The organism is Staphylococcus sp. GDY8P126P (assembly GCF_017891965.1).
Taxonomy (GTDB): domain Bacteria; phylum Bacillota; class Bacilli; order Staphylococcales; family Staphylococcaceae; genus Staphylococcus; species Staphylococcus saprophyticus.
Genome location: NZ_JAESKG010000004.1, coordinates 1 through 115343, shown reverse-complemented (window position 1 = coordinate 115343; position 115343 = coordinate 1). Strand labels below are relative to the sequence as shown.

The 115343-nt window shown below is 32.6% G+C and carries 111 protein-coding genes, 3 pseudogenes and 1 riboswitch; of the genes and pseudogenes, 43 read left to right on the top strand and 71 right to left on the bottom strand.

Annotated features, from left to right (window positions below; all coding sequences use genetic code 11):
- The first annotated feature begins 24 nt into the window (after window positions 1-24).
- The 5 genes from KA893_RS08770 to KA893_RS08750 all read left to right on the top strand — a co-directional run bounded on the left by KA893_RS08770 (window position 25) and on the right by KA893_RS08750 (window position 4783).
- On the top strand, window positions 25-354 hold the full coding sequence (locus tag KA893_RS08770; protein WP_011302542.1) for a hypothetical protein: 330 nt from the start codon (window positions 25-27) through the stop codon (window positions 352-354).
- A gap of 97 nt (window positions 355-451) precedes the next feature.
- On the top strand, window positions 452-1501 hold the full coding sequence (locus tag KA893_RS08765; protein WP_041079144.1) for a MupG family TIM beta-alpha barrel fold protein: 1050 nt from the start codon (window positions 452-454) through the stop codon (window positions 1499-1501).
- Window positions 1502-1506: 5 nt separating this feature from the next.
- Window positions 1507-2394 carry an N-acetylmuramic acid 6-phosphate etherase gene (gene murQ, locus KA893_RS08760; RefSeq protein WP_037537869.1) on the top strand — a complete coding sequence of 296 codons (888 nt, stop codon included), beginning with the start codon at window positions 1507-1509 and terminating at the stop codon, window positions 2392-2394.
- 72 nt (window positions 2395-2466) lie between these two features.
- Window positions 2467-3906, top strand: a complete 1440-nt coding sequence (locus tag KA893_RS08755) for a PTS transporter subunit EIIC (RefSeq protein WP_002482546.1) — start codon at window positions 2467-2469, stop codon at window positions 3904-3906.
- 1 nt (window position 3907) lies between these two features.
- Window positions 3908-4783 (top strand): MurR/RpiR family transcriptional regulator, encoded by an 876-nt coding sequence (locus KA893_RS08750; protein WP_041079145.1) that lies wholly within the window; start codon window positions 3908-3910, stop codon window positions 4781-4783.
- 95 nt (window positions 4784-4878) lie between these two features.
- Here the strand turns inward: KA893_RS08750 and KA893_RS08745 are convergent, their stop codons facing one another.
- Together KA893_RS08745 and KA893_RS08740 are read right to left on the bottom strand one after the other, a co-directional pair.
- Window positions 4879-6312 (bottom strand): alkaline phosphatase, encoded by a 1434-nt coding sequence (locus KA893_RS08745; protein ID WP_069821531.1) that lies wholly within the window; start codon window positions 6310-6312, stop codon window positions 4879-4881.
- Between the two features lie 257 nt (window positions 6313-6569).
- Window positions 6570-7958: an amino acid permease gene (locus KA893_RS08740; protein ID WP_037537857.1), complete on the bottom strand. Its 1389-nt coding sequence runs from the start codon at window positions 7956-7958 to the stop codon at window positions 6570-6572.
- Window positions 7959-8389: 431 nt separating this feature from the next.
- On the opposite strand from KA893_RS08740, the gene KA893_RS08735 reads away from it, so the two are divergent.
- The 3 genes from KA893_RS08735 to KA893_RS08725 are packed head-to-tail and all read left to right on the top strand — an operon-like array spanning window position 8390 to window position 9833.
- A complete protein-coding gene (locus tag KA893_RS08735) occupies window positions 8390-9235 on the top strand; it encodes a formate/nitrite transporter family protein (RefSeq protein ID WP_069820435.1) in 846 nt (281 codons plus the stop codon).
- A gap of 56 nt (window positions 9236-9291) precedes the next feature.
- Window positions 9292-9651 carry a hypothetical protein gene (locus tag KA893_RS08730; RefSeq protein WP_002482541.1) on the top strand — a complete coding sequence of 120 codons (360 nt, stop codon included), beginning with the start codon at window positions 9292-9294 and terminating at the stop codon, window positions 9649-9651.
- Window positions 9648-9833, top strand: a complete 186-nt coding sequence (locus KA893_RS08725; protein WP_002482540.1) for a hypothetical protein — start codon at window positions 9648-9650, stop codon at window positions 9831-9833. Before KA893_RS08730 ends, KA893_RS08725 begins: the two co-directional genes overlap by 4 nt.
- A 47-nt stretch (window positions 9834-9880) precedes the next feature.
- On the opposite strand, the gene KA893_RS08720 is transcribed toward KA893_RS08725, so the two are convergent.
- From KA893_RS08720 to KA893_RS08710, 3 genes are all read right to left on the bottom strand, one after another.
- A complete protein-coding gene (locus KA893_RS08720) occupies window positions 9881-10072 on the bottom strand; it encodes a hypothetical protein (RefSeq protein WP_002482539.1) in 192 nt (63 codons plus the stop codon).
- 4 nt (window positions 10073-10076) lie between these two features.
- A complete protein-coding gene (locus KA893_RS08715; protein ID WP_002482538.1) occupies window positions 10077-10721 on the bottom strand; it encodes an HAD-IA family hydrolase in 645 nt (214 codons plus the stop codon).
- Between the two features lie 186 nt (window positions 10722-10907).
- Window positions 10908-11822, bottom strand: coding sequence for a bile acid:sodium symporter family protein (locus tag KA893_RS08710; RefSeq protein ID WP_069821532.1), 915 nt, complete (start codon window positions 11820-11822; stop codon window positions 10908-10910).
- Window positions 11823-12080: 258 nt separating this feature from the next.
- Between KA893_RS08710 and KA893_RS08705 the strand changes: the two genes are divergently transcribed.
- Complete coding sequence (locus tag KA893_RS08705; RefSeq protein ID WP_002482536.1) at window positions 12081-12611, top strand: hypothetical protein; 531 nt, start codon at window positions 12081-12083, stop codon at window positions 12609-12611.
- A gap of 261 nt (window positions 12612-12872) precedes the next feature.
- Here KA893_RS08705 and KA893_RS08700 read toward each other — a convergent pair whose 3' ends face one another.
- Window positions 12873-14459 carry an alpha-glucoside-specific PTS transporter subunit IIBC gene (locus tag KA893_RS08700; RefSeq protein WP_210125741.1) on the bottom strand — a complete coding sequence of 529 codons (1587 nt, stop codon included), beginning with the start codon at window positions 14457-14459 and terminating at the stop codon, window positions 12873-12875.
- A 215-nt stretch (window positions 14460-14674) separates the two neighbouring features.
- On the opposite strand from KA893_RS08700, the gene KA893_RS08695 reads away from it, so the two are divergent.
- Window positions 14675-15442 carry a MurR/RpiR family transcriptional regulator gene (locus KA893_RS08695; RefSeq protein WP_002482534.1) on the top strand — a complete coding sequence of 256 codons (768 nt, stop codon included), beginning with the start codon at window positions 14675-14677 and terminating at the stop codon, window positions 15440-15442.
- A gap of 90 nt (window positions 15443-15532) precedes the next feature.
- Here the strand turns inward: KA893_RS08695 and KA893_RS08690 are convergent, their stop codons facing one another.
- The 8 genes from KA893_RS08690 to hutU all read right to left on the bottom strand — a co-directional run bounded on the left by KA893_RS08690 (window position 15533) and on the right by hutU (window position 25143).
- Window positions 15533-16039 (bottom strand): SRPBCC family protein, encoded by a 507-nt coding sequence (locus tag KA893_RS08690; protein ID WP_037537852.1) that lies wholly within the window; start codon window positions 16037-16039, stop codon window positions 15533-15535.
- Between the two features lie 363 nt (window positions 16040-16402).
- Window positions 16403-17695 (bottom strand): Na+/H+ antiporter NhaC family protein, encoded by a 1293-nt coding sequence (locus KA893_RS08685; RefSeq protein WP_041079151.1) that lies wholly within the window; start codon window positions 17693-17695, stop codon window positions 16403-16405.
- 115 nt (window positions 17696-17810) lie between these two features.
- Window positions 17811-17911, bottom strand: a riboswitch (SAM riboswitch).
- 130 nt (window positions 17912-18041) lie between these two features.
- Window positions 18042-18653 carry a flavin reductase family protein gene (locus KA893_RS08680; RefSeq protein WP_002482531.1) on the bottom strand — a complete coding sequence of 204 codons (612 nt, stop codon included), beginning with the start codon at window positions 18651-18653 and terminating at the stop codon, window positions 18042-18044.
- Window positions 18654-18860: 207 nt separating this feature from the next.
- The gene (locus KA893_RS08675) at window positions 18861-19742 is read right to left on the bottom strand and encodes an SDR family oxidoreductase (protein ID WP_002482530.1); all 882 of its coding nucleotides are present in this window, start codon (window positions 19740-19742) and stop codon (window positions 18861-18863) included.
- Window positions 19743-19822: 80 nt separating this feature from the next.
- Window positions 19823-20947 (bottom strand): amidohydrolase, encoded by a 1125-nt coding sequence (locus tag KA893_RS08670; protein WP_002482529.1) that lies wholly within the window; start codon window positions 20945-20947, stop codon window positions 19823-19825.
- A complete protein-coding gene (locus KA893_RS08665; RefSeq protein ID WP_069821535.1) occupies window positions 20947-22125 on the bottom strand; it encodes a SulP family inorganic anion transporter in 1179 nt (392 codons plus the stop codon). The genes KA893_RS08670 and KA893_RS08665 overlap by 1 nt, the downstream gene beginning before the upstream one ends.
- 118 nt (window positions 22126-22243) lie before the next feature.
- On the bottom strand, window positions 22244-23482 hold the full coding sequence (gene hutI / locus KA893_RS08660; RefSeq protein WP_041079154.1) for an imidazolonepropionase: 1239 nt from the start codon (window positions 23480-23482) through the stop codon (window positions 22244-22246).
- Window positions 23482-25143: a urocanate hydratase gene (hutU, locus tag KA893_RS08655; RefSeq protein WP_069838156.1), complete on the bottom strand. Its 1662-nt coding sequence runs from the start codon at window positions 25141-25143 to the stop codon at window positions 23482-23484. The genes hutI and hutU overlap by 1 nt, the downstream gene beginning before the upstream one ends.
- Before the next feature lie 226 nt (window positions 25144-25369).
- On the opposite strand from hutU, the gene KA893_RS08650 reads away from it, so the two are divergent.
- Complete coding sequence (locus KA893_RS08650) at window positions 25370-26245, top strand: LysR family transcriptional regulator (protein ID WP_002482525.1); 876 nt, start codon at window positions 25370-25372, stop codon at window positions 26243-26245.
- On the opposite strand, the gene hutG is transcribed toward KA893_RS08650, so the two are convergent.
- Window positions 26235-27164 carry a formimidoylglutamase gene (gene hutG, locus KA893_RS08645; RefSeq protein WP_002482524.1) on the bottom strand — a complete coding sequence of 310 codons (930 nt, stop codon included), beginning with the start codon at window positions 27162-27164 and terminating at the stop codon, window positions 26235-26237. The genes KA893_RS08650 and hutG overlap by 11 nt on opposite strands.
- 255 nt (window positions 27165-27419) lie before the next feature.
- Here hutG and sdpC point away from each other — a divergent pair, with 255 nt between their 5' ends.
- Window positions 27420-28643 (top strand): peptidoglycan release complex CPBP-like subunit SdpC, encoded by a 1224-nt coding sequence (gene sdpC / locus KA893_RS08640; RefSeq protein WP_002482523.1) that lies wholly within the window; start codon window positions 27420-27422, stop codon window positions 28641-28643.
- Window positions 28644-29018: 375 nt separating this feature from the next.
- Here sdpC and KA893_RS08635 read toward each other — a convergent pair whose 3' ends face one another.
- Window positions 29019-29720 carry a ribose 5-phosphate isomerase A gene (locus KA893_RS08635; protein ID WP_002482522.1) on the bottom strand — a complete coding sequence of 234 codons (702 nt, stop codon included), beginning with the start codon at window positions 29718-29720 and terminating at the stop codon, window positions 29019-29021.
- Between the two features lie 159 nt (window positions 29721-29879).
- On the opposite strand from KA893_RS08635, the gene KA893_RS08630 reads away from it, so the two are divergent.
- The gene (locus KA893_RS08630) at window positions 29880-30536 is read left to right on the top strand and encodes an MOSC domain-containing protein (RefSeq protein WP_002482521.1); all 657 of its coding nucleotides are present in this window, start codon (window positions 29880-29882) and stop codon (window positions 30534-30536) included.
- 129 nt (window positions 30537-30665) lie between these two features.
- On the opposite strand, the gene KA893_RS08625 is transcribed toward KA893_RS08630, so the two are convergent.
- The 3 genes from KA893_RS08625 to KA893_RS08615 form a co-directional block, all read right to left on the bottom strand.
- Complete coding sequence (locus KA893_RS08625; RefSeq protein WP_041079160.1) at window positions 30666-31682, bottom strand: aldose epimerase family protein; 1017 nt, start codon at window positions 31680-31682, stop codon at window positions 30666-30668.
- 600 nt (window positions 31683-32282) lie between these two features.
- Entirely contained in the window at window positions 32283-33521 is a 1239-nt protein-coding gene (locus tag KA893_RS08620; protein ID WP_037537849.1) for an ABC transporter permease, read from the bottom strand.
- A complete protein-coding gene (locus KA893_RS08615; RefSeq protein ID WP_037537848.1) occupies window positions 33514-34413 on the bottom strand; it encodes an ABC transporter ATP-binding protein in 900 nt (299 codons plus the stop codon). The genes KA893_RS08620 and KA893_RS08615 overlap by 8 nt, the downstream gene beginning before the upstream one ends.
- Before the next feature lie 229 nt (window positions 34414-34642).
- Between KA893_RS08615 and KA893_RS08610 the strand changes: the two genes are divergently transcribed.
- A complete protein-coding gene (locus KA893_RS08610; RefSeq protein ID WP_041079163.1) occupies window positions 34643-36259 on the top strand; it encodes a ribulokinase in 1617 nt (538 codons plus the stop codon).
- A gap of 57 nt (window positions 36260-36316) precedes the next feature.
- Here KA893_RS08610 and KA893_RS08605 read toward each other — a convergent pair whose 3' ends face one another.
- Complete coding sequence (locus KA893_RS08605; protein ID WP_210125739.1) at window positions 36317-37015, bottom strand: DUF805 domain-containing protein; 699 nt, start codon at window positions 37013-37015, stop codon at window positions 36317-36319.
- A gap of 203 nt (window positions 37016-37218) precedes the next feature.
- On the opposite strand from KA893_RS08605, the gene KA893_RS08600 reads away from it, so the two are divergent.
- Complete coding sequence (locus tag KA893_RS08600; protein ID WP_002482515.1) at window positions 37219-37830, top strand: DNA-3-methyladenine glycosylase; 612 nt, start codon at window positions 37219-37221, stop codon at window positions 37828-37830.
- 115 nt (window positions 37831-37945) lie between these two features.
- Here the strand turns inward: KA893_RS08600 and KA893_RS08595 are convergent, their stop codons facing one another.
- The 5 genes from KA893_RS08595 to KA893_RS08580 form a co-directional block, all read right to left on the bottom strand.
- Window positions 37946-39271: a Na+/H+ antiporter NhaC family protein gene (locus tag KA893_RS08595; protein WP_037537845.1), complete on the bottom strand. Its 1326-nt coding sequence runs from the start codon at window positions 39269-39271 to the stop codon at window positions 37946-37948.
- Window positions 39272-39374: 103 nt separating this feature from the next.
- On the bottom strand, window positions 39375-40175 hold the full coding sequence (locus KA893_RS08590; RefSeq protein ID WP_210125738.1) for a DUF4097 family beta strand repeat-containing protein: 801 nt from the start codon (window positions 40173-40175) through the stop codon (window positions 39375-39377).
- Window positions 40172-40501, bottom strand: a complete 330-nt coding sequence (locus KA893_RS14240; protein WP_011302507.1) for a DUF1700 domain-containing protein — start codon at window positions 40499-40501, stop codon at window positions 40172-40174. Before KA893_RS14240 ends, KA893_RS08590 begins: the two co-directional genes overlap by 4 nt.
- Window positions 40502-40597: 96 nt before the next feature.
- Window positions 40598-40732: an HAAS signaling domain-containing protein gene (locus tag KA893_RS14235; protein WP_002482511.1), complete on the bottom strand. Its 135-nt coding sequence runs from the start codon at window positions 40730-40732 to the stop codon at window positions 40598-40600.
- The gene (locus KA893_RS08580) at window positions 40725-41048 is read right to left on the bottom strand and encodes a PadR family transcriptional regulator (protein WP_002482510.1); all 324 of its coding nucleotides are present in this window, start codon (window positions 41046-41048) and stop codon (window positions 40725-40727) included. Before KA893_RS08580 ends, KA893_RS14235 begins: the two co-directional genes overlap by 8 nt.
- A 281-nt stretch (window positions 41049-41329) precedes the next feature.
- On the opposite strand from KA893_RS08580, the gene gltS reads away from it, so the two are divergent.
- Window positions 41330-42538, top strand: a complete 1209-nt coding sequence (gltS, locus tag KA893_RS08575; protein ID WP_041079166.1) for a sodium/glutamate symporter — start codon at window positions 41330-41332, stop codon at window positions 42536-42538.
- A 406-nt stretch (window positions 42539-42944) separates the two neighbouring features.
- Here the strand turns inward: gltS and fni are convergent, their stop codons facing one another.
- Window positions 42945-43988 (bottom strand): type 2 isopentenyl-diphosphate Delta-isomerase, encoded by a 1044-nt coding sequence (gene fni / locus KA893_RS08570; protein ID WP_048787062.1) that lies wholly within the window; start codon window positions 43986-43988, stop codon window positions 42945-42947.
- Between the two features lie 66 nt (window positions 43989-44054).
- Complete coding sequence (gene corA, locus KA893_RS08565) at window positions 44055-45002, bottom strand: magnesium/cobalt transporter CorA (protein WP_069838160.1); 948 nt, start codon at window positions 45000-45002, stop codon at window positions 44055-44057.
- A 137-nt stretch (window positions 45003-45139) separates the two neighbouring features.
- Here corA and KA893_RS08560 point away from each other — a divergent pair, with 137 nt between their 5' ends.
- Together KA893_RS08560 and KA893_RS08555 are read left to right on the top strand one after the other, a co-directional pair.
- Window positions 45140-45616 (top strand): thioesterase family protein, encoded by a 477-nt coding sequence (locus tag KA893_RS08560; protein WP_069838161.1) that lies wholly within the window; start codon window positions 45140-45142, stop codon window positions 45614-45616.
- Between the two features lie 8 nt (window positions 45617-45624).
- Window positions 45625-46035 carry a hypothetical protein gene (locus KA893_RS08555; RefSeq protein ID WP_002482505.1) on the top strand — a complete coding sequence of 137 codons (411 nt, stop codon included), beginning with the start codon at window positions 45625-45627 and terminating at the stop codon, window positions 46033-46035.
- 194 nt (window positions 46036-46229) lie between these two features.
- Here the strand turns inward: KA893_RS08555 and KA893_RS08550 are convergent, their stop codons facing one another.
- A complete protein-coding gene (locus tag KA893_RS08550) occupies window positions 46230-47132 on the bottom strand; it encodes an alpha/beta hydrolase fold domain-containing protein (protein ID WP_041079174.1) in 903 nt (300 codons plus the stop codon).
- Window positions 47133-47382: 250 nt separating this feature from the next.
- Here KA893_RS08550 and KA893_RS08545 point away from each other — a divergent pair, with 250 nt between their 5' ends.
- Window positions 47383-48018 (top strand): hypothetical protein, encoded by a 636-nt coding sequence (locus KA893_RS08545; RefSeq protein ID WP_002482503.1) that lies wholly within the window; start codon window positions 47383-47385, stop codon window positions 48016-48018.
- Between the two features lie 96 nt (window positions 48019-48114).
- On the opposite strand, the gene KA893_RS08540 is transcribed toward KA893_RS08545, so the two are convergent.
- Window positions 48115-50010 (bottom strand): DHA2 family efflux MFS transporter permease subunit, encoded by a 1896-nt coding sequence (locus tag KA893_RS08540; RefSeq protein WP_069838162.1) that lies wholly within the window; start codon window positions 50008-50010, stop codon window positions 48115-48117.
- Window positions 50011-50022: 12 nt separating this feature from the next.
- On the bottom strand, window positions 50023-50670 hold the full coding sequence (locus tag KA893_RS08535; RefSeq protein ID WP_011302500.1) for an HlyD family secretion protein: 648 nt from the start codon (window positions 50668-50670) through the stop codon (window positions 50023-50025).
- 129 nt (window positions 50671-50799) lie between these two features.
- Here KA893_RS08535 and KA893_RS08530 point away from each other — a divergent pair, with 129 nt between their 5' ends.
- Window positions 50800-51348 (top strand): TetR/AcrR family transcriptional regulator, encoded by a 549-nt coding sequence (locus KA893_RS08530; RefSeq protein WP_037537839.1) that lies wholly within the window; start codon window positions 50800-50802, stop codon window positions 51346-51348.
- Between the two features lie 84 nt (window positions 51349-51432).
- Here KA893_RS08530 and KA893_RS08525 read toward each other — a convergent pair whose 3' ends face one another.
- The 3 genes from KA893_RS08525 to KA893_RS08515 all read right to left on the bottom strand — a co-directional run bounded on the left by KA893_RS08525 (window position 51433) and on the right by KA893_RS08515 (window position 54994).
- Window positions 51433-52656, bottom strand: a complete 1224-nt coding sequence (locus KA893_RS08525) for a putative multidrug effflux MFS transporter TcaB (RefSeq protein ID WP_041079179.1) — start codon at window positions 52654-52656, stop codon at window positions 51433-51435.
- Between the two features lie 210 nt (window positions 52657-52866).
- Window positions 52867-54252 carry a membrane-associated protein TcaA gene (locus KA893_RS08520; protein WP_011302497.1) on the bottom strand — a complete coding sequence of 462 codons (1386 nt, stop codon included), beginning with the start codon at window positions 54250-54252 and terminating at the stop codon, window positions 52867-52869.
- A gap of 277 nt (window positions 54253-54529) precedes the next feature.
- Window positions 54530-54994, bottom strand: a complete 465-nt coding sequence (locus KA893_RS08515) for a MarR family transcriptional regulator TcaR (RefSeq protein ID WP_041079181.1) — start codon at window positions 54992-54994, stop codon at window positions 54530-54532.
- 219 nt (window positions 54995-55213) lie between these two features.
- Here KA893_RS08515 and KA893_RS08510 point away from each other — a divergent pair, with 219 nt between their 5' ends.
- Complete coding sequence (locus KA893_RS08510) at window positions 55214-56191, top strand: YdcF family protein (protein WP_081324743.1); 978 nt, start codon at window positions 55214-55216, stop codon at window positions 56189-56191.
- 186 nt (window positions 56192-56377) lie between these two features.
- Here the strand turns inward: KA893_RS08510 and KA893_RS08505 are convergent, their stop codons facing one another.
- Complete coding sequence (locus KA893_RS08505) at window positions 56378-57046, bottom strand: ABC transporter ATP-binding protein (RefSeq protein ID WP_069838165.1); 669 nt, start codon at window positions 57044-57046, stop codon at window positions 56378-56380.
- Window positions 57046-58098, bottom strand: coding sequence for an ABC transporter permease (locus KA893_RS08500; protein WP_210125736.1), 1053 nt, complete (start codon window positions 58096-58098; stop codon window positions 57046-57048). The genes KA893_RS08505 and KA893_RS08500 overlap by 1 nt, the downstream gene beginning before the upstream one ends.
- A gap of 154 nt (window positions 58099-58252) precedes the next feature.
- Here KA893_RS08500 and KA893_RS08495 point away from each other — a divergent pair, with 154 nt between their 5' ends.
- Entirely contained in the window at window positions 58253-58927 is a 675-nt protein-coding gene (locus tag KA893_RS08495) for a response regulator transcription factor (protein WP_002482492.1), read from the top strand.
- Window positions 58920-60302 (top strand): HAMP domain-containing sensor histidine kinase, encoded by a 1383-nt coding sequence (locus KA893_RS08490; RefSeq protein ID WP_069821549.1) that lies wholly within the window; start codon window positions 58920-58922, stop codon window positions 60300-60302. The genes KA893_RS08495 and KA893_RS08490 overlap by 8 nt, the downstream gene beginning before the upstream one ends.
- A gap of 164 nt (window positions 60303-60466) precedes the next feature.
- On the opposite strand, the gene mqo is transcribed toward KA893_RS08490, so the two are convergent.
- Window positions 60467-61945 (bottom strand): malate dehydrogenase (quinone), encoded by a 1479-nt coding sequence (mqo, locus tag KA893_RS08485; protein WP_002482490.1) that lies wholly within the window; start codon window positions 61943-61945, stop codon window positions 60467-60469.
- 392 nt (window positions 61946-62337) lie between these two features.
- Here mqo and KA893_RS08480 point away from each other — a divergent pair, with 392 nt between their 5' ends.
- Window positions 62338-63486, top strand: coding sequence for a glycosyltransferase family 4 protein (locus KA893_RS08480; RefSeq protein ID WP_037537812.1), 1149 nt, complete (start codon window positions 62338-62340; stop codon window positions 63484-63486).
- A 148-nt stretch (window positions 63487-63634) separates the two neighbouring features.
- Here the strand turns inward: KA893_RS08480 and KA893_RS08475 are convergent, their stop codons facing one another.
- Complete coding sequence (locus KA893_RS08475; RefSeq protein ID WP_011302489.1) at window positions 63635-65236, bottom strand: L-lactate permease; 1602 nt, start codon at window positions 65234-65236, stop codon at window positions 63635-63637.
- Window positions 65237-65533: 297 nt separating this feature from the next.
- On the opposite strand from KA893_RS08475, the gene KA893_RS08470 reads away from it, so the two are divergent.
- Window positions 65534-67222, top strand: coding sequence for a CDP-glycerol glycerophosphotransferase family protein (locus KA893_RS08470; protein WP_069821550.1), 1689 nt, complete (start codon window positions 65534-65536; stop codon window positions 67220-67222).
- 91 nt (window positions 67223-67313) lie between these two features.
- Here the strand turns inward: KA893_RS08470 and KA893_RS08465 are convergent, their stop codons facing one another.
- Together KA893_RS08465 and KA893_RS08460 are read right to left on the bottom strand one after the other, a co-directional pair.
- Window positions 67314-68138 carry a hypothetical protein gene (locus tag KA893_RS08465; RefSeq protein WP_069821551.1) on the bottom strand — a complete coding sequence of 275 codons (825 nt, stop codon included), beginning with the start codon at window positions 68136-68138 and terminating at the stop codon, window positions 67314-67316.
- A 251-nt stretch (window positions 68139-68389) separates the two neighbouring features.
- A complete protein-coding gene (locus KA893_RS08460; RefSeq protein WP_037537810.1) occupies window positions 68390-68908 on the bottom strand; it encodes a GNAT family N-acetyltransferase in 519 nt (172 codons plus the stop codon).
- 272 nt (window positions 68909-69180) lie between these two features.
- Here KA893_RS08460 and KA893_RS08455 point away from each other — a divergent pair, with 272 nt between their 5' ends.
- Entirely contained in the window at window positions 69181-70170 is a 990-nt protein-coding gene (locus tag KA893_RS08455; protein WP_069838169.1) for an acrylyl-CoA reductase family protein, read from the top strand.
- 217 nt (window positions 70171-70387) lie between these two features.
- Entirely contained in the window at window positions 70388-71752 is a 1365-nt protein-coding gene (gene glcP / locus KA893_RS08450; protein WP_002482483.1) for a glucose transporter GlcP, read from the top strand.
- A 70-nt stretch (window positions 71753-71822) separates the two neighbouring features.
- On the opposite strand, the gene KA893_RS08445 is transcribed toward glcP, so the two are convergent.
- Window positions 71823-72224 carry a GNAT family N-acetyltransferase gene (locus tag KA893_RS08445; RefSeq protein WP_037537807.1) on the bottom strand — a complete coding sequence of 134 codons (402 nt, stop codon included), beginning with the start codon at window positions 72222-72224 and terminating at the stop codon, window positions 71823-71825.
- A 150-nt stretch (window positions 72225-72374) separates the two neighbouring features.
- A complete protein-coding gene (locus tag KA893_RS08440) occupies window positions 72375-73406 on the bottom strand; it encodes an NAD(P)/FAD-dependent oxidoreductase (RefSeq protein WP_002482481.1) in 1032 nt (343 codons plus the stop codon).
- 117 nt (window positions 73407-73523) lie between these two features.
- On the opposite strand from KA893_RS08440, the gene KA893_RS08435 reads away from it, so the two are divergent.
- Window positions 73524-74441, top strand: coding sequence for an ABC transporter substrate-binding protein (locus KA893_RS08435; RefSeq protein WP_069838170.1), 918 nt, complete (start codon window positions 73524-73526; stop codon window positions 74439-74441).
- Window positions 74442-74546: 105 nt separating this feature from the next.
- Here KA893_RS08435 and KA893_RS08430 read toward each other — a convergent pair whose 3' ends face one another.
- The 5 genes from KA893_RS08430 to KA893_RS08410 all read right to left on the bottom strand — a co-directional run bounded on the left by KA893_RS08430 (window position 74547) and on the right by KA893_RS08410 (window position 78417).
- Window positions 74547-74960, bottom strand: a complete 414-nt coding sequence (locus KA893_RS08430; protein WP_002482478.1) for a DUF2871 domain-containing protein — start codon at window positions 74958-74960, stop codon at window positions 74547-74549.
- Between the two features lie 210 nt (window positions 74961-75170).
- Window positions 75171-75617, bottom strand: coding sequence for a ribose 5-phosphate isomerase B (gene rpiB / locus KA893_RS08425; RefSeq protein ID WP_002482477.1), 447 nt, complete (start codon window positions 75615-75617; stop codon window positions 75171-75173).
- Window positions 75618-75647: 30 nt separating this feature from the next.
- On the bottom strand, window positions 75648-76280 hold the full coding sequence (dhaL, locus tag KA893_RS08420) for a dihydroxyacetone kinase subunit DhaL (protein WP_075339864.1): 633 nt from the start codon (window positions 76278-76280) through the stop codon (window positions 75648-75650).
- A 12-nt stretch (window positions 76281-76292) separates the two neighbouring features.
- Entirely contained in the window at window positions 76293-77291 is a 999-nt protein-coding gene (locus tag KA893_RS08415) for a dihydroxyacetone kinase subunit DhaK (protein ID WP_002482475.1), read from the bottom strand.
- 43 nt (window positions 77292-77334) lie between these two features.
- Window positions 77335-78417, bottom strand: coding sequence for an MDR/zinc-dependent alcohol dehydrogenase-like family protein (locus tag KA893_RS08410; RefSeq protein ID WP_037537804.1), 1083 nt, complete (start codon window positions 78415-78417; stop codon window positions 77335-77337).
- Window positions 78418-78592: 175 nt separating this feature from the next.
- On the opposite strand from KA893_RS08410, the gene KA893_RS08405 reads away from it, so the two are divergent.
- Window positions 78593-79357, top strand: a complete 765-nt coding sequence (locus KA893_RS08405) for a DeoR/GlpR family DNA-binding transcription regulator (protein WP_002482473.1) — start codon at window positions 78593-78595, stop codon at window positions 79355-79357.
- Window positions 79358-79535: 178 nt separating this feature from the next.
- Here the strand turns inward: KA893_RS08405 and KA893_RS08400 are convergent, their stop codons facing one another.
- From KA893_RS08400 to KA893_RS08375, 6 genes and pseudogenes are all read right to left on the bottom strand, one after another.
- Window positions 79536-81020, bottom strand: a complete 1485-nt coding sequence (locus KA893_RS08400; protein WP_210125734.1) for a Na+/H+ antiporter NhaC family protein — start codon at window positions 81018-81020, stop codon at window positions 79536-79538.
- An 84-nt stretch (window positions 81021-81104) separates the two neighbouring features.
- Entirely contained in the window at window positions 81105-82433 is a 1329-nt protein-coding gene (locus KA893_RS08395) for an LLM class flavin-dependent oxidoreductase (protein ID WP_002482471.1), read from the bottom strand.
- A complete protein-coding gene (locus tag KA893_RS08390) occupies window positions 82430-83446 on the bottom strand; it encodes an LLM class flavin-dependent oxidoreductase (protein WP_075339865.1) in 1017 nt (338 codons plus the stop codon). Before KA893_RS08390 ends, KA893_RS08395 begins: the two co-directional genes overlap by 4 nt.
- A 249-nt stretch (window positions 83447-83695) precedes the next feature.
- Window positions 83696-84475: an SDR family NAD(P)-dependent oxidoreductase gene (locus tag KA893_RS08385; protein ID WP_075339866.1), complete on the bottom strand. Its 780-nt coding sequence runs from the start codon at window positions 84473-84475 to the stop codon at window positions 83696-83698.
- A 161-nt stretch (window positions 84476-84636) separates the two neighbouring features.
- Window positions 84637-86301 carry a Na/Pi cotransporter family protein gene (locus KA893_RS08380; protein ID WP_037537801.1) on the bottom strand — a complete coding sequence of 555 codons (1665 nt, stop codon included), beginning with the start codon at window positions 86299-86301 and terminating at the stop codon, window positions 84637-84639.
- A gap of 398 nt (window positions 86302-86699) precedes the next feature.
- Window positions 86700-87989: pseudogene (locus KA893_RS08375) on the bottom strand (YhgE/Pip domain-containing protein).
- Window positions 87990-88147: 158 nt separating this feature from the next.
- Here KA893_RS08375 and KA893_RS08370 point away from each other — a divergent pair.
- Window positions 88148-88753 carry a TetR/AcrR family transcriptional regulator C-terminal domain-containing protein gene (locus tag KA893_RS08370; protein ID WP_002482466.1) on the top strand — a complete coding sequence of 202 codons (606 nt, stop codon included), beginning with the start codon at window positions 88148-88150 and terminating at the stop codon, window positions 88751-88753.
- A 76-nt stretch (window positions 88754-88829) separates the two neighbouring features.
- The gene (locus tag KA893_RS08365) at window positions 88830-89768 is read left to right on the top strand and encodes a magnesium transporter CorA family protein (RefSeq protein ID WP_037537798.1); all 939 of its coding nucleotides are present in this window, start codon (window positions 88830-88832) and stop codon (window positions 89766-89768) included.
- Window positions 89769-90028: 260 nt separating this feature from the next.
- On the opposite strand, the gene KA893_RS08360 is transcribed toward KA893_RS08365, so the two are convergent.
- The 8 genes and pseudogenes from KA893_RS08360 to KA893_RS08325 all read right to left on the bottom strand — a co-directional run bounded on the left by KA893_RS08360 (window position 90029) and on the right by KA893_RS08325 (window position 95714).
- On the bottom strand, window positions 90029-90589 hold the full coding sequence (locus KA893_RS08360) for a recombinase family protein (RefSeq protein WP_031588353.1): 561 nt from the start codon (window positions 90587-90589) through the stop codon (window positions 90029-90031).
- Between the two features lie 19 nt (window positions 90590-90608).
- Window positions 90609-91445: an AAA family ATPase gene (locus tag KA893_RS08355; RefSeq protein WP_031588352.1), complete on the bottom strand. Its 837-nt coding sequence runs from the start codon at window positions 91443-91445 to the stop codon at window positions 90609-90611.
- On the bottom strand, window positions 91438-92877 hold the full coding sequence (locus KA893_RS08350; protein WP_075339903.1) for a Mu transposase C-terminal domain-containing protein: 1440 nt from the start codon (window positions 92875-92877) through the stop codon (window positions 91438-91440). Before KA893_RS08350 ends, KA893_RS08355 begins: the two co-directional genes overlap by 8 nt.
- A 69-nt stretch (window positions 92878-92946) precedes the next feature.
- Window positions 92947-93090, bottom strand: a complete 144-nt coding sequence (locus tag KA893_RS08345) for a hypothetical protein (RefSeq protein ID WP_210125732.1) — start codon at window positions 93088-93090, stop codon at window positions 92947-92949.
- Between the two features lie 24 nt (window positions 93091-93114).
- A pseudogene (locus KA893_RS08340) lies at window positions 93115-94167 on the bottom strand (methyltransferase domain-containing protein).
- A gap of 19 nt (window positions 94168-94186) precedes the next feature.
- Window positions 94187-95071 (bottom strand): permease, encoded by an 885-nt coding sequence (locus KA893_RS08335; protein WP_041079216.1) that lies wholly within the window; start codon window positions 95069-95071, stop codon window positions 94187-94189.
- Window positions 95072-95160: 89 nt separating this feature from the next.
- Entirely contained in the window at window positions 95161-95481 is a 321-nt protein-coding gene (locus KA893_RS08330) for an ArsR/SmtB family transcription factor (RefSeq protein WP_031588348.1), read from the bottom strand.
- Window positions 95482-95513: 32 nt separating this feature from the next.
- Window positions 95514-95714: a hypothetical protein gene (locus KA893_RS08325; RefSeq protein ID WP_031588347.1), complete on the bottom strand. Its 201-nt coding sequence runs from the start codon at window positions 95712-95714 to the stop codon at window positions 95514-95516.
- Between the two features lie 196 nt (window positions 95715-95910).
- Between KA893_RS08325 and KA893_RS08320 the strand changes: the two genes are divergently transcribed.
- The 4 genes from KA893_RS08320 to arsC are packed head-to-tail and all read left to right on the top strand — an operon-like array spanning window position 95911 to window position 98587.
- Entirely contained in the window at window positions 95911-96510 is a 600-nt protein-coding gene (locus tag KA893_RS08320; protein WP_075339867.1) for a recombinase family protein, read from the top strand.
- Between the two features lie 60 nt (window positions 96511-96570).
- On the top strand, window positions 96571-96885 hold the full coding sequence (gene arsR / locus KA893_RS08315) for an As(III)-sensing metalloregulatory transcriptional repressor ArsR (protein WP_000120603.1): 315 nt from the start codon (window positions 96571-96573) through the stop codon (window positions 96883-96885).
- Window positions 96882-98174, top strand: coding sequence for an arsenite efflux transporter membrane subunit ArsB (gene arsB, locus KA893_RS08310; RefSeq protein WP_162835587.1), 1293 nt, complete (start codon window positions 96882-96884; stop codon window positions 98172-98174). Before arsR ends, arsB begins: the two co-directional genes overlap by 4 nt.
- 17 nt (window positions 98175-98191) lie before the next feature.
- Window positions 98192-98587 (top strand): arsenate reductase (thioredoxin), encoded by a 396-nt coding sequence (gene arsC / locus KA893_RS08305; RefSeq protein WP_003756625.1) that lies wholly within the window; start codon window positions 98192-98194, stop codon window positions 98585-98587.
- Window positions 98588-98705: 118 nt separating this feature from the next.
- On the opposite strand, the gene KA893_RS08300 is transcribed toward arsC, so the two are convergent.
- Window positions 98706-100148, bottom strand: coding sequence for a sucrose-specific PTS transporter subunit IIBC (locus KA893_RS08300; protein ID WP_002482464.1), 1443 nt, complete (start codon window positions 100146-100148; stop codon window positions 98706-98708).
- A gap of 126 nt (window positions 100149-100274) precedes the next feature.
- On the bottom strand, window positions 100275-100850 hold the full coding sequence (locus tag KA893_RS08295) for a peptidoglycan recognition protein family protein (RefSeq protein WP_002482463.1): 576 nt from the start codon (window positions 100848-100850) through the stop codon (window positions 100275-100277).
- A gap of 236 nt (window positions 100851-101086) precedes the next feature.
- Here KA893_RS08295 and rsp point away from each other — a divergent pair, with 236 nt between their 5' ends.
- Together rsp and KA893_RS08285 are read left to right on the top strand one after the other, a co-directional pair.
- Complete coding sequence (gene rsp / locus KA893_RS08290; protein WP_069821558.1) at window positions 101087-103192, top strand: AraC family transcriptional regulator Rsp; 2106 nt, start codon at window positions 101087-101089, stop codon at window positions 103190-103192.
- Between the two features lie 157 nt (window positions 103193-103349).
- Window positions 103350-103697 (top strand): DUF4889 domain-containing protein, encoded by a 348-nt coding sequence (locus KA893_RS08285; RefSeq protein ID WP_011302465.1) that lies wholly within the window; start codon window positions 103350-103352, stop codon window positions 103695-103697.
- A gap of 181 nt (window positions 103698-103878) precedes the next feature.
- Here KA893_RS08285 and KA893_RS08280 read toward each other — a convergent pair whose 3' ends face one another.
- Window positions 103879-105153 carry a cation:dicarboxylate symporter family transporter gene (locus tag KA893_RS08280; RefSeq protein WP_075339869.1) on the bottom strand — a complete coding sequence of 425 codons (1275 nt, stop codon included), beginning with the start codon at window positions 105151-105153 and terminating at the stop codon, window positions 103879-103881.
- 486 nt (window positions 105154-105639) lie between these two features.
- On the bottom strand, window positions 105640-105996 hold the full coding sequence (locus tag KA893_RS08275; protein ID WP_011302462.1) for a DUF3139 domain-containing protein: 357 nt from the start codon (window positions 105994-105996) through the stop codon (window positions 105640-105642).
- A gap of 378 nt (window positions 105997-106374) precedes the next feature.
- On the opposite strand from KA893_RS08275, the gene KA893_RS08270 reads away from it, so the two are divergent.
- The 3 genes from KA893_RS08270 (at window position 106375) to KA893_RS08260 (ending at window position 107902) form a co-directional block, all read left to right on the top strand.
- Complete coding sequence (locus KA893_RS08270; RefSeq protein WP_037537787.1) at window positions 106375-106815, top strand: MarR family winged helix-turn-helix transcriptional regulator; 441 nt, start codon at window positions 106375-106377, stop codon at window positions 106813-106815.
- A 247-nt stretch (window positions 106816-107062) separates the two neighbouring features.
- Window positions 107063-107431, top strand: a complete 369-nt coding sequence (locus KA893_RS08265; protein ID WP_002482457.1) for an Hsp20 family protein — start codon at window positions 107063-107065, stop codon at window positions 107429-107431.
- Window positions 107432-107467: 36 nt separating this feature from the next.
- Window positions 107468-107902 carry an Hsp20/alpha crystallin family protein gene (locus tag KA893_RS08260; protein ID WP_041079231.1) on the top strand — a complete coding sequence of 145 codons (435 nt, stop codon included), beginning with the start codon at window positions 107468-107470 and terminating at the stop codon, window positions 107900-107902.
- Window positions 107903-108115: 213 nt separating this feature from the next.
- On the opposite strand, the gene lip is transcribed toward KA893_RS08260, so the two are convergent.
- The 4 genes from lip to KA893_RS08240 all read right to left on the bottom strand — a co-directional run bounded on the left by lip (window position 108116) and on the right by KA893_RS08240 (window position 112485).
- Entirely contained in the window at window positions 108116-109228 is a 1113-nt protein-coding gene (lip, locus tag KA893_RS08255) for a YSIRK-targeted triacylglycerol lipase (protein WP_277750876.1), read from the bottom strand.
- Between the two features lie 526 nt (window positions 109229-109754).
- A complete protein-coding gene (locus KA893_RS08250) occupies window positions 109755-110429 on the bottom strand; it encodes a YSIRK-type signal peptide-containing protein (protein ID WP_081377940.1) in 675 nt (224 codons plus the stop codon).
- A 363-nt stretch (window positions 110430-110792) separates the two neighbouring features.
- Window positions 110793-111332, bottom strand: a complete 540-nt coding sequence (locus KA893_RS08245) for a GNAT family N-acetyltransferase (RefSeq protein ID WP_002482453.1) — start codon at window positions 111330-111332, stop codon at window positions 110793-110795.
- Between the two features lie 328 nt (window positions 111333-111660).
- Window positions 111661-112485 (bottom strand): formate/nitrite transporter family protein, encoded by an 825-nt coding sequence (locus KA893_RS08240; RefSeq protein ID WP_069838176.1) that lies wholly within the window; start codon window positions 112483-112485, stop codon window positions 111661-111663.
- 194 nt (window positions 112486-112679) lie between these two features.
- On the opposite strand from KA893_RS08240, the gene KA893_RS08235 reads away from it, so the two are divergent.
- Together KA893_RS08235 and KA893_RS08230 are read left to right on the top strand one after the other, a co-directional pair.
- Window positions 112680-113081, top strand: coding sequence for an Rrf2 family transcriptional regulator (locus KA893_RS08235; protein WP_011302455.1), 402 nt, complete (start codon window positions 112680-112682; stop codon window positions 113079-113081).
- A gap of 22 nt (window positions 113082-113103) precedes the next feature.
- A pseudogene (locus KA893_RS08230) lies at window positions 113104-113304 on the top strand (family 1 glycosylhydrolase); the annotation flags it as partial.
- Between the two features lie 306 nt (window positions 113305-113610).
- On the opposite strand, the gene KA893_RS08225 reads toward KA893_RS08230, so the two are convergent.
- The 3 genes from KA893_RS08225 to KA893_RS08215 all read right to left on the bottom strand — a co-directional run bounded on the left by KA893_RS08225 (window position 113611) and on the right by KA893_RS08215 (window position 114941).
- Complete coding sequence (locus tag KA893_RS08225; protein WP_037537755.1) at window positions 113611-113787, bottom strand: hypothetical protein; 177 nt, start codon at window positions 113785-113787, stop codon at window positions 113611-113613.
- Between the two features lie 86 nt (window positions 113788-113873).
- The gene (locus KA893_RS08220) at window positions 113874-114347 is read right to left on the bottom strand and encodes an SRPBCC family protein (protein ID WP_069821560.1); all 474 of its coding nucleotides are present in this window, start codon (window positions 114345-114347) and stop codon (window positions 113874-113876) included.
- Window positions 114348-114941, bottom strand: a complete 594-nt coding sequence (locus KA893_RS08215; protein ID WP_002482448.1) for a helix-hairpin-helix domain-containing protein — start codon at window positions 114939-114941, stop codon at window positions 114348-114350.
- A 142-nt stretch (window positions 114942-115083) separates the two neighbouring features.
- Here KA893_RS08215 and KA893_RS08210 point away from each other — a divergent pair.
- Window positions 115084-115343, top strand: a 260-nt coding sequence (locus KA893_RS08210; RefSeq protein ID WP_210125730.1) for a PadR family transcriptional regulator, incomplete at its 3' end; no start/stop codon positions are given.

The window sequence follows — 115343 nt, the reverse complement described above, 5'->3', positions numbered from 1 at the left end:
ACAATTTAACGAAAGGATGATTCTATGTATCACCTAGAATTTCACAACTTAGAAAAACGTATAACCAAGTTACTCAATTTAATCGAGATATATAAATTTGCTTATGTTACCAATCATAAAAAGAAACTTCAATATAAACAGGATGTTCATGATTTTATAGAGCAAGAATATACTGAATTTAAACAAGATGCTTTGTATCAATTATCCCTTTTTCATTATAATTACTTTACTTTTTTAAGCAATCAAATGGAACAACCGCTCGACGAATTAACGATCGGCAATACCACGAAACATATCGAACTTATCCAACAACGTTTAATGCATATCCATCAAGTACTTTCCTATTATTTGTAATAAAATTTCATTTTAAATAAAAATAGAAATTCAAATTGTAATACTTTTTCATATGTTGTACAATGAAACCGATTACAGCATTAAAGGAGTGGTAAAAATGCATGGTTTTTCTATTTATCTTGGTCAATCCATCGATAAATCATATATAAGACGCATGGTTGATTTAGGATACACGACTATTTTCACTTCAGTTCAAATTCCTGAAGACAATGAGAATACTAAATATCGCTATTTGGGAGAACTTTTAGACTATCTATCAAACGATCAGCTGACTTATATGATTGATATCAATCCTTCATTGCTGAATCAATCTTTCTATCAATTCTTGAAGCAATATCAGCAGGCGCATTTTATTATTCGCGTAGATCATAGTACTTCTATTGATATTGTTAATGAAATTATTGAAAATGGATTCCAATGTTGTCTCAATGCCAGTATTGTATCCGAACAATTGTTGCAACAGTTATATACTCAGTTAAATGATTTTAGTTATATATGCTATTGTCATAACTATTATCCTCGTCCAGATACTGGATTAACGACAGATTTTGTTAACGCTCAAAATAAATTAATTTTGAAATTTAATCCTAATGCCAATATCTATGGCTTTATAGTTGGAACTACAAAACGTGGCCCACTTTATAGAGGATTACCAACACTCGAATGCTCGAGATATATGCACCCCCTTAAAAGTGCTCAACTATTACTAGATCAATCAGTAAACCATATCATGGTTGGCGATACACAAATAACACAACGATACGCTCATAAACTCATATCACTTTTAACACAAAGACATTTCACTTTATCTATCACATTAAAAGACTTACAAGTTGAATCCATATTATCAAAACGACATAGCGTCCGTATCGATAACCCAGCAAATGTACTGCGCTCACAAGAAGCACGTCATTATTGTCAATCAGATATAAAACCTCAATTTAATCATATCCGAAAAACAGGCGCTATTACCGTAGACAACCAACTCAATGGTCGCTATCAAGGAGAACTGCAAATTATCAAGACAGATTTACAACCTCACGAACATATCAATGTTGTTGGTCAAATTATTGACGATGATATACCGCTCATTGATTGCTTACGTCCTAATGATACCTTTGAATTTATTATACAAACAAGGAGCTGAAATTTATGAATAATTCTATGACTGAAGCAAGAAATGAAGCAACCATGCATTTAGATGAAATGTCCATTATACAAGCCTTAGAAACTATGAATGCTGAAGATCAAAAAGTACCCCAACAAATTCATGATATATTACCAAAATTAGCAGAAGTAATTAAAGTTACAACGGAACAATTTAAACAAGGTGGTCGCATCATTTATATCGGGGCTGGAACCAGTGGTCGTTTAGGTGTCCTCGATGCAGCAGAATGTGTACCGACTTTTAATACTTCAACTAATGAAGTTATTGGACTCATAGCTGGTGGACAACGTGCAATGACAGTAGCAGTTGAAGGTGCAGAAGATAGTGAGTCGCTTGCGCGTGAAGACTTAAAACATATACATCTAAATGAAAAAGATGTTGTTATTGGTATTGCAGCTAGCGGCAGCACGCCCTATGTTATGGGCGGACTCAAATGTGCTACAGAGATTGGAGCACACACAGTCGCTATATCTTGTAACACAAACACCAAAATAAGTGACCTAGCACAATATCCAATCGAAGTGAATGTAGGACCAGAAGTGTTAACTGGCTCAACAAGATTGAAATCTGGAACAGCGCAAAAGTTAATATTGAATATGATTTCCACAATTACAATGGTAGGTGTTGGTAAAGTTTACGATAACCTCATGGTAGATGTAAAAGCAACAAACCAAAAGTTAATAGATCGTTCCATACGGATTATTCAAGACATATGTGACATTTCATATGATCAAGCGCAATCACTTTATGAATCCGCTGATCAAAACTTAAAAGTAGCCGTCGTCATGCATCTCTGCGATATTAATAAATCTGAAGCCGTTACTCGACTTAACGATAATAATCATATCATTAAAAAAGCAATACAGAATTAATTCACCACGATATCACTAAGCAAATTTATTCAAGAATGATTACCTGTATTCAATATAAGAGGAGGTTATATTATGACAAAAGAGCAAATATTAGCAGAACATATCATTGACGCGGTTGGTGGCATCGATAATATGGATAATATCATTAATTGTATGACTCGCGTTAGAATTAAAGTACTCGATGAAGATAAAATTGATTACGAACAACTAAAATCAATTAAAGGTGTTATGGGCGTAGTTAAAGATGACCGTGTACAAGTCGTTGTAGGGCCAGGAACGGTTAATAAAGTGGCATCTCACATGTCCGAATTAAGCGGTGCCCCTTTAGGAGAAACAATCAAACATAAATCGAAAGACTACCGTGCAAATGCCGAAGCACAAGCCCAAGCAAATAAATCTGAATTCCAAAGTAAACAAAAACGTGGTAAATTCAATAAATTATTAAAGACCATAGCTAATATTTTCATACCTTTAATTCCTGCATTTATTGGTGCGGGTTTAATTGGTGGTATCGCCGCTGTATTAAGTAACTTATTAGCAGCAGGACAAATTTCTGGCGAGTGGGTAACTCAACTTGTTACGGTATTTAACGTTATCAAAGATGGTATGTTAGCTTACCTCGCTATCTTCACTGGCATCAATGCTGCAAAAGAATTTGGTGCTACACCTGGTTTAGGTGGCGTCATCGGTGGTACAACATTATTGACGGGATTAACAGACAAAAATATGATTACTAATATTTTTACTGGTGAACCCCTTCAACCTGGCCAAGGTGGTATTATTGGCGTAATCTTTGCAGTTTGGTTACTCAGTATTATAGAGAAACGTCTACATAAAATCGTCCCTAATTCAATCGACATTATTGTTACGCCTACAATCACTTTATTTATCATTGGTTTGTTAACAATCTTTATATTTATGCCTTTAGCTGGGTTCGTTTCTGACGGACTTGTTACTGTGATTAACGGCATCATCGATATTGGCGGCGTCTTTAGCGGCTTTATTATCGGTGCATTCTTCCTACCATTAGTTATGTTAGGATTACATCATATGTTTACGCCTATTCACATTGAAATGATTAATCAAACAGGTGCTACTTATTTACTTCCTATTGCAGCAATGGCAGGTGCTGGACAAGTTGGTGCAGCGCTTGCACTTTGGGTAAGATGTCGTAAAAATACAACCTTAAGAGACACACTGAAAGGTGCTTTGCCAGTAGGATTTTTAGGCATTGGAGAGCCATTAATTTATGGTGTGACATTACCACTAGGCAAGCCATTCATTACTGCTTGTATTGGTGGCGGTATTGGCGGTGCAGTCATAGGTGGTATTGGTCACATAGGCGCAACTGCAATTGGACCAAGTGGTATTTCTTTATTACCTTTGATTTCAGATCATATGTATTTAGGTTACATTGCAGGACTACTCGCAGCATATGCAGGTGGTTTCATATTCACCTATTTCTTTGGTACAACGAAAGCTATGCGAGAATCTGATACACTAGGTGATTAAAATGACCAACGTACTTTATAAAATTGATAGCAATTATAATCAATTAACTAAAAGCGAGAAAAAAATCGCTGACTTCATACTAAATACACCGCATAAAATGATAAATATGTCTGTCCAAGATTTATCAAATGAAATTGATACAAGTACAGCATCCATTGTTAGATTTAGTAAGAAAATAACTGGAAAAGGATTTCAAGAGCTTAAAATCGCTATATCTCGTTATTTACCTAATAATGCAATTAACAATAATCATCTAGAACTTGTAGATAATGAATCTGTAGATACACTTAAAAACAAAATGTTATCTCGTGTCACTGATACGATGAATTATGTATCTAATCATATTGATGACCAAATGATAGATTACATATGTGATACGATGAAGCGTGCACGTACAATCTTTCTATTTGGCTATGGTGCCTCTCTCGTGATAGTGACTGACCTTTTCCAAAAATTATCGCGCATAGGACTTAATGTTCGTCTACTTCAAGAGACGCATTTATTCATGTCGACGCTAGCTACCCATGATGAACGTGACTGTATTATTTTTGTTACGAATCAAGGTAGTCATAGCGAAATGCAATCCATGGCAAAAGTCGCTAAAGATTATACGATACCTATTATTACAATTTCTAGTTCAAATGATAATCCAGTTGCTAAAATATCAGATTACACCATTATTTATGGTCAAACAGATGAAAATGAATTGCGCATGGCTGCCACGACATCTCTATTCGCACAATTGTTTACTGTTGATATTTTATATTATCGCTATATTGCCTTAAATTACCAAAGTGCACTGGATTCAATTACACAATCTAAAATGGCTTTAGATAATTATCGTAAGCATTTATCTACCATTCGGTTTAAACACTAATTACTTTTTACAAATAAAACACTTTCCCTAATGATCACATTGTATTGTGAACTTAGAGAAAGTGTTTTATTTGTTTTCTTAGTTATGAAATTGAATTAAGATGATTGATCATTTTTGAAAAAATCAAAGATGTTTTTGGCATTATCTGTATTATCAATGTTACCTTGGAATCGGTCACTACCTGCACCAAATGCATAAGTATTTACATCTTCACCAGTATGACCATACGTTGTCCATCCAGTGTTAGACTTATCGTTAATTGGTTTTTGTACTGCATCTTGTAGTTTTTGTAATTGATCTTTATATTTTTCGTCATCTTCATCAAGATCTTTTAATTTTTTAGCTTCTTCATTAATTTTATCAATTTGACTTTGTTTTACATCAAATCCATAACCCTCTTTAATGACTTTCGCAGCGTCTTTACCACTAGCAATTTGCTTTGTCATATAAGAACCTGAATGTTTCATTGAGTGAATGGCATCTGGATTCCAAACGTAGTCTTTACCCTTAGCAATGGATAAACCACCTGTTGAATGGTCAGCAGTCGCAACGACTAGCGTATCTGGATTTGCTTTAGCGTATTGTGTTGCATAGTCAAATGCTTTTTCAAAACCTTGCATTTCAGACATTACGCCAGTAACATCATTAGGATGACCAGATTTATCAATTGAAGCACCCTCTACCATTAAGAAGAATCCTTTATCATTTTGTTTCAATTTATTAACAGCAGTATCTGTCATATCAACAAGTTTTGGATTTTGTTTTGATGCATCAATTTGTAAAGGCATATCATTATCTGCAAATAAACCTAGTATTTGCTTGCTATTAGAGTTTTGCATTTGCGATTTATTCTTCACAATATCATAACCATCTTTTTTGAATTTATCTGTGAGGTTACCATTCTCTTTTCCGAAATATTCAGCACCGCCACCAAGTAGCACGTCCACTTTGTGTTGGCCATTTATTTTATCATTATAAAATTGTTGCGCAATTTCGTCTTTTTTATCACGATCATCAACATGTGCCGCATAAGCTGCTGGTGTAGCATCCGTAAGTTCAGCAGTAGACACAAGTCCAGTTGACTTACCATTTTCTTTAGCTTGTTCTAAAACAGTTTTAACATCCTTTTTATTTTCATCAACACCAATTGCACCATTAAATGTTTTATGACCAGAACTAAAAGCAGTTGCCCCTGCAGCTGAATCCGTTACATTTTCTTTTGGATCATCTGAATTTGTACGTTGGTTGCCTGCTAAATAATGATCAAATGCTGTTTTATCCATTTCTTTTGTTTCAGGATTATCTGCAAAATAACGGTATGCAGAGTTATATGAAGGTCCCATACCATCGCCCACAAGGAAAATCACACTTTTAGGATTTTTAGTATTTCCCATATATGAAACTTCATCATTTTGATTTGAATCTTGTCCTCCGCTTGATGCATAAGTTGGTTGTGCACTCCCCAATGCTGTACTAGCCACAATTGCACTTGCTACAGAAATAGTTGCTAACCTATTGAAGATTTTCATAAATTAATAACTCCTTTAATATGTATTATCGTGCTACACATTCAGTTTAAAACACTAGTTTTGAGTGAACATTTTAATATAGTTAATTTTCTGTAAATTAACTATATTATGAATATAAATAGCTTATTAATAAATATGAAACCTTTTATGTTGAAATTATTTTAATAAAAAAACAAACAGAGCCTGAGACATCTATTTTTGTCTCAGACTCGTTATACTTCAATAAGCATTCAAGCTATTTCTGATATTTACTTTACTTATATCAGTTTGTCTTTACTCAATTTATGATAGCCTTTTAAGAAAAAGAATAATGTCATAAATAATAAGAATATAATACCAATTACAACTGAAACGACGGTTTCTTTATTAAACAACATACCGATCAATACCATTATAAAGAATGCCATCGTAATATAGTTTGTTATAGCACCACCAGGCATCTTGAACGGGTGACCATCTAATTCGTCAGGATGATTTTTTCTAAATCTTAAATGACTAATTAAAATCATAAACCACGGTACCATACCAGGTAAGATTGACGCACTATATACGTAAACAAAAATACTGTCTGCACCTTTAATGAATAAAGGTAAGATAACATTTAATAATGCACCAATTAAAATACCCATTGCAATGGCAAGTACAGTCCAAATTGGAACACCATTTTTCATAACTTTACCAAAGAATTTAGGTAACATGCCTTTTTGAGATAAGTTCAATGTCATACGACTAGCACTGAATATACCTGAGTTACAACCTGACATTGCTGCAGTCAATACAACAAAGTTAATTAAACCAGCTGCAAAGGTAATACCTACTTTCGCAAATGTTGCTACAAAAGGACTACCTATGTTTCCTAATTCATCCCATGGATAAACAGTAACAATCACAAAAATTGCACCAATATAGAAAATTAATATACGCCAGATAACACCATTAACCGCACTTTTAATATTTTTCTGCGGATCTTTCGTCTCACCAGCTGTAATACCAATTAATTCCACACCTTGATATGAACCAATAACAATTGATAGCGCAAAGAAGAATCCAATCCAACCATTAGGCATGAAACCACCATGTGACCATAAATTAGATAAGCCGATCGCTTCTCCACCATTACCAAGTCCAAAGAAAATTAATCCAAAGCCAGCAACAATCATTAATATAATTGTTACAACTTTAATCATTGCAAACCAGAATTCAAATTCACCGAACGCCTTAACAGATACAAGGTTTGCACCTGCTAATAGTGCAACCACAATAACACCAGGAATCCACTGTGGTAAATCTGGGAACCAGTAGTTCATATATTCTCCAACGGCAATGACCTCACTCATTCCTACAACAACCCATTGGAATATATTACTCCAAGCTGTTAAGTACCCTGCCACTGGATGTATGTAATCACTTGCAAAGTTAGCAAAAGAACCAGAAGTTGGATGTAAGTAAACCATTTCTCCCATTGCTCTCATTACTAAGAATAAAAAGATACCTGCAATTAAATATGCGAATATCACAGAAGGACCTGTCCATTTTATAGTGCTGGTTGCCCCCATAAACAATCCAACACCGATTGTTCCGCCAAGAGCGATCATACGCATTTGACGAGCACCTAATCCCCTTTGTAATTCATTATTTTCTTCCATCATTCAAACCCCATCTCTTTCAAATATAAGTAAATTTCATTTCACTTATTATGTCGCTATTATACTATAAATTCAAAAAATTTAAACAATTATTTTGAATTATGTAAGGGCTTACATTTACCGTCATTAATTGTATGCGATTTTAGTAAAAAAAGCAAAGTCTTTTTTTATTATTTTATTACTTCAATCCTACATTTTTTAAATATAGGTTTTAAACACCTATATAAATAGGTTTTAAAGAAAGCACCATATCACTATCCATCAGTACTTTGCGCATGATATTCAATGATTGAGGTTCATAAGGAAAATTCATTTTATTCAAACATCGCTTAAATACTTTATAGCTTATCAAAATATATTTTGTGAAAATATTCACAATCTAATCGCTTCGTAGTATACTATGCTTAATTAAAGAAAGTGAGGATAATAAAGTGAACGAAAAAAATGTTAAATGGGATAAAGTCTTTTACGGTAAATCTTGGATAAATCATGTAGTAGATACAATAAGAACAAAGGATATACTTCAAAGTTTTTATTTCAAACGTTATTTACTTCGCGCCATCATGGCTGGATTTATATTAGGTGTCATCACAGTATTTGTATTACTTATTAAAGCTTCTCTTGATACACATGTTCCTACAGGTGTTATCAATTTAGTGGCTGCTGTCGCATTTAGTTTTGCGCTTGTTTTAATACTATTTACAAATTCAGAGCTACTGACAAGCAACTTTATGTATTTTACTGTTGGTTTATATTATCGCGTTATCAGTCCAACTCGTGTTTTAAAAATCTTCATGCTTTGCTTCATTGGGAATGCCTTAGGTGGCCTAGTTTTCTTTCTTATATTAAAAGGCTCTGATGTTATGACAGTTGATATGTTTACGCAATTAGAGGCAACCATTGAACATAAAACATTATCTTCAAGTTTGATAGCGATATTAATTAAAGGTATTTTTGCAAATTTCTTCATTAATATTTCTTTAGTCATTGCGATGCAAATAGATGATATTTTAGCTAAAATGTTTGTCATGATGTTTGGTGTGTCAATTTTTGCATTTATGGGTTATGAACATGTCGTATACAATACTGTCCTTTTCGCAGGCGGTCTCATTTATCATAGTAACGTATTAGCTTTAACTCCTGCAGTTATCAATCTGATTGGTGCAGGTATTGGGAATTATATCGGGGGTGGTTTAATTATAGGTTTATTCTATGCATATTTAAATGATCACCATCAATATGATCACGAAGTATCAACTAAACCAGTGAAACATTAACTTAAATACGTTGTATGGTATACTCTTTATTAGATTTGATTACAAAGGAGTTTTATATGAATCAACACTTACTGAAACGTACAATTACGATTTCCATCATTTTTGGTGTGTTATTTTTCGTATTAAATTATTTTAGTGGTTCCGATAGTTCCATTGGGCAACTCATATTAAAAAGTATACTTGTCATCGTTGTCTTTGGCATTTTATATTTTGTGCTTTTCTCTATAGTAAATTCACCTGAAAGAAAATATAAATTTGGAATAACCATTCCAATCGCATTACTTATTGCAATACTCATTAGTGCGATATTCTCCGCTCTGAAAGTAGGTATTGTCATTGGCTTAATTCTCGGGATTATTGCTGGTTATGTATGGGAATTTATTGCAAAAAATAAAAATGGTGGTGACAAATCATGAGTATTATCTTAGGCGTTGTTGTTATGATTTTGTTAATCGTAAGTTTGATACCCAACCTTAAAGCTGTTAAAAAATCAAAAGAAACAGGTGAAAAGAATCCTCGTTTTGCCATTATGGTGGGAATCGATGCGATTCTACTTATTCTTGTTATCGTAACACTTCTATTTAAATTTTTATCATAGAAACATAAAAAGGCTGCCGTGTTTTAACACGACAGCCTTTTTTAATATCAAAATTGATTTTGTAAGACAAAATAATAAAGCGCTGCTGCGCCTAATAAATAAACTAAAGTACCCACCATAAACGAACGGAAATGAATATGAAACGGTATCTTTTTATTAAAAATAGGTCCTAGTACTAAATTACCAATCGCTAATACGATAGGTCCACCTAAGAAAAACAATATCAAATAACCATTCATAGTATTAACCCCTATTATTTTCAAAACATAATTTTATAATCTCTTCTGCAGATAAATCTTTTCCTATATAAGCAACCTCATTAAAATCTTGTAATTCTGTCATCTCGTTTGTATTAACAATGACATCTAATCCTGCGGTAACAGCAGCCGTGGCACCATTAACAGAGTCTTCTAACGCAAGACAATTCGTAGGATTGTAATTTAGTTTTTGCACTGCTGTTAAATATGGATCTGGATTCGGTTTAATTGCTGCAACATCCTCACGTCCTACAATAATATCTATATAAGCATCTAAACCTAAGTTTTTAAATGTTGGCAGAATATCTTCTCGATAACTACTTGTTGCGATTGCCATTGATATATGGCGTTGTTTACAATAATCCATTAACTTTTGTACAGATTCAATAATCGGTAAATCCACACTTGTTTCATGATGCTCTTCATAAATTTTATTTTTATTGTCAATACCAAGTACTTCCTCTAAATAATTATGTAATGCGGTTGCAGCACCACCAATTGATTGTCGATAATAGTCTAAGCTAATTTCATTTTGCTTATGCTGTTTTAAATGTTTATTGATGATTTCAAATAGATGCTTTTCTGTATCAATCATCGTACCATCAAAATCAAATACCACTGCTTTATACATGAATATGCCTCCAATAATTGCTTCACAATTCAATAATTTAATCGTTTCTATTTAGTACTAGCTTATCATAATTTCAAGTGTAATTAATTTTCTTTATCTTATCAATTTCACACCAAAAAAAGCGGGTACCTAAATTCACTACTTAAAGTCGTAGTGTCATTTGTGTATCCACTGTTGATTAAGATTTTAACGTTTATTCCAGTATTTTGCTAAAATTGGACCTGTAATATTATGTACTAAACTAAATACTGCACCCGGAACAGCTGCTAGCGGACTAAAATGCACAGTCGCTAACGATACTGCCAGACCAGAATTTTGCATCCCAACTTCAATAGATACTGCTTTCTTGTCTGCTCTCTCTAGTTTAAATATACGTGCTAGCGTATAACCAAGTGTATAACCTACTATATTATGCAAGATAACAACAGCAAAGATTAATAAACCAGTTTCAAGAATCTGTGATTTACTCCCTCCAACGACTGATGCTAAAATTAATGAAATAGCAACTACAGATACAATTGGCAATGCCGTAGCAGATTTGGCCGCAAAATTCTTGAATACCTTTTGTAATATAAAACCAATCAATATCGGTATCAATATAACTTGAATGACTGACCAAAACATACTCATGAATGAAACTTGTAGCCATTCATGCGCAAATAAATATATTAATGCTGGTGTCATAATTGGCGCAAGTAAAGTTGAAACACTTGTGATGGCAACTGATAGCGCAACATTCGCATTAGCTAAGTAACTCATAACGTTACTTGATGTCCCTCCTGGACAACAGCCTACTAATATAACACCAATTGCAACTTCTGGTGGTAAATGAAATAATTTTGCTATTAAAAATGCCGTTAATGGCATAATCGTATATTGTAAAATGACGCCAATAATAACTGAACGTGGCGACTGAAATACAATTTTAAAGTCTTTGGGATTAATTGTTAACCCCATCCCCAACATCACAATACCCAATAAATATGGTACCCATCCGCTCAATGTAGCTAACTGTGCTGGAAAAATAAATCCAATAATTGCAGCAATTAACATCCATACTAAGAATGTGTTGGTGGCAAATCTACTAACTTTTGATAACATCCTAAACACTTCCCTCTATGTATTAACAAAGAAAAATGTATCATACTTTAAGCCCTTAAACAACTGAATTTTCTAAATATTCTAATTTTTAAAATACTAGTGTTTAAATTTTTTTCAACTTCATTCTATAGACCTAGTGCTTACTGTAAAAAAGAGTGGTACAATCTAATAGAAATATAAATATGTAAAAATTTAAGTGTAATAGAATATTATGATTAATAACGATAAAACACTTTATATAGATATTGGGGGTATAATATGTTTTTAGATAAAACTGAAACGTTTGTGTTAAATATTGAAGGTCTTGGTAAGCGCGTGACGAGAAAGCACTTAACAAAACTTTTAAAACAAATTCACTTTTGTAATTCTTTTAAATTCACTATTTTTAAGAAAAATAATTTATATGCTTTAGAGATAAATTTACCGAAACAACAGCTACCATATTTGATTAGCTTTTTAAGTTTTCATAATTATGCCATCTATCAAATACTAGAAAGTGCACATTCAGATGAACTGTTAGCATTAGATCACTTATTATTATCATCGAAACGTTTTGAATTAGTCGTAGATGGTCTACATGATGCATTTATAAAAGATAAAGTCATCGACATCATGAATTTAATCAATCAAACTGACTATATCTCTTATACCTTCAATAGAAACAAGATAAATGTTTCATGTTCACCTTCTATATTTGCAAAATTAATATATTTAGTTGCAACGCATAATATAGATGTACTCGGAGCAGTATACCAACCAAGACTGATGCATAAAGTAAGAATTTCATAAACTTCACATAAATTTGGAATAAGGATGACATATCGTTTTTTCTAAAATAGCATTGACATGAAATAATTCCAATATAACTAAGTAGAGTCTGAGACAAAAATAGATGTCTCAGACTCTTTTTAATTTAGGCAGTAGATGACTGAAGTGAAAATGCGCTTATATCAAGCTATTTTCAATCCTAGTCATCCTTGCCGGGGTGGGACCACGAAATCTCTATTAGAAAATATGATTTCTGTCCCACTCCCTAAAATCCACTATACTTTACTGCGATTCATTGACTATATTTTCAAAAGCCTCTCTTACTTGTGGCACAGACATACCCACAACGACTTGTACGTTCTTACCACTCTTAACTAATCCATGCGACATTTGGTTATGCGTAAAATACCCACTATCTTCTACTTTCTCTGGATCATTAACAGTCAATCTCAAACGTGTCGTACAATTAGTAACATCTTTAATATTTTCCGTACCACCTAAGCCCTCTAAATAATAAATTGCTTTATCTTCATACTCATTTCCAGTAGATGCAGTTGTTTTTGTTTCTTCTTTTTTATCTTTATAATCATGTTTACTATACAATTTCACATCTTCTTCATCTTTTTTACGACCAGGAAGTGGAATATTGAATTTTAAAATTAAAAATCTAAATAAGAAGTAATATATTGCTGTAAATATAAGACCAATAATTATTTGGAATACGTATGTTAGCCAATGGTTTTGTGCTAAAGGAATCCAGTTTGTTGCGAAGAAGTCTAAAAGTCCCCCGCCAAAATTACCGACAAGACCAAATCCATACATTAATGTATCCATTGTAGCAGCTAATAATGCATGTAATACAAATAAATAAGGTGCAATAAATAAGAATGTAAATTCTAATGGTTCCGTAATACCTACAACGACTGCAGTTAATGTTGCTGGTATAAGTAATGCTGCAATTTTCTTTTTATTTTCTTTAGGTGTCGTAGAGTACATTGCTAAAGCAATACCAATAGCACCAAATACTTTACCATTACCTTGTAGCATAAAGCCATAAGGAAATTGTTCTTTTAATGGTTTCGTACTCTTAGCAAACTCATTGACATGTTCGAACCATTCGGCTTTCAAACCGTGATTAACCACTACTGGGCCGACTTCAATTGGTGCATAAATGAAATGATGTAGGCCAGTTGGAATAAGCACTCTCTCTAAGAAATGGTACAACCATACACCAATATAACCTGAACCTATGATAAATCCTTGTAATGATGAAATGCCTCCTTGTACAGTTGGCCAAATAATACAAGTAATTAATGCAAATGGCAACATAACAAAGAATGAAATCGTAACAACAAATGTCAATCCTTGGAATACACCTAACATTTCAGGAAGACGTTTACTGTAATAGCGATTATGTATCCAAGTTATGATACTGGAGATGATAATACCGCCTAATATGTTTGTATCGAGCGTTTCAATACCAGCAATCGCTTTAAGGCCTGTTACATTTTCAACACCTTTTTCCAAATTTGCGCCAAATGTATGTGGCCATTGCGTAAGTATTGCATTGATAAATGTATTAAACATTAAGTAACCCATTAAGGCAGCTAAGGCAGCGTGTCCTGGTGCTTTCTTAGCTAATGATAAAGGTAAACCTACTACAAAGACGATTTCCATGTGATTAAATATCGTCCAACCACCTGATTCAATCACAGACCAAATCTTAAACCAATTCGTTCCTTCTTCTGCAATACTCCCCATAATTGATGGATTTTTAAATAGTGTTGCAAACCCAAGTACAATACCGAAGAAAGCAAACATTAATACAGGTACGATCATTGCACTGCCAAACCTTTTAATTGCGTTCATAACTGTGTTCCCTCATTTCCTATCAGTTCAATTTTCAAAAATTTAAAACATCTATACTTTATTATTATATTCAATCGTATTCATTGCTTATGCTTAATATTAAAGGAAACGCTTACATAAAAACAATAGTTTGACGTCATTTGGAATAATTTTGTATAATCAGATTATATTTTCAAAAGTCGAAAATATTTTCATGAAGTGTGAGGTGATTACCATTGTTTTTAGATGAACGCGTCAATAATAACTTTAATAAATTAAACGAAAATGATTTACATATAGCACATTTTATTAATACACATATTAATCAATGTAAAACGATGAAAATACAAGAATTAGCTGCGAATACCCATGCATCCAATGCGACGATCCATCGTTTTACACGTAAGCTTGGGTTTGACGGATACAGTGATTTTAAATCTTATTTAAAATTTGAAACAGAACAATCACATCAGCTGCCTTCCGACTCTATTGAAGGATTTAAACAAGAAATTGAAAATACGTTCACTTATTTAGAGCGCATTGATTATGAACTGATTACCGATAAAATTAACCAAGCCGAAACGGTCTATCTATACGGTACAGGTTTAGCTCAGATGAATGTTGCTCAAGAAGCACAACGGATTTTATTAACAATTCATAAGAATATTATTGTCCTACATGATGTTCATGAATTTAAAATGGTCTTAAATAAAGCAACACCGAAAGATATCTTTTTTATCATTTCGCTTTCCGGAGAAACAACGCAACTTTCAGATATCACTAATTTACTGCAACTGCGTCAAAAATACTTTTTCTCAGTAACTACATTGAAAGATAACACGCTAGCACAAAAAGCAAATTATAATATCTATGTTTCGAGTAATACGTTTTATCTCGTAGATGGTATAGATTACTCTAGCTTTATCAGTTATCATATCTTTTTCGAAACATTGCTACGGAAATATAATGAACGCCAAGAAAAAGGCGAACTCAACACACACTAAAAAAAGGACTTACAAGCAATCAATTCATTTAGCATGCTTGTAAGTCCTTTTTTTATTTGTATTAAAATGATATTTTGTCGTTTTTTATAATTATAATTCCGCTTCAAATGTTTCTAATGCAATTTGTAGTTTATCAAATAACATTTCAAAACCATGTGCAGTAGAATCATGGTATTCTTTTTTCTTTTGCTTATATTCTAATGTTGTAAGTCTACGTTCTCTAGGAACATACGCAATATAATTGAAAATCATTTGTGTGATGCCAGGTGCTCTTTCGAATATTTCAACTTCTATCGTATCTTCAGAATCACTTAGCTCTGGCATACCTATGGTCATTACAATATATTCAAAAGGCGTTAACGTACGATATGATCCTTGAATTTTATTTTCTTTGCCTTTTCTTACATCAATAATCGTATAGTTTCCATTTTGTTCAGCATCTACTTGTATTGATTTATTTGTTCTTTCTGTTGTCATAAACCATTGTTTAAGAAAACGTTCATCTGTCCACGCTTGATATAACAATTCTGGTTCAACTTTAAATAATCGTTCAAGACGTATCTCAACATTTTCATTCTCTACATTATATTTAGCCACGATGGATTGTTCACCTACTTTCACTCTTATTTCTATTCTAACGCATTATACAAGACTTCTAAACTATAATCATACGAAATATGAGTGGTTTGTATGATTTTATCAAACTTTCAACAACTTTATTTTATCGTTAATAGTCAGTAAACGTCAAAATTTTGCATTCTTAAATCTTTAACAATTAGGATTAAACTTAATAAAGCATCCTGTACTACGCCGTTAGTCTATACTTAAAAAAGAGAGTCAGAAATCAAATAATACATAAGATTCCGCACTCTCTCAATTTATATTAAACTTAACAATTTTGCATGACGACTGTTAATCATCCATACATATGAAATATTCACTTCACATGATTGTTAGGGTTTATTTCTTGTCCAATCTCGGCAATCTAAAGGCGATAGCAATCAGACCACAAATCCCTAATATCATCGGATAAATCGCATACGGTACCAATTCAAACGGTGATATAGATGCCACACCTGCTGCTGCAATAAGCTGTGGACTATACGGTAATAGTCCTTGGAAACAGCTTGCAAACATATCTAGAATACTTGCTGATTTACGCGGATCTACACCATATTCATCTGAAATGTCTTTAGCTAATGACCCTGCCATTAATATAGAAATCGTATTATTAGCAGTTGAAATATCGGCCACACTCACTAAGCCAGCAATTCCTAGTTCTGCGCCACGCTTAGATTTCACTCTATTACGCACAAAATTAAGTAACCATGTAATACCACCATTGTGTTGTATCAATGCCACTAGACCACCAATTAATAGTGCAATAATGGCAATATCCTCCATGCCAATAATCCCTTTAGAAATAGAGCTTAATAACCCAATCCAATCAAAGGTACCATAAAATAAACCTATAATTGCCGAAAGTATAATACCGCCAATAAGTACAATAATAACGTTGACGCCGAATAATGCGAGTATGAGTACAAATAAATAAGGTACTACTTTTATAAGATCATAATCGTAGCTCTTAGATGCATCAATTTGTGCTCCATTTGTTAAAAACCAAAGTACAATGACAGTAAATATGGCACCAGGTAACACGATTTTGATATTCACCTTAAACTTATCACTCATTTTTGTTTTTTGAGTTCTTACCGCAGCTATCGTTGTATCTGAAATCATTGATAAATTATCACCAAACATCGCCCCACCTACGACCGTCGCCATAGTGATGGCTGCAGAGACATCCGTTGCTTGGCTTAGTCCAAAGCCAACAGGCGCTATAGCTGCTACAGTGCCCACGGATGTACCCATAGAAAGTGACACGAACATACATATCACGAATAAACCTACAATGATTAAATTCTCAGGAATCAAAGATAGTCCCAAATTCACTGTAGATTTTACGCCACCCATATCTTCAGTTGTTTGCGAAAACGCTCCTGCTAATAAGAAAATGAGCATCATTAGTATAATATTGGAATGTCCTGCACCCTTAGTAAAAATTTCAACTTTCTTTTGAAATGATTCTTTTCTATTTAATACAAGTCCCACAATTGTCGCTACTAGTATCGCAACATTTAGGGGCATTGTAGTGAAATCGCCGGTAATGATACCAACACCTAAAAACATACCCACAAAAATAATTAAAGGTATCAGTGCCCATGCATTACCTTTCTTTGTCTCCTCCATACAAAACCAACTTTCCTTTAAGTTCAAACAGAACATCAATTTTTCTACCATTAAATAAACTTACTCAAATAAAAAACTCTTTCCAATTGAAGAAAGAGTAAACTTTGTACATTTATTCTTATCTTCTAGCATAAATGATGCTACTGGAATTGGCACACGCATAATCATGTTGCCGAAGTATCCACAGGCCAGTCCCTCCACTTCTCTTGATAAGTTATTTAATTTATTTTTCACAGTACAATATTAAATTAGTTTCGTCAATTACTGTTTTAAATTCTTGCTTAAACTTTAACAAATCTTAACAATTAGCTGATGAGCTAATGACTTCAGTCTTATCATTTATAAATTACTCTGTTGGTCGATTAATCGTAAATGATTGTCCTAATGCAGCATAATCATTTCCAGCTAAACGTGCCACAGGCGCTAATGCTTGTGCATCTATTTTACTATCATCAAAGTAAACTGCCTCATCAATGTGATACATCACAACCTCACCAATGATTAAATCTGATCCTTCTTGAGCATCGCCTAATGTAATGATTTGATTTAGTTTGCATTCCATTCGAATTTTGGCTTGTTCCACACCTGGTACAGGCACGACTTCTGATTTCACACATGTCAACTGCGTTCTTTCTAATTCATTTAGTGTTCTGTCTATAGGTGCAGCCGTTTTATTTATTTGTTCTACAGTCATTTCATCTGTAATATGAACTACAAATGAGCCTGTTTCTTCAATATTTAACGATGTATCTTTGCGCTTTCCTTGTGAACGTGCAGTAGAAATCATAATCATAGGAGGTGCGCTGCATACAACATTAAAAAAACTGAACGGTGCAGCATTTAAATTCCCATCTTTATCCTGTGTTGTCACAAATGCAACTGGTCTTGGAATAACACTACCACTTAGTAATTTATAATTCTGTTGTTTCGTTAATGTGTTTGCGTTATATTGTTTCATCCACATTTATACTCCTTTTAAAAATAATAAAAAAGCGAGACAGAAACCAAACATTGAATTTGATTTCTCAATCTCGCCCATATAACGTCGGCTATATGACTCATTGTAATATTCGCTTATCAATCTAGAAGTCACAGCTAATGTGGAGATGATACAACTTTAATGTGATTGAATCATCTCCACATTAGCTGTGACGTTTCATATAACCTAGTCTAACTGAGTACCACCTGTCACACCATATACTTGACCTGTTGTATAACTGGATTCTTCAGCTGCCAAGTGTACATATGTGCCTGATAATTCTACAGGTTGACCTGCTCTGCCCAAGACTTCCTTTTGTCCAAAGCTCGGAATTTTAGATTGCGGTTGACCACCAGAAATTTGTAATGGTGACCAAAATGGTCCTGGCGCAACACAATTCACACGAATGCCTTTCGCACCGAGTTCTTCGGATAGACTTTTCGTTAATGAAATAATCGCAGCTTTTGAAGCAGCATAATCATGTAAAATTGGGCTTGGATTGTAACCTTGAACTGAAGAGGTCAGCGTAATGGTTGCACCAGCTTGTAAATAATCTACTGCTTTTTGAACTGTCCAAAATATTGGATAAACATTCGTCTCAAATGTTTCTGAAAACGAAGCTGTGTCAAAACCTTTTATGCTTTCTCTATATTGTTGATGACCGGCGACGATGGTTACATTGTCTAACCCGCCAAGTTCGTTGTAAGCTGTTTCAACTAAATCGTAATTAAATTGTTCATCTCTAATGTCACCTGGAATTAAGACAGCTTTTCTTCCTGCTGCTTCAATGACTTGTTGTACTTCTTCTGCATCTTGTTGTTCTGCTGGAAGATAATTGATTGCTACATCAGCGCCTTCCTTAGCGTAAGCAATAGCTGCTGCTCTGCCTATAGCTGAGTCTCCACCAGTAACTAACATTTTATAATCATTTAAACGACCATAACCAGTATAGGATGTTTCACCACAATCAGGCTTTGGATCTAACTTACTTTGTAAACCTGGAACTGGTTGTTCTTGTTTTGGAAAATCTTTATTTGAAAATTTAGTTCTTGGATCTTGACCTGCCATTAAGAACACTCCTTAAATTATGAACTAGTTATTAAATACCCAACATTTCTATTGTCTAATCATAATTTAAGTATATTGCCTTAATTTTCATTCAATAATTTTTGTACAAAAGTAACAAAATAGTCAGGTACTTTTTCTAAAATACGTTCATCTGGGTCATATTTTGGATGGTGCAAATCATATTCACTATTAGAACCAATAAAGACAAATACACTTGGATACTTATTAGAAAAACCAGAAAAATCTTCGCCAATCGTCAACGGTTTATCCATAACACTGACATTGTATCCAACTTCTTTGGCAATTGCTATTGCATCATTTGTTAATTGCTCATCATTAACCACAGCACCAGGCAAGCGGTGATAAGACGTTTCAATGTCTACGCCAAATACTTCAGCAAGTCCGCTTCCAATGGCTCTTAATCTTTCTTCAATAAGTACACGTTTATCTTCATCAAAACTTCTCACAGTACCTTGCACATAGGCTTCGTCTGCAATAACATTCCATGTATTCCCACATGATACTTCTCCAATTGTAACAACTGCATTATCAAATGCTGATAAATTTCTACTCACAATAGACTGAACACTATTAATCAACTGTCCCAATACAATCATTGGGTCGTTACCTTGTTCTGGTTTAGCAGCATGCGCACCTTTACCTTTAATTTTAAATTCGAAACGGTCTACAGAAGATGTGATAACCCCCGATTTAACCGCAAATTCTCCAATATCTAACGTTGGATAATTATGATAACCTAACACGGCTTTCGCACCGTCAATTGCACCTGTATTAGCAACTTTCACTGCGCCATAGCCCAATTCTTCTGCAGCTTGAAAAATAATGCGCACGCGTCCGTTGAGTTGATTTTCTATTTCTTTTAATCTCACTGCGACCCCTAGCACACTAGCCATATGAATATCATGTCCACATGCATGCATCGCACCTTCATTGGTCGAAGTGAATTCATGTTTCACTTGCTCATCTATTGGTAGTGCATCAATATCTGTTCTAACTGCAACGAATTGATCACCTTGTCCAACCTCTGCAACTAGTCCTGTTTCTAATGGTAAATCTAAAACTTTAATATCATATGATGCTAAGATGCGTTTGATACGTTTTGTTGTTTCATATTCTGCATCTGATAGCTCTGGATATTGATGAAATGTTCTTCTCCAATTTATGTAGTCTTCGTATTGTGGCATTATATGTCACGTCCTTTCCTTTTATTAAACCCTTGAATCAAATAGTATAGTAAACTAACAAGCACAACCCCGGCCGCTAGGTTATTCGTACTTAAAATAATCAACATTGTAAGTACAACGATCGCCCCATGCTTTATTGGAGATACCTTAACAAATGAAATCGTTCTCCTATCAAATGTATTAAGGGAAATCGTTATTAATACAGTTGCTAGCACTGCCATTGGTATTTGACCGATAATATCTCCAAAAACGAATAAGCTAATGAGTAAAAAAGCACCCGTGATCAATGTTGATACCCTCGATGTAGCTCCCATCGTTGCATTAAATCGCGATTGACCCACAAGTGCGCTACCACCATAGCCACCAAATAAAGCGACAATTGTATTGGCAACACCTTGCCCTATCGTTTCTTTATTTTTATCACTTTTAGTGGCAGTAACTGCATCCATCATCCGCGCTGTTAATGTCGTTTGTACAACAGCAACAATTGCCATTGTCACTCCATACATGCTTGAAATACCAACGATATGCATATCATACATTGCATCTGGAAATGACAGCATCGGTACATGAATATGCAATGATGCTAAATGGTGTACATAGACAATATCTGGTTTAAGCCACCATGCACATATCGTTAAAATAATAATCGCAATCAATGGTGCCGGCATAAATCTGATATATCTTTGTGCTAACCAAATAATTAAAAAAGATGCGACCGCTATGACATAGGTCGCGTTTGAAATATTTAGTATATTTTTTAGTTGCGATGTAAATAACAATACACCTAATGCATTCATAAAACCTATAACAACACCTGTGGGAATATAATCTAATAATTTATTGATTCGGCAAATACCCATCAAAATTTGTATTATTCCCATAATTAACGTAGCCAATATTACAGCGGGCATACCGTGGCTAGACATAAGCGGTGCGACAACTAAAGAAACACCACTACTTGGTGCTGACACCATTAATGTTCGATTGCCGGTCAAACTTATAACTAACATCATAAGTCCAGTACTTAGCATACCTATGGTTGGACTTACACCTGCAATAAAGGAAAAAGCAATTGCACCGGGTAGTAACGCGAGTGCCAACAAAATACCTGCAAGCATATTGGTGACTAATGCCCCGTGCCACTGATTAAAATAACTTATGTGACGCACATTCATTGTCACCTCCAAATTGCTTTAACCATATGGTATCATAATTGTCGAAATATTTAATCAACTCTGCCTAAAATAATACAAAAAAAGCCAAGTCAATTTGACTCAGCTTTAACTATTCAAATTATTGTTCTAATTTGATACGATTATCAATCAACACTTTACCATCTTTAATGACTTTTTCAGCGTGGTTAATACCATAGTGATATGGAATATATTCATGGTTAGGCGCATCCCAAATAACAATATTAGCTTTATCTCCTTGATTAATGGTACCAGCATCAATGTCAATGGCTTTAGCCGCATTAACAGTCACTGCGTTCCAAATTTCATTTGGAGATAATTTCAATTTCAAGGCAGCAATCGACATCACAAGTTGTAAGTTGTTTGTGACACAACTACCTGGGTTAAAATCTGTCGCAATCGCGATTGCGCCATCATTGTCTAACATACCTCGCGCATCTGCATAAGATTCCTTGCCTAAATAGAAAGTCGTACCAGGCAATAACACCGCGACAGTGTCACTATTTTTTAGTTTTTCTTTACCTTCTGTACTTGATGCTACAAGATGATCTGCAGAGATTGCATTTTCGTCGATAGCTAACTCTAAACCACCCAATGGATCAATTTCATCTGCATGGATTTTCACATCAAAACCTAATGCTTTTGCCGCTTCCATATATTTTTTCGATTCTTCAACCGTAAACACACCAGTTTCACAGAATATATCTGCAAAATCAGCATACGGCTTAACTTCTGGTAACAAATCAATCATCTCTTGAAGAAAAGCTTGATTAGACTCAGCATCTTTAGGTACGGCATGCGGACCAAGGAATGTGTGTTTCATGTCTAAGTTATATTTTTCAGCCAAACGATTAGATACACGTAATTGTTTTAGTTCATTTTCTTTATCTAGACCATAGCCACTTTTACTCTCAACAGCTAAAACGCCATGTTCCATCATCGTCAACAAATTCTTTTCTGCCTTTTTAAATAATGCTTCTTCAGTAGCTTTACGTGTAGCTTCAACTGTAGATAAAATGCCGCCACCTTGTTCAAGAATTTCTAAATAAGAAACACCTTGTCTTTTAAGTGACATTTCATGTTCACGTGAACCACCATGAACAAGATGTGTATGTGCTTCAACCAAAGCTGGTGAAACCACTTTATCTGTTACATCAATTGTTTCAGTTGCTTCATAGGCATCTGAGTGCTCTCCTGCGTAGACAATTTTGCCGTTTTTAACGACAACCGTTCCATTTTCAATAATGTTAAGTTCGTCTAACTCTTTTCCTTTTAATGGACGTTCAGTAGATTTTGGTAAAATTAGTTCTTTAATGTTTTGAATAATTAAATCGTTCATTATTTGTCTCCTTTACCTGTAATCATTGGGATTTTGATACCTTTTTCTTTTGCAACTTTAATCGCAGATTCATATCCAGCATCCGCATGTCTCACAACACCCATACCCGGATCTGTCGTTAATACACGTCCTAATCTTCTATCAGCACGTTCTGATCCATCTGCTACAACAACCATACCTGCATGTAAAGAGTAACCCATACCAACGCCGCCGCCATGGTGGAATGAAATCCATGAACCGCCTGCTGCTGTATTAATTAATGCGTTTAAGATTGGCCAATCACCAACAGCATCAGAACCATCTTTCATACCTTCAGTTTCACGGTTTGGACTAGCGACAGAACCAGAATCAAGATGATCACGACCAATGACAATTGGTGCAGAAATTTCACCATCTCTTACTAATTTATTCAATGCTAAGCCCATTTTCGCACGCTCTTCATAACCTAACCACGCAATACGTGACGGTAAACCTTGGAAGGCGATTTTTTCTTGCGCTAAATCTAACCAACGAATTAATTTTTCATTATCTGGGAAAATCTTTCTCATTTCTTCATCTGCACGCTCAATATCTTTCGGATCTCCACTTAATGCTGCAAAACGGAATGGGCCTTTACCTTCACAGAACAATGGACGAATATAAGCAGGCACAAATCCAGGGAAATCAAATGCATTTTCTAATCCATCATTAAATGCAACCTGTCTGATATTATTACCATAATCAAATGCAACAGCACCATTTTTCTGAAATTCAAGCATGAGTTCTACATGTTTTCTCATAGAAGTTTGTGCTTCTTTAACATATTGTTTTGGATCTTTTTGGCGTATTGCTTTCGCTTCTTCTAACGAATACCCTTGAGGTACATAACCATTTAGCGGATCATGTGCACTTGTTTGGTCTGTCACAATATCAATTTTAAAACCTTTATCTAAGATTGCTTTATGTGTGTCAACCGCATTACCGACTAAACCAATTGATAATGGTTCACCCTTTTCACGAGCTTCATCAGCCAAACGTAACGCTTCGTCTAATTCGTGTGTTTTAACGTCACAATAACGCGTCTCAATACGTTTATCAATGCGTGTTTCATCGACGTCTACGCCGATAACAACGCCACCGTTCATTGTAACGGCTAGTGGTTGCGCACCACCCATACCACCTAGACCAGCTGTCAAAGTGACCGTGCCATTTAATTTGCCATTAAAATGTTGATTCGCAAGTTCTCCAAATGTTTCATAAGTACCTTGAACAATACCTTGTGAACCAATATATATCCAACTACCAGCTGTCATTTGACCATACATCATTAAACCTTTTTTATCTAATTCATTGAAATGATCCCAATTTGCCCATTCTGGAACTAATACTGAATTAGATATTAATACACGTGGCGCTTCTTCATGTGTTTTAAATACAGCAATGGGTTTACCAGACTGAACTAACATTGTTTCATCAGCTTCTAATGAACGTAATGTATCTTCAATGGCTTCAAATGCTTCCCAATTACGTGCAGCTTTACCTATACCTCCATAAACAACTAAGTCTTCAGGGCGTTCAGCTACTTCCGGGTCAAGGTTGTTATATAACATTCTCAGTACTGCTTCTTGTTCCCAACCTTTACATTCAATGTCTAACCCTCTTTTTGCTTCTATTTTTCTCATGAAAAATCACTCCTTGTTTTTAATAAACTTATCCTTTGTTTAACAATAACTAAAAAATCCATAGTACAAATGGTATGGTAATAAGCAATGTAAGCACGATACTTACACAAAAGCACACCTTTCTCTATATGGACCAGTATAATATGTTATTATATAGACTACCAATATAAATAAACTAATTATTGATAGCTTTAAACTATAAATAACTAATTAAAGGAGCTTTCCTATGAAAATTATACAATTAGAATACTTTGTTGCTGTTGTTAAATATAATAGTTTTACTAAAGCCGCTAACTTTTTACATATTAGTCAACCTTCTCTGACGACAACAATTAAAAAAATGGAAGCTGATCTAGGTTATGATCTATTTATGCGTACGACTAAAGATATTAAAATTACTGAAAAAGGCATTCATTTTTACAATTACGCACGACAACTGATACATCAATATCATCAAACTATCGAAAAAATGTACGATCTCAATATGGGACATGTACCTAAAATTAAAATATCTATTTTAGAATCGACAAACCAATGGCTTTCTCAAGTATTATCGACACATGCTAAACAATTTCCAGATCAAACTTACCTTGTATCTGAAATTCATGATCAAAATAAAATTTTTGAATTGCTCGTTAACTTTGAGAATCATGTTGCTTTCACTAACGAACAAATGAAGCATGATGATATTGAATCTATACCGCTCTATGAGGAGTCCTATGTGTTGATCACTCCTAAAAATGCTTTTCCACATTCACATACTACTTCTATTGCATCCTTGCCATTAATATTGCCAACCAAAAGATCCCAAGTTCGCAAACATCTAGATGACTACTTTAACCGTATGAACTTGCATCCTAATATCATTATTGAAGCGGATCGATTTGAAGCTGCCACGAACTTTGTGCATAGAGGTTTGGGATATGCTGTAATACCTAGAGTTTATTATCAATCATTTAATGCTAAGGATTTAGATGTCTTAGATATTCAACCTAAGTTAGGTCGTTCTATATATATTAACTACCTAAAAAAAAGAAAGCACTCATCACGTGTGCTTTCTTTCATCGAACAATGTGTTAACTATTGGAATTTTAAAGAATAAAATGATATAAGAAATTAGCTGATAATTTTGCAGTTCTGTTATCTACATCATACTTAGGATTTGTTTCAGCAATGCTAATTGTTGGGACTTTTTCATTCGGAATGATGCGTTTAGCTAATTCAAGTACGATGTGTGGTGATAATCCAAGCACACCATTAGCACTCACACCTGGTGCAAACGCGCTGTCAATAACATCCATACATATTGTAAACATGATGACATCATGATCATGTACAAAACGTTCCACCTTATCTTTGATTGGAGGAGAAATTTGGTGAAGCAATTCTTCTGAATAAACATAACCGATGCCTTTAGTTTCTGCATAGTCAAATAGTGCTCGAGTATTGCCACCCTGTTGTATACCTAATACAAGATAATCTGTGTTTTCATCTTCTTCTAGTATTTGTCTAAAACTCGTGCCAGATGTTGAACCTGATTCTTCTCGTGTATCAAAGTGTGCATCAATATTAATGACACCAATAGAAGCGTCAGGATATGCCTCTCTCGTGCCTAGATATTGTGCATATGCAATATCGTGACCACCACCAAGTAAGAATGTTTGATTATGTTTTTTTATAGATTTGGCAACGTAATGCGCAAATTCTTGTTGCGTTTCTTCTAATCTATCATGATTGTGTTCAACGTTGCCATAGTCATATACATTACATTGTCTAATAACTGGTAAATTGGCAAACGTTTTTTTAATTGCATTCGGGCCTTCTTTTGCACCAATACGCCCTTTATTCAATTCAACACCTTTATCTACCGCGTACCCTAGTATACCTACACCATGACGTGATTCATTGTTATCATCTTCAATATTGCGAAAATTTATAGTTTGAAAGTGCCTAAATTGTGATTCATCTGTTTCACTATCAATTCTTCCAGTCCAAAGATCACGTTGTGCTAATTTATACATAATTCTCCTCCTTTAAATACTTACGGTCATTTAAAAGTATACGCTTACATTTTCCTCAATTCAATTTATAATAATATTTACCCAATTCGCATCATTATAAATTCAAAAATTCGTAATAAATATTTCAATTTCATGTTAGATTAACTCAAACTATTACATTTCAATGATAAATCGGGAATTTAATTTATTTCTATCTCATAAATATGTATAATTAGGTACAAATGATTTTTTTGAACCCTATTGGAGGTTACATAAATGAATACAAAACGTATACCAGGTTTTCAATGGGCAATGATGATTTTTATCTTCTTTATTGTTGCTTATGCATTACCTATTATACTTAAAGATTTACAGAGTTCCGTTCCATTTAAAGATTTCGTCTTTGATATGAGTACACTTGCACCATTCATAGCAGCTTTTATCTGTATTGCTATATTTTCACACAGAGGTACTCAATTAGCTAGTTTAAAATTGACTATTAGCTTAAAAGTGATTGAGCGTGCAATTTTAGCGCTTATTTTACCATTAATTATTTTTATTATAGCTATGGTATGCTTTAATATTTTTTCTGATAGTTTTGTTCTTTTACAAACAAAAGATTTATCTGTTTCAATTTCATCTATTATTATAGGACAAATTGTCATGGCTTTTTTAGTAGAACTCGGTTTCCGTTCTTATCTACAACATATTGTTGAAACTAAGATGAACACGTTCTTCGCGTCTATTATTGTTGGTTTTATGTATGCAATATGGAATGTAAACATCGCCTTTAGTTTTGACTTTGCAATATATAGTTTCCTATATTCATTTGCTTTTTCAATGATTATTGGGGAATTAATACGTGCAACGAAAGGCCGTACAATATACATTGCAACTTTATTCCATTTCGCAATGTCATTTGGACTTGTATTCTTATTTAATGAAGAATTAGGCGAAGTATTTGCTATGAAAGTCATCGCCTTATCAACTGCAGCCGTTGCTATACTTTATATTTTAATTAGTTTAATTATTCGTACAATCCTTTATTTCTTTACAAAACGTAATTTAGACGAAGTAGAGGAAAATAATTATCTTGATCACGTTAATGATACTGATGAAGATCAGACAGATGCTGGTGATGAATATAACGCGTCAGAAACAGACGAAACGCATCATTCAGCGAATGTAAATGCCGCTACAGCTGAGACGTCTTCAGAAGTTCAAGATGAACAAGATGTAACTGATCGTCAGCATGAATCAAGTGCATCAGACCAAGCTAATCAATACAATTCGACAGAAGATACTGCACATGAGGACGACAGTCGAGCGAATATAATCTCAGAGAATACACCAAGTCCATCATCAAATGATTCAACGAAAGTGGACACTACACACTCAGATTCACGTGCGAATAGTGCAGTAGAAGCATCTACTGAGAAGGCACATCCAGAATCAGACCAAGATGAATTGAAAGCAAGTTCTCGCTATTCTTCAAATTGACAGTCATCTGTCGTATCTGATGCACGTACATCAATCGATGAAGAAAGTGATGAATCGTCAAGTCATTTAAGTTCAGAAAGTAACGATGTAACGCAACAAGATGATCAAGCTTTAGATACAGCTGATTCATCTAATAATGATTACGAACGCTCACCTTTTGATTTGAAAAGTAAACGTGGACACCGTCGCTAATCATACTCACCATAAAATGATTCAACTGATTTTATGAATTTTAAAAACCAATGCTAAGCTATGTTTCATGACTGATAGCTTTAGTATTGGTTTTTTGTTTTATTACTGTAGCATGTAGCGATATGATATTTTCAAACGATACAAAAAGACATTGTGCTCCAATGAATAAGCACAATGCCTTTTTTAATCTATCAATGATGCTTTATTTTTAATCTTTACTCCATTCGTTGTACCAATAATGGCTTGGTCTGCAACATTTAAAAAATAACCTGTTTCTAGTACACCGATAAGGTGAATCAAAAATTCATGCATATCTGCTGCGTTGATACCTTCATTTAATACAACATCTAAGATATAATTACCGTTATCTGTAATAAATGGCACATCATCAACCATGCGACGTGTTACTTTTAAATCATCGTATGCTTTAATTCGTTTAGCTACAAGTAACCAATTAAATTTGTCCACTTCAACAGGCAACTTAAACGTTTGTCCAAGATAGTCTACACATTTACTATCGTCAGCTAAGACAACAAATCTTTCGGCCATGGCATCTATTACTTTTTCTCTAAATAGCGCGCCACCACCGCCTTTAATTAAGTTTAAGTCGTTATCAATTTCATCTGCGCCATCTATTGCAATATCGATATGATCCACATCATTCACATCAATGATATGGATACCTAACTCTTTGGCTATAAATGCCGTTTTATTAGAGGTACAGACACCTGTGATTTTTATTTGTTCTTGTTCCAGTTTCTCTGCTATTTTTGGGACAAGCAATTCAATCGTTGAGCCAGAGCCAATACCAACAATCATACCATCTTTAATCTGGTCTAATGCATCATTAAATGTTCTCATTTTTAACTGTTTCTTATCCATCATGCTTCCCCTTTTATACTGTACTTTTATCTTTATTGTACATGAGATTTATTAAAATACCTAGACAGAAAACTGATTTTCAAAATGAATTTATACATATACTTGCATAATTAACACATTGTTTTAAAATAATAATCAATCTATTGTTGGAGGTACAAAAATATGATTTATAAATTAGAAGCCATTTCTACTGGCAAAATACAAGATTTACCATATAGTACCAAAAGACCTATGCGTTCTGCATTAAATAAAGAAAAATATTCAGGAAAAATGTGGCTTACACATACTGGATTTGCTGAAGATGAACAAGAATATAAAGGACATGGCGGGCCAAATAAAGCCGTTTGCCTGTACAGTAAGAAAAATTACGAACTTTGGAAACATGACCTACCAGCGTTACCACCCTATGCGATGTTTGGTGAAAATTTAACAGCAACTGATTTAGATGAAGCGCATGTCTATTTTGGTGATCAATTCCAGCTTGGTGAAGCTATTTTAGAAGTTTCAGAAATCAGAGAACCTTGTTGGAAAATACAAGAAAAGTATAAAATCCCTGATTTGATTAAGAGAATGTCATCTTCTTGTAAAACTGGCTTCTATTTTCGTGTGTTACAAGAAGGCTACGTACACGACTCCAATCATTTAAAACTTATCAAATCTGCGGATGCATCAACACGTCTTTCTGTGTATGAGCTCAATGACATCTATTACAATGATAATAAAAATATTAATCGCTTAACCTATGTTTTAAAAAATCCATATTTAACAAGCGACAGGATTAGCAAATTTGAACGCTTCTTAAAACGTGCTCAAAAATAATAGCGTTTGCTGTAATTAAATTAAAATGAAAGGCGGGTATCTCATTTAAGATACCCGCCTTTCATATAGTCTATACTTAATAACTAACCACTCTCCCAAATGGTGTCATAAGTATTGATTCGTTCATTTTTATAATTGCTTTTCAGAAATTTTATATGACGTTTTAGAGTAAAAAGGCTCGTTAGCTTTTAAAATGGATGGTGCTTGATTGCCTAATAAATTAATATCGTTTGGAATACATTGCGTTTCTAATGTAAAACCTGAGTGAGCTTTATAAATATTGAAATCACTTTTCCAACCAGTTGTATCATTAAATGTGTAAATGACAATGTTTGGCATGTCTGTGTTTACTTTTAATATAAAATGTTTATTTTCCACAGTCATTTCATTACCACCAATATCAAATGGATGATCAATACCACCAAAGCGTTGCATTTGTTCTTTAACAATTGCGTCTTCACTATCAAAAATATCTTTGAACTGGATATTTTGTTCTTGGAAGGTATTTACCAAACTTAAAGGTTCCATACTTTTCACGATATTGTCTTCCCCTAATAAATACATATCCAATTTTGAACTTGAAATGCTGTGATTATCAATCACATTGTTGTCTCTGTTCAAGTTAAAATATACATGATTCATCGGATTAAACAATGTTTTTTCAGTTGATTTCGCTTTATATTCTATCGTCCACTTATGGTCGACATTATAAGTGTGAATCACTTCTAAATCAATATCACCTGGAAAGTGATCATCTGCACTTTGAATTGTAGTAGTAAAAATAACTTTCACTTGTCCGACTTGTTCTTCAATTTTATAATCAAAGAAACGTCTGTCTATACCATTGGGTCCACCATGAATATTATGTACACCATTATTGGCATCTAACTCATATTTTTTACCATCTAACTCAAATGTTGCATTTGCAATTCTTCCGCCATATCGACCTACGGTTGCACCAAAATTATAAGGATTCGATTCATAAAACTCATCTGCTTCAACGACATTACCCAGTACAATATTATTATCGTCGTATTTCCACGATACAATTCTCGCACCATAATTTGTAAAAACAATTTTTGTTTCTTCATTATCAATTTTAATCAAATCGATACCATTGCTTTGACTTTCTACTTTTGCAAACATCATTAATGACTCCCTTTCAAACCTACACTTTAATAATAGGTTTTTCCATGAATAAAATTCAATCATAAATGTCGCCTTCGTTATACTTGATTCAAGGGGTTTTGAATAAGTGTGAAGGCAATTATCTAATATAGATTTCGTTTACGAATATAAGATAATCATAATTTCATCATTAAAACACTGAATTGGTGCACACAAATGATCTCTAAAACATATATTTATGGTCCCTCAATCATAAAATATGCTTAGATGTTTAATTAAAAATAATTATGTAACATTTGAATACATTCAATCATTTTTTATATCTTCATATTACTCACTTATATTGTAACAATTTATTCAAATATTTATCTATACTAATCATAAATTCTATCAAACTATATAGAAAATTGTTATACATTTTTCTATTTTTACCTAATTCCCAACAAATTCATCATCTTCCAATCAATAATTATATGAATTAATAACAAAAAAACGAGCTGAGACGTCTATCATGCCTCAGCCCATTTCACAATCTAGTCATGTTATCTAGAGATCACGCAACGACATTTGCTTAGAAAAAAATAATTTTCTATCTCACTCTATTAGGTATTCATGCGTTTAACTTCTTTTAAAAATACGTTTCATTGCATTCATAAAGCCTTTATCAAAACTCAAAATCGTATTTTTGTAACTTCTTACAGCAATCCATAATAAAATAAAAATGGTAATAATGGATAAAATAACACTCACAACAATCTCCCAAACTGCAACATCAGGTGACGCTGAACGTACAAACATTACGAACGGAGACAATAGCGGGATAAAACTAGTGATTTTTGTAAGCATTGTATCTGGATTCATCACACTGAATAACGAGATATAAAATGCAATCATACTGAATAGTGTCATCGGCATCAACGCTTGGTTGATATCTTCAATACGTGCCGTAATGGATCCCAAAATAGCTGCTAATATAATATATGAAAGGATACCAATAATTAGTGAAACGATACCTACAATAGATATTTGCATCGTTAACTCGTTTGGTTCAATTTTAAATCCTTTCAACATATCACTTATATCAAATACGAAGAAACATATTAAGCCTGCCGCTACAAATATGATAATCTGTGTAAATGCCACAGCAATCACACCGGAAATCTTAGCTAAAATATGTGTGACTGGACTCACACTCGTAATAATCATTTCGATAACGCGTGACGTTTTTTCTGTAGCAATTTCCATCGCTACTTGACTTGCATAATTAAAGACAATAAAGAATATCAACATCAGTCCTGCGTATACCATTATTGTGTTAAAGCCTTTTTGCGCTTCACTTAAATTTGAATTGCTTGCTTTATCAGCAATGACTTCTGACGTAACTTTACTTTGTGATTGCAATTGTTTCAGTTCCCCTTGGGACAAATTCAAGTTCGCTGCGACGAGTTGTGTTTGAATTGTTGATAAAGAAGCTTTTAATTTTTGTTTTTGTTGTTCTGAAACTGTATCTTTACTTAAAATTTTTCCAGAAAGTTTATTATCATCTGTCATTTTGATAATGTATGCTTTATCTAATTTTTCGTTTTGAACTTGCGTTTTAGCTTGCTTCTCTGAAACTTTTTTAAATGTAGCCCCCTCGTCCAGTTGATCACCTTGACTTTTTATTACTTTATAAATTTCATTGTCAGATGAAACAACGCCGACTTTATCAGGACCATCATCAAACAAATCAATAATCTTATTCATATTAGCTGCTAAGAGCATTAAGACAATAACCAATCCAGTAAAAATCATAAATGATTTCGTCTTGACTTTGTTCTTGTACGTCAGTGAAAATGTTGCTAAAAATTTATCCATTAACGTCACCTACTTTGTCTATAAATATTTCATTTAGTGAAGGTTCTACTACCTGGAATCGTTTCACAAAGCCATATTGCTTCACTATGTCATAAATTTGTTCTGCGACGGATTCTGTCTCTATCATTGCTTTAATCTCTCTCTTATTTCTGTCTACCTCTAGGACCCCATCTACTTTATCAATTTCTGGCATTTCGTGATCTGTTTCAATGACTACACGTTTGTTGCCATGATTCGTTTTCACTTCATCAATTGGCCCCGATACAACAAGCTCCCCCTTATTTAAAATACATACGTTATCGCATAGTTCCTCAACATGTTCCATTCTATGAGAGCTATATATAATTGTCGTACCTGCATTGTTTAAGTCTTGAACCGCCGACTTTAGCAATTCAACATTCACTGGATCCAAACCACTAAATGGTTCATCAAGAATAAGCAACTCAGGATCATGTAGCATACTTGCTAGTAATTGAATTTTCTGTTGATTCCCTTTAGAAAGTGATTCGATTTTCTTTTCTCTATTTTCTGTAATATCAAATCGTTTTAACCAGTAATCAATTGCTTTTGTAATATCTTTAGATGCCATGCCTTTTAATGTAGCTAAATAACGTAATTCGTCTTCTACTTTCATCTTAGGATGTAAGCCACGTTCTTCTGGTAAATAACCAATACGATTATATAACGAGCGATCGATTACTTTATCATTATATGTGATGCTTCCCTTTGTAATGGGTGTCAATCCTAATATCATTCTAAATGTGGTTGTTTTCCCAGCGCCATTTCTTCCTAAAAATCCTAGCATCTTTCCTTTTTCTAAGGAAAGTGACATATCGTTTACAGCAGTAAAATTTTTATACTTTTTTGTTACATGGTCAATTATTAATGACATACCATTTCGCCACCCTTCTTATATAAATCCTCTATTCTGATGATACCATTTGTCTTTTGAAATATACATTTTTAAATAAATCACACATATTTATATTAATATGACTGTATTTCTCAATAATCCAATATCACAATGATCTTAACTTTACATTATAATATGTAAGCACTATCATAAAGATAAATGAAGTCTCTAGGCTTATTCCACAAACTGATTAGGGGGCAATGCAATCATGACATATAGTATCGGCATCGACTATGGTACTGCTTCAGGGCGCGTATTTTTAGTAGATACAACAAATGGTGAAATTATTTCTACATATATAAAAGAATATCCACATGGCACCATTTCAGAATCATTAAATGGTGCCGAATTACCGCACAATTATTTTTTACAACATGCAGCAGACTACACTTCTATATTGGAGGAAGGCGTTCAGTACGTCTTAAAAGATAGTCAAGTCGATCCTAAGTCCATCATCGGCATTGGTATAGATTTCACCAGTTGTACCATCGTGTTCTTAGATGATGACTTCAAACCTTTACATTTACATCCAGATTTAGAAGATCAACCGCATGCTTATGTGAAACTGTGGAAGCATCATGGCGCTCAAGATGAAGCAACCTACATGAAACAAGTAAGTGATAAGGTAAACCCATCCTGGTTAAATTTTTATGGTCATAACGTAAACAGTGAATGGATGATTCCTAAAATATTAGAAGTTAAAAACAAAGCACCAGAAGTTTTAGAACGTAGTGCCTATATCATGGAAGCTGGAGATTATTTAGTCAGTTTATTAACTGATAAAAATATTCGCTCTAATTGTGGCATTGGATTTAAAGGCTTTTATAACGAAACAGATGGCTTTAATTATTCCTTTTTTGAAGCTATCGATCAGAAATTACCAGAAATTGTTAAAACAAAATGCGAAGCACCCGTAGTCAATATCGGTGAAAGCGCTGGTAGTTTGAGCCCATATTATCAAAATCTATGGGGCCTTACAGAACAAGTACAAATTTCTCCGTATATCATTGATGCGCACTCCGGTGTACTCGGTGTCGGCGCAATTGAACAAGGTGAATTCACGCCTGTTATCGGTACAAGTACATGCCATCTGATGCTCGATCCAAAACAAGAACCCATACCTGCAATTACTGGTTCAGTTAAAGATGCTATCATTCCAGGTCTTTATGCATATGAAGCTGGACAAGCTGCTGTTGGTGATTTATTTAATTATTCTGCCAGCCTCGCACCAAAATCTTATGTAGACCAAGCTGAAAAACAAGGCCTTTCTATCCTTGAATACTTAGAGAAACTGGCTGCTGATATATCAATAGATAAACAGCATGTAACCGTACTCGATTGGCATAATGGTAACCGTAGTATCTTAAGTGATAGTAAGCTAACAGGTAGTATCTTTGGTTTAACACTGCAAACACCATTTGAAATGATACACAAAGCTTATTTAGAGTCTACAGCGTTCGGAACAAAAATGATTATGCAACAATTTGAAAACAACCACATTCCCGTAGAAACAGTATATGCTGCCGGTGGTATTCCTATAAAAAGTGAACTTTTAGTTGATATTTATGCTAATGTGCTAAATAAAGAAGTGGTCGTTATTGATTCAAGTAACGCTACAGCGCTTGGTGCAGCTATGTTGGGTGCAAATGTTGGTGGCGCTTATCCAACCTTAAAAGAAACTGTCAAACATATGAAGCAACCTGTTTATTATCGTAAACAACCAGAAGCTAAAAAAGTTAAACAGTATGCGCTTTTATTTGATCGTTATAAAGCCTTGCATGATTTGCTTGGTAAAGAATATCCACAATTATCTTACATTAATTAAATTATAAAGAGGGCTGTTTCAATTATATGAAACAACCCTCTTTATAATTTATGGCATTTAATATTTAAAATTATCGTCTTTTTTAGTAGCGTTCTCATCACTAGTGTTAACTTCTTCACTGAAAGCATTCTCTTCACTATTCACGTGTTTCACATTTGTGTCTTCGTGTATAGGTGCGTCTTGATTTGCATATGTGTTAGTAGATGATTGAATATGATTGCCATATTTATGACTAGCACCATATTTATTCGTTTTTCTTTCACTATCAAGACAACAAATCACTAGCATGTAGATGCCAAGTGCTATATAGACAAGGAAAATAATAGCAAAAAATATGATATATACTGGATTATTATATTCAGGATCTTGAATATTCACTACAAATAGCACCGGATAACTTATAACAATAACACCTAGATATATTAATGGCATGAGCATGGTCCTTCCCATATCATGAAATCTTCTGATTAAAAGTGCCCATCCTGGAATTAATATTGCCAAACTGTATATTAATGCGTAACAAATCGATAAGAATAATAATATAACTCCTATAGCAACCAATTCTTCAGAACTTGATGCTGCGCCTGATACAGTCATTATTAAACCGATGATATACAAAATCAATGCTGGCATCATAAAGATGATGTTCCATAATGCCATGAACCAGTACTCGCTACGACGTGAACGGCCTTTGAAATTAACATAGTTTTTCCAAAATAATTTGAGTGCCTGACCAAATCCAATGCTTCGTTCCATACTTTCCCCTCATTTCATATTCACTTTGTTTTCAATAAGTTTTGTCATATACTAGACTTTAACCAAAAGCATATGCTAATTCCTATTAATCTTATAATAATTAGTGTAACAAATAATCATGTACATAGTAACACAATTTTAAAAATATTTTAAAAACATCTAAAAAAATTTAATTTCATATAATTAAAAGTGGAGGGCATCTAATGGATTTTTTACAACGCGATACCGTAACAATTGCTAAAGACTTACTCGGCGTAAGAATCATCTACCACGATGAACTACAAACCTTTACAGGTTATATTGTAGAAACAGAGGCATATATAGGAACAAAAGATCGTGCTGCCCATGGTTATAACGGAAAGAGAACACCTAAAGTTGAATCATTGTATAAACAAGGCGGCACTATTTATGCCCATGTCATGCATACACATCTACTCATTAATTTCGTTACCCAATTGGAAGGCCAACCTGAAGGGGTATTAATTAGGGCAATAGAACCCGAAGAAGGTATAGAGTTAATGGCTATTAATCGAGGAAAGAACGGTTTCGAACTGACTAATGGCCCAGGTAAATGGACTAAGGCGTTTAACATACCTAGACATTTAGACGGATCCAAATTGAATGAAGGTCGGCTAAAAATTGATACAAAAAATCGTAAGTATCCTAAAGAAATTGAAGCAAGTGGCCGTATTGGCATACCTAACAAAGGGGAATGGACACACAAGCCATTAAGATTCACTGTAAAAGGAAACCCATATATTTCACGAATGAAGAAATCAGACATGCGACAACCAGAATATACTTGGCGCATATAAAAAAATAAAGGACATTCAGAATACGTTTTTAAAACGCATATTGAATGTCCTTTACTTATATAGTTCTTTTCCAAAACATAAAGTAAGTGTCTAATGAGAGACAGATATATTTATGCTATTTTTGCTTTTTATCTCGATCCAATAGTCCAAATTGAATTGTAATGATTGTACAAATTACAAAAATCACAGGATAAAATGAATATTTTAAAACTTCTAAGTAAGATACATCACCGTATTGTTCTACCATTAACATCCCTGAGTCATGTGGTAATACCATTAATGCACAACACGCGAAAATATCTAGTAAACTTGCCATACGTTTTGGTGGTACTTTATACTCGTCACCGATTTCTTTTGCAATTGGCGCAGAAATAATAATAGCCAATGTATTGTGTGATAAAGCTGCTGAAAGCACCCCAGACATTAAACTGATAACATACTCAGCACTCTTGCGCCCTTTTGCTTTTGCCTTCATAGCTGTAATAATCCAATCTATACCACCATAGTAACGAATTAATGCCACAAGACCTGATACTAAGAAAGCAACGAGGAAAATAGTGAACATACTTTCCATACCATCACCTATTGCTTTTGTAAATTGAAATACGCCCATTTGACCTTGCACCATGCCAAGTACGCCAGCCATAACGATACCAATAATTAATACAAGTATTACATCAAGACCAGCAATTGCTGCTATCAAGACGAAAATATAAGGCAAAATATTGATAAAATTAAAACTTAAATCTCCTTCTACTTTACCTGTTCCTCCTACAACAGCATAAAAAATAGCTGTAATAATAGCTGCCGGTAAAGCAATTAAGACATTCATCTTAAATTTATCTTTCATTTTCGCACCGACACCATTTGTTGCTGCGATCGTCGTATCAGATATAATAGATAAATTATCTCCAAAATATGCACCTGCGATCACCGCTGCACCCGCCGCTGCAACACTTAAATCTGCAGCTTGTGCGACTGCAACACCAACAGGAATGAATGCTGCCTGTGCACCAGTTGAAGTCCCTAATGTTAAGGCCGCAAAACCACTCATGATAAATATGCCGGGGATGAGTAAACTTGGTGGAATAACAGACAGACCCATATTAACCATCGCAGCCTTGCCACCCATTTCTGAAGTCACAGTAGAAAATGCACCAGCGAGTAGTAAGATTAATCCTAAATTTACTATGCCTGAATTGCCAGCATGTTCAGTAAAAATTTGTACTTTTTTTGTGAATGCTGTTTTCCTATCATAGCAAGTCCACGCAATCACAATACCTATCATGATTGCCACATGTCTCGGTAACTGATCGAACGCATCCTCTTTACCCATTATCGTGAAAGTAATCCCTACGCCAATATATAAAATTAAGAATATCAGCAACGGCAATAAGGCTAACGCCCCATATTGTTTTTCACTTCGTAACGACTGTTCCATATATATACTCCTTATAACCTAGTATTTTCATACGATATATAGTAAATCAAAAAAGGAACAATGTCATTGAATTGACATTATCCCTTTAAAATAAGCATATTATTTATTTAATTAACGCATCACCCGTATCTGTCTTAATCATGATCACATGATGGCCGTTACCGACTTTTTTATTTTCAAATTGTTTGTCTTCAATATTTAAATTACCAGTATCACTACTATACTCAATTTGACTGTTTTTAGGTTTATCCTTACCATATATTAACTCTACATTACCAGTATCTGTTTTAATTTGCATAGGTTTATCCGCTGGTGTATCTTTCATTAAAATATCACCGGTATCCGTTTTGAAATCACCGTGTTGAAATTGCGTTTTGTTCAGTTTAATGTCTGATGTATCACCAGACGCAACCAATTGATTGAACTTACTATCATTGATGGTCAAATCCATTACATCTGTATTCAACTGTGCTTTATCCGCATTGATATCATTTAAAGTTGTACTACCATCATCTGAATGTACCTTTAAATTTTCTAAATCTTGAGGAACATATATAGTCATATCATTATATCGCATGTCTAAAAACGAAATATCCACATTTGATTGTCCTTTGTGGTCACTTACCGTTAAGTTGCCATTTTTAACTTTTGCATGAATCTTGATTTTTTCATTAGAACCTTTTGATAATATCTTAAACGTTTTACCTTCTTTTATTTTCACATTACTATGTTTTAAATCTAAATCTAATCCTTTAATACTTTTATTATTATAAGTTTCATTAAAATTCGTTGTAATTTGATTTGCTTTTTTATGTTCAATTTTAAATTGTTGAACTGCCCCTACTGCACAAATCACTGTTATGACTAAACCAATAACAAATATCCATATCAATGATTTTTTCATCTCGTAGCACTTCCTTTCACTACATGGATATTCCATTTTAGATATTTAACACAAAGTACATAAAATCCTTTTGTAATAAGATAAGTAATGACGAATAGTATGAGTCCTAAACCAAACATCGTGCCTGTCACAAAAACATCTAATAAGACAACTGCTTCAAACCCTTCTATAGCACCTTTAATTATAATACCTATCGGTGAGAGTATGAGAGATATCGTCGTAATGATTAATGAAATAACCACACTTAATAATATGATAAAAGGAATCGTTATGACGAAAAAGTTTAATATACTTAAACCCATAACAGCTAATGTAGCATGACCCACATCCCCTAATTCATTACTTTTTTCAGCCTTGACTATCGCAGCATTTGCATTTAATTCTTTCGCTAATTGTCTCGGATTGCCTAATTCATCAGCGATTTATTCTTCGGTTTTTCCTTCTTGTAATCCACTATAAAAATGCGTGTCATATTCATTAATAATATCCTGTCGTTCTGTATCATCTAAATTTTTCAAATGTTTATTTAACTGTTTAAGGTATGCTACTCTATTCATTTGATTCGCTCTCCCTTATAAATTGATTAACAGCACCTGAAAAAGCTTGCCATTCATCTAACAGCAGATTTAATCGTTGTTCACCTTGGTTAGTGATTTGATAGTATTTTCTTGCTGGACCTTCCGTCGATGGTTGATAATAAGTTGCTAGTTCTCCACTTTTCACTAATCTTCTGAGCAATGGATACACGGTGCCCTCAGCTATCGTCATATATCTTGAAATATTTTGTACAAGCGAATAACCGTACTGATCATCTCGTTTAATGATTAATAAGACAATTAGTTCGAGCGCACCTTTTTTGAATTGACTGTTCATTGAAGCCCTCCTCATCGGAAAACCAGTACTATGTATAGTACAGTAGTTTACGCTAAAAATATAACATACACTACTGTACATTGCAAGGTAGTGATCAATGTTTTTTCTCCTTTACTATATAGGTTGTTTAAATTGGCAACTATTGTTTTATTATAGGTCAAACTATCATTATAGTTTTAAAGAATGTATAATGATGCTTGTATATTTTTGTAAACGTTTACTTAATATGAACTCATATTTAAATAATTACATAAAGTTAATGAAATAAAGGGGGTCTATTAATGCTAGAGTTAGATGCAATTACCACTTTAGCACTTGCAAGTATTTTATACTTACTTGGTGTATACATCGTCAATCACGTAAATATTTTGAAAAGATTATGTATACCAGCGCCGGTAATCGGAGGACTATTATTTGCAATTGTTGTCGCAATTTTGAAGTCAGCAAGTTTGTTAACAATCAAATTAGATTCAGAATTTATACAGAATTTCTTTATGCTCGCATTTTTCACAACGATTGGCTTAGGCGCTTCGCTTAAACTACTAAAATTGGGTGGTAAAATACTTATATTTTACTTTATCTTCTGTGGCATATTAGCAATTTGTCAGAATTTAATAAGTGTTTCGTTAGCAAAAGTACTCAATATTTCGCCATTACTTGGCTTAACTGCGGGTTCTATGTCAATGGAAGGCGGTCATGGCAATGCAGCTGCATATGGACAAACGTTACAAGGCATAGGTGTCGATTCAGCATTAACGGCAGCATTAGCCGCAGCAACACTGGGTCTTGTCGCAGGTGGGTTAATTGGTGGCCCTGTAGTGAAATTTTTAATTAATAAATATAACTTAAAGCCTGAACAAGCAGAAGAAACTACGCAAGATTATTCTGAAAGTGATAGAAACGAATACTTACACAATCGAATGGCGCCTACTACCGTATTTTTACTACAATTTACAATTGTAGCTATTTGTATGGCCATTGGATCCTATTTAGGAAACACATTTACCGATTTAACAGGTATCAATATCCCTATTTATGTTGGTGCAATGTTTGTCGCTGTCATAATCAGAAATATCTCAGAATACAATAATCTAAAAATAATTGATATGAAAATCGTTGATCGTATCAGTGATGTATCACTTAGTCTATTCTTATCCATTGCTTTAATGAGTATTCAACTTACTGAAATATATCAATTAGCAATACCGTTAATCATCATCGTACTAGTTCAAGTTTTATTTATTATTCTGTTCTCAGTCATCGTATTATTCCGTGGCTTAGGCAAGAATTACGATGCTGCAGTTATGGTAGGCGGTTTTATTGGTCATGGTTTAGGTGCAACTCCAAATGCTATGGCAAACTTAGATGTTATCACTAAAAAATATGGCGCATCTCCTAAAGCATATCTCGTAGTACCAATTGTCGGTGCATTCTTAATTGACCTACTTGGTGTACCAATAGTGACTATATTTATCAATGCCTTTAAATAGATAACTTACAAATAAATTTTAGTAGCACTTATTAAGCTTTTTTGAAATATTTTTAGAAATGACAATTATTTTGTATTGAGCGCTTTTATTATTTGCTTTATTTAATACAATAAATACCAATCATGTTTATTTTATATACTATTACATTGATAGTGATTTATGCCGAAATTGTGAGTATAGTACTTGTTGAAGATTATATGCTAAGACAGTATCCGTGAAAATTATGGGTAAAAAAACTGCCAACAAAATCAAAGATTTTGTCGACAGTTTGTATCAAGTAATTTAAGTGTTTGTATAAGTACTTGTCATTTATACACCAATCCCTTATCACACATTTAAGCAAGCCGAGCATTTTTGCCGTGGCTTGCTTAATTTCGTTTTATTCTATTATTTTGAACTTTTCAAATTATCTGATGTCTAAACCTCTTTGTTCAATCCATGACTGTAATTTAGGACTAAATACCATTTGCGTTTGTTTTAAATCTTTTATTGTTTTGACATCAAGCATGGTCATAATCTTCTTCATATGATCTGTAAATTGTTCAGTATAATTAAGTGTTTCAGTAATACCATAGTTTTCAACTTGATTTAAAAATGGGCGTGACATCCCGACTGCGCTTGCACCCAATGCCAAACATTTAACTGCATCTAAAGGTGTTCTTACACCACCACTGGCTAAAATATCCATATCTTGTTGATATGAAGCACTTTCCAACAGTGATTCAACTGTTGTTTGTCCCCATAATCCTAAATAATCCATATCTTTGTATGTGCGTCTTTCATTCTCAATATCCACGAAATTTGTGCCACCTCTACCGCTAACATCGACGTAACGTACACCGATTTCATTGAGGCTCTTAATAGTTTCCTTACTCATACCAAATCCTACTTCTTTTACAATCACTGGCACGTCTACGCGTGAAACGATTTGTGCTAAGTTTTCCATCCAAGTAGAAAACGTTCTATTACCTTCTGGCATTACAAGTTCTTGTGGAGCGTTCACATGAACCTGCAGTGCTTGAGCATCGAGTAATTTTACAGATTCAACCGCTTTATCTACAGGGACATCTGCACCAACATTACTGAAAATAATACCATCCGGATTCGTATCTCTGACAATACTGAAAGATGATGCCATTTTACTATTTCTTAATGCAGCATGTGTAGAACCAACTGCCATAGCGATACCAGTTTCACGTGCTATTACAGCCAATTTTTCATTGATTTGCTTCGTCCATTCACTACCACCAGTCATAGCATTGATATATAAAGGTTGATCTAGTGTGAAGTCTTTTAACTGACTTGTTAAATCAATATCATCGACATCGACACTAGGAATTGAATGATGTACAAATCGTATTTCGTCAAAATCAGAAATCGTGGCATCTCCTTGTGCCATCGCAATTTCTACATGTTCATTTTTTCTTTGTTCTCTTTTATTATCGCTCATCTTTTGCTCCTACTTTCAATCATTTTATAATGCTTTGATATATTAAATAATGTCTTAAATTACATACTAAAACCATTTTTCTTTTTTAAAATAATAAATACATCCTGCACTAATCGCCAACATAATACCTAATACAATATAGTAACCATAATGCCACTTTAACTCAGGCATATTGATAAAGTTCATGCCATATATACCTGCAATTAACGTTAATGGTAAGAATATCACAGATACTAGGGTCAGTATTTGCATCACACTATTCATTTTAAATGAGGTATAGGACGAATAATTATCTCTTATTTCAGTTGTCACTTCTTGTGCAGTTTTTAAAATACTTTGTTGTTTAATAATATGATCCTCTATATGTTGAATATACATATGATTTTTACTATCTACAAGTAATAGCTTACTTTCTTTAATATTATCTATTAATTCGTTCATAGGGTATATAATGCGTTTCAATTTAATAATGTCACCACGAATTTTAAATACATCTTCCATGATACCTTTAATGGATTGACTGTTTAAATTTTGGTCTTCGAATTCAAACACTCTATCTTCGATGTCATAAATGTGTTTAAAATAATCATCTACCAATTTATCTAAAATATACAGTGCCACATCAGACGTATCTAAATCTTTATTAAATTGATGTTTAATCATTTGTTCTACATCTTCTAATATTGAAAATGGTTTGTGATGGTATGTAATCAAAATATTATCTTTGATAAACAAATTTAACGCTTTATCCCTATTAAAAGGGGTATCCATACTATGAAAGACGAGATATTGATATGTTTCATAGGCCTTATATTTTGCTCTCGGTGTCCCTTTTATCGTATCTTCAATTTCAAGTTTATTAAATTTAAATTGTGATTGTAATACTTCGTTTTCAGTTTCCGTTGGGTCATTAAAATCATACCAAATCAGCGTAGCTTCTTTTGGTATTTCATTATAGTGAGCTACCTGAACGAAAGGTTGTTCAGAAGTTTGATATTTAATCGTTATACTCATTATTCCCCTCCCGAAATCGTTTCCTTTATTTTACCATGAAATAGTATGTGTGTATGTTTTAGATTTATTTCGTTAAGCATACTTTAAAACATGTTAAACTTTAATTATATATTTTCAAACTTTGAGGAGTTGTATTCATGAAAAATCCTTTCACAGTGATTCAGCAAGTGAACGAAGATATGATTGATCACAATGGTCACATGCATGATGCTCATTATAATATGGTCTTTAGCGATGCCATTAACCAATTCAATTATCAACACGGATTATCCCTGGAAGAGCGTGAAGCCTTAAACTATACACTATTTACAGTTGAAGAACACACGGCCTACCTTTCTGAATTAAAGAAAAACGAACGCTATCACATTACCATCTATTTATATGATTATAATGAAAAAAGCGTCCATTTCTTTTCCATAATGACAAATGAACATGGTTCAAAAGTTGCTACGAATGAAGCACTCATGTTAGGTATTGATCGTGCAACTATTAAAACTGCACCTTTCCCAGAACAATTTGCACAAGCAATTATCAATTATTATGATAATCAACAATTAATTGAATGGCCAAAACAATTAGGCCATCGTATTCGGATTTCAAGAAAAGGAGTTTAGATATTACTATGACAAATCATATACATTCAGCAGTAGCATCACAATTGTATGATTTATTCGATGATACTAAATATGAATTAAGCGAATTAAATCAAAGTAAGCAACTTGTATTAAACGGACCAGACAATAAATTAATTAAACGTGGTTTAGATATCAGTTATTTACAAGGTCAGAAGAAAGCGATTGATGCCATAGATTCAATATTAAAAAATGATTCTGACGATGCAGCTTTCAAGCTTAATTTTACGGAATTTAGCACTCAAGTCATCAAATCATTCGAATCATCTGCAGCTAAGTTTAAAAGCCTTGCGCTACCCACCGAAGACTATGATGTAGTACTTGCACATCATTATTCATTAATGGGTCAAAAATTAATTATCGACACAGTTCACACAACGATATTAAACCAAACATTTTAATGACATGTGCAACAAACCTAATGTAGCGTAAAGCTATAAAACTATAATCACAACCTAATCACAGGTCGTTGTATGACAACCATATATGCATTTTGATTCGCTATTTCTAGCCATATAGCATTTTATTAATGATTATAAAAAAACAAGCTTTGACATCCATGTTTCAGCTTGTTTTAAAATATTTAGTTATCTGTTCATTCATCTTTTAACGTTTCTACGATTTGCTTAACCACTTTATGAGACTCTCTTATAGGTAATAAGGGGAAAGCATGAATCATTCTTTTATATTCATAAAAATGTATTTCTTGTGATTTATCTGCTAAAATATGTGCAAATCTTTGCATGTCTGGGAGGTAAATTTCGTATGCACCGCCAAACATATATATCGGTGGCAAATCTGTCAGTTCTCCATAAATTGGTGACACACGTGCATCGTCTAATGGCAGATTATGAGACCATATGTTTAAAATGCGTTGTACGCCATCTTTATTAACGATGACATCTTTTTTATCTAGTGATTCCGTGATACCTTCATTATCCAATTGGGCATCTAGTAACGGTGAAAACAAATATAATTTACTTGGTAAAGGGTGTTTTTTTTTCTTCAGTTGTTGCACAAAACTTAGTGCTAAAGCAGCACCAGTGCCATCTCCCATAATGACAATAGCATCACTATCCACTTCAGTTAGCAATTTATTGTACATCTCAAATATAGCATTATAAGTATCTTCTATATGAAACTCAGGTGTCTTTGGATAGATTGGCATGACAACTTCACTTAATGTACTTAATGAAAGCTTATCCATAAATCTCCAATGAAAAGCAGATGGCTGCAATGTATTATAACCACCGTGTATATAGAGTATTTTTCTTTCGTGGCTATGTCTAAAACGAAATCTAAAGACTTGCATATCCCCTAGCATTTGTTTATCTAAATCAGATTTAACATTCAATGTTTCAGGTTGTTTATGTTTTTTTTCATTAATTTTCTCGCGATTATTTAAAAATTGCTCAAAAGCTTCATCTGAACTAAAAATAATAGATCTATGAGGTAAGAGGTACTTATTCACAAATTTAGTTGTCAGTCTTGATTTCATTTATAATCCATCCAATCTAAGTTTATTCTCCAAGTATTTAGAATATTTCATTTTACTTACTAATCAAAATTCATAGTATGGTAAAATTAATACAATGACATAAAAATACAGTTATAATATAATTTGAGTTCCCTAATAATCGAATCTATCAATAACTAGTTATCACAGTTATTGCATATTATAACAAAATAGAAACAAAAGTCATAAAATATTTAGATGTAGCATTCTACAGTAATGAAAGGAGTATCCTATGGCAGAACAGAACCATCAATTTAAAGATTTTGAACATACCCTAACAAGTGAACCCATGCAACGTGGGATGCGTTTTGAAAAAAAGAAAAAGTCTTGGGTAAGTATGCTTATCCAGATTATTGTCCTTATTTTAATGGCCATAACGGGTTATAGCATGTTTAAGGAACCTATTTTTAATTTAGTCTTCGCGCAAGAGACAATCAATTTTCATAAACTCACTAATTTCCAAACTACTATAAATGATATTTCTAACTTAAATATTAATGTCGCCTCAATCGATAATTTACAAACGAGTATCGATCGATTAATCCTAGTATTTTACGTGTTCTTTATCGCCTGTATTTTAAGTTTAGTCTTAACTTTCTTTACTTTACTATTTAACAGAACCGTATTAAAAGTAGTAAATATGTTTGTCATCGCGATTATGTTAGTCATTACATTTGGTTTTTCTTATCTAATTAAAAATATTGCTTCTAGAATTTCAGACTCAATGAATCAATATTATATTTCAGTTAAACCTACCCAAATCTTAACTGAAGCTGATGCAATTCATAATGCTTTTACATTGTTAGGATGTAGTATCGCGCTCGTATTAATTAGCATGTTTTTCAGAAATCGTATAGTGCGTAAATAAGCTTATCGTCATCTATTTAAAAACATACTGTAAAAGAAAAAGCCGCTTCCAACATTTAAGTTGGAGGCGGCTTTTATGTTAATCAAAAAATATGATTTAATTTTCTTTAGACATATAGTGATCTTTACCTTTTAAGAATAAACTTAAAATAAATGCAAGTGCACTTAGCGCTGTTGCAATTAAGAATGCACTATTGACACCATTGATAGAAGCTAGTTTTTGAACAAATTCTAGCACTTGTGAAGTTGCCATTTGTTCGCCGCCTAACGCTTGCGCCATTTCTTGTAAACGATCTTTAATAAATGGGTTCGTTTTATCTAAATCTTGTGCGTAACCTGCAGCATATTGCGTTGTTTGTGTAGACATCACTGTCACTAATAACGCCGTACCAATTGAACCTGCAAGTTGTCTTAATGTATTTGATAAGGCATTACCATGTGCAATTAATCTCTGTGGTAATGCATTCATACCAGCTGTCATAATTGGCATCATAATAAAACTCATACCAAAAGAACGAATAATATAAATAAGCATTAAATGACCATAAGTCGTATTCATATTTAATTTCGTTAATTCCCAAGTAGCATAAGTCATGATTGCAGTACCTACTAATGCCAATGGTTTGATACCAATTGTGTCTAATAATTTACCAGCAATTGGACCCATAACACCCATAATCAAGGCACCAGGTAGTAATAACAGACCTGATTGAATTGGGGTAAAGCCTCTTAAGTTTTGCAAGTAAAGTGGTAAAAGAATCATACCACCAAATAAACTCATTGTAACGATCATATTGATGACTGTTGTTAACGTAAATCCTGAGTATTTTAATACTTCCATACTTAACATAGGCACACGCATTGTAAGTTCTCTGATGACAAATGCAATAATAAAGATAACACCTAATATTAAGGAAATGACTACGATAGGTGAACTCCAACTATTGTTACCTGCTTCACTGAATCCGTAAAGTAACGCACCGAAACCAATCGTACTAAAGATAATTCCTGGTACATCGGCTTTTGGATTTGTTGTTACTTGATATACTCTAAACCAAATATAAGCAATGGCTAAAGATACCAAACCAATGATGAACATACCATAGAACATAACATTCCAATGATAATTTTCAACAATATAACCAGATAATGTTGGACCAATCGCTGGTGCTAAAATCATAGCGATACCAAGCGTACCCATCGCTGCCCCACGTCTTTCAGGTGGGAAAATTGTCATAAATACATTTGTACCTAACGGCATTAATATACCGGCACCAATAGCTTGTAATACACGACCTACCATCATGATTGTAAATGATTCAGACAGTCCACAGACTAAAGAACCAATCGTAAATAATGTCATCGCAACTAAGAATAGCTTACGATACGAATATTTATTAAATAAGTAGGCGCTGACTGGAATTAAGATACCATTTACTAGCATAAATCCTGTCATTAGCCATTGACCCGTATTAGCTGAAATATTGAAATCTGTGTTTATCTTCGGTAACGCTACATTAAGTAAAGTTTGGTTTAATATAGCTATAAACATACCAAAGATCATCGCAATTAATACTTTACCTTGGGTCGTACCTTTACCAAACATAAATGTACTATGCTTTTCTTTTAATTTTTCATTTACTTTAGCTTCTTCTGAATTAGGATTGATCGCTTCATGATCTGAATCATCTTGTTGTTCTACTTCTGTATCATTGATATCAGTAGAAAATGTGTTTAATTCATCATTCTCATCATTATTTTCACGATCATCTTCGTTCGTTGCTTTTGACTCCTTGGATGATTCCTGAGAATCTTCCGTATCGTTCACTTTAAATTTAGATTGATAATTTTCATTAGAAACATGACTTTCATGCTTTGTTTGTTCCACTTGTTGATTTACTTTATTATGTTTTCTTTTAGTTAGAAAAACATTAAGTAACCCAACTAAAATGAGCGCTATGACTACGTAAATTATAATGAAGGTCATTGTCATTTAAAGACCCCCTTAATTTTTATGAATTTTAACTTCAGCGTTCATTCCTGGAACAACATTTTTAGATGGTTTTGAATCGAGTGAAATTTTCACAGGTACAACTTGAGATACTTTTGTATAATTACCATCAGTGTTTGATGAAGGCATCATTGAGAAACTTGAAGCTGTAGCTTTACCAACTTCTTCTACTTTACCTTTAAGTTCAGCGTCTTCGCCGTCAAGTTTTACATTTACATCTTTGCCTTCTTCAACATCTGCAATATCTTTTTCATCAACATTTGCAGTAATGTAAGAATCATCTAAATTATAAGCATAAGCAATTGGAGTCCCTGCTTGCGCCATTGAACCTTCCATACCATCTGTTTTTACGATTGTACCATCTTGTGGCATTTTAACGTCCATGTTTTGTGATTGGCCATCTTCACCTTTAGCTGCAATTTCTGCAACTTTATCACCTTTATTTAATTTTTCATTGTTTTTTACATCGAATGATTTGATTTCACCTGATGCTGGTGCAGATATTTTAATTTGTTCTCCATCTACTTTCGCATTATCAGTACTTACAAATCCTGTAGCTTGATTATAAAAATGGAAACCGACTACTCCTATAATCACAAGAACTACAATGGTAACGATGTTGATTAATACCATTTTTTTCATTACTCTTTCCTCCTATTTGCTTTTAAAATTCACTTTATATATTATAGATACATAACATTTAAAAAAACACCGACACTTCTATAAAATGTGTCGGGTAAGTTATTGTATGCAATTTTTGAAGGAGATAAAATGAAACAGAAAGCTAAAGAAAAAATTATTCGAAATATGATTACTTTGCTAGAAGAACATCCTTTTGAAGACATTACTATTAAAATGATCTGTGCTTATAGTGGCATTAATCGAACGACCTTCTACGATTACTTTGTAGATAAGTATGATCTTTTATCTACGATTCAAACATATCATCTTCAAAAATATAAAAAATTATTAAATGCACTATACTTCAGTTTCGATAAAAATGAAATTAATCATTTTAAACTCTATCAATTTTTCAAAGTCATATTAACTTATATTAAACGTCACTATGGATTTTTCCATGCCATATTTGTCTCACACCCTAATCGAGATTTGTTTACGGATTATGTAAAAATCACTAAAGAGACGTATACGAATATGCTTGTCGATTACACGACAATATTGAAGAAAAAACAATTTGTCACATATGCTATTGGCGGACAAATTGGTATTATATACTTTTGGATACGTGAAGAGTGTATCGAAACACCTAATGAACTGGCACAAATTTTACTAGCAAACGCTATAAAACTTAGACGCTAATATCATATGAGTTATTGCGCATAAGCATAACATTTTAAAATAATTAAAGCGGTCGAGACATGATACGTGTCTCGACCGCTTTAATTATTCAATACTATTTTTAGATGGTATATACTTAAACACAAAATAATTGATACATTGCAAAATAATGAGCAAAATACCAGCTATCATAATAATGGTAATATATGGTATATAACTGTCTTCACCCATCATGCCGACTAAAGGCGAAACAAGTCCACCTAATAAGGATTGAACTAATCCTAATAAACTAGATGCACTGCCGTTACCACCAGTGCGTTCATCCATTGCAATTGAAAAGCCTAATGTCGCCACACCAGTAACTGGTGCTACGAGAATAACAAAACCAATAAATAACAACCACATTGATAAATGCATGACTAGCGTCATCGATACGACTGCTACACCAATAATTTGTATTATGGTTAAAATTCTTAACAAAGTTAGTCGATCTATATAATCAACCATTTTACCAGTCAATTGGCTAGAAATAATCAAACTGATACCTATGACTGCAAACATAATACTAAATTGTTGCGCCGACATTTGATAAATACTTTGCGTAATAAATGGCGAAGCAGATATGTAACTAAACAACATAATAAATGTTACACCTTGAATCAACATTGGTAATACAAATCTGGGCGTAATTAATAATTGCTTGAAATTTTTAAATATACTACCAAGATGTGGACTGTCTCGTTCTTCTAATTCCAAAGATTCTGGTACTTTAAATAGTGAGCCAATGACCATTGAAACACCGAACAACGTTAAAATAACAAAGACCATACGCCAAGTAGCGAACGATAATATAACGCCACCTAGAGCAGGTGCTATGACCGGCGCTACACCATTTACTAGCATAAGTAAAGCTAAGAATTTTGTTAATTGCTTTCCACTATATAAATCACTAGATATCGCGCGTGATATAACTGCACCTGCACCGCCACAGAAACCTTGAACAAATCTTAGAGCAATCATGAGCCAAATATTATCGACGAAAATAATACCTATACTTGCCAATGTAAATAATGACATGGCTACAACAAGTGGCGTTTTTCTACCTATCGCATCAGAGATTGGACCAACAAATAAATTACCTAAAGCGAGACCAATCATAAATAGAGATAATGTTAATTGTGAATTTGAAGTTGTTGTACTAAAATCTGATTGTATTTGAGGTAAGCCAGGCAAGAACATATCAATAGATAAAGCGCCGATTGCTGTTAAAGCCCCTAAAATAATGACAAACAGTAATGATTGTTTGTGCTGCGTTTGTTTATTAGTCATTTAAGTTCTCCTAAAAATAATTCTATTCTTATCATTTTATACATATTAACACCATTATAGCTTTAACCTTACCACTTTTAAATACTTGCTTGTATATTCATTTCTCTATACAAAAAGAACGAGGTTAAAAGCACCTCGTTCTTCCTCATTCCAATTATTTAATATTATATGGTCTTACAATAATATAGACCAATTAAATACCTTTATTAATTACTCTGAATATTTAACTACTTTTAAATTATCTGCATCTCCATCACCTTGTAATTGATAGTCAACTTCTCCATATTGACCATTCTCTTTCAAAGCTTGTCCAGTTACATAAAATGTATTACCTTGTTTAATGATTTCTGTTATTTGTGGTTGTTGTATAAAGAATAAACGGTTTGAATTCACATCACTTTTAGTCGACTTATAGTTATCTGTGTTTTTCTTCAAATAAGATGATACTAAAGAAAAATCACTTTGACTATGTGCACTATTCATCGCTGTAGTGAAATTACCGAAAAAATTAGTCACCTTATTTCTAAAGCTATTCTCTTCTTTTTCTTTTTTATCTACATAGGATTGTATTTCATCATCATCAAAATTTAATGTTACTTTTGTTTTATCTTTTAGATTATCTGTTTTCACTGTCGTTTCAGCTGACTTAAATGTTTTCTTCTTAGCTTCGCCTTCAGCAGAAACAGTAATATCATTTGTTTTTGGATATGGACCAATCTCTTTTGCTTTAGCATAATCGTAAGTTTTATCGTTGATTTTTACTTTTACAGTGTCTTTATCTATTTCTGATGCGCCACTTAATTCAACTTGAATATATGCCTCGTTAAAATCTTCGCTGACATCTATCGTTTCATTATTACTATTATTAAAATTAAACTTTAATTGACCATCAAATTGGCCATTAGCCGTTTCTTTTTTAGTTTCTAGTAAGTAATCACCTGGAATAAATTTACCTATTGCTGTCGTTTTATTTTTTTCAGCAGTGACTGTTTTTTGTTTATCATCAGATTTAAATTTATATGTCGCATCATATTTAGGTTTGACGATAGCTTCTTTAGTAGGAGCCGTAAAACTCATGTTATCAAAAATTAAATAACGTCTTCCATTTTTACTAACTCTCAATACATTTTCTCCATTTTTAGCAGTGACAAAATCCGCTTCTTTGGTCTCGCTCTCATTTAACTTCTTGATTTTTTGATTCACATCTTTTACAAAGTTGTCCATCCCAACCTCATTTTTTATATATTTAATATAAGCGGTTGCTTCTGTCTCATCCACACTATTGTTTTGTGTACTTAGGATTGTAGAAAGCTTTTGTGTATCATTATTATCGACTGCATTTATAAGCAACTCTGATTGTGCTTCAGGCGAATTGAAGTTTTTTAATAAGAAGAAAATAATAATAAGTAAGATAATGATAAAGAATGCAATTCCCCAGGGGATAATTTTACGTGCTTTTATATTTGCGCTTTTTTTATTATCTTTTAATGAACGCGTGAGTTGTTCTGAGTGATTGTCAGTGACTTCATAACCACAATGGCCACACTTACTTTGTTTATCTCTCATATTCCCCCCACATTTAGGACATTTTCGCATTTTATCACCTCTTTATCTCTAAATTCATACATCATCACATTATTTTAACACACATTAAAATGAAACCATATGTAAGCTTGCTGTTGCTACTTTAATTAATCCAATATGCAAACATAAATTGCCTATTTTATTCTACTTACCTTATTATATGTAACGCATGCTAAAAATGATATACATCGTTAGTCCAATAACACGATTAAAGTAGCATTGACACAATAACGTCAATAATCAATATTTAAGATTGCTTTTTACTCATCGTATGTTACGTCAACTAAATTTATGCGTGGTTTTTTAAATTAAAATTCTTTAGTCGACGATCAATAATCTCGAGCACATATCTCGCCTGTTCGATTTCTTCATCTGACAAATCATGCAACATGTCACTTACGATATCGTTGATGATAGATTTACTTTCTCGATTAAATTGCTTACCTTTTTCCGTTAACTTAATATATTTTAAACGCTGATCTGTATGTGCTTCGGCTTTATCCCATTCTACAACTTCAGCTTGTATCAATTTTTTTATTCTTCGACTTACTGCTGCTTTATTAACCCCTTGTTTCTCTGTAATTGCTGTCAAAGTCATTGCTTTTTCATTTTCTAACATCAAAATCACGTTAGCTTGTTCTTTTGAAATTTTATATTCTTCTCTCAATGCTTTCAGTAACTTCGCCATCAATGTATTCACATCATCAATGAACTCTCCCATAAACTCAATATGATTACCTAAATTTTTTACCATACCTGCCACCTCAATGTTCCATTAAAAATCATTTAATTTTTGTTTTTTTTATATTATGTTAATGATATCAATATTTTATTATGTATAAAAGTTAAAACTCGCAACTTATACTTATATTAATTCATATTTTTACTTGGTTACCTTAGTATTAATAATTAAATTTGCTTATTTCGAAAGATTACACTACATTTAATATACTATAAAAATCGGAAGTGAGGCATGGGTATGTTAACTTTGGCTTTATGTATTATGATATTATTTACATATTTGTGTATGTTTTTTAACTTCAAATATTCGGCACATCTTTCAATATATATTTCCCAGGTAATATTAGGTTATGTTGTCATTATTATACATATTGGTGAGCATACGCTACCTATAGATATTCTTGTTGTCATGTCCTTAGGCGCTCTATTATTACACATCAAACATAAGCATTTAATGCAAAATCGCATGAGTGCCCTTTTCTTAAAACGTCTCTATTATGTGGCTTTTAAGCTCGTTGTTTTCACGCTTGCATGCTTTTACATTAGTTTGATTCCTATTGGTATTAACGTTATCTTTCTATGGATTTCAGCTATATCTTTTAGCGCGCTTTTCACTTTTATTTGCTACATGATGTGTTCGTCGAACTTTTTAAATCTGAATATTAAACCTGACTTCAATGTCATACTTGTCCTAGGTGCTGGTATATTTACAGAAAATGTAACGCCTATGTTAGCTAGCCGTTTGGATCGTGCTTTAACTTTATATATACAACAACCAAATGCTAAGTTTATTGTGAGCGGCGGACAAGGTCCCGATGAACCCATCTCCGAAGCGCTAGCCATGAAGCGCTATTTAATACATCATGGTGTTGAATCAAATCGTATTATGTTAGAAGATCAATCCACAAGTACGTCAGAGAATATCCAATTCTCTAAATCACTCATTGAGAGCCACTTCGAATGTGTCCCTAAAATTGTCTGTGTCACAAGTCAATTTCATATTATGCGTGCTTTACGCTTTGGACAAAAATTCAATTTAAAATTAACTGGAGTTGGAAGTCATACACCTTATCATTTTTTTGAAATTGCATTAATTCGTGATTTCTTAGCATTAATGTATCAATATAAATTATTATTAACGGTTTATTTTGCAGCTTTGTTTTTCATATGCATAATCGCATATTGGTTTATTCCAAGTATCCCTTTATAACATATTTTAAATATGAACACTGTATCGCTACGCGTCATTGAGTGAATAAAAAATCTGAGACATCACTAAGTGTCTCAGATTTTTATTTATACTATTTGCGGATGTAATAAATTAAATACTTTAAGTATACATTCCGTTTTATCTTAACGCCCTATTGCATTGCATCTAAAATAACACATCTATCATTTAGGCATTGGGAATAACGCCATCATTTAATTCAATGACTTTATCAGCATATTCAAATAAACGTTTATCATGAGTGATCATGATGCCAATCATTTTTTTACTTTTAATTTGATTTTTGATCATTTCAATAACTTCCGTCGCACGTTCCGCATCTAAACTTGCAGTCGGTTCATCAGCTAAGATAATTTTAGGATGATTCATTAGTGCTCTCACAATTGCCACACGTTGTTTCTCCCCACCAGACAGCATATGAGGAAAGGCAGTCAAGCGATGGTTTAGTCCTATTTGTTTTAGTAAAGTTTCTGCCCTTTGATTAGCTTCTTTCATAGTCATTCCTGCCTCTTTACCAATCGTTGCCAATTGTGCTTTTACTTTTAAATATGGTACTAAGTGAGACGATTGAAAGATAAAGCCAATCTCATTTAACCTTAATTCTGAAGCCTTTCTATCTCTAGTAAATAAAGGTTGATTATTATACAAAATATCTCCACTACTTTGTGAAAGTAAACCACCTAAAATAGTTAATAATGTCGTTTTACCAGATCCAGATGCACCATTAAGAATAACAAATTCGCCTTCATTCACATTGAAATTGATACCTTTTAATACAGGAGTTTCTGATTGGCCATTACCAAATGATTTTTTAATATCTTTAACTTGTAAACTCATTATTTTCCACCTCCAATTGCTTCGATAGGATCTACTTTAAATAATTTGATAAATGATAATATTGCTCCAATTATAGCAACAATAATAAATACACCTACAACTAACAGTAGATTTGATGTTGTGACATGGAATGGCATAGATACTGGCATTAAGAATGACAATCCCGTAATAATAGCAACTGATATAATCACCCCTATCATCGTCGTAATTAATATTTGAATAATTAATGCACTTAATAAGTGTTTTGTTTTCATACCAATCGCTTTTAATATTCCAATTTCTGGTATTTTTTGAATTGTCATAACATAGAAGAATGCACTAAGTACAATCGCTGAAATAACAAACAAACTTACAATCATCATATTTAATGGCGCTTGTTCTGCTTGATAACTTGGAATTTCACTTGTTATGTCATTTTCTGTAAATACTTTCACGCCAGAAATATCATTCACTTTCCCTTGCTCTGATTTTGATAAATCTTTAACTGGATAAATAGTGCTAGCTTGTTTATTTAATGTGTTAAATCCATTATCACTCATCATCACAACTGAACTATGTGAATACATCGTATCATTGAGTACACCTGATACTTTTAATACTTTACCATCTTTAAGTTTAATTTTATCTCCTACGTTAATGCCATCAGCAGTAAGTTTATTATTAATTGCCACTTCATTGTCTTTAGTAGGATAATGCCCTGCTTTTAATTCAGGCTTTTCGTTTTTAACCGTATTGATCATTAAGACGTCTTCTTCATTTTTATCAATCTTTAATGTTTGAGGTGCCATTTTTAATGGTTCTTGACCTGTAATATCTTCAATTTTATTTTGTTGTTCTGGTTTAATAATCGACTTCTCAATTTGTGGTTGCTTATTATCTTGTAAAACATACTTTTCGGATTTCATGTTGTCTAACATTGAGATATTTTCTCTTGCTAATCCTTGAGCTAATCCACTTATAAATAACACCATAATACCTAACAATAATATGATGAGCATGATTAAAATATAGCGAAACTTATAATATTTGATTTCTTGCCATGCTAATTTCATTATTTCCAACTCCTTCTTTAAAACTTATATTTGGAGTTTATGCTATCAATGTGAACTCAATATGAACGCATCTAAATTATTTCATTATTATAAATTGTATCGTCGAAGTGTTACATTTATAATAATCATAATACTTAATAAGGAGACCTTGCGTATGACAACCTGTCTAATTGTCGATGATGACCCAAAAATATTAGAATATGTTTCGAAATATATTGAACGAGAGCATTTCGAAACAATTGTCCAATCTAGTGCAGAAAATGCTTTATCTTATCTTGAAACACATCAAGTTGATATTGCAATTGTAGATGTGATGATGGGAAAAATGAGTGGATTTGAATTATGTAAAATACTTAAAGAAGATTTCGATATTCCGGTCATTATGTTAACTGCACGAGATGCTTTAAGTGATAAAGAACAAGCTTATTTAACAGGTACAGACGATTATGTTACAAAACCTTTTGAAGTTAAGGAATTGATGTTCAGAATTAAAGCGGTACTTAAACGTTATAATGTTAATATAAATAACGAAGTTTCAATCGGTAATCTGACATTAAACCAATCCTATTTAGAAATTCAATCTTCATCAAAATCAATGAATTTACCTAATAAAGAATTTCAGTTACTTTTTTTACTTGCTTCTAATCCAAGGCAAGTCTTTAATCGTGATGCATTAATTGAAAAAATATGGGGCTTTGATTATGAAGGTGATGAACGTACAGTGGATGTTCATATTAAGCGTTTGAGAAAACGACTTGAAAAAATAGATGCTTCTGTAACGATTCATACTGTAAGAGGATTAGGCTATAAGGTGGATGATCATGTTTAAATCACTCTATACACGAATAGCCATTTACACAATCACTGTTATGATATTCTCTGCAGTTGCTAGTTTTCTCTGTACTAATATTATTTATCATAACTACTTAAAAGAAAATAACGACGCTAAAATCATGCGCACATTAAAGGATTCAATTCAATATCAAAAAGAATCAAGGATTGAAGCATCTGCACCCTTTTTCAAACACTTGGGAGAGATGAATTATCAAGTGATGACAATTTCTGAAGATGGCCATCGTACATATTATGGCACTGAATTCAGAAAAGATAATATTAGCAAAAAAACAGCTGAATCTGTATTACATGGTAAGGATTATCATGGTATTAAAAATTTACCCTATAACCCTATTATCACTGGTTTTTTTGAGAATACAACGAAAAATACCGTTGGTATAGCTTATCAATCTAAAGAACATACATATGCTGTTTTTATGCGTCCTGACATTGGCAAAACATTTAGTGAATTTAGAATATTTCTTGCGATTCTAATCACATTATTACTACTTTTCTCAATTATATTGGTTATTTCATCTACTTATGCGATTATCAAACCGATACAACAGTTGAAACGTGCTACAGAACGATTGATGCATGGTAACTTTGATGAGGTCATTCATGTAACACGTAAAGATGAATTTGGTACATTACAATATCGTTTTGATAAAATGCGCCTATCTCTCAAACAATTAGACGATATGAGACAACATTTTGTTCAAAATGTATCGCATGAAATTAAAACACCGCTAACTCATATTCATCATCTACTTGATTTATTAAAGTTTGCTAAAACGGATAATGCACGTGAGCAATATATTGAAGAAATATATGAAGTCACAACACAACTTAGTGAATTAACAAAAGCATTGTTACTGTTATCAGAGATAGATAATGGCGCGCATTTAGACTTTGATGATGATATTCAATTAAATCAGTTGATTAAAAAAATAATTAGACATGAGCAATTTTCTGCCAATGAAAAAGATTTAATTTTAATGTCAGACTTAGAAACAATTAGTATGAATGGTAACGAACGTTTATTACATCAAGCCTTTCAAAATTTGATTACCAATGCGATAAAATACTCAACAACGGGTGGCATGGTTGACGTCACACTTTCACAAAACTTAGAGACAATTACATGTACAATTACAGATGACGGCCAAGGCATGTCAGCCGAAACACAAGCTCGTATATTTGAACGATTCTACAAGTCAAGTAATCATGATAATAGTAATGGCCTCGGTTTAGCGATAGCAAAAGCAATATTTGAACTGCACCATGGCACAATAACGGTAGATAGTGAAAAAAATGCTGGAACGACCTTTACAATCACATTCAAAAAGGTGCCTAAGACAATAAGTTAATTCGATAAAACGATGCCCTACATTTACAACCCATACAATGAATTAGGCCGAGACACATTTTGATGTCTCGGCCTAATTTAATATGAATAAAAGATATACAATGCACAATTTCTACTTCATTAGTTCATGGCTTATTTATTTGTCATCCTTAATCACCAATAACTCTAGTTAATTTTAAGATATTTCGTAATCTCTTTGTTTAATTGCGTATAAAGTGCTTCATTCTCAGATAATTTCATACCGAAAGAAGGAACCATTTCTTTAATTTTTTCTTCCCAACCTTCAAATTCATCTTTATAGCAACGTTTCAATAAATCTAACATAATATCTACCGCCGTAGAAGCGCCAGGTGAAGCACCAAGTAATGCAGATAATGAGCCATCTTCAGAAGTGATGACTTCTGTACCGAATTGTAAGGTACCTTTACCTTGATCAGTATCTTTGATTACTTGTACTCTTTGTCCTGCAACAACAACTTCCCAATCCTCACTCTTTGCGTTCGGTACAAATTGACGTAAATCTTCCATACGTTCTTCGTTGGATAAGGTAAGTTGTGAAATAAGATATTTCGTTAAATTCATCTCTTTAATTCCCGCAGAAAGCATGGTAATTATGTTATTAGGTTTAACAGACTTGATTAAATCCATATTTGAACCTGTTTTTAAAAACTTCGGTGAAAAACCAGCAAAAGGTCCAAATAAAATTGTGCGTTTACCATCTATATAGCGTGTATCTAAATGTGGTACAGACATTGGCGGCGCGCCGACTGGTGCCTTACCGTATACTTTAGCTAAATGTTTTTTGGTAATCGCTTCATCTCTACACACTAAGAAGAGCCCACTAACTGGGAATCCTCCTATATGTTTAGATTCTTTGATGCCTGTTTTTTGTAATAATGGTAAACTTGCGCCACCTGCACCGATAAATACAAAGTCGCTTTCTACAATTTCTATAGTGTTTGTATCAAGATTTTTAACTTTCACTTCCCAAACACCGTCTTTACGCTGTTTAATGTCTTCAACTTCGTGTTTATAATTTAATGCTACATCTTTATCTTCTAAATTTTCAAATAATTTTTTAGTCAATGCACTGAAGTTAACATCTGTACCTGTTTTATCATAACTAATCGCCATGGGGATATTAGACGTACGTCCTTCCATAATTAAAGGCGTCCATTCAGTTATCTTATCTTTATCGTCCGTGATTTCCATATTACTAAATAAAATGTTTTTATTTAGTCTTTCTACACGTCTTTTCAAAAAGTCTACATTTTTAATCCCTTGAACAAAGCTCATGTGAGGCACTGGTTTAATAAATGCTTCTGGATAATCGAGTTGCCCTTGTTTCACTAGATAGCTCCAAAACTGTTTGGAAACTTGAAATTGTTCATTGATTTTAACCGCTTTTTTGATATCAATTGTGCCGTCTTTATTTTCGCTCGTATAGTTCAATTCACATAATGCAGAGTGTCCTGTGCCCGCATTATTCCACGCATTCGAACTTTCTTCAGCAGGTGTTGATAACCTTTCATACATCTTAATTTCTTTCTCAGGAGCGATTTCTTTTAAAATCGTCCCTAGTGTTGCGCTCATGATACCGCCACCAATTAAGATGACATCTGTTTTGCTATGTTGTGTACTCATAACAAATACAGTCCCCCTTTTATATGTGTTTAATAGAAACGTTATCTTTACTTTTATAATACGTTCACTAATTTAGTAAAGCGTTTTCTATAACTTAAAAATAAAAAATTCGTCTTATTGCCATTTATGTATTTAACGCAATAACACAATTACTTCATACCTCTCTAATTATATACGTAATTATCGCATGAAAAAAGGGGTTTCAGTAATTTTACACAAATTTTGTTAATAAGTGTTAACTAGAATATATCATATTTTGATGATTATACTTATTAAAACGAGGTATACTTTATTTATCACAACGTTTTATAAACAAAGAAAATAAAGAAATCCACCACACATTTCGTGATATAATGGATTTCAATTTAAGTAAAGTACGCTTGGAGGTTTTTATGAAATCAATCACTTTTTTTATGCATAATATTTATGCGATGGGTGGAACGGTAAAATCGATTTCCCAAATCGCTAATGTTCTAGCTGAAAAAGGACATCACGTGGAAATTATTTCCGTTTTTAAAGGAGACACATCACCTTATTTTGATATCAATCCATCCATTAAAGTTAAGCCCTTAGTTAACTACCAATTACATCCCTTTAATTTTAAAGATATCTTATTTAATCGTATTACTAAATGGACATCCTTATCGAAACCCAAGTATATTTCCCAACACGAACCTGGTCTTAATCAATTTTCACATTATATAGAAAAGAAAATGATTAAAGCAATTAAACACGTTAATACCGATGTCCTAATTGGGACACGCGCAAGTTTTAATATACTTATTGCTCAACATGCGCCTATGAAATGTGAAAAAATTGGTATGGAGCACATGAATTTTGATGCGCATCCAGAAGCATATCAACAAGAAATCATTAATGCCTATAAAAATCTAGACAAATTAACAACATTAACTGAAACTGATAAAGTAAAATATCAAGATTACATACACATCCCTACTTTTGTAATCCCAAATATTATCAATGAAACACGCTTACAAGAACAAAAAGTTAAAAATATTAGTGCCGCCGGACGTTTAGAATACGAAAAAGGCTTTGATTTATTGATTGACAGTATTAATCTAATTCAAGAAAATATGAGGCAATTTGGATATCAGGTCCACATATATGGTGATGGTAAAGAACGAGACAACTTATCCAAGTTGATCCGTAAAAATAACTTAGAGGATATTGTTTTTCTTCAAGGCGCAACACATCAATTAAATGAAAAATTAGCTAAAAGCGAACTGACAGTTATTCCATCCCGCAATGAAGGGTTTGGCATGGTTATATTAGAAGCAATGAATCAAGGCAGTGTCGTAGTAAGCTTTGACGGAAATGCTGGTCCTGAATCAATTATTCAAAATAATGTAAATGGCTATTTAATTGAACATGGCAATGTAGACGCTTTAGCAAACAAACTACGCCGTCTCATTAACCAAGAATTTAAGGATCAAGTTATTATCGAAAATGGTTATCAAACGGTTGAGACTTATGGGCCAAATGCAATCTATCTTTCTTTTAGACATATGCTTGATACTTAGACATTAGATAAACCGACAATCATAGGATTTTCACCTTACACAATGCAAAAACGCCTACAAAGTAGACATACATATGACTACTTTGTAGGCGTTTGTTTTATAATAAGCTATTAAAAATAAATCCATTTGAAATTAATATCTGTTTTTTCTATATAAATATATTTAATAAGAAAGTCCAAATACATACGAAAACCAGTAAAGCCACACTATAACGAAGTGTCATTTTAAGTAATTCTGATTCTTTACCTACTTGTTGTACAGAGGCTGTTGCAATAGCGATTGATTGAGGTGAAATTAATTTTGCTGCAACACCACCCACGGTATTTGCAGAAACAAGTAACGCACCACTTGCACCAATATTGCTTGCTACCGCGGCTTGAATTGGCGCAAATAAAGTATTGTTATTCGTAACTGAACCAGTTAAGAATACACCAATCCAACCTAAAATTGGTGATAATAATGGGAAAATACTACCTGTTTTCGCAATTCCCTCACCTACTGCATTACTCAAACCTGCATAAGTCATTAATTTAGAAATAACTAAAATAAAACAAATCGTAATGATTGGTAACCATAACTCTTTAAATGCGTTCTTGAATAAACGCACACCATCTTTAAAATGTACTTTATTGGACATCAAAATTGTAATAACAATAACGATTAAAATAGCTGTTCCTGTTTGACCTATGATGTTTAACGGTAATGTGATCGCCTTATTAGCGATTTCACTATATGTACCTGGTAGTGCAATGTTGAACACGAATGATTCTAGCGCACCACCTGGAACAAACAATGCTTTAAAGAAAGATGCACTCCAAATCATTACAACTACTGTTAAAATGACGAATGGACTCCATGCATAAATAATCTCTTTAGGTTGATGTTTGCTGATTTTTGGAGGTTCTTCATCTTTATTAATTCTAAAGATATGTTTTGGCTGGAATTTTTTAGAAAATATTGCAAGTGCCATCATTGCACCTAATGGTGGTATGATATCTGCTAATTCTGGGCCTATAAACACCGTAATGATTGCTTGTAAAACAGTGAAAGTAATCGCAACTACAAGTATCGCTGGTAGTGTTTCTTTAATACCTTTAAATCCGTCTATAATCCATATTAATAAAAATGGAATAAGCATATTCATAAGCACAAGTGTTAAAGCAGACATAGAAGAAACTGCCATACCTGTCACACTATCGTGTAAACCTAATGTGTCTATAACTGTAACTGGTAAACCAATGGCACCAAAAGCACCTGCTGAAGCGTTTGCAATCAAACACAACATGGCAGCTTGCAATGGCGCAAATCCTAATTGTGTAAGTAATAAAGCACAAATAGCGATAGGTACACCAAATCCAGCAGCACCTTCTAAAAATCCATTAAATGCGAATCCAATTAATAGCAATTGAATACGTTGGTCCTGAGAAATGCTCGATATACTATCTTGAATCGTATCGAATTGACCAGTTTCATTCGTAATCTTATAAAGTAAAACTGCCATTACAACGATATAACCAATGGGTATAATCCCTTGGAAAAATCCTTCTACAACAGCACCTGATGCAATATTTACAGGTAGTTTAAAGAAGACGATAGCAATAATAACTGTAACAACAACAGTTGTGATTGATGCATAAATGCCTTTCATTTTAAAAATAGTTAAACATAAAAGAAATAAAACAATCGGCACTGCTGCAACAATTGATGATAACAGGACGTTATCAAAGGGGTTAAACGTATCTACAAACATTTTGACTCACTTCTACTTTCTACATATATTTATGATTGTGTATAAAAACGATTCCTTATTGTGATTTTTTTCACAATTAAATTATAGCATTTTTTCTACCAAATTCAATAAAAATTTAAAATATTATTTTTAAATGCTACAACTCATACCCTATAATTACATTTAATTTACATTGCTGTAAAGAATAAATTTAAATATAGTGAGTTTTGCTCGGGGTTTTTTATTCACGGATATCTTTTGTCTCACGTACGCAACATGGTAAAATAAGATTATTAACTATTAAGTAGAGGGATATTCATGATAAAACAAATTGAAATTACTGCAGTTCATGATTTAGAATCTGAGCTGGAGAAAGCTAGACACGAAGACTGTACACACTTTGTCTTAATAAATGACAGCATAGACATATATCAACCCATGCTTGAGGCTGTATCATTAAAACCGTGTACGATTGTAGCGGACTATACAGTGAAAAATCAATATATCAACGATTGCACATACTTCGGTAAATCAGACATTACATTTAATGATTGGATAGAAAATATTAATCATTTTCCAAATGTGATATATCATATAGAAACAACACAATCTATCTTAAATAATTACGATATTAATAATATATTCGATTTGGCTTTGATATCTTTAATGCAAGATGATGTCATAACAGATAGTCATGTCGTTTTTAACTTTAATTCTGAATTTATAACAAGTAAGCGCATTTGGCATGATATTAAAAATCTAACGCCATTAAATACTACAAAATTCAATTTAAACAAATTAGCTTATACGCATAATCACCCGTTGCCCTTTAAAAACAACGAAATATTGGCTCCTGATCAAATGCGTTTTACTGACAAATGTTTAAATCGCACGCATTTTAAATTACCACATTGGTTATTTAAAATGCTTCAAAATCACTTTGTAAAGAAACACCAAAATATGAGCTATATATATGAAAAAGATAAATCAAACATTAAAGACCATATTGTATTCTTAGGTTTTGATTATGGTTTCAGAGGTAATTCTCGCTATTTGTTCAATCACTTTGCAAAACATTTTTCTAAGTTACCCATATATTTCATTACGAATGATGTAAATGGACCCAATTTTATAAAACCAGATGACCCTAAAACCAAGTCTCTCATAGAAAGTGCCCAGGTTGTTATTTTGGAAAGCTATATTCCAGACAATTTAAAACCAAATGGTACCATTATCCAACTATGGCATGGCACACCTATAAAAAAATTGTTTTTAGACAGTATGGAACCGACGCAAAATCTTAACATTTACAATTATCGAGCACGTAAATATAATAAATGGTTACAGCAAGATTATTTTATAAGTGACTGTGCCCCAATTATTGAACACTTTAAATCTGCTTTTCCACAACAACAAACTCATATTTTAAATTGTGGCTATCCAAGAGTTAGATATTTAATGGACAAACAATCTGATAAACATTATATTTCTTTCATCAAACAAGAACTTAAATTGAATCCTGACAAAGAAACACTATTATATGTTCCAACTTGGCACTCACATTTTGATGAAGTTGATTTATTGCCTATAAGTGACGGGTTACTTAACAAATATAATGTGATATTCAAAGGACATATTGAAGATCAATCAGATTATATGCCTGAAAATGCAATCATTGCACCTACGCATATTGAAGTTCAAGATTTATTGTTAGTATCTGATATTGTATTGACTGATTATTCATCGATTATATTTGATGCCCTATCGATAGATAAAGTTGTATGTCAATATACACCAGATCATGAAAAATATGTAACAGAACGTGGTGTATATGATGACGTGATGCACGCATTATCAACTGTACGTTATAGTGATTCAAAAGCATTGTTAAATGATTTAATCAGTCATCAAATGAAAGATGTTCATCATACTGAATTTATTAATAAAGATAATCATGCCTTTGAAACAATTTCTCACATCATTCATAAATGTATTAAATCTAAGTAATTGAGACTATGTCATAACTAAATAACAAACAAAAAAGTGAGCCAGACTTCATTAAAAGACTGGCTCACTTTTTCTAAACCTAAATTCAATATTATTGTTGATAAGCAGGGTCCACTACTCTAACAGTACCTTGTTGATCAACTGTAGCTATTGTATATGTTCCAGGTTGCGCTTGATTTTGGAAACTGAAGATATAGCTATAATTTCCTTCGCTACCTTCAATTGCATAATCATTATATGGATTAGATTGTCCATTTAAACCATTCACTTCAGTTGTAGCATTATCTAAAGCATTTTGGAAATTCGGTAAGTTTTGTAATGCAGCTTGTGAATCAGGTGTACCAGATGTAATATTTTGTGCTACTGGCACTGCATTTTGACCTTGATACGGCGCTACGTATTGCGATGTGTTGGCACTAGAAGCACCATTATTTGCATCTGCACTTGCATTATCATTTGAATTACTACCATTAGTATCATTCATAGTACCATTCTCGTTGCCATTACTTTCTGAAGATGTGGCATTGTTAGCATTGTCATTGTTTCCTGATGCATTATCTCCATCAGCATTTGAACTTGAGCCATCACTATTTGCGTTACTGTCATTGTTACTTGATGAACTATCTGAAACTGACGCATTATCCGAGCTGTTTTCATCATCTCCATTATTGCGATCACTTGAACTACTGTCATCAGATTTACTATCTGAATTTTTGTCTGAATCTGAATTGTTATCTTTGTCTTTATCAGAATCATTGTTCTTTTTGTCATCGTTCTTAGAATCTTTGGACTTATCCTCAGAAGATTGATTGTCTTTTGAACTATCATCCTTTTTACTGCTGTCATCATCACTACCATTTGAACAAGCAACTAGTGCTAATGATAATGTCAAAAACCCTGCTAATAATTTTTTCATATATGAAAACCTCCTTGAATTTATAATACTCATGACCCAAAGGTTACTTAGTATGTATCACGCTACCATTTAGGGTTGATGAGAATTATTATGTTATTCACTATAAATTCAAAAATGAACATCTTTCATCAAAATTCTTTCAAAAGAAAATATAAATTTAACAAAATCAAAAGAATTTTTAAGTTTATATTGATAGATTACACATCTTCGACAATTTAAATCGTTACACATGTCAAATTAACATACCTAGGTCAGATGTCTCTCTCCATTATCAAGTCGGTATCTACAACATTCCCTGTATAAAATTGATGTTCACCTGTCACCGACAATCCTTGCTTTTTATAAAAATTAAAAGCCTGTGCATTATGTTCCCACACGCCTAACCATATTTTCTTTTTATTTAATTCACGCGCTTTCGCAGTGGCAAACTCAATTACTTGTTTGCCCCGCCCACCACCTTGGGCATGTGGTAAAAAGTAGATACGTTGAATCTCAAGATACGCATCCCCCTTTGGTTCAGTTTGTGCTTCATTAATGTTTAATTTAAAATATCCAACAATGTCGCGATTTTCCTTATAGAAATAAGTGAATGAATTGTCATCTTTTAACTCTTGTAGTAATTGATCTTCTGCATAAGCCTCATCAAAGTATGCGTCGAAATCTTCATCTGTATATTCACCATGCTCAAACGTCGTCCTAAACGTAGTGATACTTAATTCTCTTAATACTTTAACTTCATCTAGTTTAACCATTTCTATAGATTGATCCATTCCGCTTTCACCCCACATTATATTTTATTGTCATTATACTAAAGTCGAAGACAGGTTACTATTTTAAAAAGCACCTGACTCAGTTCTAACTTATTCACTTTGTATAGAATAAATCTACGAATTTTATGTAATTTAAAAGTTTTTTTAAATTAAAACGCTTTCTTATAAATACTCTAGGTTTGGCTTATTGTGTAATATTCAATTACATGATAAAGTAGGTCTTGTTTTTTAATTGTTCGTAATTTTTATACATAAGGGAGTGCCATTCAGTAATGACTAACACATTCAAAGCCTTTGTAGTCGATGAACAAGACGGCAAAGTCGTGAATCAATATAAAGATATTTCAGTAGATGATCTACCAGAAGGCGATGTACTTATTAAAGTAAAATATTCTGGAATCAATTATAAAGATGCGCTTGCTACAGTAGAAAATTCAAAAATTGTTTCTTCTTATCCAATGATTCCAGGTGTTGATTTAGCTGGTGTTGTAGAACATTCAGATACACATGCTTTCGAAAAAGGCGATGAAGTCATCGTTACGGGTTATGACTTAGGGACTAGCCATTTTGGTGGTTTTAGTGAATATGCACGTGTTAAAGAAGAATGGATTGTACCATTACCAAAGGATTTAACATTAGAAGAAGCAATGATTTATGGTACAGCTGGATATACAGCTGGATTAGCTATTGAAAAGTTAGAACATAACGGCCTTTCTATCGAAAAGAAAGATATACTCGTACGTGGTGCTACCGGAGGTGTTGGTACATTAGCGATTATGATGTTAGATTCAATTGGATTTGATGTTATTGCTAGTACTGGCAAAAAAGGTGCAGAGGACAAACTAAAAGCGCTTGGTGCTAAAGAAGTTATTTCCCGCATTGCTAATAGCGATCAAAAAGCACTTGGCAAACGAACTTGGCAAGGTGTCATTGACCCAGTTGGCGGAGAGAGTTTATCACAAATCGTGAAACAATTGGATTACAATGGTATGGTTGCTGTTATTGGTATGACAGCAGGTGCAAAATTTGATAGCTCAGTATTTCCATTTATCTTGAGAGGCGTAAGTATTATAGGTATTGATTCAGTTTATACTGAAATGAGACAACGCAAACATATCTGGCGCCGTTTAGCTAAAGATTTAAAACCAGATAACTTACATGATATTAAAAAAGTAATCCACTTTAATGATATTGAAGATAATATTAAACAAGTACTTGAAGATAATAATTCAGGTAGAATCGTCATTGATTTTAATGCTTAATGCTTAATCCTTAACATAAACCTTAATTTTCTTTTAAAAAGGAAATTAAGGTTTATTTTTTTATTGATTTAAAAGCGTCCCTTTTTTATTCGTATATGAATAAAATGATATCTAATATAAATAGATATGAATAAATAAAAATCTTATATTTTAATATTTACAACCAAAATATGAAAGCGTATACTTATTGATATCGAAACTTATCAGGAGGGTTTTTATGGAAATTAAAGTAGATAAAAAACTCATCTTTTTCCTTGGTGCATTGGGAGGTTTACTCTATGGTTACGACATGGGAGTAATATCGGGTGCTCTATTATTTATAAAAGATGATATACCATTGAATAGTGTTACAGAAGGATTGGTTGTTGCATCTATGCTTGTCGGTGCCATCTTTGGTTCTGGTGCAAGTGGGCCATTATCTGACAGACTTGGCCGTAGACGTGTGGTATTTGTGATAGCTATTGTTTATATTGTTGGTGCACTTATCTTAGCATTAGCACCTTCAATGCCCGTATTAGTTATAGGTCGTTTAGTTATCGGATTGGCTGTTGGTGGCTCTACTGCCATTGTTCCAGTTTATTTATCTGAAATGGCACCTACGGAACAACGTGGTTCTTTAAGTTCTTTAAACCAATTAATGATTACGATTGGTATCTTATCTTCATATTTAATCAACTATGCTTTCACACCTATCGAAGGTTGGAGATGGATGTTAGGTCTTGCAGTTGTACCGTCACTTATTTTATTAATTGGTGTCGCATTTATGCCTGAAAGTCCTAGATGGTTACTTGAACATAGAAGTGAAAAAGCAGCACGTGATGTTATGAAATTAACATTTAAGGACAGCGAAATCGATAAAGAAATCGCAGATATGAAAGAAATTAATAGTATCTCTGAAAGTACATGGAATGTTTTAAAATCACCATGGTTACGTCCAACACTGATTATTGGTTGTATATTTGCTTTGCTACAACAGATTATCGGTATTAACGCCATTATATATTATGCACCTTCTATCTTTAGTAAAGCAGGATTAGGCGACGCTACTTCTATTTTAGGTACTGTTGGTATTGGTACTGTGAACGTTATCATTACGATTGTTGCAATTATGATTATTGATAAAATTGATCGTAAACGCTTATTAGTCATTGGTAATATTGGCATGGTTGCTTCATTACTTATTATGGCCGTATTAATTTGGACAATTGGTATTCAATCTTCTGCTTGGATTATCGTGGCTTGTTTAACGTTATTCATTATATTCTTTGGTTTTACTTGGGGACCTGTATTATGGGTAATGTTACCAGAGTTATTCCCTATGCGTGCACGTGGTGCCGCAACGGGTGCCGCAGCATTAGTATTGTCAATCGGAAGTTTATTAGTTGCTCAATTCTTCCCAATATTGACTGAAGTCTTACCTGTAGAACAAGTATTTTTAATTTTTGCAGTGATCGGGATTTGTGCACTAATATTTGTCATCAAATACTTACCTGAAACACGTGGTCGTAGTTTAGAAGAAATTGAAGCTGATTTACGTTCTAGAACAAATGCCACAGATGCAAATATTCATGAATCAAAATAATTTATAAACTGACACACATAAGGGTGAATCGCCATAATGCGACTCACCCTTTTTTATTGCCATACTATGCTTAAAATTTGATATACATACCACAAGAATGAGGTTCTGTAGTGATAAATCCATATTGTGCGTAAAATTGATCTGCTGGATAATCAGCCATTAAACTAACATAAGTACCTTCTTCAGCTTCATTTTCTACATATGACATGATATGCGACATAATCGTTTTACCATAACCTTGTCCTTGAAACTCAGGGTTTACAGCAATATCAATAATTTGAAATGCTGTACCACCATCACCGATGACACGTCCCATACCTATCAAGTCTGTTCCATGATATATGGTCACATTAAAACATGCATTGCTAATGCCCTTTTCCGCAGCTTTTTGTGATTTCTCACTTAACCCTGCTACTTTTCGCAAATTTCTATAATCAACTACACTAGGTGCTTCATGCTTTATCTCTATCATCGTGCCACATCTCCTATAACTTATGTTTTCTATATTATGATATAGTCTGTAATAATTCTCAAACTATCCTTCATATAATTAATGCTTTTTGTATAAAAAAATCGACAACGGTTTTTCCGCTGTCGTTTAAAAAGCATCATGTGCTGTAAGCTATAAATATTTTTTCATAACTACCTTATTAGATTCTTTGAAAATCTCATTATGGCTAGAAACATAGCCTTCTGCTTTTGCTTTTGGTTCTATATAAAGTTTAGCTAGGTTAGCTGCATTCGCAGCGTCACTAAATGCACTTGCAATTAAATGTGCTTTAGCTTCATGATAAATAATGTCACCACATGCATATAGACCATCGATGCTTGTAGCAGTATTACCAAAGCCCTTAATGCTATATTCATTAAACATATCTACTTTAGCAGAAGATTGTTCAAGTAATGTATTCTCTCTATCAAAGCCATGACTAATGATGACATCATCAAATGATTTTACAGTATGTTCCCCAGTTTCAATATTCTCTAAGATGACTTGCTCAATCTGCGTTTGCGTTTCATCACCAATTAATTGATGTATATGTGTATTCGGTAATTTTTTAACGTTTAATTGTTCCAATTTTTCTTTCATGACTTCATAACCTTTAATATCAGCTTTTCTATATATTAGCGTTACACTTTTAGCATAGCCACTTAAATCATTTGCCCAATCCAATGCTGAATTGCCAGCTCCTGAAATCAATACATGTTTGTCTTTGAATTTTTTTAATGACTGAACGACGTAATGTAAATTTGTCAATTTGTATCTCTCTGCATCCTTAATATCGAGTTGCTTCGGATTAATGATGCCGCCACCAATCGCAATAATAACTGATTTACTAGAAAATACATTACCTTTATCAGTTTCAACTTCAAAGTGTTGTTGTTCTATTTTCCTGATATCAATCACACGTTCTTCTAAATTTACTTCTGGTTCAAAATGCAAACCTTGCTTAACTGTATCTTGAATTACTTCAAAACAAGGTTTTGGAGCTAATCCACCAATATCCCAAATAATCTTTTCTGGATATACATGCATTTTACCACCAAGTTTATCCTGGATATCTATAATACGCACACGCATACCCCTTAAGCCTGAATAGAAACTAGCAAATAATCCTGCAGGACCTCCGCCAATTATAATAACATCATCCATAAAGCATCCTCCCAAAATTCAGCTTGTGTCTTTCCTACATTATGCTATAATTGATAACTATTATCAATGAAAACCTTTTAATTTTCAAAATTCTTAAAATTTACGAGCCGTTAATCTGTGAAGAAATTGTTATTAATTTTAATTTGTTTGACATTATTTGTAGGCGCTTGCAGCACACAAGATTCAAGTAAAAAGAACGATAGTGAAAATAAATTCACTGAAAAATCTTTTAAGGATGATACAGGTAAAGAAGTTAAAATTCCTAAAAACCCTAAAAGAATTGCTGTTTTACACCCAACTTATATCGGCGCATTGGTAAAATTTGGCCATAAGCCGATTGCCGTACCAGAATTTGTAGAGAAAAACAAAGTATTAAATGATGTTACAAAAGGCATTAAGCGTATTGATAATACCAGTGTTGAACAAGTTACTAAACAAAAACCGGACCTTATCGTAACGACAATACAAGATAAAAATATTAAAAAATTACAGAAAATTGCTCCAACCGTAGCTTTTGATTCAGAAAAATCTACTTATAAAGACCATGCAAAAAAACTTGCCGCTTTAGTCAATGAAGAGTCGAAAGCTAAACAATGGATTAAAGACTGGGATAAACAAATGGCCGACGATAAAAAAGAATTGTCACCATTAATTAAAGGCAAGACTGTGTCAGTATTGCAACAAACTCCAAAAGGTACTATGGCATTTAGTGATCATTTAGGTAGAGGCACAGAAATCTTATATGATGGTTATGGTATGAAGCAACCTAAAGCGCTAGAAAAAGCAACTCAAGACAAATTTGCCACACCTATTAATCCTGAAAATTTCAAAGATTATATAGGCGATTTTGCAGTTATTGCGACAAATGGTGATCAACCTGCACCGTTCGAAAATACTAATTATTGGAATAATCTACCAGCAGTTAAAGATAATCAGGTGATTAAATTTGATGTTACAGAAACACAGTATAATGACCCTATTTCTTTAGAAAAACAACGTGATATTTTTTATAAAGCATTAAAATCAAAAAAATAATATAGTACCATCTCGTTTCATTTTTACTAATACTGTAGATAAAAATTATTTATAAAAAAGCAAAAGCTGCCAACAATGGTTTACGCATTGTTAGCAGCTTTTTAATTAATCCCTTGGGTCTTTCACTATTGCATTTCTTAATAAGAAGAATAATAGTATAAAGCCAGCAGTTAAAATCGTATGACCTATACCTGCATATCCCGCAAAAGATTCAGGCACAGTCATTCCAATGACTTGGTATGTACCTTTGGTAAACATCATACCTATTGTCGTTAATACGCCAATATTATAAACAATAAAGAACCAATTAAATAAATAATAACTACTTAGTTTAAATACTTTTACAACAGGCAATAAAATCAAATGCATAAACATCCCTAATATAAGGGTATGAGTATGTACTACAACGAGTTGTGTATCACCAGTGAAATGATGTGCAAGCGTCAATTCACGATAATAGAAACCACTGAGTAAGCCTAAAACTGTATAAATTAAAAAAGCATATAATACTCTACGCATAGATAATCCTCCTCAAGCATATTATATGACAATTATCTTAAAATTACAGTGACAATTCTTCAAATATATAGAAATACTACGACATCTTTGCTTTACCTTATATATAACCACGTCTTGTTTATCACATAACTACAAATTAAAAAACTAAGCATCCTATTTTTAGCGCTAGTATAGGATGCTTAGCCTTTATATTATTAATCCAGTTATGTTTTACTTATTTTCACTTTCTTCCACTTTATCGATCTTATCAACTTTGCGCTGTGAACCACCTTCCCAACTCACATTAAGATAAGCTTCAACATTTTTTTTAGCAACTTCAACACCTATAATTTGTGCCCCCATAGTTAAAATCTGTGCATTATTGCTTAATTGTGCACGTTCCGCAGAATAATAATCGTGTGCTAATGCTGCACGTATGCCTTTTATTTTGTTTGCAGTAATTGCTACACCAATACCCGTACCACAAATCAAAATACCGCGTTCGTTTTCACCTTGTTGAATGCTTTTTCCAACTTCAGCCGCTACATCAGGGTAGTCCGTTTCAGCACATTGATGACAACCAAAATCTTCAACTACATGTCCTAAATGCTCAACATGCGCTTTGACCGCTTCTTTTAAATCATATCCATTATGGTCTGCACCAATTGCTATTTTCATTAAAATTCCTCCTTAAATTTTCTTCATACCTTATATAAATGGTTTAAATGTATCTAGCATCAAAAAGGCAGACATTGCGCCAGGATCTACATGTCCTTGGGAACGATATCCTAAACGTTTTGATCTTCCTTTATTCGATACAATATCTTTAGTACTTTCCATACCATGTTTTGCTTCACCTAACGCTACTTGAAATGCATCAGCAAACGATTCACCTGATTGTTGTGCATGTTCTAATGATTTGTAAAAAGGTTCAAGTGTATCTATCATCGTTTTATCGCCTATTTTAGCTTTACCTCTATCCTGGATTCCTTTACAAAAAGCAATCCAATATTGATAGAGACCTTCATCATCTAAAGATGTCTCATTTTTAACAGCAACGGCACCTTTTAAATAGCCTGAAGCGTACAATGGTCCGACAGATGAACCGACAGCATCTAAGAAACGCTTACCAACTGCTACACTAATTTTTGAAATATCATCTTGGTCTGCCAATTCATTTTGAATTGTTTCTTTAACAGCTTGATAACCGATATCCATCGTTACGCCATGGTCACCGTCACCAATTTTTCTATCCAATTCGCAAAGTTCGTCTTTTTTATTTTCAAAAAGTTCGGTTAAAGCTAAAATATACACTTTAAATGATTCATTTGTTAATGTCATAATGCGCTCCTCCTAAATGACTTTGAAATTTGGACAATCTATAGGATGATCTATACAGCGCTTCAATGTATCATCAACTTTCATCAATGTAATTGAAAAGCCACCCATTTCCATTGAAGTAATGAAATTCCCTATAAATGTTCGGTATGTGTTGATATGATTATCTTTTAAAATTGCATCTACTTCTTTATTGATAATATAAAGTTCCATTTGTGAAGTGGCGCCCAAACCATTGATTAAGACAACAACATCATCTTCAGCGTGATAGATGTCTTCTTTTAAAATATTTTGCATAATAACTTGAACCGTTTCTTTAGCTGTGCGAATTGTTGTTTTTTCAATACCAGGTTCACCGTGATGACCTAAACCGATTTCCATCTCATTATCTTTTAAATCAAAGCTTGGTTTACCTGTTTGCGGCAAATAACATGGACTCAAACCAATACCCATTGAACGCGTTTGATCGTTTGCCAATTGCGCAATACGTCTAACTTCTTCTAAATCATAACCAAAGTCTGCAGCCGCACCAGCCGCTTTATAAACTAATAATTCTCCTGCAATCCCCCTGCGATCATCTATATCTTTGGAAGAAGCGACGTCATCATTACCAATCACTGCCTTAGTCACAATATCATCTTCAATTTCCGTCATTTCACTCGCCATTTCAAAATTCATTAAATCTCCTGCGTAGTTTCCATAGATATAAAGTACGCCATGGTCACGATTTATTTCTCTTGTAACTGCCTGTATAGGTATTGGCGAAGGTGAAGCAAAAATATTTCCAACGGCTACACCATCTGCCATACCTTTACCAACATATCCTAAGAACGCTGGTTCATGACCCGAACCGCCACCTATCAATATGCTAACTTTTCTTTTGTCATTTCTCTTTTTGCCTATTAAAGCTCTCTTATGGAGTTCAGAACGTCTAATATATTCTGGATAAGCAATTAGATAACCAGACATTAGTTCCTCAATCACATTATCTGGGTTATTAATCATTTTTTTCATTTTAAAACGCTCCTTTTACGACGTTGTGTTTGACAATATTAATTTATGGTACTAGAACCACTTTTAGCGATTGATCTCCTTTTTTCATCAATTCAAATCCTTCTTCAAAATTTTTTAAAGGTAGTTGATGTGTGACAACGCCATCTGTAGGGAAGTCGTCTTTTTGAATACCATCTATAACCAATGGATAACAATAAGGTCCTAAGTGACTACCCATTAAATCTAATTCTTTACGGTCAGAGATAATACTCCAATCCACCGTGACTGGATCTCCAAAAACAGAAAATTCTACAAAACGACCTAATTTTCTAATTGCACTTAAACCTTGTTCTACAGACTTAGGATGGCCAGTTGCTTCAATATACGTATCACAACCATATCCTTCCGTCATATCTTTAATTTCTTTTACTACATCCACTTTTGATGGGTTCATAACAATATCAGCACCAAATGCTTTAGCTAATTCTAATCGATCATCTTTCATATCTAAGACGACTAATGTTTCCGCACCCGCTTTTTTAGCTGCGCCAACCATACCTAAACCTAGTGTACCGGCACCAGATAAGACAACAAAGTCACCTAATTTAATATTGGCACGTTGAACGGCATGCAAGCTACATGCATATGGTTCAATTAAAATGGCTTTTTCAATAGGCATATCTTCTGGTACTTTGTAATTAATAGCCTCTTTAGTAAATTTCATATATTCCGCCATACCACCGTTAACATTGCTTTGGAATCCATAAAGATCATGTTTTTCACACATCCAATATTCGCCGCGGTTACAGAATCTACAATTCCAACAAGGTACGATTTGTTCTGAAATCACACGATCTCCAATTTCAAAATCTGTAACATCTTCTCCTTTTTCTACAATGCGTGCTATAAATTCATGTCCCGGAATCATAGGTGCTTTAATGTATGAAGGTTGCTTTTCATCACCCCAAAAACTTGGTGCACCGCCATAAGCCTTTATATCACCAGCACATATACCACATGCTTCAACTTTCACAACAATTTCTTTAGGATGTTCTATCGTTGGCGTTTCAACTGTTTCATATTTATATTCTCCAGGCGCGTATGCGACTACTGCGTTCATTGTTTCAGGATAATTTTTCTTACTCATCATTAACAGCTCCCTTATCATTTTTAGAAAACGCTTTCATCTATATGTGTAATTCTATTATACTTTTTCATTTATCACAAATATTTTTTCATTTATTTTCGTTTTGTTTTCTTTTTATTTTCTTATATCGAATTTATGTTAATATAAAAGTGATACTAAAGAGGATGTGAAGCACATGAAAATGTATGCAGATGAACGCAGAGAACATATATATTCGTATATTAAATCTCATAAACGCGCAACAGTAAAACAACTATCTGATTACTTAAGTGTTACTGAAGCAACAGTAAGAAGTGATTTACGGAGACTAGAAAGTGAAAATAAATTAACACGTACACATGGTGGCGCTAAAGTCACAGAAAATATAGGCTCTAAATTTAACTTTTCTTATCGTTTAACACAAAAACACGGTGAAAAATATAAAATAAGTAAGTCCGCCTTAAAAAAAATCAAACCGCAACAATGTATTATGATTGATGCAAGTTCGACTACTTATGAACTCGCCAAATTACTTGCAGAAACTACGATGGAACTGACAATTATTACAAATGGTCTAGAAAATGCCGTACTATTAAAAGAAAATCCACATTTAACCGTTCTCGTAGTTGGTGGTTTTGTTTCACAAGATTCAAACGCGATAACTGGGAATATCGATTCTCAAATTCTAGAAATGTACCACATTGACTATTTCTTTTTATCTGCAAATGGTTTTACGTTAGAAAATGGATTAACTGATTTTTCATTACCTGAAGTACAATTAAAAAAACAAATGGTACAAGAAAGTGAAAACGTCATCGCTCTCATTGATAAAAGTAAATTTGGTGTTTCTTCAACACTTTCCTTTGCGAAAATATCTGATATTAATGAAGTCATTACGGATGAAAAGCCAGAACATAAATGGCTTAAACATGTTCCGTTTTCAGTAACCGTTGCACAATAACAATAATGAAGTTTCACTGAATCGCACATGCATATGGTATATTTTTAATTTCAACATCTTACAAACGTGATCACTAAATAATTCGCGACATATAAAACGCCCTACAAAGTAGACATGCATAAATGCAAACTTTGTAGAGCGCTTTTCATTTCTATAATCCATATGATTCAATTTTCAGTTATACGCCACCTGACCAACCAACAGCTGTAAATATATAAAGTACGATGGAACCAACTACTAGCCATACGATGAATAGTGGTATCATAAATTTGAACCATGAGCCAAAGTTTGCTTTAGCAATCGCAATGGCACCTATCGTAGCACCTAAAGTAGGCGTAATTAAGTTTCCTAGCCCACCACCAAAAGATAAAGAAGTTAATAAAATTTGATCATTAACACCTAATGTGTCTGTTACCGGTTGTAATATCGGTACCATGACACTCATAAGACCTGAACCTGATGGAACTAAGAAGTTAAAGACCGTTGCCACTAAAAATACGATTACAGAAACAATACCTGAAGATGCACCATCAAGTTGTGTTGTAAGTGTGTGAACAATCGTGCTAAGAATTTGTCCTTTTTCCAAAATAACACTTATCGTATTCGCCATGATAATAGCAAACGCAACGACCAACATTGGCTTTGCACCTTCTAAAAATCCGTCGACCATTTCGCTAGGCGTTTTGCTTTTTACAATATAAGCCAATACAAAACTTATTCCGAATATAGTAATAAATACACCATTTCCGTACTTTTCTGTCCAGCTAAACAAACCATTTCCTAAAGCTAAGACAATTGGCGTTAAGACAACTAATGCAACGACGATACTGTCTCTCCAATTGACTTGTCTATCCTCGGTAGCCATTTCATGATGCGCTGTTTGAGTTATATCTTGTCGCCATTCACTTGTGTTCATCACACTTTTACTGGGATCTTTTATTACTCTTCTTGCATACCAAATAACATACAATAAAGTAACAATTAAGAATACGCCATACATAATTGCTCTTCCACCATAACCCGAATATAATGCAACCTCAGGATATACAATTTGTCCTATCTTTGCCATACCGGATGGAGATACTGAAAAAGCCATGTACAATGGTAAAAAGGTAATCGCTAATGCTATGATTGGATCTAGTTTCAATCGATTCACTAAAATGACACCTAATGTTACAAATACAATCATTTGATCTCCACCAATAAAGAAACCAATAAATGCCATTAATGAAAATAAGCCAATAATAAGTGGCAATGCGCCGGCATGTTCAAAGCGATAAATCATATAATTCGTTAATTTTTTTACAGAATCAAGATATAATATACCTCCCATTGCACCACCGATAAACAGTAATAAGGTTACTGTTTGTGCTGATTGAATACCGCCATTTAAAATGAGTGTTATAGCATAAATTGGATTCACTGGATTTTGATCAATAGCATGATATGTGCCTTGAATAATTGAACCATCTTTATTAGTATCAAATGCACCTGCAGGAATAATATAGGTCAAGAAACAAGCAAACATCATCATGATTAACATGATTAATAAAACGTGAGGTAATTCGAATTTTTTCTTAGTCTTTACTGCTATATGATCAGAAGTCTGATTTACATTTTGATTACTGCCATTTTGATATGATGTTGTGCTTGATTCTGACATACGGATTCACTCCTTTTATAATAAAAAATAGACACAACTGTATATAACATAGATGTGTCTATCTATATAAGTACGTATATTTAATTATTGCGTTACATGTGACTGACTATATCTATTTTCTTTAAATGGAATACCTATGTGATCACGTAATGTATCACCTTGATACTCCTGAGTATAATAACCTTTTTGTTCTAATATCGGTAAGACATGATTGATAAATTCATCATAAACCGCACCATAAATATGTGGTCCAAATATAAAGCCATCTGCTGCACCATCTTCAAACCATTCAATAATTAAATCGGCAACCTTTTCATATGTGCCCATGAATGGAGAACGGCGGACAGTTTCTTCTAAGGCAACTTCTCGTAAAGTAAGCTGATGTTCCTTAGCGCGAGCTGCGATCGCATCTGCAGTAGCACGGAAACTATTTTGTCCAACTTCGCCAAGCTCTGGGAATGGCGCGTCTAAATCATATTGACTAAAATCATGATGATCATAATATCTTCCTAAATAATCTAACGCCTCATCAATATTAGCTAATGATTTTATTTCCTCAAATCGAGATTCAACTTCATTTTCAGTTTCACCAATAATCGGTGCTAATATAGGGTATACTTTCACTTCATTAGGATTACGTCCAAATGCTTTTGCTTGCGCTTTGATACTATCATAATTGCTTTGAGCGATTTCTTTGGATTCACCTAACGTAAATACTGCATCCGCATATTTAGCTGCGTAAGCCTGACCTTTCGGAGATGCACCAGCTTGGAAAATGACCGGTTGACCTTGTTCAGAACGGCTTGCATTTAGTGGACCTTTGACCTGAAAATACTTACCTTTGTAATCTAAAGTATGCATTTTATCTTTATCAAAATACTCACCTTTTTCCACATCAAAAGTAAATGCATCGTCCTCATATGAATCCCATAAGCCTTGAACTACTTGAATATGCTCTTCGGCAATATCATATCTAATATCGTGTTCCGGATGGTCACCTTTACTATAATTATCTGCACTACCTGCAAGTGGTGATGTAACTACATTCCAACCTGCACGTCCATGGCTAATTCTATCTATTGTTGCTAACTGACGTGCTACTGTAAATGGTTCACTATAAGACGTTGAAATTGTCCCTACTAAACCGATATTTTTTGTAACTGGTGCAAGGGCAGCCAGCAATGTAAGTGGTTCATGTCGATCTAAAAAATGAGGTATCGATTTCTCATGTATATATAACCCATCGGCAACAAATACAAAGCTAAAACCTGCTGCTTCTGCTCTCTTAGCAATTTCCAACTGAAAATCAAAATTTGTACTCGCATCATCAGGCACTTCATTCGATTTCCAAGCATGCATATGACTACCTGGCCCGTTAAGCATAATTCCAAAATCTATTTTCCCTTTAGTCATACTATCCCTTCTTTCTCGTTAATCACATGCTTTGCAGGTGACATTTGTTTAACTGTTTTCATTCGTAATTCATGATTTCGAACCGGTATGTGTAACATAAATTCATCTATCAATCCATCGACATTTAATTGTTGCAATTGTTGTTTTACTTCGCTTGCTGAACCATCTAATACTTCAATTTTTTTAGTTTCAACTTCAAATGTTTCCTTACTTTGTTCTGTAAATGTGTCTAATTGTTGTTTCGTATTGACTGTAATTTTCCGACCGTCTTTAAAATGAAGTGCATAATTTGTGCGCCCTTCTTCTACCAAAGCCTTATCTGATTCACTTTCAGTCACTACTGTAGCTACACCCACGATAACTCTTCCCTCAGGATATTGTGCTTTATATGCTTTAATCGACTGATGTAACACGTCAATATTAGAATTAATAAAAAATGCATATACAAAACCTACTTTTTCGTCAGCAGCAAATTGTGCTGAATTTTCACTTCCTCCAAGTAAGTAAAGTTCTGGTGACGGAATTTCATTATTACGTATAGATGTTTGTAGCTGACTATATGCTTCTTCATCTGTGAAATCATTTTTATTAAAACGATTTAATAAGTGAAATTTTTCGTTGAAAGTTGTTTGCGGAGATTTTAATTCAGATTGTAATGCTTGAGTTGCTAAAGGAAAACCACCCGGCGCTTTTCCTATACCTAAATCCACTCTTCCAGGTGCAATATTGCTAATCAAATGAAATTGCTCAATCACTTTAAACGGACTATAGTGTTGTAACATAACGCCGCCCGATCCCACTCGAATACGTTTCGTTTGATTTAGTAAATGTGTCACTAATATTTCTGGACTCGTTCCAGCGAGTTCAGGTATATTGTGATGCTCTGCAACAAAGTATCTTGTGTAATTTTCTGTATCGGCAAGTTGAGCTAATTCAACTGTACGTGCGATACCATCCCTAACAGTTTCATCAGTATCTATTGGACTTTGATCTAAAATACTCATTGATGTCATACATGAACCCTCCCAATCAATTTTCTGAATATTATATTAATAGTAATACTATGCCTGTCTCGCATATTTGTCAAGTATTCCTATCGTTTTAATAAGGATTTAAAATAACAATAATGACAGGTCATTAATTCATGTTCATATCTGATTAATGACCTGTCTTATATAGTTTCATTTATTTATAAATATTGTTGGTTGGTATATTGAATAGACCTTACCAACACTCGCATATATGAATTTAAATAATCTATACTATAACGCTGTATAACCGCCATCGATTGTAACAATACTTCCAGTCACAAACGATGAAGCATCAGACGCTAAATATAATGCAGCACCTTGTAATTCTTCTGGAACACCTGGTCTACCAAGTGGTGTGAATTTCATCCATGTATCAATCATATCTCCGCCTTGTGCGAAATAATCTTTTGTAAGTTCTGTCTTCATGTATCCTGGTGCAATAGAATTTACACGAATACCATGTTCAGCCCATTCACTTGCTAAACTTTTCGTAAACATAATGACAGCACCTTTCGATGTATTATAGGCAGCTTGAGGTTGTGGCGTATTCACTATAATACCTGACATTGAAGATGTATTAATAATTGATCCTTTTTTCTGTTCTATCATCACTTTACCAACTACTTGTGAGACTAATACCATACTGTTAATATTTACATCCATATTTTTTACCCAACGATCGTATGGCATATCTTCAAATTTAACATGTTCATTAATACCTGCATTATTAAATAAAATATCAATACGGCCAAATGTATCCACGACATCTGTAACCATTTGTTCAACATCCGATATGCTTGTAACGTCTACTTTACATGCGATTGCTTTGTTACCTGTTTCATTTTCAAATTCAGCAGCTGTCTCCTTGGCCAATTCTAAATTTATGTCAGCAATGACTAAGTTTGCGCCCGCTTCGGCTAACCCTTTACCCATAGCTTTACCTAATCCAGAAGCACCACCCGTAACAATTGCCACTTGGTTATCTAATTTAAACTTATCGAAAACACTCATATTGTAACCTCCATTATTTCCTTATGTTATTACTAATTGTAGGATAAAATAATTAATTAAGATAGTGCAAACGCTTACTAAATTTAAAAATAATAAAGTGAGACCGGCATCACAGTTTCTAAAAGTGATTCCAGTCCCACATTCACCTTATTAAACGTAATTTAATGTGACCATTCTAATGCATGTTCCGTCTCTTCATTTGTCTCAATTTCATCGATGTCTATCATTGATTCTGAAATATTTCTCGAATGATAACCGATACGTTCTAATATACCTATCATATCAAGATATAATAAACCACCTTCTGGTGTACACTCACCTGAACTTAGTCTCTTAATATGTTTTTTCCTTAAATCATGCTCTAAACGATAAGACTCATTACTTATTTTCACAATTTCATCTCGTTTGACCCTGTCATAGACATCAAACATATCGATTGTTTTGTCAAAAGATGTCGTTACATGATCATACAATCGATTGATACTCGCTTCTGCTTTTTCAGAAATTTGAACTTGATTCGTTTGTTCTTTTTTCTTATCTAATAAATAAGCTTCAGATAATCCTGCCACTTTCAATATTGTTCGGTTTACATCTTGAAGTACCGTCATTCTTTCCGCATCTTTTTTAGATAATTTCTTTTCAGATATCTTAGTTAAATATTGACGTACATTATCATTCATATTATCTATAGCCGCGTGTTTATGCATGATGTCTCTTTCTTTTTTATCATCGTATTCATTTACATTCTTAAGCATAGAAAATGTCATGTGCCCAATATTTTGAATTTCTTCTTGAGCCTCTTGGAGAGCAATGCTCGGTGCTCTATTAATAAGATTTCTGTCTAAATTTCTAGGTTTATATTTTTCATTTAAATCTTCACCTGGAACAATTTTAGTCACTACCCATGCGAGTACAAAAATAAACGGTAATTGTATTAATGTATTGGTAACGTTGAATGTACCATGTGCAAAAGCAATAACCATTTCCGGTTTTAAGTTGAGCAGACTTTGCATCCATTCAATAGCCATTTGATATAGTGGCAGTATAATTAAGAATATAGATGCGCCTATAACATTAAACATGACGTGCACCGCTGCAACACGTTTAGCTGCCAGTGAGCCAGCAAGACTCGCTAATACTGCAGTGATCGTCGTACCTATATTATCACCAAGTAAAACTGGTAATGCGCCATGTAAACTAATCAAGTCATTTGCAAAAAAGCCTTGTAAAATACCGATTGTTGCACTTGAACTCTGAATAACTACAGTCAATATTGTTCCTGCGATAAGGCCATAAATTGGATTAAAAGACATATCCAACATCAATTGTTTAAAACCTTCTAAATCAGCTAAAGGTTTAACTGCGCCACTCATCAGTTCTAAGCCATAAAACAATGCACCAAAACCAAATAGGATCATCCCTATATTTTTCACTTTACGTTTTTGAATAAAGAATATTAAAAATGCACCAATAGCTAAAATAGGAAGCGCATAAGCACCAATGTCTATACCTATAATAAATGCTGTAACCGTCGTACCTATATTGGCACCCATGATTACTCCTATTGCTTGACGCATGGTCATAAACCCTGCACTTACTAGCCCAATTGTAATTACAGTAGTTCCCGAGCTACTTTGAATTAAAATCGTTACAATCATACCGGCAAGTACACCCATGATTGGATTACTTGTAAATGTATTTAAAATGTTTCTAAGACGATCACCCGCAGCTGCCTGTAGGCCATCACCCATTTGTTTAATTCCGTATAAAAATATACCTAAACCACCTATAAAAGTAAAAATAATCTCCATTACTGAAGAATCCATCATTACACCTCTTTGAATTATTTGTAAACCATGTTAATTGTATCTAATTTTTGTTAAGTCAATGTTAAACAAATATTAAAATATAAGGTCAGTTAGTCAATAAATTTGTAATCATATTGCAAGGAGATAATAAATTTCCTTAAAAGACTGGCGCAATCGAACTTTACCTTATTGATTATTTTAATTAATATTAAAAATCCGAATCGATTTTTTAGTATCGACTCAAATTTAAAACTTGCTTATTTTTATTGATGCCGCTTTACGTTTATGACTGTCATCATGTTATCGATTGAAGTGACACATAATGATAAGTGCTTTCCCCAATTTTTTACGTAAACAAAAAAAAGAGCCTGGGCATCAATAGATGTCTCAGACTCAAAAATTTATTATATTTATTTTTATGACGGAATTTCAGTACGTTTACCACTATGTTTTCTTATCATAGCAGCACTAATAGAAGATACAATACCAAAGATGATAAATCCTACAAACATCCACATTGTAGCATTCATTTCTAACGGTTGATTCATATAAAGTAATTCTCTTAAGTACTCACCATAGTGTGTAAATGGATTCCAACTTACAATATAATCTTGATAGAACTTAGGTAGCATTTGTTTAGGGAACATAACTAATTGCATACTAAAGAACATTGCAATAAAGAATATTGGTATAGATTTCATACCTAACCAAGTCATTACACCTAAAATAAGTCCAATAAATTCTAACAGTGCAATTGAGACAAATACGGCTATTTTATTAATGTCAGGGAAATCAAACCCTTGTACGGCAGACATAAAGTAAACATAGCCAAAGCCACCAATAAATGCTGTAAGTACACCCACACCTAATTGACCTAAAGATGCAATTAAACGGTGAGAAATTTTAATATTGTCAGATGTTCTAAAGGCAAAGAATAACAAGATTGATGCCACAATTGAACTGATCCACACTGGCATAAACATTAAGAAAGAAGCATTACCATTACCTTGATGATCTTTCACTTTGTGCACTTGTTTATCAGCTACTTTTACAGGATTTGTCAGTCCTTCAATTTCATTAGCACTCACTTTTACATCTTGCTTTTCTAAAGTATCTAAACTTTGTTGCGTGATTTGTTTATTTAAATTGTCACCAATACCTTTTAGTACATTAGATGAAATTTGAGATGCCTGCATATTTGCACCCTTATTAGTTATCGTTTTAAACTCTGCACGTTTAACTTTAATATCTTGAGAAGCACCTGATTTAGCCATTTGACTTTGCATTTGTTTGGCTTGTTCTGGTGGTATTTCACCTGATTTAACTTTATCTTGCATTTCTTGTTTTTTGCTATCCATCACTACTTTTTGAGTTTGACTCATAGCATGTTTTGAAAAATCTTTTTCGAAAATCGCTGCGCCATAATATTTTTGTTCGTCTAGTCCTTTTCGAACGTCTTTTTCATTATCAACCTTCACCCATTTTACTGTATCAGAATCACTATCTAAGAGTTTATCCTCTAAATTTTTCCCGATATTAATATCTTTATTTTGTATAGAAGTACCTTCATCATGATTAACGATTGCTATTGGTAATTACTTAGGTTTTGGATTATATGCTGGATAAAATGCAATTGAAAAAATTGCAAGTATGATTAGAATTGCTATAGGTGCAATCCATAATAATTTACTTTTAAAAATATTCATATTAACTTATCTCCTTCTTAAACACCTTGTTGATTAATAACTGCTTTGTTTATTATAATGAGATTGTTTCAATGAACAATATGCAATGATAACCATTATGTCCGTTTTTGAACATTTTTACTTAAATTGTCTATTAACGTACAAGGAGTTGACAATATATGATTGAAGATCGACGTGTTCGTAAAACGAAACAAGCAATTAAAAATGCATTCATTCAATTATTAAATAAAAAAGATTTAGAAAAAATCACGATACAAGATATCACAGAATTAGCAGATATTAACCGTGGCACTTTTTATTTACATTATGAAGATAAATATATTTTACTTTCAGATATGGAAGATGAGTATATCAGTGATTTAGCAGATGATATGCTTTTCTACAAAGATATGACAAAAGGGCTCAACATTGAAGCTTTCGCTAAAGTCTTTTCAGAGAAAGTGCTAAAAAATATCATGATTTATATCAATAAAAATATCGAATTTTATCAAATTATTTTTAAATTAGAGCGAAAGAGTCATATAGAAGAAAAAATATCAGAACTCATGTTTGAGAATATGTTTAAGAATGTTAATGATGACCATAGCATTTCTGGTATACCGTTAGATTACTTTCATAGTTATGTTTTTGGTGCTACGATTTCTTTTATTAAACACTGGGTTCAAGATACAAATAGAAAGGAACCTGACATTGTCGTTGGCTACTTATTTAAAATTATTTTTAATGGTCCATTGCGCTTAATGGCAAACGGACAATTAAAATAATGAATTGTATGCTTGTCAATATCATGTTTCTTCGCTAACATTAAAAAGAATTTCAAAGAAAGGACATCATTGTCTTATGATAACTGCTTACAAGCATTCACAAACCCAAGAAATTGTTCATACTGAATTAGATCAAACCGCTTCATGGATAAATGTTGTTGATCCAAATTGGGAAGAAATAGAAACTTTAATCAATCGTTATGATATTCCTGAAGATTTCATTCGAGATCCACTAGATTCAGAAGAAAGCGCCCGTGTAGATTACGATGAGGATACACGCTACTCGCTTATCATACTAGATTTACCTGTTGTTAATGACACAAACTTGAAAGTATTGTCATTTATTACGATTCCTTTAGGTATTATTATCGGTAATAAAAAGATTATTACTGTTTGTAATGTAGAAAATGAATTTCTTGATAATTTTGCACGCCAAAATATTAACTTACATTTTCACAGTCGTTTTGCATTAAATATATTATTGACCATTTCAAATCACTATAACAGAAACTTGAGATTACTTAATAAAACGCGTCTACGTATAGAACGTGACCTAAAAAATAACGTCACAAACAAACAGTTATATAATTTAATGGAAGTAGAAAAAAGTTTAGTCTATTTTTTAGCCGCGCTAAAAGGAAACGAAAGCATAATCAAAAAATTATTTAGGTTGCCAGCCATTAAACGTTTTGATGAAGACGAGGATATATTAGAAGATTTAGTTATAGAAAATAACCAAGCATTAGAAACAACAAGACTTTATACAGATATCTTAGAAAGTATTACAACATCATATGCTTCCTTACTTTCAAATGAAATGAACAATACCATGAAGACGTTAACGCTTTTCACAGTATTTTTAACTTTACCAACATTAGTATTTAGCTTTTTTGGGATGAACGTCCCCTTACCAATCAATGATCACAGTTACATCTCATGGATTATTGTGATCGGCATTTCACTTATCATTGTATCAATTGTCGGCGCATTTTTATGGCGAAAACAAAAGTTATGATTCTTAATTAAAATGTAGTAATTAAATACACAATCCTCATTTTCAAATATGATTTCATATGAATATTTAAGTACTTATATGATCAAAAAGGTTTGTTCATTTTTAGAGTAATAAAGAAAACGGTAGTTTCTATTTTATTTCAATAGAAATTACCGTTTTCTTAGTTTATGTTGTCAGTTTTGGAGTTATATGGCACAAATTTTGTGCTTTAAATGGCGCAAAGCAGGTAGACAATTATATAACTGTTTACCTGCTTTCTTTTATAACATTTCTTTAATTATTCTATAAATGGAACTCCTACTTAATCCCGTCATTTGAGCAATTTCTTCACCTGTATATTTATCACTATCATATAGTTGTTTAATATAATACCTTTGGCTTTTTTCAACTTTTTGAGGTCGTCCTCCTTTTCGACCTTTTTCTCTAGCGGCTTTCAAACCATTTGACGTTCTCTCTTGCACTAGAACTTTTTCGGATTCTAGCAACATTTGGAATACTCTAATAAAGTATTGCCCATATTCATTTTGAGTATTTATATTCAGATTAAGTACTTCTAAATGGAGGTTTTTCGATATTATTTCGTTATCTATGAAGTCCATAAACTGTTTTGGCGTTAATCCCAAAGTTTTTAAGTCATTTATAACTAAAATATCATTCTCTTTTAATTCTTCTAAACAACTTTTAAGTTCTATTTGGTTTTTACTATAAATATTTACTTTCTCAGAAAAAACTAAATCACATCCATTGATTAACAAATGAGTTATCTCAACATCTAAATTTTGGTCAGTATAAGGTACACGTGCATATCCTATTTTTCTCATATACTACAGCCCTTTCAAATTACTCATTTTCTCCTATTAGTAAGCCATCTCTAGCAGTTTCTATCACTTCAACATTTATTTTATTCAATTCGTTAATCTCCATAATTCGTATAATTTGAGAAAATAATCTTTGTACTAATCTAAAATTACCATTCGTAATTTTTATTACCGTATTAATAGATTCATAATCTTCAAAATCCTCATAACTTAAAGGTAAGGAAAGCTCCTCCCACCTATATTCTAAAACGTGTTTTAATTCATCGTTGCTTAATTTTTCAAATTGATGACTAAAACCAATACGGGAATATAATTGAGGATACCTTGACAATCGTTTTTCTATACCTGGCATACCGATTAAAACAACACCAATATCAAGTTGATCATAAATATCTCTAATAATCTCTAGTGTTTTATAATTTAGTCTATCAACTTCATCAATAATAATTAAATCAATTTCATAATTACTTGGTTGTAATCTAACAAGTTCTTCTAATCCGTTAAATTCCTCTTGTCTTTTTAATGATCGATATCCAATTTTCCCTAATGTTAATTCACTAGCCAAGTTTAATAATTCTTTATAAATTCTTGAAGGTCTAACAGGAGGGGCAGTATAAAAAATGGTTTTGCAATTTAGAAATTGATCATCATGTACATTACTTCCTTTATCATCAGCTTTTTGATAATTAGTAATGATTGGGTTTACATAGTCCCAATTTGCATAATATTGTGCAGAAAATGTTTTACCTACACCGGGATTTCCGTAACAAACCCCCATATATTTATACTTAGCGCAATTATCACAAAATTCTTCAAATCGACGGTACTGCTTTGTTTCAACAAAAGTTTTATTAGTCATTTTTATACCTCTTTAGTTTTGACTTTTTAACTTGTTTTGCGTTATTACTTAATTCTTCATTTGATAGTTTGGGACGATTAAGATTTTGAACGAGGTGACGTGTACGAGTAATACTTTTTCCTAACTCTCTTTTTTTATTTGCTCTTAGTCTTTCGATTTCTTTTATACTTATACTTTGGTTTTCTAAATCACTGCAATATGCAATACTTAAAAATTGATTGTTTAAATAGACTCGAATTTCTGAAATATCTTGAGGATCATATCTTATAAAAACTTCTTCTGTTATATAAGCAATGAGGTTAGTAGAAAAATACCTTAGTCCTTTAAAATAGATACCATCTTTGTGTATTTTTCTAGGTTTGCTTGTAGTTAATAATAGTAAATCTAATAATTCTCTAGATTCAGGTAATTGTGGGAGAAAGTCTGGTTGATTCCATTTCTGCATCGGTTTTTCTTTTGTTGTTCCATGTTTACGATAATGATATTCGTTTATTATAAAGTGCTCAAACTTATTATTAAACTCTTCCAAAGTAAGATGTTTTCTTGACTTTTTACTTTTTGTATAACAAGGAAGTAATTGAAGAAACATTAAATTAACTGTTTGAAAAAAACGTTCTATTTTTCCTCTGCCTTTTGGTATACCTATTTTGGAATATATCAGTTCTATTTTGAGGTTAGCTGATACTTGTTGCATATGTTCTGAGGTATAATCTTTGCCATGATCAGTATAGAATTTTTCTGGTATGCCACAAATTGGCCAATTTGAATTTCCTTTTTTCCATATTGCTTGTCTTAGAACAAGTGCTGTTCTTTCAGTGTCTGGTGATCCAAACTCTATTCTGAAACCTGCAATTGCTCTGCTATAATCATCTAAAACAATTGTTAACCAAGGTCTTTCAATTTCATTCTTTTCATTTAATACTTCTATATCCAACATAGTATGATCAGCTTGCCAAATTTCATTGGGACGTTGGCACTCACGTAAAAATATACCATCGTATTTTTCAGCATACTTTTTTGAGTTCATATTTGAATAAGCTTTTAAGTTTTCAGGTATTCGCTTAATAATATTATAAACTTGGTAATAACTAGGTTCAGGAATCCTCTTATTGTTACACCACTGCTTTGTTTTGCGATATATAGAAGCTATAGAAATTCCTCTGTTACTGAAATACTCGTTCTGAACAAAATTGATAATATCTCCATCTATCTTTATTCGATGTTTATCTTTTCTCGTTTTATCTGTAAGGCCAGCTAATCCATCATTTTTGTATCTATTAATCCAATTATAAAGCGTACGCTTTGGTATTTTTGCTGATTTGCTAACTGTTCTAACTGATTTTAAGTTTTTTAAATAAGGTTCAAGGACACGATATCTTTCCATAGCTTTTTTACGTTCTTCTTCTGTAAAGTCAGCTAAATTTTGAATCATTTCAGCACCTCCATTAAAAAAAGGAAGCATACTGTTATGCTCCCTAATTTAATTGTTAATGATACGCCATTAACAACAGCCTTTATTATTCTGTTGATCTTTACTTGTATTCTCTTTTTTACTCTCTTTATTTCCTTCAATTTCAACGGAACAACAAGCTTGCTCTTTAGGTTTTAATTTAGAAATAGCTTTTTTAAATGCGTTTTTTTCCATTTTAACACCTCCTTTAATTGTTATTTAGCAACCACATGATGTGTCGCAACATTCTTCTATATCAATAGCTTCTTCATTTTCATTGATAAATTCAAAAACATCTTTATAAGGCGACTGTTTTAATATATTAAATGTTTTTTCACATACAAAAGTTCTTTCTCCACGCTCAAATATATGATCATCATCTTCAATATGTTTAAATGGACCTTTATATATAACAGATTGTCCTTTATCAATACAAGGACCTTCTTTACCTTTATGAGCTATAATCGTCATGCTTCTAAAATCAATACCTTCTATAGTAGTCCATGTACTTTCACGTTTATCTATTTCTACACCGTAAAATCCTACATTTTCGAAAGCTTCAATAAAAGATTTTTCTTCAATAGCGCCTGAATAACAACCACTCCACAAGTCTTCATCTTGTCTCAATTGTTCTGGTACTTCTACGCTAGAAACAATATCTGAGATAACGGCTTTTCCACCATCTTTTAAAACACGATAAATTTCCTTGAAAAGTTCCTCTTTTTCTTCAGTTGAAACTAAGTTTAGAACACAGTTAGATATAACCACGTCTATGCTATTATCTTTTATCATAGTCATTTCGTTTTCTAAGTAATTAATATATTGATTGATAGATTGATAAGTACCTAAATCTCTAGCAGGGTGCTCTTGTAAATATTTATCTAATACTTCTAAATCTAATTTTAAATTTTGAATCTTTCATTTATAAAAACTTACATTGTCATAACCAATTTTTTCAATCATTTGATTTTGATATTTTTTAGCAAGATTTAACATATCATCATTCATATCTACGCCAATAATTTTACCTGTTTCACCGACAATTTGAGAAACTATATAAGGAACTTTTCCTCCGCCAGAACCTAAATCCAAAACGGTATCTCCTTCTTGAATCTTACCTAAAGGATCGCCACAGCCATAATCTTTTTCTATGATTTCATCGGGTATGATTTTTAAGTATTTCGTATCATACTCTACTGGACAACATAAATTTTCTTCATGATTTTTTGCAGCATTTCCATATCTATTAATTACTGACGTTTCTGGATTCATTAATTTATCCCCCTTAAATTTAAATAATCATATTAACAATTAGTCCTGTAGCAATGGCTACAACTAAAATTGCGATAACGAATGATATTACAAATTTTTTCTTGAATAACTTAGATAGCAATACGACTTCTGGAATACTTGCGCCAGCACCACCAATTATTAATGCTACTACTGTTCCTAGCGACATACCTTTTGATACTAATGCTTCGGCTATAGGTAACATTGTTTCTGGTCTGATATACATAGGGATACCGATAACAGAAGCAATAAAGACCGATATAAAACCATCACCACTTGCATACTTAGTTATAAATTCTTCAGGTATGAATCCGTATATAAAGGCGCCAATAAATACACCAATAAATAGATAAGGTAACATTGGGTATAAAAATGCCCACGCATCGTTTAATGCTTGTTTAAAACGAGATCCTGATTTATTAGCAAAAAAGCCATCACCTTTAACATTGACCCCTTTATAACTTTCAGCTAAATTCATTTTTGAAAACACTAAACCTGTTAAAATACTGAAAATTGCTAGTACTACAAAATAAACAACAGCTACTTTCCACCCTAATAATGCCCATAACATAAATATCATTAATGGATTCATTAACGGTGAAGCAATTAAGAAACTCATTGCTGGACCAAAAGGAACTTTGGAATTTAATAGACCTGCAAGTATTGGAATAGTTGAACAAGAGCAAAATGGTGTAACAGCACCAAATATCATACCTAATATATAATTGACGGCTTTATTAGGTTTGCTCAAAAGCTTTTTAATTTTTTCTTCTGAAACAACTTGTTGAATCAGACTTACTATAAAACTCACTACTATAAATAGTAATAATAATTCAAAAAATAACATCAGAAATGTTTTTATGAATTCCATAATTGAATCTACCATTAGTATAACGCCTCCGAATTTATTTAATCAACTTTTCTTGATATAATAATCAAAAAAAATTGATTAATTCTATGTTAAAAAGAAGATACTTAAAGTATCTTACAGCAAGTATCTTCTTTTAAAACCACCTGTATTTGTTGCTCATTAATTTTATAATAATTCCATGTGCCATGCTTTTCAGCAATAAGAATATTTGCATCTACTAATTTTTTTAAATGATAGGAAAGTTTAGATTGTTTTAATGCTAATAATTCTTCTAGATCACAAACACATAAAGATTTTGAATCACTTTGACGTATTGAATGTAGAATTTTAAGTCTGATTTTATCAGCTAGCGCATTAAACATCTGTTCATAAAAGTCTAATTGTTCTTCCTCAGTTCTATTAGGACTGGACTGAATAATTTCCATTAAATAATCACCTCTCTTATATATAGATATTTCTATTTTTGTTTGAGTTCTTGTATTGCTTGATTAAAATGAGTTTTTGTTATTTTACCATACATGTCAGGTTCACCTTTAAAGAACTCATTTTTCATATATGATATAGCTTCTTTTAAAGAAACTTCTCTTGATATCATAATTAGATTTAAGTAGCTAACAAAATAATCAACAGATAATGTACCTGCATGATTTATTCTCATAAAATCGAACTCCTTTATAAAATACTAAAACAATACATCAATTTTTTTTGATGTATTAACTATAAATTATTAATGCAACTTTTGCAAGTTATTAAATTCTGTTATTTAGGGTTTACCCTAATCGAACAATAAAAAATACTTGTAAAATGCTATTTTCGTTTGTATGATTAGGGTGTATGAAAAAGGGGTGCTAAAAATGATAGTTGGTTATGCAAGAGTTTCGACCATTGATCAAAATTTAGATAGGCAAATTGAAAATTTGCAATCTTTTGGTGCTGAGAAAATTTTCACAGAAAAACAATCAGGTAAATCTATAGAAAACAGACCTGTTTTTCAAGAAGTATTAAATTTTTTAAGAATGGGAGATCGTTTAATTGTTGAATCTATTGATAGACTAGGAAGAAATTACGAGGAAATAATTCAAACAGTTAATTACTTAAAAGATAAAGAAGTTCAGCTCATGATAACGAGTTTACCTATGATGAATGAAGTCATTGGAAATCCACTACTAGATAAATTTATGAAAGATTTAATTATTCAAATTTTAGCAATGATTTCAGAACAAGAAAGAAATGAAAGTAAACGTCGACAAGCTCAAGGGGTTCAAGTCGCCAAAGAAAAAGGTATATATAAAGGGAGACCTGTTCTGTATTCTCCCAATGCTAAAGACCCACAAAAGCGTTTAGTTTATTACCGAGTTGTTGAATTACTTGAACAGGGTAAATCTATAAGTACTATAGCTAAAGAAGTTGGTATTACACGTCAAACTATATATAGAATAAAAAATAGTAAATAAAATAACATAGACAATAATCTATATAGATGTTAATCTATTTAATGTCTAGGAGGTTTATTCATGTCTTATAAAGAACTATCAACAATATTAAAAATTTTATCAGATCCAAGTAGGTTAGAAATATTAGATTTACTTTCTTGTGGTGAGCTATGCGCTTGTGACTTATTAGAACACTTTCAATTCTCACAACCTACACTAAGTCATCATATGAAGTCATTAGTAGATAATGAATTAGTTACAACACGAAAAGACGGCAATAAACATTGGTATCAACTTAATCATGCTATTTTAGATGATATTATCCAAAACTTGAACATCATTAATACATCTAATCAAAGATGTGTATGTAAAAATGTGAAATCAGGTGACTGTTGATGACTATTTTAGCAATTGTAATTTTTCTTTTAACTTTAACCTTTGTGATTTGGCAACCAAAAGGTTTAGATATTGGTATTACAGCTTTAATTGGAGCTGTTGTTGCTATCATTACAGGAGTCGTAAGTCTTTCTGATGTATTAGAAGTAACAGGTATTGTTTGGAATGCAACTTTAACTTTTGTGGCTGTTATTCTTATTTCATTAATATTAGATGAAATTGGTTTTTTTGAATGGTCTGCGATACATATGGTCAAGGCTTCAAACGGTAATGGCTTAAAAATGTTTGTTTTTATTATGTTACTTGGGGCAATTGTAGCAGCATTTTTCGCAAATGATGGTGCAGCTTTAATCTTAACGCCTATTGTATTAGCGATGGTAAGGAATCTAGGATTTAATCAAAAAGTGATTTTCCCCTTTATTATTGCCAGTGGTTTTATTGCTGATACTACATCACTTCCCTTAATTGTAAGTAACTTAGTTAATATCGTTTCTGCAGATTACTTCGATATTGGATTTATTGAATATTTTAGCCGAATGATCATTCCTAATATATTCTCTCTGATTGCTAGTATTCTCGTTTTATGGTTATATTTCAGAAAATCCATACCTAAAACGTTCGATACAGAAAATCTATCAGATCCTAAAAGTGCAATTAAAGATTCTAAGTTATTTAAGCTTTCATGGATAGTATTAGCAGTACTACTCGTTGGATATCTTGTTAGCGAGTTTATCCAAATTCCTGTATCAATTATTGCTGGTATTATTGCTTTTATCTTTGTAATATTAGCTCGTAAATCTAAAGCAGTTCATACAAAACAAGTGATTAAAGGTGCACCATGGAATATCGTTGTATTCTCTATTGGTATGTATCTTGTTGTGTTTGGACTAAAAAATGTAGGTATTACAACGATCCTTGGGGATGTTTTAACAAACATTTCAAATTATGGGTTATTTAGCAACATCATGGGTATGGGCTTTATAGCTGCTTTCTTATCTTCGATTATGAACAACATGCCAACTGTTTTAATAGATGCAATAGCGATTGGCCAATCCAGTGCTACAGGAATATTAAAAGAAGGCATGGTTTATGCGAATGTCATAGGTTCTGATTTAGGACCTAAAATTACGCCAATTGGTTCTTTAGCAACATTATTGTGGCTACATGTCTTAACACAAAAAGGTGTGAAGATTTCGTGGGGAACATACTTTAAAACTGGAATTATCATCACTATTCCAGTCCTATTTGTAACACTCTTAGGTTTATACCTTACACTAATCATATTTTAAGAAAAGGGGCTTTAATTATGGATAAGAAAACAATTTATTTTATATGTACAGGAAACTCTTGTCGTAGCCAAATGGCTGAAGGTTGGGGAAAGGAAATATTGGGTGAAGGTTGGAATGTCTATTCTGCTGGTATTGAAACACATGGTGTTAATCCTAAAGCAATAGAAGCTATGAAAGAAGTAGATATTGATATATCAAACCATACGTCAGACTTGATTGATAATGATATTTTAAAACAATCAGATTTGGTCGTAACGTTATGTAGTGATGCAGACGATAATTGTCCTATTTTACCACCAAACGTTAAAAAAGAGCATTGGGGTTTTGATGATCCAGCAGGTAAAGAATGGTCAGAATTCCAACGTGTTAGAGACGAGATTAAATTAGCTATAGAAAAGTTTAAATTGAGATAATCATAAACACCTCTTATTTAGTTAATAAGAGGTGTTTTGCCATTTAAAGAACAAAATTTGTGCCATATAACTCCAAAACTGACAATGTTTTCAACTTGTAATCTATAACAACTTTTAGCTATTTTGAAATGGCTTTATTCCCTTTTCTATAAGATAGCCCATATGTTAATCCAAATGCTACGATAAAGGCGATTAACATGCCTATCCCATAATGTAACCAGCCATTATGTTGGCCACTTATAGAAATAAAACCAGGGATTCCTGCCGTACCTAACGCGATTGCTTTCACTTTAAAGAAAGATATATAGGCTGCTCCTATACCTGAACCTACTATCGCACCAATAAAAGGATATCTAAGTTTTAAGTTAACACCAAACATAGCTGGTTCGGTAATACCTAATAATGCTGATATACCCGCTGCAGATGCGACGCCTTTAAGTTTTTTATTTTCTTTAACAATAAAGAAAGCTGCTAGTGATGCTGCACCTTGCGCAATATTCGACATTGTCGCAATTGGGAAAATAAATGACCCACCTGTTGAAGCACTATCTGCAATCAACTGTGTTTCAATCGCAATAAAGCTATGATGCATACCAGTAATTACAATAGGCGCATATAATAATCCGAAAATCAGACCGCCAATCGCACCACCAAATTCATACAGCCATGTTAAACCATCTGACAACCAATAGCCTAATGTCCGTGTAATTGGTCCTACAAATGAAAATGTAACAAATGCAGTAACTAATATAGATAATAATGGCGTAAGTAAATTATCTAAGACAGTTGGTACTACTTTACGTAGTGCTTTTTCAATTGTCGCAAGAATATATGCAGCCACTAACATAGGAAGCACTTGCCCCTGATAACCAACTTGGTTAATGTCTAAACCAAAGAGATTCCAGTGAGGGATTGCCTTACCTTCTTCTACAGCTTTCGGATAATCATAGGCATTCATTAAATCGGGATGTACCAATATCATCCCTAAAGCTGCACCAAGAAAGGCGTTGCCTCCAAACCGCTTCGCAGCACTAAAACCTATTAATATAGGTAACAATGTAAATGGTGCATTAGCAAAGACATTGATCATCTCAGCTAGCCCTTTAAACTGGTTATGTACGTCAATTAATGATTGACCATCATAAAAAATACCTGGTGCTGTTAAAATATTATTAATACCCATTAATAGACCACCAGCTACAATTGCCGGTATGATTGGTACAAAAATGTCCGATAACATTTTGACAAATCGCTGAAATGGATTCATATTTTTATTACCTTGTGCTTTCACTTCAGAAGTTGTAGAAGCTTCTTTACCTGTTATGTTTTCTAATTCATTAAACACTTTATTGACAGTACCAGAGCCAATAATAATTTGATATTGACCACCTGTTGAAAACGTTCCCTTAACGACATCCATATCATTCAATACTTTCTCATCAACTAAACTTTCATCCTTAAGAACAAGTCGTAAACGCGTAGCACAATGCGCCATTGCGTCTAGATTGTCTTCTCCTCCTATTGCATTTAATAGTTCTTCCGCAGACTTTTTATAATTCAATTAAATCCCTCCTCATTAAATGGAACCGGTACCAAAAATCTTTATCCTTATTGTAACCGGTTCCAACTAAGAACGCAATATCCTACTTTAATTATTTATTATTACATCTATGGCAACTACAACATATTACCCTACCGTTTTTAATTCTTCATCTGATATATAACTAGCATAGGACTTAATTCTTTCAATAAAATAATCTTGTAATTTTTGTATCGTTTGCTGATTTGTTTCTACGTTACCTAAATGAATTTTCCACGCTCGTGCAGGACATTCAGTGTCAAAAAATTCCTTATGCAATCTCACTGTTTCACGGTTTATAGGTAAATGATATTTGTTCAATATAAGTGCAGCCATTTTGAAACTAGCTTCTTCATTTCTCATAAATGCCTCATCATCTAAAACACCATTTATTTTAGATTGGCAACGTTCTATACCTACATAATGTGAATTAGCAAATGCGTTACCACAGTGCCATTCTATATATTCAGATGGATGAAACCAATAGCACGTATTAGCGTCTACATAGAGACATGCCCAGCCTTTCTCTAATTCATTTCTATTTATTCTGCGCTTCAACCACTCAATGTATGCTTTAGCTGTATAATTTTCAGCATCATCATGAAGTACTACGCCTAATACTTGTAATTTAGGTTCTGTGATCTTTTCTGTTTGTCTATAAAATTCAGAATAAATATGTTCCATTGTGAATCCTCCTTCGTATTTTTGAATTCATTTTAAAAATTAACTCTCTTCATTCGGAAAAATTATCCAACCTTAAAATTAAATTGTGGTAAATTTAATTTTAAGCTTTAAATCACTTTGTAAGATTTAAAATTATTTATATTTAAAGGATTAAAATTTTCAACTTTTTATAATATAATGTATTTTGTTCAATATATTTATAGCATGTTATTTTATTATCAGGAGTTGCTTTTACGATGGATAATACAACTTTATGTATTCATGAGTATTTAAACACCGTTACACGCCGTTGTATCAATCAAGTGATCTTATTGTTTTCACTGAGTAATCATTTAGACATAACTTTAAATGGAAGAAAAATCTCAGCTGGAAATAACATTATTATCATTAACCATAGTGATTTATATCAAATATCGAATGCACAACAAGTAGTTGAAATATGCATACCTATTAGACATTTTATAAAATTAGAAAAACACTTTTTCAATTCCAATTATAATTTTAAATTACTAAATTCTGAACCATATTTAAAATATCAAATTTTGACAATGGCGCAACAATTAAACCAATCATTTACTATTGATACTTCTCTAATGACAGAAATTATCACGAAATTAAACAAAGAAGCCAGAGTCGAATATGATACGCCTTATATTCCAACGATAGACACTGAAAATAGTTTATTAAATAAAATTACTGAATTTATTAATGCTAATATTTCACTACCTCTTTTATCTAAAGACGTGTCCAAATCATTCTATATCTCGGCATCTTATATTTCAATTCTGTTCAAAAAACATCTAGGCATGAGTTTTAAAAATTATATTACGAGCTTGAAAATTGCCCTTTCACTTTCCGAACTTGTTCAGAATAAGCAAACCATTTATCAGGTTTCCGAACAGTTTGGTTTTAATCATTATTCAAACTATACGCAACAATTTAAACATTTTATGCAAATGACACCAAATGAATTCAGAAAAAATGTTCAATCTAATCCTAAAATGATTGTTCAACTTGTTAATGAAGATATTAGCCAGTATCAAAGTGCTATAGATACTTATACCTCAGATAAACCGCAGACCATAAATCAAATCAACATTGAGTTAAATCAATTAACTTTTAATGATGCTATTAAATCACCTACTGTTTTTATACACGTTGATAATTTGATGGATATTGTGCAATCTGACTACAATACAAAGTTTAGCTTTAAAGATTTAACGAATGCCTATATTTTAATAAATAATAGTCGTAATTTAGCATTAGAAAATCTAAGTCTTACAGGTATGATTGACTTTATCGATGCTTTATTTTCAAATTATGTTGGTATTGCCATAAGAATTAAATCCTTAAATCAGTTTGATGTCATCGAGGATAGTATCTTTCAATTTTTAAAATATAAACCTGAGTACGTCAAACAAAATCGTGATTATAATTTCCTATTGTTACTAGATGCGACACATTTATCTCTAACAGATATTAATCGTTTATACATTAAAATCAAAAATTTCAATGTGAAGCTCAATATTAAAGTTGGCATCACAGTTGAAGGTGTCATAGAGCAGACACACTCATTAAAGAATGCGTCAAAATTATTAAATCGGTTTAATTTTGATTTTCATTTCATCGATATTGAGCAAGACAACGTACAAACATTACTTAACAAAAAAAGTACGCATTTCAATAACTCAATGAGTCATTTTGAATACTATAATAAACTCATCGAAGAAACACAAATTGATGCTTCAAAATTTGTTTATACGAAATTATCTAAAAAAGGTTTTTTACTTTATGACGGAAAACATCCCTTACAAATTACAGATTTAATGTGCCATATGCTTATCATGTTAAAAAGCGGTAGTGGCGTCGGCTATGAATTAATACGTAAAGAAAAATATGATATCGCCTTAATGAATAACCATGGTATTTATGAACCATTAATGTACTTATATCAATTTGTTAAACCTTTCATTAGTAAATATACAGCCATTCACCAAAACTATATTATTCTGCATGAAGATCATTCTATTCATCTTTTATTGTTTAACGCACCATATCAAAGATCATCAACACAAGATGTTCAAAAATTCATTTTAAAAGAAAAACATCTACCAGCTAAAACAACGTTGTTCATTCAAACATTGAACAGAGAGCATGGATTTGTTGATTATGCATTACCTTCTTCATTTAATGACACTTATATTGAAAGATCATTATTACGCTATATTGAAGATTCCACAATTCCTAAAGCTGAAATAAGACACTTCTCTCGTTCAGATTCACCATTATACTTCACTTTACATCATGATGAATTGAAATATATACGTATTTTACCATCTTAGAATCACACTAATGTTAAACTTAACTTAATTTACATCCCAATGAATCTGTACAATTATAGATTATTAACATGGTATCTGAATCATTTCATTTTGAATGGCAATGTTATAGAATGTTATTTGTAACAGAAACAAATAGTTTGAAAAGGAGCGTTGTACATTGAAAAATAGTAAAGTATTTGCTATATCGTTAAGTGTAATCATGTTAGTTATAGCTGTTGTATTGATTATAATGATGTTCACAAGTGGACAAAAAGAAACTTATTACGGATATATGAAAGATGCTACGACAGCTGATAAAGTCATAAGTGAAAAAGATCATAAAATTGAGAAGAATGTTAAGTTACCATCAAAGTCTGATTTTTCACCTAAAAAAGGAGACTTTGTTAAATTAGTAAAAGCTGACGGTGACGACACTTATAGTAAGATGGAAGTTGTAGATCATGACGATATTCCACATGGCTTAATGATGAAAATCCATGATATGGGCGGCATGAAGGGTATGTAAATATATTTTCCACATATCAAATTCGATATACTAAAATAGCTATGAAGAAATCTATAGTAGTAGATTTTTTCATAGCTATTTTTACATTTATAGAAATATGTCTCGTTCAAACTAATTATAAAAGCGTGAGAAGTAAAGTCAGTTTAGGAACTAAATGGTTTTCCACAACCGCTTTTTTTAATTAAATCGATTTTAAATATGCTTGTCCTTTTTCTTTATCATAAGCATTCTCCCATTTTGCTATAACAATTGTAGACAATGCATTCCCCATGACATTTACGCATGTTCTAACCATATCTAATATACGGTCAACACCTATAATTAACGCAAGTCCTTCTGCTGGTAAGCCCATAGATGTCAATGTTGTTATCAATACAACTATAGAAACCCCTGGTACACCTGCCATACCTTTAGACGCTACCATCAAAGTAACCATCAACATGATTTGCTGCCCTATGGACATATCGATACCATACATTTGTGCTACAAATAATGCTGCAATTGATTGATATAATGCTGATCCATCTAAGTTAAATGTATAGCCGATTGGTACGACAAAAGAGGTAATGTCTTTCGGTGAGCCAAAGCGTTCCATTTTTTGCATTATAATAGGTAGCACTGATTCAGAACTAGAAGTTGAAAAAGCTAAGATTAATTCGTTTTTCAAGATTTTCATTAAAGCAAAAATACTGACACCACATATTTTTGCAACAATGCCTAGTATGACTACTACAAAAAATATCATAGCGCCTATAACAACTAATAATAATTTTAACAATGTAATTAGTGCTGATGCACCAAACGTCATAATCGTTGTACAAATAAACGCAAACACACCAATAGGTGCAAGTTTAAGTATCTTGTTTATCATCCAAAAAACAGCTTCTAATGTACCTGATAAAAAGAGCTTTACAGGTTTAGCTTTTTGACCTATTGTCGATAAAGCAATACCAAAAAATACTGCAAAGAATATAATTGGTAACAATTCACCACTTGTCAAAGCTTCAAAAATATTGGTCGGTACAATATTGACAATCGTATCTATAAAATGGTTGCCATATGTAGATTGTTCTGCAGCTTTTGCTGAACTTTCATAATGACTTATATCCCCTTTAGGTAACTTATTTGGATCTAAGCCTGCGCCTGGTTTAAAAATATTAGCAAATATAATGCCTAATCCAATAGCAATTGTTGTTATAATTTCAAAATAAAGAATTGTTTTAAAACCATAACGACCCACTGTTTTAGATTCACCAACATTAGAAATAGATAAAGCTAGTGAACAAAATACTACTGGTATCACTATCATTTTTATTAAATTTAAAAAGATGTCCCCAAATGGTTTAATATAATTAGCAACGTCACTATGACCATAGAGCAATAAACCTACTATGACACCTAATACCAAAGCAATCATAACTTGCATTGGTAAACTTATTTTCTTAAATATTGTCATGATGTTTCTCCCCTTTTATAATATCGACTAATTATACCAAATTAAATCTTTTTTACACATCTATTTTTTCTACATTTTAAAACTTTATACACTTAAAATAACATAATTCATTTTTAATTATTATTTAAGTCACATAATTAAACCTTTACGACAATCAATACAAAGGCTTTAACAATAACATGCTTTTTTTCTTAACTTTAACTCTTTTTAGTATATATAGTAATTATGCGATGGAATTGAAATTTTTCTATTTAATTTTATATTTGAGTAACATAAAAAAATCATACTTCTTATATATTTAAAAGCCAGAAATTCTAACAAAACAGTATATTTACAAAAAAGAACGAATCCATAATAAATGGATTCGTCTTTTTTAAATATTAACTTTTAAGCGTGCTTGATAATCTACAGAAGTAACTCATATAATCATTTGATTTCTGTGTTATTCCTATTTTTAAAGCTTTCATACTTCAGCTATTTTATGAGCTAATCCTTAGGTTTGTAATCTTGTTTAAATGCATTGTGCTTCGCATCTTTAACATTTTTATTCGTTTCACTATCAAAACCTTGAACTAATATGCCTTTATAAGTACTAATCGGTTGAACAACATAAGTGTATTTTGGATCATCCTTAAACTCTACTTTTTTATAATACAATCCTTTTTTGGCACTATAAAGTGTCTTTTCTGTCTTAATTTTTTCTGTTAAATGCTTTTCGTCCATATAATGGTCAACTAAGTCCAAATTTTTATGACCTTGATACGTTCTCATACCAAAGAAAAATACGATAGCAATAATCAGTGATATGACCAATAGCCCTATGATTTTTAAAAATGTTTTCATCATTAAACTCCTTTTATTAAAACATAACCTTCTATAAACAATGATTAATCATAATTGTTGTAACTTTTTTATACATAAAACGATATGTATATATTAAAATCCATAATGTTATTATTATGACTGATTACAATTCATTAATAAAGTATTAAAGCACTTTTGTAACAAAATCTTCTTAAATTCATTACTCATTATAAGTAAATTACGCCCTGTCATTTGTTAAGAATAAATCCTATCAAATGAGTTGGTTTTCTATATATTGTTTTGCATTATGTATTATATATAAAATATTATAACGAGAGTGTAAAAGAGGCGCACAACTGTTGCTTGACAATAGACAACGTTCATAATAAGGTTAACTTTCATAAGGGGTGATTTATAATGGAGGAAAAAGACAACACGTTAGAACGACAACTATGTTTTCTTTTTTATGTTTCTTCTAAAGAGATAATTAAGAAATATACATCTTATTTAAAAGAATTCGATTTAACATATACAGGCTACATTGTTTTATTGGCAATCGGAGTGGAAGAAAAATTAAATATTAAAACACTAGGTGCACGTGTTTTTCTAGATTCAGGTACACTTACACCATTATTAAAAAAACTAGAGAAAAAAGGTTACGTGACTAGAACACGTGAAATTGATGATGAGCGCAATTTACAAATAGCGCTTACAACAAAAGGTAAAGATATTAAAGAACCACTTTCTAATATATCTAAACAAGTCTTTAGCGAATTTGATATGGAAGTTGATGAAGCGATTGACTTAAAAGAAACATTACAAAATTTTGTTAACAAGCATTTCCAACAAAATATTTAATTTACGATGGATAAGTTAAAGTTAGAAGTACATTTTATAATTATTTTTGACTTTACTTATCTTTTTTTAACTACCACTGTATTTCACTATTTTTGCCATATGTAGTTGTATAAATCTATTTACATATATTTATTTAATGAACGCCCTATTACAAGTGGTGTTTTTTTATGTCTAATGCTTTGACTTTGACTTTCTTTGACTATAGTATTATACTGTAGTTGTAAGGTTAAAGGAGAGGTGATTAGAGATGATACAAAATACCAGTAATCTTCCACAAGATTTATTAGAAAGTTTATTATCAGATCATCATGAATTCAAAGTAAACGTTTATCAGTCAGATAATCAATACACAGTTGAAGCTGAGCTCCCTGGTTATCAAAAAGAACATATTTCAATCAATTATGAAGATAAAACACTAACAATTACTGCAAAACATTCAGATGCACAGCAAGATGAGATGACATATCTTATCAAAGAGCGTAGTACTGATGAACAAAGCAGACAATTTATATTCAAAAACATCGATACAAATGCTATTAAAGCCACAATGGATGATGGCATTTTATCTGTTATGCTACCAATCAAACAAACAAAAACACAAATTTCAATAGACTAAATTTTTATAAAATAATATTTAAAGGAGAGATGTACGATGGCTTTTGATATGAGACCGTTTAACAATTCATTTTTTGAAGGAAATCCTGGAGATTTATTTAAAGATTTTGGACGTCAGTTTTTTGAGCAATTCCCAGATAGTACAAGCATTAAATCAGACGTAAAAGAACTAGATAATGCCTATGTCGTGGAAGCTGAACTCCCTGGTTTTCAAAAAGAAAATATTAGTTTACAGTTTGAAAACAATGTTTTAACTATTGAAGGAAAACAAGTTATTGAAAACAATGAGGAAGATGAAGCAGGTCGTCTAATTCATCAAGAACGTAGTACGAGCAACGTCAAACGTCAATACCCATTTGAAAATGTTGATGAAAATGCTATTAAAGCTTTATATGAGAATGGCATGTTAAATGTAACATTACCTAAAAAAACACAAGAAGAACGTTCTTCATCTAATATTCAAATAGACTAACGATAATGAACGTTTACACGAGTTAATTTTTATAGTAAAAATCATAACGGTAGAGTCACTTTATTGGTGACTCTACCGTTTTTCTTTATGTTGATTTATTGGGTTTCCCCTACCTACACATAGGCTAATAAGTATGTACATATAAGCATATTAGAAAACCCATCTCCAAAATTTATGGAAATGGGCAATAACTTTATTTAGCTTATTGGTAGTTTAGACAGCTAGATTTCTATTTTCAGATTCCTCTACGCGCATTAAATGATCAACAATACCGGTATAAAATTGTTCTAATTCTTCACCAGTGCGTTTATAATCTGTAGGATCCATACCAACAAAATCCATATGATCCCAATCCTTTTTAACTGGTAAGACTTGCCAAATACCTTTTTCATTAGCTGAACTAATATCTGTTACATTTTTATAGGCTTGTCCATTTGGATATAAGGCTGAAATAGTAGGTACAATACCATCATTTAATCTCAATTGCTGATTCTTATCTTTACCAATGATCCGACTTGTTAAATCCATTAGTGGATATTGTCTAATATTTGGAACATGTTTGCCAGATAATGTTGCATGTGAAGCTTCCCCAGCATATGACGTATAAACAATATTAGGATTCAGTGAGGTATTTTGATTTAATTGTTCCGAACCTTCGGCTGTTAAGTCAGTTAATGCATTATCCTTTGTATCCCATAAAGGACTATTCTTTATACGTTTTGAGTATTCGATATAACTTTCATTTGGATGCTGTTTGAATCCCCATTGACTAAAACCTAAATCTAAATTTGAAAAACGATTACCGCTGACTTTACCAATATCATTTAGTATTTTTTTCGCAAAGTCACGATTACCTAAATTATCAGATGCGGCCGAACCATTATGAGGTGTTACTAAAGTGGTTATAGAAGATATCATATTATCCTTTTGCTCTTTGAAAAGTGGTGAAATCTCTCCACCATGTTCCTTTTGATAAGCTATTTCTTCGGGACTACCGTAACGTAACATTTGTTCAAGTAGACGAATGGTTTGACCACCCATGCTATGTCCAATCAAATGTATTTTTTGACCAGGTTGCCAATTGGGCATAATGCCTTCATAAGTTCTTCCATATCGGTGATGTCCATATTTTTCCGCATGTGCTTGAGCATAATCTACACGACCGCCTTTGATATAATAATAAAGTTCCGTTGCTCTATCATGGTTACTACTGAAAGTACCAACTGTAGCTTCATGAAATTCATACCCTGACTTTTCAAATTGCTCTTTGATATGGAATTTATCCCCACCCCAATAATTAGGGTAAAAAAACAGGTCTATTTTCACCTACGCCACCAAAGAAACCGTGTACTAAAATCAGCGAGTATTTATTTTTATATTCACCTTGTTTTGCAGTTTTTGAATCTTTAAGTAACTTATCCGCCTCTACTTCTTCAGCATCAGCACGTTTTCGAGGTGTAGCTGTTTCATTTTCAACTTTATCTTTTGCTTTATAAGGACTATCTTTCGCGTTTGGATCTAAATCTACTTTTTCTGTATCAAATTTTGTTTTTGTTTTTAAATTATTCTTATCACCATTATTTTCTATACGTTGTGGTTCTTGTGTTGTTTCATCTTCTGTGAGGCTTTGTTGGTCTTGTTGCTCATTTTTTGTGTCTTCTTTTGAATTAATATCAGCCGCAGTTTCTGGTTTAGCTTTATCTTCTGATGAAGTTGGATTCGCTTTTACGTCTGCTTGATCATCTACTTTTTCATTTTTAACATTTGATGTTTCTGTTGAATCTTCTTGAGTTTCAACTTCCGATGATTGACGTTTTTCTTTTTGTTCATCACTTAAATTAGATGAACTTGCTTAATGGTCTATCTCACTATCATTTTCATCAGCCGTTGATTGTTTATCTGCTGTATTTTCATTTAGTTTACCTGTATCAACTTTATTATCTGATGAATGCTTATCAGATGCATTAGGAGTACCCTGTTCATCATCTTTTGCTTGATTTTGTTCTATTGATGGATTAAATTCTTTTTTTTCTGAATTTTCATCTTCTACTTTATTGCTATCTTCTTTCTTTTCTTGATTATCATTGTTTTGGTTTGATTCAGGAATTTTTTCCGTCTTTATATCTTCGGTCGAATTTTCTTGTTTAATTGGTGGTTGTTGAGATTTAGACTCTACTTTTGTAGACGTATTTGAGCTATCATTGTTAGCTTGTGATTGGTTTGTATTTTGAGGTTCATCTTGTGGTTGTGCTTGAAGATTTTTTGTTTGGTCATCCGTTGATTTGACATCAGTGGCATTACTTGCGTTTTCATTTGTAACTGACGGCGATATTGCACGATTTGACTCGTCTTTCGCTGAAGTTTGTTCATTCTTTAATTCATTACTTGAAGATTCACTTGCAAATGACACATTTCCGCTAGCAATAAAAAATGTAGCCGCTAATACAGATACTGTGCCGATAGAATATTTTCTTATACTGAATCTTTGCCTCGAATTACCATTTTTTTGGATATTGTTTTTCTTCAAAAAATCACCTCTAAATTATTTTTTGTGAAACTACATCCTTTGTTAATAATTTCCGCAAAAATTATAAATAACTGTATATATAAGATAACTTATTTTATATTGAAGTAAATTAATTTCTATTATTAATACATTTCTTTAATGCATAATTTATTAAAATCTCATTTAAAAAGCAACTTTTGTATAGTTAAATGTAATTGCTAATCATTGGAAAAATTAAGGTTTATTTCTTTATAAAATTAAAAGTAAACCTAAATGCGATTTCGATATCATTTGTTGTGTTTATCAGTTTTATCTTATATAAAATCATCAAAAAAGGAATCCTCTTATTCAACTAATAAAAGGATTCCCTGACTCATATATTTATTAATGGAATGGTGGTTTTCCCAACACATCTTCATCAAATCTTTCTGGTATAAGTACTTTTCTCATGATAACACCTAAATCGCCATCTTCACTTTCATGTTCATTATAAATTTCATATCCACGTTTTTTATAAATATCTAGAAGCCACGGGTGTTTACGGGCTGAGGTACCTAAAGTTACAGCTGGTACTTTAAGTGTATCTCGTAAAAATGTTTCTTCTACATATTTTAACAATTTACTACCTATCCCTTTACCATCATATGAAGGCTTAGTTGCAAACCACCACACAAATGGATATATGGAAATACGTCGTTTACTTTCCCATGGAAAACGCACTGTTATAGTTGAAATGATTTCTTTATCATCTTCTAATACAAATGTAGTATTTTTTGTTAGATTATCTTTTACCAAAGCTAAATCAGCATTGACAGATGGCCAATCAATTCCCAATTCTCTTAATGGTGTAAAAGCCTCATGCATAAGTTGTTGTAGCGCTTCTGCATCTGACTCTGTTGCAATTCTTATATTGTAATCAGACATGTTGTCACTCCTATCATTCCCAAGCTTATTAAGTCATTAAAATAAAATGATTTTCATAAAACTTATTTTTAAATTATATAAATACAATATGTCTTCTTTATAATCGAGTCAATTGATATGTTTTAGAATATAGATCCAATACTTACGTGAAGGCAAAACAATCACACTTTGCTATCATGTTTTCGTGAATCTACGTCAACATTAATTGCTGTTTATAGCGTCACAAGTGTTAAAGCTATTGTGTATACATTATGTATTTGTAAATCAATCAGTTATAGCACTATTGATTAAATTTTAGAGATACTAACTGTTTTCATAGATGCTCATTTTATGATTTACTATGCCAACTATCTCTTCTACCATTCAAATATGCATAAACTAACCCTACGAAAATACCTCCACCGATAAAATTACCAATAAACGCGCAGACAATATTTTTCAATACATGTAACCATGCTACCGCGTCGAAATCATAAAAAACCATACCTGAATACAACCCAGCATTAAACACAACATGCTCGTATCCCATAAATACAAATACAATCACTCCACAAGCGATGAAAAATGCTTTGGATAAACCATCTTTAAATTGAATTGATACATAGATGCCGATATTAATAAAGAAATTACAAAAAATCGCTTTTACTAAAATCGCATACCAACTACTATCAATGGTTTTGCCGTCGACCATACTAGTTAAGCTACTGATCATTTCTGGTGTCATAATAGGTGTAAATTTCATTAATGCAAAAAGTATAAAACCACCGATTATATTAAATAAGAAACAAACCAACATAATACCTAACGCTTTATTCATACCAATGATTTTATAATACCATCCCACTGTCAGATACATAAAATTACTAGTTAATAATTCTGAATTAGTTAACACAATCAACACCAATGCTAAACTAAAAGAAATGGCGCCCATCAGATTCACTAAACCTTCATTCGTTCCTGCAAATTGTGTTTTGATACCTAGCATAAATACTGTAACAATAGCTAATAGAAATCCTGACATAATGGATTTTAGTGCATAGCGTCCTGGAGTTTGGCTAAACATGACTTCTTTCATTTGTACTTGATTATTAATATTTTCAATTGTTTCTTTTGACGTATATGTATCGTTTATACACTTGCCATTATCAACCATAAATCATTCGCACCCCTTATCAATTTTTAAAAAATCAAATTTTGCTAACAATATTATTATAAGAGTTTATACCTATACTTAATAGTCGTTTTAGAACATTTTATTAAATTAATACATTGCACGTTTAAATAATATATCGTAAACTCTACTTGTAACTAAAATTTACACAAGCACTAGCAAAAGGAGTCTTAATCTTGAACACTCAATTTTCTGTGTCCATACACATTCTTACACTATTAGCCACTGAAAAAGAACCAGTGTCTAGTCAATATATAGCAGATAGCATCAATAGTAATGCCACACTAGTTCGTAAAATATGTCGTTATTTAAGAGACGGTCATTATATTCAAAGTAGTCAAGGTATCTCGGGATACAGTCTATCTTCTTCCGCAAATGAGATTCACTTAGGCGACCTATACCAGCTTATCTTTTCAGAAACAATGCATTTCGCAAAAATTCATAAAGATACCAATCAACATTGTCATGTAGGTAAAAATATTAGCCATGCGCTAGATGAAATTTATAGTGAAGTTGATACAACCATAATTAATAAACTAAACACGTATACAATCCAATCGGTCATTGATCATTTTTAAAAATGCTTACGTAACTTACTTTTTAATGGGTTATACACCATGGAGACTCATTGATATTATTTCATTTACAACTGGAGAAATGAAAAAACGTTATGGTCTCATTTATGTAGATAGAGATAATGAAGGACATGGTACTTTAGAACGTAAGAAAAAAGCTTCCTTTGATTGGTACCGTAATGTGATTAAAACAAATGGTGAGTCCCTCAATCAATATGATAAATAAAACAGCCTGAGACAAAATAGATGTCTCAGGCTGTTTTCAATTAGGCAGTAGATGACTGAATTAAAATATAAAGACTCACTTGTTTAAAGAAATGATTTTTCCATTCCCATGGAAACGAGACGCTCTAATGCATAAGCCAAACCCTATATACCACATGAAATTTCTAGAAAGACATATACATGAGCATTAGTTCAGGTGAACCTTTATACAAGTCATCGTTGCCTTGATTGCATAGGTGGGAGTACGAAATCTCTATTAGAAAATTTGATTTCTGCCCCTCCCCTTTTTGGTTAAACAACTATAGTATTATTGTTTAAATTTACTTAAAAAATGTAGACCATAGGCAAAAATACCATATCCAGCTAATGTACGTAAGAACCATTTAAATGTATGACTACTTAAGGTTTTTTCATTTAATAATAGTGTAGGAATTAATGTACTAAATGAATACAAACCAAGTACTTTCATGTAACGTTTATTCAATACACACACCTCTTTTCAATACTATTATATCGAAAAACGCTAAATGATTACTATGCCAATTCCAACATTTTTTTGAAGTTTTACTGTTATAAAGTTTCTAATAATGTCTCTAAGTTATCAAACGTACTATTCATACCTTCTTCGACACCCATATCTAATAATTGTTGTGCCGCTTTAGGGTCGGGTAATACAGCAACTGAAGTAAGTTTTGCTACACCATTATCGTTATCTTCAATATGAATCGTATTGTGCATACCAGCCATTTTTTGATCAATATTACCATCTTTATCTGCAAAATAATCATTATAATCAATCAGCGTGGGTTGTATCACTTCGTTATATTGCGTTACAGTATAGCTCGTACCTTGTGGTGCGCGTATAGCAAAAAAGGCATTCCCACCCGTTTGTACATCAAATTCATACACTTCTGTAGTGGCACCTTGTGGGTGAAACCATTTTTCAAATAAATTTTGGTCTGTATATGCTTTAAAAATTTGTTCTGCAGTAGTTTTAAATTCCCTCGTAAATATGATGTTATTTTCTACAATTTTTACACTCATTTATGATTCTCCTTCATTCATTATTATATATGATGTTATTGATTTAACTTTGGCATCTTTACGGTGACTTGTAAATTCAAACATATCAGCAAAATAAATCGTTGTACCATTTTCCAAAATCTGCGTACCATGCAATGCACCAGATTTACCGTGACTTATATTCATTTTCACATCTATGGATACAATAGTTTCTTTGTGGTCTTCAAGCTCTTGATAAAATGCGTCAAATCCAGTTAATTGAAATGCGTCTACTACTTCCCATTTAAAGTCCTCTGCAACGATCGCTTGCAATTTGTCTTTATCCACAAGTGCTGAGCCAATTAAAAAATCTAGCATGACTCTTCTCTTAGGTGCGTTATCACATTTCAAATCACCAGTTAAGTGAAATGGCACATCAAATCCAATATCCTCTTTAAAATTCATGTTATGTTTTTTCAAGTTATCTTCCAATATATCCATTGCTTTCGGTCCTACACCATGTATTGCTAATAATGTCGTTCTATCATATCCAGCAACATCTTCTAATGTTTTTACCCCTATATGGTGTAATGCATTCGTCGCTGGTTTCCCTATTTTAGGTAAATCTATCGTCATTTTATCAACCCCTTCTTTTTAATAACTATACCCAATTTAAAAAGTGATTAATTTTTAAACAACTATCTTTTATTGAAAGATAGTTGACCTTAATCAAAATTTATACTATCTTTTATTATAAGATAGTGAAAAGAGGGATTATATGTCAATATCTGATCAAATAATGAAAGGATTGTTAGATGGAGCTATTTTAGGTTTAATTGCACAAGGCGAAACATATGGCTATGAAATATTAGACAAATTAAAATCACAACAATTTCCAGAAATCAGTGATGGCAGTATTTATCCAGTATTATTACGCTTAAATAAAAAAGGTTATGTTACAAGTGTTTCTAAAAAATCGATGACTGGTGGACCTAAACGTAAATATTACTCAATTACTGATAAAGTCCGTATAATTGT

Excerpts from the sequence above, each read along its gene's own strand:
- KA893_RS08770 (WP_011302542.1), top strand. The coding sequence starts at position 25 with ATGTATCACCTAGAATTTCACAACTTAGAAAAACGTATAACCAAGTTA.
- KA893_RS08765 (WP_041079144.1), top strand. The coding sequence starts at position 452 with ATGCATGGTTTTTCTATTTATCTTGGTCAATCCATCGATAAATCATAT.
- murQ (WP_037537869.1), top strand. The coding sequence starts at position 1,507 with ATGAATAATTCTATGACTGAAGCAAGAAATGAAGCAACCATGCATTTA.
- KA893_RS08755 (WP_002482546.1), top strand. The coding sequence starts at position 2,467 with ATGACAAAAGAGCAAATATTAGCAGAACATATCATTGACGCGGTTGGT.
- KA893_RS08750 (WP_041079145.1), top strand. The coding sequence starts at position 3,908 with ATGACCAACGTACTTTATAAAATTGATAGCAATTATAATCAATTAACT.
- KA893_RS08745 (WP_069821531.1), bottom strand. The coding sequence starts at position 6,312 with ATGAAAATCTTCAATAGGTTAGCAACTATTTCTGTAGCAAGTGCAATT.
- KA893_RS08740 (WP_037537857.1), bottom strand. The coding sequence starts at position 7,958 with ATGGAAGAAAATAATGAATTACAAAGGGGATTAGGTGCTCGTCAAATG.
- KA893_RS08730 (WP_002482541.1), top strand. The coding sequence starts at position 9,292 with ATGAATCAACACTTACTGAAACGTACAATTACGATTTCCATCATTTTT.
- KA893_RS08725 (WP_002482540.1), top strand. The coding sequence starts at position 9,648 with ATGAGTATTATCTTAGGCGTTGTTGTTATGATTTTGTTAATCGTAAGT.
- KA893_RS08720 (WP_002482539.1), bottom strand. The coding sequence starts at position 10,072 with ATGAATGGTTATTTGATATTGTTTTTCTTAGGTGGACCTATCGTATTA.
- KA893_RS08715 (WP_002482538.1), bottom strand. The coding sequence starts at position 10,721 with ATGTATAAAGCAGTGGTATTTGATTTTGATGGTACGATGATTGATACA.
- KA893_RS08710 (WP_069821532.1), bottom strand. The coding sequence starts at position 11,822 with ATGTTATCAAAAGTTAGTAGATTTGCCACCAACACATTCTTAGTATGG.
- KA893_RS08705 (WP_002482536.1), top strand. The coding sequence starts at position 12,081 with ATGTTTTTAGATAAAACTGAAACGTTTGTGTTAAATATTGAAGGTCTT.
- KA893_RS08700 (WP_210125741.1), bottom strand. The coding sequence starts at position 14,459 with ATGAACGCAATTAAAAGGTTTGGCAGTGCAATGATCGTACCTGTATTA.
- KA893_RS08685 (WP_041079151.1), bottom strand. The coding sequence starts at position 17,695 with ATGGAGGAGACAAAGAAAGGTAATGCATGGGCACTGATACCTTTAATT.
- KA893_RS08680 (WP_002482531.1), bottom strand. The coding sequence starts at position 18,653 with ATGAAACAATATAACGCAAACACATTAACGAAACAACAGAATTATAAA.
- KA893_RS08675 (WP_002482530.1), bottom strand. The coding sequence starts at position 19,742 with ATGGCAGGTCAAGATCCAAGAACTAAATTTTCAAATAAAGATTTTCCA.
- KA893_RS08670 (WP_002482529.1), bottom strand. The coding sequence starts at position 20,947 with ATGCCACAATACGAAGACTACATAAATTGGAGAAGAACATTTCATCAA.
- KA893_RS08665 (WP_069821535.1), bottom strand. The coding sequence starts at position 22,125 with ATGAATGTGCGTCACATAAGTTATTTTAATCAGTGGCACGGGGCATTA.
- hutI (WP_041079154.1), bottom strand. The coding sequence starts at position 23,482 with ATGAACGATTTAATTATTCAAAACATTAAAGAACTAATTTTACCAAAA.
- hutU (WP_069838156.1), bottom strand. The coding sequence starts at position 25,143 with ATGAGAAAAATAGAAGCAAAAAGAGGGTTAGACATTGAATGTAAAGGT.
- KA893_RS08650 (WP_002482525.1), top strand. The coding sequence starts at position 25,370 with ATGAAAATTATACAATTAGAATACTTTGTTGCTGTTGTTAAATATAAT.
- hutG (WP_002482524.1), bottom strand. The coding sequence starts at position 27,164 with ATGTATAAATTAGCACAACGTGATCTTTGGACTGGAAGAATTGATAGT.
- sdpC (WP_002482523.1), top strand. The coding sequence starts at position 27,420 with ATGAATACAAAACGTATACCAGGTTTTCAATGGGCAATGATGATTTTT.
- KA893_RS08635 (WP_002482522.1), bottom strand. The coding sequence starts at position 29,720 with ATGATGGATAAGAAACAGTTAAAAATGAGAACATTTAATGATGCATTA.
- KA893_RS08630 (WP_002482521.1), top strand. The coding sequence starts at position 29,880 with ATGATTTATAAATTAGAAGCCATTTCTACTGGCAAAATACAAGATTTA.
- KA893_RS08625 (WP_041079160.1), bottom strand. The coding sequence starts at position 31,682 with ATGTTTGCAAAAGTAGAAAGTCAAAGCAATGGTATCGATTTGATTAAA.
- KA893_RS08620 (WP_037537849.1), bottom strand. The coding sequence starts at position 33,521 with ATGGATAAATTTTTAGCAACATTTTCACTGACGTACAAGAACAAAGTC.
- KA893_RS08615 (WP_037537848.1), bottom strand. The coding sequence starts at position 34,413 with ATGTCATTAATAATTGACCATGTAACAAAAAAGTATAAAAATTTTACT.
- KA893_RS08610 (WP_041079163.1), top strand. The coding sequence starts at position 34,643 with ATGACATATAGTATCGGCATCGACTATGGTACTGCTTCAGGGCGCGTA.
- KA893_RS08605 (WP_210125739.1), bottom strand. The coding sequence starts at position 37,015 with ATGGAACGAAGCATTGGATTTGGTCAGGCACTCAAATTATTTTGGAAA.
- KA893_RS08600 (WP_002482515.1), top strand. The coding sequence starts at position 37,219 with ATGGATTTTTTACAACGCGATACCGTAACAATTGCTAAAGACTTACTC.
- KA893_RS08595 (WP_037537845.1), bottom strand. The coding sequence starts at position 39,271 with ATGGAACAGTCGTTACGAAGTGAAAAACAATATGGGGCGTTAGCCTTA.
- KA893_RS08590 (WP_210125738.1), bottom strand. The coding sequence starts at position 40,175 with ATGAAAAAATCATTGATATGGATATTTGTTATTGGTTTAGTCATAACA.
- KA893_RS14235 (WP_002482511.1), bottom strand. The coding sequence starts at position 40,732 with ATGAATAGAGTAGCATACCTTAAACAGTTAAATAAACATTTGAAAAAT.
- KA893_RS08580 (WP_002482510.1), bottom strand. The coding sequence starts at position 41,048 with ATGAACAGTCAATTCAAAAAAGGTGCGCTCGAACTAATTGTCTTATTA.
- gltS (WP_041079166.1), top strand. The coding sequence starts at position 41,330 with ATGCTAGAGTTAGATGCAATTACCACTTTAGCACTTGCAAGTATTTTA.
- fni (WP_048787062.1), bottom strand. The coding sequence starts at position 43,988 with ATGAGCGATAATAAAAGAGAACAAAGAAAAAATGAACATGTAGAAATT.
- corA (WP_069838160.1), bottom strand. The coding sequence starts at position 45,002 with ATGAGTATAACGATTAAATATCAAACTTCTGAACAACCTTTCGTTCAG.
- KA893_RS08560 (WP_069838161.1), top strand. The coding sequence starts at position 45,140 with ATGAAAAATCCTTTCACAGTGATTCAGCAAGTGAACGAAGATATGATT.
- KA893_RS08555 (WP_002482505.1), top strand. The coding sequence starts at position 45,625 with ATGACAAATCATATACATTCAGCAGTAGCATCACAATTGTATGATTTA.
- KA893_RS08550 (WP_041079174.1), bottom strand. The coding sequence starts at position 47,132 with ATGAAATCAAGACTGACAACTAAATTTGTGAATAAGTACCTCTTACCT.
- KA893_RS08545 (WP_002482503.1), top strand. The coding sequence starts at position 47,383 with ATGGCAGAACAGAACCATCAATTTAAAGATTTTGAACATACCCTAACA.
- KA893_RS08540 (WP_069838162.1), bottom strand. The coding sequence starts at position 50,010 with ATGACAATGACCTTCATTATAATTTACGTAGTCATAGCGCTCATTTTA.
- KA893_RS08535 (WP_011302500.1), bottom strand. The coding sequence starts at position 50,670 with ATGAAAAAAATGGTATTAATCAACATCGTTACCATTGTAGTTCTTGTG.
- KA893_RS08530 (WP_037537839.1), top strand. The coding sequence starts at position 50,800 with ATGAAACAGAAAGCTAAAGAAAAAATTATTCGAAATATGATTACTTTG.
- KA893_RS08525 (WP_041079179.1), bottom strand. The coding sequence starts at position 52,656 with ATGACTAATAAACAAACGCAGCACAAACAATCATTACTGTTTGTCATT.
- KA893_RS08520 (WP_011302497.1), bottom strand. The coding sequence starts at position 54,252 with ATGCGAAAATGTCCTAAATGTGGGGGGAATATGAGAGATAAACAAAGT.
- KA893_RS08515 (WP_041079181.1), bottom strand. The coding sequence starts at position 54,994 with ATGGTAAAAAATTTAGGTAATCATATTGAGTTTATGGGAGAGTTCATT.
- KA893_RS08510 (WP_081324743.1), top strand. The coding sequence starts at position 55,214 with ATGGGTATGTTAACTTTGGCTTTATGTATTATGATATTATTTACATAT.
- KA893_RS08505 (WP_069838165.1), bottom strand. The coding sequence starts at position 57,046 with ATGAGTTTACAAGTTAAAGATATTAAAAAATCATTTGGTAATGGCCAA.
- KA893_RS08500 (WP_210125736.1), bottom strand. The coding sequence starts at position 58,098 with ATGAAATTAGCATGGCAAGAAATCAAATATTATAAGTTTCGCTATATT.
- KA893_RS08495 (WP_002482492.1), top strand. The coding sequence starts at position 58,253 with ATGACAACCTGTCTAATTGTCGATGATGACCCAAAAATATTAGAATAT.
- KA893_RS08490 (WP_069821549.1), top strand. The coding sequence starts at position 58,920 with ATGTTTAAATCACTCTATACACGAATAGCCATTTACACAATCACTGTT.
- mqo (WP_002482490.1), bottom strand. The coding sequence starts at position 61,945 with ATGAGTACACAACATAGCAAAACAGATGTCATCTTAATTGGTGGCGGT.
- KA893_RS08480 (WP_037537812.1), top strand. The coding sequence starts at position 62,338 with ATGAAATCAATCACTTTTTTTATGCATAATATTTATGCGATGGGTGGA.
- KA893_RS08475 (WP_011302489.1), bottom strand. The coding sequence starts at position 65,236 with ATGTTTGTAGATACGTTTAACCCCTTTGATAACGTCCTGTTATCATCA.
- KA893_RS08470 (WP_069821550.1), top strand. The coding sequence starts at position 65,534 with ATGATAAAACAAATTGAAATTACTGCAGTTCATGATTTAGAATCTGAG.
- KA893_RS08465 (WP_069821551.1), bottom strand. The coding sequence starts at position 68,138 with ATGAAAAAATTATTAGCAGGGTTTTTGACATTATCATTAGCACTAGTT.
- KA893_RS08460 (WP_037537810.1), bottom strand. The coding sequence starts at position 68,908 with ATGGATCAATCTATAGAAATGGTTAAACTAGATGAAGTTAAAGTATTA.
- KA893_RS08455 (WP_069838169.1), top strand. The coding sequence starts at position 69,181 with ATGACTAACACATTCAAAGCCTTTGTAGTCGATGAACAAGACGGCAAA.
- glcP (WP_002482483.1), top strand. The coding sequence starts at position 70,388 with ATGGAAATTAAAGTAGATAAAAAACTCATCTTTTTCCTTGGTGCATTG.
- KA893_RS08445 (WP_037537807.1), bottom strand. The coding sequence starts at position 72,224 with ATGATAGAGATAAAGCATGAAGCACCTAGTGTAGTTGATTATAGAAAT.
- KA893_RS08440 (WP_002482481.1), bottom strand. The coding sequence starts at position 73,406 with ATGGATGATGTTATTATAATTGGCGGAGGTCCTGCAGGATTATTTGCT.
- KA893_RS08430 (WP_002482478.1), bottom strand. The coding sequence starts at position 74,960 with ATGCGTAGAGTATTATATGCTTTTTTAATTTATACAGTTTTAGGCTTA.
- rpiB (WP_002482477.1), bottom strand. The coding sequence starts at position 75,617 with ATGAAAATAGCAATTGGTGCAGACCATAATGGATATGATTTAAAAGAA.
- dhaL (WP_075339864.1), bottom strand. The coding sequence starts at position 76,280 with ATGACATTAACAAATGAATCATTTAAAGTGTATATTTTAGCTTTAACC.
- KA893_RS08415 (WP_002482475.1), bottom strand. The coding sequence starts at position 77,291 with ATGAAAAAAATGATTAATAACCCAGATAATGTGATTGAGGAACTAATG.
- KA893_RS08410 (WP_037537804.1), bottom strand. The coding sequence starts at position 78,417 with ATGAGTAAGAAAAATTATCCTGAAACAATGAACGCAGTAGTCGCATAC.
- KA893_RS08405 (WP_002482473.1), top strand. The coding sequence starts at position 78,593 with ATGAAAATGTATGCAGATGAACGCAGAGAACATATATATTCGTATATT.
- KA893_RS08400 (WP_210125734.1), bottom strand. The coding sequence starts at position 81,020 with ATGTCAGAATCAAGCACAACATCATATCAAAATGGCAGTAATCAAAAT.
- KA893_RS08395 (WP_002482471.1), bottom strand. The coding sequence starts at position 82,433 with ATGACTAAAGGGAAAATAGATTTTGGAATTATGCTTAACGGGCCAGGT.
- KA893_RS08390 (WP_075339865.1), bottom strand. The coding sequence starts at position 83,446 with ATGACATCAATGAGTATTTTAGATCAAAGTCCAATAGATACTGATGAA.
- KA893_RS08385 (WP_075339866.1), bottom strand. The coding sequence starts at position 84,475 with ATGAGTGTTTTCGATAAGTTTAAATTAGATAACCAAGTGGCAATTGTT.
- KA893_RS08380 (WP_037537801.1), bottom strand. The coding sequence starts at position 86,301 with ATGGATTCTTCAGTAATGGAGATTATTTTTACTTTTATAGGTGGTTTA.
- KA893_RS08370 (WP_002482466.1), top strand. The coding sequence starts at position 88,148 with ATGATTGAAGATCGACGTGTTCGTAAAACGAAACAAGCAATTAAAAAT.
- KA893_RS08365 (WP_037537798.1), top strand. The coding sequence starts at position 88,830 with ATGATAACTGCTTACAAGCATTCACAAACCCAAGAAATTGTTCATACT.
- KA893_RS08360 (WP_031588353.1), bottom strand. The coding sequence starts at position 90,589 with ATGAGAAAAATAGGATATGCACGTGTACCTTATACTGACCAAAATTTA.
- KA893_RS08355 (WP_031588352.1), bottom strand. The coding sequence starts at position 91,445 with ATGACTAATAAAACTTTTGTTGAAACAAAGCAGTACCGTCGATTTGAA.
- KA893_RS08350 (WP_075339903.1), bottom strand. The coding sequence starts at position 92,877 with ATGATTCAAAATTTAGCTGACTTTACAGAAGAAGAACGTAAAAAAGCT.
- KA893_RS08345 (WP_210125732.1), bottom strand. The coding sequence starts at position 93,090 with ATGGAAAAAAACGCATTTAAAAAAGCTATTTCTAAATTAAAACCTAAA.
- KA893_RS08335 (WP_041079216.1), bottom strand. The coding sequence starts at position 95,071 with ATGGTAGATTCAATTATGGAATTCATAAAAACATTTCTGATGTTATTT.
- KA893_RS08330 (WP_031588348.1), bottom strand. The coding sequence starts at position 95,481 with ATGGAAATTATTCAGTCCAGTCCTAATAGAACTGAGGAAGAACAATTA.
- KA893_RS08325 (WP_031588347.1), bottom strand. The coding sequence starts at position 95,714 with ATGAGAATAAATCATGCAGGTACATTATCTGTTGATTATTTTGTTAGC.
- KA893_RS08320 (WP_075339867.1), top strand. The coding sequence starts at position 95,911 with ATGATAGTTGGTTATGCAAGAGTTTCGACCATTGATCAAAATTTAGAT.
- arsR (WP_000120603.1), top strand. The coding sequence starts at position 96,571 with ATGTCTTATAAAGAACTATCAACAATATTAAAAATTTTATCAGATCCA.
- arsC (WP_003756625.1), top strand. The coding sequence starts at position 98,192 with ATGGATAAGAAAACAATTTATTTTATATGTACAGGAAACTCTTGTCGT.
- KA893_RS08295 (WP_002482463.1), bottom strand. The coding sequence starts at position 100,850 with ATGGAACATATTTATTCTGAATTTTATAGACAAACAGAAAAGATCACA.
- rsp (WP_069821558.1), top strand. The coding sequence starts at position 101,087 with ATGGATAATACAACTTTATGTATTCATGAGTATTTAAACACCGTTACA.
- KA893_RS08280 (WP_075339869.1), bottom strand. The coding sequence starts at position 105,153 with ATGACAATATTTAAGAAAATAAGTTTACCAATGCAAGTTATGATTGCT.
- KA893_RS08275 (WP_011302462.1), bottom strand. The coding sequence starts at position 105,996 with ATGAAAACATTTTTAAAAATCATAGGGCTATTGGTCATATCACTGATT.
- KA893_RS08270 (WP_037537787.1), top strand. The coding sequence starts at position 106,375 with ATGGAGGAAAAAGACAACACGTTAGAACGACAACTATGTTTTCTTTTT.
- KA893_RS08265 (WP_002482457.1), top strand. The coding sequence starts at position 107,063 with ATGATACAAAATACCAGTAATCTTCCACAAGATTTATTAGAAAGTTTA.
- KA893_RS08260 (WP_041079231.1), top strand. The coding sequence starts at position 107,468 with ATGGCTTTTGATATGAGACCGTTTAACAATTCATTTTTTGAAGGAAAT.
- KA893_RS08245 (WP_002482453.1), bottom strand. The coding sequence starts at position 111,332 with ATGTCTGATTACAATATAAGAATTGCAACAGAGTCAGATGCAGAAGCG.
- KA893_RS08240 (WP_069838176.1), bottom strand. The coding sequence starts at position 112,485 with ATGGTTGATAATGGCAAGTGTATAAACGATACATATACGTCAAAAGAA.
- KA893_RS08220 (WP_069821560.1), bottom strand. The coding sequence starts at position 114,347 with ATGAGTGTAAAAATTGTAGAAAATAACATCATATTTACGAGGGAATTT.
- KA893_RS08215 (WP_002482448.1), bottom strand. The coding sequence starts at position 114,941 with ATGACGATAGATTTACCTAAAATAGGGAAACCAGCGACGAATGCATTA.